General features: G+C 48.2%; 108 protein-coding genes and 1 pseudogene (1 of these 109 only partly in view). 40 read left to right on the top strand and 69 right to left on the bottom strand.

The annotated features are described in order from the left end of the window. Positions 1-766, top strand: partial view of a glycerate kinase family protein gene (locus tag DYP60_RS02350; RefSeq protein ID WP_117329266.1) — the 3' portion only. Its footprint begins 368 nt before the window's first position; the window shows 766 of its 1,134 coding nt (coding positions 369-1,134); its start codon lies off the left edge, out of view; it ends in the stop codon at positions 764-766. Next, entirely contained in the window at positions 763-1,461 is a 699-nt protein-coding gene (locus tag DYP60_RS02345) for a DNA alkylation repair protein (RefSeq protein WP_117329265.1), read from the top strand. The genes DYP60_RS02350 and DYP60_RS02345 overlap by 4 nt, the downstream gene beginning before the upstream one ends. Here DYP60_RS02345 and DYP60_RS14715 read toward each other — a convergent pair. Both DYP60_RS14715 and DYP60_RS14710 read right to left on the bottom strand, forming a co-directional pair. Further along, on the bottom strand, positions 1,432-1,662 hold the full coding sequence (locus tag DYP60_RS14715) for a membrane dipeptidase (protein WP_117329264.1): 231 nt from the start codon (positions 1,660-1,662) through the stop codon (positions 1,432-1,434). The two genes, DYP60_RS02345 and DYP60_RS14715, sit on opposite strands and share 30 nt — an antisense overlap. 67 nt (positions 1,663-1,729) lie before the next feature. Further along, a complete protein-coding gene (locus DYP60_RS14710) occupies positions 1,730-1,933 on the bottom strand; it encodes a membrane dipeptidase (RefSeq protein ID WP_117329263.1) in 204 nt (67 codons plus the stop codon). Between the two features lie 264 nt (positions 1,934-2,197). On the opposite strand from DYP60_RS14710, the gene trxA reads away from it, so the two are divergent. Both trxA and trpB read left to right on the top strand, forming a co-directional pair. Beyond that, on the top strand, positions 2,198-2,509 hold the full coding sequence (trxA, locus tag DYP60_RS02330) for a thioredoxin (protein ID WP_117329262.1): 312 nt from the start codon (positions 2,198-2,200) through the stop codon (positions 2,507-2,509). A 150-nt stretch (positions 2,510-2,659) separates the two neighbouring features. Next, entirely contained in the window at positions 2,660-3,943 is a 1,284-nt protein-coding gene (gene trpB / locus DYP60_RS02325) for a tryptophan synthase subunit beta (RefSeq protein ID WP_117329261.1), read from the top strand. Positions 3,944-4,028: 85 nt separating this feature from the next. On the opposite strand, the gene DYP60_RS02320 is transcribed toward trpB, so the two are convergent. From DYP60_RS02320 to rimO, 14 genes are all read right to left on the bottom strand, one after another. After that, positions 4,029-4,736, bottom strand: a complete 708-nt coding sequence (locus DYP60_RS02320) for a 4-carboxy-4-hydroxy-2-oxoadipate aldolase/oxaloacetate decarboxylase (protein ID WP_117329260.1) — start codon at positions 4,734-4,736, stop codon at positions 4,029-4,031. After that, on the bottom strand, positions 4,733-5,827 hold the full coding sequence (locus DYP60_RS02315) for a 4-oxalomesaconate tautomerase (protein WP_117329259.1): 1,095 nt from the start codon (positions 5,825-5,827) through the stop codon (positions 4,733-4,735). The genes DYP60_RS02320 and DYP60_RS02315 overlap by 4 nt, the downstream gene beginning before the upstream one ends. A gap of 14 nt (positions 5,828-5,841) precedes the next feature. After that, entirely contained in the window at positions 5,842-6,489 is a 648-nt protein-coding gene (locus DYP60_RS02310) for a GntR family transcriptional regulator (RefSeq protein ID WP_117329258.1), read from the bottom strand. A 54-nt stretch (positions 6,490-6,543) separates the two neighbouring features. After that, positions 6,544-7,278, bottom strand: coding sequence for a PIG-L deacetylase family protein (locus DYP60_RS02305; protein WP_117329257.1), 735 nt, complete (start codon positions 7,276-7,278; stop codon positions 6,544-6,546). Between the two features lie 26 nt (positions 7,279-7,304). Further along, the gene (locus tag DYP60_RS02300; protein ID WP_117329256.1) at positions 7,305-8,174 is read right to left on the bottom strand and encodes an amidohydrolase family protein; all 870 of its coding nucleotides are present in this window, start codon (positions 8,172-8,174) and stop codon (positions 7,305-7,307) included. Between the two features lie 79 nt (positions 8,175-8,253). Further along, positions 8,254-10,131, bottom strand: coding sequence for a TRAP transporter permease (locus DYP60_RS02295; RefSeq protein WP_165849471.1), 1,878 nt, complete (start codon positions 10,129-10,131; stop codon positions 8,254-8,256). Continuing rightward, positions 10,131-11,102: a TAXI family TRAP transporter solute-binding subunit gene (locus DYP60_RS02290; RefSeq protein WP_117329254.1), complete on the bottom strand. Its 972-nt coding sequence runs from the start codon at positions 11,100-11,102 to the stop codon at positions 10,131-10,133. The genes DYP60_RS02295 and DYP60_RS02290 overlap by 1 nt, the downstream gene beginning before the upstream one ends. A gap of 252 nt (positions 11,103-11,354) precedes the next feature. Next, the gene (locus tag DYP60_RS02285) at positions 11,355-11,978 is read right to left on the bottom strand and encodes a phosphatase PAP2 family protein (RefSeq protein WP_117329253.1); all 624 of its coding nucleotides are present in this window, start codon (positions 11,976-11,978) and stop codon (positions 11,355-11,357) included. A 38-nt stretch (positions 11,979-12,016) separates the two neighbouring features. Continuing rightward, entirely contained in the window at positions 12,017-12,568 is a 552-nt protein-coding gene (locus tag DYP60_RS02280; RefSeq protein WP_160525237.1) for a regulatory protein RecX, read from the bottom strand. 45 nt (positions 12,569-12,613) lie between these two features. After that, positions 12,614-13,027, bottom strand: coding sequence for a 30S ribosomal protein S9 (rpsI, locus tag DYP60_RS02275; RefSeq protein ID WP_117329251.1), 414 nt, complete (start codon positions 13,025-13,027; stop codon positions 12,614-12,616). Between the two features lie 14 nt (positions 13,028-13,041). After that, complete coding sequence (gene rplM / locus DYP60_RS02270; protein ID WP_117329250.1) at positions 13,042-13,470, bottom strand: 50S ribosomal protein L13; 429 nt, start codon at positions 13,468-13,470, stop codon at positions 13,042-13,044. Between the two features lie 70 nt (positions 13,471-13,540). Further along, complete coding sequence (locus tag DYP60_RS02265) at positions 13,541-14,329, bottom strand: glutamate-1-semialdehyde aminotransferase (protein WP_237446198.1); 789 nt, start codon at positions 14,327-14,329, stop codon at positions 13,541-13,543. 52 nt (positions 14,330-14,381) lie between these two features. Next, the gene (locus DYP60_RS02260) at positions 14,382-16,664 is read right to left on the bottom strand and encodes an ATP-dependent helicase (RefSeq protein ID WP_117329248.1); all 2,283 of its coding nucleotides are present in this window, start codon (positions 16,662-16,664) and stop codon (positions 14,382-14,384) included. Continuing rightward, positions 16,657-18,006: a 30S ribosomal protein S12 methylthiotransferase RimO gene (gene rimO / locus DYP60_RS02255; RefSeq protein ID WP_117329247.1), complete on the bottom strand. Its 1,350-nt coding sequence runs from the start codon at positions 18,004-18,006 to the stop codon at positions 16,657-16,659. Before rimO ends, DYP60_RS02260 begins: the two co-directional genes overlap by 8 nt. A gap of 308 nt (positions 18,007-18,314) precedes the next feature. Here rimO and oppB point away from each other — a divergent pair, with 308 nt between their 5' ends. Genes oppB through DYP60_RS02235 form a run of 4 tightly spaced genes read left to right on the top strand, consistent with a single transcriptional unit; the run spans position 18,315 to position 23,003 of the window. Continuing rightward, complete coding sequence (gene oppB, locus DYP60_RS02250; RefSeq protein WP_117329246.1) at positions 18,315-19,244, top strand: oligopeptide ABC transporter permease OppB; 930 nt, start codon at positions 18,315-18,317, stop codon at positions 19,242-19,244. Positions 19,245-19,256: 12 nt separating this feature from the next. Then, complete coding sequence (locus DYP60_RS14790) at positions 19,257-20,864, top strand: ABC transporter permease (protein ID WP_117329245.1); 1,608 nt, start codon at positions 19,257-19,259, stop codon at positions 20,862-20,864. Between the two features lie 10 nt (positions 20,865-20,874). After that, positions 20,875-21,924 (top strand): ABC transporter ATP-binding protein, encoded by a 1,050-nt coding sequence (locus DYP60_RS02240; RefSeq protein ID WP_117329244.1) that lies wholly within the window; start codon positions 20,875-20,877, stop codon positions 21,922-21,924. Further along, complete coding sequence (locus DYP60_RS02235; RefSeq protein WP_202384340.1) at positions 21,921-23,003, top strand: ABC transporter ATP-binding protein; 1,083 nt, start codon at positions 21,921-21,923, stop codon at positions 23,001-23,003. The genes DYP60_RS02240 and DYP60_RS02235 overlap by 4 nt, the downstream gene beginning before the upstream one ends. 34 nt (positions 23,004-23,037) lie before the next feature. Here the strand turns inward: DYP60_RS02235 and DYP60_RS02230 are convergent, their stop codons facing one another. Beyond that, entirely contained in the window at positions 23,038-23,598 is a 561-nt protein-coding gene (locus DYP60_RS02230; RefSeq protein WP_117329243.1) for a hypothetical protein, read from the bottom strand. Positions 23,599-23,821: 223 nt separating this feature from the next. On the opposite strand from DYP60_RS02230, the gene DYP60_RS02225 reads away from it, so the two are divergent. The 4 genes from DYP60_RS02225 to DYP60_RS02210 all read left to right on the top strand — a co-directional run bounded on the left by DYP60_RS02225 (position 23,822) and on the right by DYP60_RS02210 (position 28,714). Beyond that, on the top strand, positions 23,822-25,543 hold the full coding sequence (locus DYP60_RS02225) for a peptide ABC transporter substrate-binding protein (protein WP_202384339.1): 1,722 nt from the start codon (positions 23,822-23,824) through the stop codon (positions 25,541-25,543). Positions 25,544-25,653: 110 nt separating this feature from the next. Beyond that, complete coding sequence (locus DYP60_RS02220) at positions 25,654-26,679, top strand: threonine aldolase family protein (RefSeq protein WP_117329242.1); 1,026 nt, start codon at positions 25,654-25,656, stop codon at positions 26,677-26,679. After that, positions 26,676-27,464, top strand: coding sequence for an EFR1 family ferrodoxin (locus DYP60_RS02215; protein WP_117329241.1), 789 nt, complete (start codon positions 26,676-26,678; stop codon positions 27,462-27,464). Before DYP60_RS02220 ends, DYP60_RS02215 begins: the two co-directional genes overlap by 4 nt. After that, entirely contained in the window at positions 27,464-28,714 is a 1,251-nt protein-coding gene (locus tag DYP60_RS02210; protein WP_117329240.1) for a MalY/PatB family protein, read from the top strand. The genes DYP60_RS02215 and DYP60_RS02210 overlap by 1 nt, the downstream gene beginning before the upstream one ends. On the opposite strand, the gene DYP60_RS02205 is transcribed toward DYP60_RS02210, so the two are convergent. Genes DYP60_RS02205 through DYP60_RS02195 form a run of 3 tightly spaced genes read right to left on the bottom strand, consistent with a single transcriptional unit; the run spans position 28,702 to position 31,532 of the window. Further along, positions 28,702-29,697, bottom strand: a complete 996-nt coding sequence (locus DYP60_RS02205; protein WP_117329239.1) for an SGNH/GDSL hydrolase family protein — start codon at positions 29,695-29,697, stop codon at positions 28,702-28,704. The two genes, DYP60_RS02210 and DYP60_RS02205, sit on opposite strands and share 13 nt — an antisense overlap. Beyond that, positions 29,669-30,346: a fructose-6-phosphate aldolase gene (locus DYP60_RS02200; protein WP_117329238.1), complete on the bottom strand. Its 678-nt coding sequence runs from the start codon at positions 30,344-30,346 to the stop codon at positions 29,669-29,671. Before DYP60_RS02200 ends, DYP60_RS02205 begins: the two co-directional genes overlap by 29 nt. A gap of 49 nt (positions 30,347-30,395) precedes the next feature. Continuing rightward, positions 30,396-31,532 (bottom strand): XylR family transcriptional regulator, encoded by a 1,137-nt coding sequence (locus DYP60_RS02195; RefSeq protein WP_117329237.1) that lies wholly within the window; start codon positions 31,530-31,532, stop codon positions 30,396-30,398. A 106-nt stretch (positions 31,533-31,638) separates the two neighbouring features. Between DYP60_RS02195 and DYP60_RS02190 the strand changes: the two genes are divergently transcribed. Beyond that, a complete protein-coding gene (locus DYP60_RS02190) occupies positions 31,639-32,649 on the top strand; it encodes an aldo/keto reductase (protein WP_117329236.1) in 1,011 nt (336 codons plus the stop codon). After that, positions 32,649-33,716 (top strand): zinc-dependent alcohol dehydrogenase family protein, encoded by a 1,068-nt coding sequence (locus DYP60_RS02185; RefSeq protein ID WP_117329235.1) that lies wholly within the window; start codon positions 32,649-32,651, stop codon positions 33,714-33,716. The genes DYP60_RS02190 and DYP60_RS02185 overlap by 1 nt, the downstream gene beginning before the upstream one ends. Here the strand turns inward: DYP60_RS02185 and DYP60_RS02180 are convergent. From DYP60_RS02180 to DYP60_RS02165, 4 genes are all read right to left on the bottom strand, one after another. Beyond that, on the bottom strand, positions 33,709-34,794 hold the full coding sequence (locus DYP60_RS02180; protein WP_117329234.1) for a LacI family DNA-binding transcriptional regulator: 1,086 nt from the start codon (positions 34,792-34,794) through the stop codon (positions 33,709-33,711). The two genes, DYP60_RS02185 and DYP60_RS02180, sit on opposite strands and share 8 nt — an antisense overlap. A 12-nt stretch (positions 34,795-34,806) precedes the next feature. Beyond that, positions 34,807-35,799, bottom strand: coding sequence for an ABC transporter permease (locus DYP60_RS02175; RefSeq protein ID WP_117329233.1), 993 nt, complete (start codon positions 35,797-35,799; stop codon positions 34,807-34,809). Positions 35,800-35,821: 22 nt separating this feature from the next. Continuing rightward, entirely contained in the window at positions 35,822-37,324 is a 1,503-nt protein-coding gene (locus DYP60_RS02170; protein WP_117329232.1) for a sugar ABC transporter ATP-binding protein, read from the bottom strand. A gap of 81 nt (positions 37,325-37,405) precedes the next feature. Continuing rightward, entirely contained in the window at positions 37,406-38,482 is a 1,077-nt protein-coding gene (locus DYP60_RS02165) for a substrate-binding domain-containing protein (RefSeq protein WP_117329231.1), read from the bottom strand. A 73-nt stretch (positions 38,483-38,555) separates the two neighbouring features. Here DYP60_RS02165 and DYP60_RS14105 point away from each other — a divergent pair, with 73 nt between their 5' ends. Beyond that, positions 38,556-38,723: a hypothetical protein gene (locus tag DYP60_RS14105; RefSeq protein WP_165849469.1), complete on the top strand. Its 168-nt coding sequence runs from the start codon at positions 38,556-38,558 to the stop codon at positions 38,721-38,723. 354 nt (positions 38,724-39,077) lie between these two features. On the opposite strand, the gene nadE is transcribed toward DYP60_RS14105, so the two are convergent. Continuing rightward, positions 39,078-39,980 carry an NAD(+) synthase gene (gene nadE, locus DYP60_RS02155; protein WP_160525224.1) on the bottom strand — a complete coding sequence of 301 codons (903 nt, stop codon included), beginning with the start codon at positions 39,978-39,980 and terminating at the stop codon, positions 39,078-39,080. 34 nt (positions 39,981-40,014) lie between these two features. On the opposite strand from nadE, the gene DYP60_RS02150 reads away from it, so the two are divergent. Further along, positions 40,015-43,662 (top strand): SNF2-related protein, encoded by a 3,648-nt coding sequence (locus DYP60_RS02150; protein WP_117329228.1) that lies wholly within the window; start codon positions 40,015-40,017, stop codon positions 43,660-43,662. A 17-nt stretch (positions 43,663-43,679) separates the two neighbouring features. On the opposite strand, the pseudogene DYP60_RS02145 reads toward DYP60_RS02150, so the two are convergent. After that, positions 43,680-43,809, bottom strand: a pseudogene (locus tag DYP60_RS02145) (glycerate kinase); the annotation flags it as partial. A 22-nt stretch (positions 43,810-43,831) separates the two neighbouring features. On the opposite strand from DYP60_RS02145, the gene DYP60_RS14100 reads away from it, so the two are divergent. Then, the gene (locus DYP60_RS14100) at positions 43,832-43,996 is read left to right on the top strand and encodes a hypothetical protein (RefSeq protein WP_165849468.1); all 165 of its coding nucleotides are present in this window, start codon (positions 43,832-43,834) and stop codon (positions 43,994-43,996) included. A gap of 55 nt (positions 43,997-44,051) precedes the next feature. On the opposite strand, the gene DYP60_RS02140 is transcribed toward DYP60_RS14100, so the two are convergent. The 18 genes from DYP60_RS02140 to DYP60_RS02055 all read right to left on the bottom strand — a co-directional run bounded on the left by DYP60_RS02140 (position 44,052) and on the right by DYP60_RS02055 (position 65,579). Beyond that, the gene (locus DYP60_RS02140) at positions 44,052-45,428 is read right to left on the bottom strand and encodes a GntP family permease (RefSeq protein WP_117329226.1); all 1,377 of its coding nucleotides are present in this window, start codon (positions 45,426-45,428) and stop codon (positions 44,052-44,054) included. Between the two features lie 95 nt (positions 45,429-45,523). After that, the gene (locus tag DYP60_RS14705; RefSeq protein WP_133299269.1) at positions 45,524-45,793 is read right to left on the bottom strand and encodes a hypothetical protein; all 270 of its coding nucleotides are present in this window, start codon (positions 45,791-45,793) and stop codon (positions 45,524-45,526) included. A 70-nt stretch (positions 45,794-45,863) separates the two neighbouring features. Beyond that, on the bottom strand, positions 45,864-47,288 hold the full coding sequence (locus tag DYP60_RS02130; protein ID WP_117329224.1) for a rhamnulokinase: 1,425 nt from the start codon (positions 47,286-47,288) through the stop codon (positions 45,864-45,866). A gap of 2 nt (positions 47,289-47,290) precedes the next feature. Continuing rightward, positions 47,291-48,565 carry a zinc-binding dehydrogenase gene (locus DYP60_RS02125; RefSeq protein ID WP_117329223.1) on the bottom strand — a complete coding sequence of 425 codons (1,275 nt, stop codon included), beginning with the start codon at positions 48,563-48,565 and terminating at the stop codon, positions 47,291-47,293. A 10-nt stretch (positions 48,566-48,575) separates the two neighbouring features. Further along, the gene (locus tag DYP60_RS02120) at positions 48,576-49,736 is read right to left on the bottom strand and encodes an SDR family NAD(P)-dependent oxidoreductase (protein ID WP_117329222.1); all 1,161 of its coding nucleotides are present in this window, start codon (positions 49,734-49,736) and stop codon (positions 48,576-48,578) included. 9 nt (positions 49,737-49,745) lie between these two features. Beyond that, positions 49,746-51,062, bottom strand: coding sequence for a PHP domain-containing protein (locus tag DYP60_RS02115; RefSeq protein ID WP_117329221.1), 1,317 nt, complete (start codon positions 51,060-51,062; stop codon positions 49,746-49,748). Positions 51,063-51,074: 12 nt separating this feature from the next. Next, on the bottom strand, positions 51,075-53,528 hold the full coding sequence (locus DYP60_RS02110; RefSeq protein WP_117329220.1) for an alpha-ketoacid dehydrogenase subunit alpha/beta: 2,454 nt from the start codon (positions 53,526-53,528) through the stop codon (positions 51,075-51,077). Positions 53,529-53,539: 11 nt separating this feature from the next. Next, entirely contained in the window at positions 53,540-54,892 is a 1,353-nt protein-coding gene (gene lpdA / locus DYP60_RS02105; protein ID WP_117329219.1) for a dihydrolipoyl dehydrogenase, read from the bottom strand. A gap of 8 nt (positions 54,893-54,900) precedes the next feature. Continuing rightward, complete coding sequence (locus tag DYP60_RS02100; RefSeq protein WP_117329218.1) at positions 54,901-56,235, bottom strand: dihydrolipoamide acetyltransferase family protein; 1,335 nt, start codon at positions 56,233-56,235, stop codon at positions 54,901-54,903. A gap of 12 nt (positions 56,236-56,247) precedes the next feature. Further along, on the bottom strand, positions 56,248-57,003 hold the full coding sequence (locus DYP60_RS02095) for a DeoR/GlpR family DNA-binding transcription regulator (protein WP_117329217.1): 756 nt from the start codon (positions 57,001-57,003) through the stop codon (positions 56,248-56,250). 91 nt (positions 57,004-57,094) lie between these two features. Then, a complete protein-coding gene (gene rhaM / locus DYP60_RS02090) occupies positions 57,095-57,409 on the bottom strand; it encodes an L-rhamnose mutarotase (RefSeq protein WP_117329216.1) in 315 nt (104 codons plus the stop codon). A gap of 19 nt (positions 57,410-57,428) precedes the next feature. Further along, entirely contained in the window at positions 57,429-58,466 is a 1,038-nt protein-coding gene (locus DYP60_RS02085; RefSeq protein WP_117329215.1) for an ABC transporter permease, read from the bottom strand. A 2-nt stretch (positions 58,467-58,468) separates the two neighbouring features. Further along, a complete protein-coding gene (locus DYP60_RS02080) occupies positions 58,469-59,470 on the bottom strand; it encodes an ABC transporter permease (RefSeq protein WP_117329214.1) in 1,002 nt (333 codons plus the stop codon). Continuing rightward, positions 59,463-60,980, bottom strand: a complete 1,518-nt coding sequence (locus tag DYP60_RS02075; protein WP_117329213.1) for a sugar ABC transporter ATP-binding protein — start codon at positions 60,978-60,980, stop codon at positions 59,463-59,465. The genes DYP60_RS02080 and DYP60_RS02075 overlap by 8 nt, the downstream gene beginning before the upstream one ends. A gap of 60 nt (positions 60,981-61,040) precedes the next feature. Beyond that, a complete protein-coding gene (gene rhaS / locus DYP60_RS02070) occupies positions 61,041-62,054 on the bottom strand; it encodes a rhamnose ABC transporter substrate-binding protein (protein WP_117329212.1) in 1,014 nt (337 codons plus the stop codon). Positions 62,055-62,293: 239 nt separating this feature from the next. Then, the gene (locus DYP60_RS02065) at positions 62,294-63,247 is read right to left on the bottom strand and encodes a bile acid:sodium symporter family protein (protein ID WP_117329211.1); all 954 of its coding nucleotides are present in this window, start codon (positions 63,245-63,247) and stop codon (positions 62,294-62,296) included. A gap of 5 nt (positions 63,248-63,252) precedes the next feature. Continuing rightward, positions 63,253-64,332: a class II aldolase/adducin family protein gene (locus DYP60_RS02060; RefSeq protein WP_117329210.1), complete on the bottom strand. Its 1,080-nt coding sequence runs from the start codon at positions 64,330-64,332 to the stop codon at positions 63,253-63,255. Beyond that, entirely contained in the window at positions 64,329-65,579 is a 1,251-nt protein-coding gene (locus DYP60_RS02055; protein WP_117329209.1) for an L-rhamnose isomerase, read from the bottom strand. The genes DYP60_RS02060 and DYP60_RS02055 overlap by 4 nt, the downstream gene beginning before the upstream one ends. A 98-nt stretch (positions 65,580-65,677) precedes the next feature. Between DYP60_RS02055 and DYP60_RS02050 the strand changes: the two genes are divergently transcribed. After that, positions 65,678-66,547, top strand: coding sequence for a helix-turn-helix domain-containing protein (locus DYP60_RS02050; protein ID WP_117329208.1), 870 nt, complete (start codon positions 65,678-65,680; stop codon positions 66,545-66,547). Here the strand turns inward: DYP60_RS02050 and fucU are convergent. After that, positions 66,544-66,969, bottom strand: coding sequence for an L-fucose mutarotase (gene fucU, locus DYP60_RS02045; protein ID WP_117329207.1), 426 nt, complete (start codon positions 66,967-66,969; stop codon positions 66,544-66,546). The genes DYP60_RS02050 and fucU overlap by 4 nt on opposite strands. Positions 66,970-67,072: 103 nt before the next feature. Between fucU and DYP60_RS02040 the strand changes: the two genes are divergently transcribed. Both DYP60_RS02040 and DYP60_RS02035 read left to right on the top strand, forming a co-directional pair. Continuing rightward, the gene (locus DYP60_RS02040; RefSeq protein ID WP_117329206.1) at positions 67,073-68,899 is read left to right on the top strand and encodes an L-fucose isomerase; all 1,827 of its coding nucleotides are present in this window, start codon (positions 67,073-67,075) and stop codon (positions 68,897-68,899) included. Between the two features lie 104 nt (positions 68,900-69,003). Then, positions 69,004-70,242 (top strand): hypothetical protein, encoded by a 1,239-nt coding sequence (locus tag DYP60_RS02035; RefSeq protein ID WP_117329205.1) that lies wholly within the window; start codon positions 69,004-69,006, stop codon positions 70,240-70,242. Here DYP60_RS02035 and yiaK read toward each other — a convergent pair whose 3' ends face one another. Genes yiaK through DYP60_RS02020 form a run of 3 tightly spaced genes read right to left on the bottom strand, consistent with a single transcriptional unit; the run spans position 70,243 to position 77,188 of the window. Then, a complete protein-coding gene (gene yiaK / locus DYP60_RS02030; RefSeq protein ID WP_117329204.1) occupies positions 70,243-71,244 on the bottom strand; it encodes a 3-dehydro-L-gulonate 2-dehydrogenase in 1,002 nt (333 codons plus the stop codon). Next, on the bottom strand, positions 71,241-74,576 hold the full coding sequence (locus DYP60_RS02025; protein WP_117329203.1) for a UvrD-helicase domain-containing protein: 3,336 nt from the start codon (positions 74,574-74,576) through the stop codon (positions 71,241-71,243). Before DYP60_RS02025 ends, yiaK begins: the two co-directional genes overlap by 4 nt. Next, a complete protein-coding gene (locus DYP60_RS02020) occupies positions 74,573-77,188 on the bottom strand; it encodes a PD-(D/E)XK nuclease family protein (RefSeq protein ID WP_165849466.1) in 2,616 nt (871 codons plus the stop codon). Before DYP60_RS02020 ends, DYP60_RS02025 begins: the two co-directional genes overlap by 4 nt. Positions 77,189-77,231: 43 nt before the next feature. On the opposite strand from DYP60_RS02020, the gene DYP60_RS02015 reads away from it, so the two are divergent. After that, positions 77,232-78,107, top strand: coding sequence for a CPBP family intramembrane glutamic endopeptidase (locus DYP60_RS02015; RefSeq protein WP_117329201.1), 876 nt, complete (start codon positions 77,232-77,234; stop codon positions 78,105-78,107). Then, positions 78,108-78,317 (top strand): hypothetical protein, encoded by a 210-nt coding sequence (locus DYP60_RS02010; RefSeq protein WP_117329200.1) that lies wholly within the window; start codon positions 78,108-78,110, stop codon positions 78,315-78,317. It abuts the gene before it with no gap. Positions 78,318-78,335: 18 nt separating this feature from the next. Here DYP60_RS02010 and eno read toward each other — a convergent pair whose 3' ends face one another. After that, positions 78,336-79,631, bottom strand: coding sequence for a phosphopyruvate hydratase (gene eno / locus DYP60_RS02005; RefSeq protein WP_117329199.1), 1,296 nt, complete (start codon positions 79,629-79,631; stop codon positions 78,336-78,338). Positions 79,632-79,745: 114 nt separating this feature from the next. On the opposite strand from eno, the gene DYP60_RS02000 reads away from it, so the two are divergent. The 6 genes from DYP60_RS02000 (at position 79,746) to DYP60_RS01975 (ending at position 85,961) form a co-directional block, all read left to right on the top strand. Further along, positions 79,746-80,711, top strand: a complete 966-nt coding sequence (locus tag DYP60_RS02000; RefSeq protein ID WP_117329198.1) for a UPF0158 family protein — start codon at positions 79,746-79,748, stop codon at positions 80,709-80,711. 58 nt (positions 80,712-80,769) lie between these two features. Next, positions 80,770-81,525 carry a glucosamine-6-phosphate deaminase gene (locus tag DYP60_RS01995; protein ID WP_117329197.1) on the top strand — a complete coding sequence of 252 codons (756 nt, stop codon included), beginning with the start codon at positions 80,770-80,772 and terminating at the stop codon, positions 81,523-81,525. A 91-nt stretch (positions 81,526-81,616) separates the two neighbouring features. Then, on the top strand, positions 81,617-82,690 hold the full coding sequence (gene uxuA / locus DYP60_RS01990; RefSeq protein ID WP_117329401.1) for a mannonate dehydratase: 1,074 nt from the start codon (positions 81,617-81,619) through the stop codon (positions 82,688-82,690). A gap of 1 nt (position 82,691) precedes the next feature. Beyond that, positions 82,692-83,417 (top strand): GntR family transcriptional regulator, encoded by a 726-nt coding sequence (locus tag DYP60_RS01985; protein WP_117329196.1) that lies wholly within the window; start codon positions 82,692-82,694, stop codon positions 83,415-83,417. Beyond that, a complete protein-coding gene (locus DYP60_RS01980) occupies positions 83,414-85,018 on the top strand; it encodes a mannitol dehydrogenase family protein (RefSeq protein ID WP_117329195.1) in 1,605 nt (534 codons plus the stop codon). Before DYP60_RS01985 ends, DYP60_RS01980 begins: the two co-directional genes overlap by 4 nt. A 13-nt stretch (positions 85,019-85,031) precedes the next feature. After that, positions 85,032-85,961, top strand: coding sequence for a YitT family protein (locus tag DYP60_RS01975; RefSeq protein ID WP_117329399.1), 930 nt, complete (start codon positions 85,032-85,034; stop codon positions 85,959-85,961). Here DYP60_RS01975 and DYP60_RS01970 read toward each other — a convergent pair. Beyond that, positions 85,920-86,600 carry an LrgB family protein gene (locus DYP60_RS01970; RefSeq protein WP_117329194.1) on the bottom strand — a complete coding sequence of 227 codons (681 nt, stop codon included), beginning with the start codon at positions 86,598-86,600 and terminating at the stop codon, positions 85,920-85,922. The genes DYP60_RS01975 and DYP60_RS01970 overlap by 42 nt on opposite strands. Continuing rightward, positions 86,593-86,964 carry a CidA/LrgA family protein gene (locus DYP60_RS01965; RefSeq protein ID WP_117329400.1) on the bottom strand — a complete coding sequence of 124 codons (372 nt, stop codon included), beginning with the start codon at positions 86,962-86,964 and terminating at the stop codon, positions 86,593-86,595. The genes DYP60_RS01970 and DYP60_RS01965 overlap by 8 nt, the downstream gene beginning before the upstream one ends. Positions 86,965-87,032: 68 nt before the next feature. Between DYP60_RS01965 and DYP60_RS01960 the strand changes: the two genes are divergently transcribed. Beyond that, a complete protein-coding gene (locus DYP60_RS01960; protein ID WP_117329193.1) occupies positions 87,033-87,539 on the top strand; it encodes a nitroreductase family protein in 507 nt (168 codons plus the stop codon). A 94-nt stretch (positions 87,540-87,633) separates the two neighbouring features. Beyond that, positions 87,634-88,665 carry a DNA/RNA non-specific endonuclease gene (locus tag DYP60_RS01955; protein ID WP_240622810.1) on the top strand — a complete coding sequence of 344 codons (1,032 nt, stop codon included), beginning with the start codon at positions 87,634-87,636 and terminating at the stop codon, positions 88,663-88,665. Here DYP60_RS01955 and DYP60_RS01950 read toward each other — a convergent pair. The 6 genes from DYP60_RS01950 to DYP60_RS01925 all read right to left on the bottom strand — a co-directional run bounded on the left by DYP60_RS01950 (position 88,637) and on the right by DYP60_RS01925 (position 96,392). Continuing rightward, positions 88,637-90,664 carry an alpha-glucosidase gene (locus DYP60_RS01950; protein WP_117329191.1) on the bottom strand — a complete coding sequence of 676 codons (2,028 nt, stop codon included), beginning with the start codon at positions 90,662-90,664 and terminating at the stop codon, positions 88,637-88,639. The genes DYP60_RS01955 and DYP60_RS01950 overlap by 29 nt on opposite strands. A 2-nt stretch (positions 90,665-90,666) precedes the next feature. Then, the gene (locus tag DYP60_RS01945) at positions 90,667-91,503 is read right to left on the bottom strand and encodes a carbohydrate ABC transporter permease (protein ID WP_117329190.1); all 837 of its coding nucleotides are present in this window, start codon (positions 91,501-91,503) and stop codon (positions 90,667-90,669) included. Positions 91,504-91,515: 12 nt separating this feature from the next. Further along, positions 91,516-92,409: a carbohydrate ABC transporter permease gene (locus DYP60_RS01940; RefSeq protein WP_117329189.1), complete on the bottom strand. Its 894-nt coding sequence runs from the start codon at positions 92,407-92,409 to the stop codon at positions 91,516-91,518. Positions 92,410-92,483: 74 nt separating this feature from the next. Next, positions 92,484-93,746, bottom strand: a complete 1,263-nt coding sequence (locus tag DYP60_RS01935) for an ABC transporter substrate-binding protein (RefSeq protein WP_237446190.1) — start codon at positions 93,744-93,746, stop codon at positions 92,484-92,486. A gap of 56 nt (positions 93,747-93,802) precedes the next feature. Beyond that, positions 93,803-95,119 carry a fucose isomerase gene (locus DYP60_RS01930; protein WP_117329187.1) on the bottom strand — a complete coding sequence of 439 codons (1,317 nt, stop codon included), beginning with the start codon at positions 95,117-95,119 and terminating at the stop codon, positions 93,803-93,805. A gap of 109 nt (positions 95,120-95,228) precedes the next feature. Beyond that, positions 95,229-96,392, bottom strand: coding sequence for an ROK family transcriptional regulator (locus DYP60_RS01925; protein WP_117329186.1), 1,164 nt, complete (start codon positions 96,390-96,392; stop codon positions 95,229-95,231). 123 nt (positions 96,393-96,515) lie between these two features. Between DYP60_RS01925 and DYP60_RS01920 the strand changes: the two genes are divergently transcribed. From DYP60_RS01920 to DYP60_RS01895, 6 genes are read left to right on the top strand one after another with little or no spacing between them, the layout of a single operon-like run. Next, entirely contained in the window at positions 96,516-97,337 is an 822-nt protein-coding gene (locus DYP60_RS01920) for a transketolase (RefSeq protein ID WP_117329185.1), read from the top strand. A 12-nt stretch (positions 97,338-97,349) separates the two neighbouring features. Next, positions 97,350-98,288: a transketolase family protein gene (locus DYP60_RS01915; protein ID WP_117329184.1), complete on the top strand. Its 939-nt coding sequence runs from the start codon at positions 97,350-97,352 to the stop codon at positions 98,286-98,288. After that, entirely contained in the window at positions 98,285-98,755 is a 471-nt protein-coding gene (locus DYP60_RS01910; protein WP_117329183.1) for an RpiB/LacA/LacB family sugar-phosphate isomerase, read from the top strand. Before DYP60_RS01915 ends, DYP60_RS01910 begins: the two co-directional genes overlap by 4 nt. Beyond that, a complete protein-coding gene (locus DYP60_RS01905) occupies positions 98,752-99,921 on the top strand; it encodes an iron-containing alcohol dehydrogenase (protein ID WP_117329182.1) in 1,170 nt (389 codons plus the stop codon). The genes DYP60_RS01910 and DYP60_RS01905 overlap by 4 nt, the downstream gene beginning before the upstream one ends. Beyond that, positions 99,918-100,661, top strand: coding sequence for a sulfite exporter TauE/SafE family protein (locus DYP60_RS01900; protein ID WP_117329181.1), 744 nt, complete (start codon positions 99,918-99,920; stop codon positions 100,659-100,661). Before DYP60_RS01905 ends, DYP60_RS01900 begins: the two co-directional genes overlap by 4 nt. Before the next feature lie 4 nt (positions 100,662-100,665). Beyond that, positions 100,666-101,373, top strand: coding sequence for a DUF4867 family protein (locus tag DYP60_RS01895; RefSeq protein WP_117329180.1), 708 nt, complete (start codon positions 100,666-100,668; stop codon positions 101,371-101,373). A 27-nt stretch (positions 101,374-101,400) separates the two neighbouring features. On the opposite strand, the gene DYP60_RS01890 is transcribed toward DYP60_RS01895, so the two are convergent. The 10 genes from DYP60_RS01890 to fusA form a co-directional block, all read right to left on the bottom strand. After that, the gene (locus DYP60_RS01890; protein WP_202384334.1) at positions 101,401-102,111 is read right to left on the bottom strand and encodes a sulfate/molybdate ABC transporter ATP-binding protein; all 711 of its coding nucleotides are present in this window, start codon (positions 102,109-102,111) and stop codon (positions 101,401-101,403) included. Then, on the bottom strand, positions 102,108-102,767 hold the full coding sequence (modB, locus tag DYP60_RS01885) for a molybdate ABC transporter permease subunit (RefSeq protein WP_117329179.1): 660 nt from the start codon (positions 102,765-102,767) through the stop codon (positions 102,108-102,110). Before modB ends, DYP60_RS01890 begins: the two co-directional genes overlap by 4 nt. Further along, on the bottom strand, positions 102,760-103,542 hold the full coding sequence (gene modA / locus DYP60_RS01880) for a molybdate ABC transporter substrate-binding protein (RefSeq protein ID WP_117329178.1): 783 nt from the start codon (positions 103,540-103,542) through the stop codon (positions 102,760-102,762). The genes modB and modA overlap by 8 nt, the downstream gene beginning before the upstream one ends. Continuing rightward, the gene (locus DYP60_RS01875) at positions 103,539-104,558 is read right to left on the bottom strand and encodes a molybdenum cofactor synthesis domain-containing protein (RefSeq protein ID WP_237446189.1); all 1,020 of its coding nucleotides are present in this window, start codon (positions 104,556-104,558) and stop codon (positions 103,539-103,541) included. The genes modA and DYP60_RS01875 overlap by 4 nt, the downstream gene beginning before the upstream one ends. Then, positions 104,503-105,462, bottom strand: coding sequence for a GTP 3',8-cyclase MoaA (locus DYP60_RS01870; RefSeq protein ID WP_160525144.1), 960 nt, complete (start codon positions 105,460-105,462; stop codon positions 104,503-104,505). Before DYP60_RS01870 ends, DYP60_RS01875 begins: the two co-directional genes overlap by 56 nt. Next, positions 105,443-105,916, bottom strand: coding sequence for a cyclic pyranopterin monophosphate synthase MoaC (gene moaC, locus DYP60_RS01865; RefSeq protein WP_117329175.1), 474 nt, complete (start codon positions 105,914-105,916; stop codon positions 105,443-105,445). The genes DYP60_RS01870 and moaC overlap by 20 nt, the downstream gene beginning before the upstream one ends. Beyond that, a complete protein-coding gene (locus tag DYP60_RS01860; protein WP_117329174.1) occupies positions 105,916-106,944 on the bottom strand; it encodes a molybdopterin-binding protein in 1,029 nt (342 codons plus the stop codon). The genes moaC and DYP60_RS01860 overlap by 1 nt, the downstream gene beginning before the upstream one ends. Beyond that, complete coding sequence (locus DYP60_RS01855; RefSeq protein ID WP_117329173.1) at positions 106,922-107,284, bottom strand: winged helix-turn-helix domain-containing protein; 363 nt, start codon at positions 107,282-107,284, stop codon at positions 106,922-106,924. Before DYP60_RS01855 ends, DYP60_RS01860 begins: the two co-directional genes overlap by 23 nt. A gap of 205 nt (positions 107,285-107,489) precedes the next feature. Then, positions 107,490-108,197, bottom strand: coding sequence for a hypothetical protein (locus DYP60_RS01850; protein ID WP_117329172.1), 708 nt, complete (start codon positions 108,195-108,197; stop codon positions 107,490-107,492). A 145-nt stretch (positions 108,198-108,342) separates the two neighbouring features. Continuing rightward, complete coding sequence (fusA, locus tag DYP60_RS01845; protein WP_117329171.1) at positions 108,343-110,451, bottom strand: elongation factor G; 2,109 nt, start codon at positions 110,449-110,451, stop codon at positions 108,343-108,345. A 262-nt stretch (positions 110,452-110,713) separates the two neighbouring features. Here fusA and DYP60_RS01840 point away from each other — a divergent pair, with 262 nt between their 5' ends. From DYP60_RS01840 to DYP60_RS01830, 3 genes are read left to right on the top strand one after another with little or no spacing between them, the layout of a single operon-like run. Beyond that, the gene (locus DYP60_RS01840; protein WP_117329170.1) at positions 110,714-111,115 is read left to right on the top strand and encodes an HIT family protein; all 402 of its coding nucleotides are present in this window, start codon (positions 110,714-110,716) and stop codon (positions 111,113-111,115) included. A 2-nt stretch (positions 111,116-111,117) separates the two neighbouring features. Then, positions 111,118-111,399 carry a hypothetical protein gene (locus DYP60_RS01835; RefSeq protein WP_117329169.1) on the top strand — a complete coding sequence of 94 codons (282 nt, stop codon included), beginning with the start codon at positions 111,118-111,120 and terminating at the stop codon, positions 111,397-111,399. Positions 111,400-111,415: 16 nt separating this feature from the next. Beyond that, the gene (locus DYP60_RS01830; protein ID WP_117329168.1) at positions 111,416-113,098 is read left to right on the top strand and encodes a coiled-coil domain-containing protein; all 1,683 of its coding nucleotides are present in this window, start codon (positions 111,416-111,418) and stop codon (positions 113,096-113,098) included. Here DYP60_RS01830 and DYP60_RS01825 read toward each other — a convergent pair. Next, entirely contained in the window at positions 113,095-113,685 is a 591-nt protein-coding gene (locus DYP60_RS01825; protein ID WP_160525139.1) for an HdeD family acid-resistance protein, read from the bottom strand. The genes DYP60_RS01830 and DYP60_RS01825 overlap by 4 nt on opposite strands. A gap of 89 nt (positions 113,686-113,774) precedes the next feature. Between DYP60_RS01825 and DYP60_RS01820 the strand changes: the two genes are divergently transcribed. Beyond that, on the top strand, positions 113,775-114,470 hold the full coding sequence (locus DYP60_RS01820) for a YjjG family noncanonical pyrimidine nucleotidase (protein ID WP_117329397.1): 696 nt from the start codon (positions 113,775-113,777) through the stop codon (positions 114,468-114,470). Here the strand turns inward: DYP60_RS01820 and DYP60_RS01815 are convergent. Then, a complete protein-coding gene (locus DYP60_RS01815; protein WP_117329166.1) occupies positions 114,454-115,257 on the bottom strand; it encodes an FKBP-type peptidyl-prolyl cis-trans isomerase in 804 nt (267 codons plus the stop codon). The genes DYP60_RS01820 and DYP60_RS01815 overlap by 17 nt on opposite strands. Positions 115,258-115,343 lie beyond the last annotated feature (86 nt).

Raw genomic sequence — 115,343 nt, 5'->3', positions numbered from 1 at the left:
CGGATGCAAGCACATCATCGTCGGTCTCGGTGGCAGTGCCACCAATGATGGTGGATGCGGCGTTGCAGCTGCTTGCGGGGTAGTATTCAAGGACAAGGATGATAATGCATTTGTTCCTACCGGTGGAACCATGGGTCGGGTCGCATCCATTGACACATCAGAGCTCGATCCAGCTCTCAAGCAAGTAACCATCACCACGATGTGTGACATTGACAACCCGTTCTACGGAACGAATGGTGCAGCTTATATCTTTGGACCCCAGAAAGGTGCAGACCCTGAAATGGTAAAGGTCCTGGATGCAAACCTAAAAAGCCTTGCTGGAGTAATCCAGAAAGATTTGGATATAGACGTACAAGCCATCCCGGGCAGTGGAGCAGCGGGCGGAATGGGTGGTGGCATGGCTGCCTTCTTCTCTTCTACCCTGCAGATGGGAATTGAGACTGTTCTGGAGACCGTCAACTTCGACTCCCTGCTTAAGGACGCAGACCTAGTTCTGACCGGAGAAGGAAAGATCGATGGACAGTCACTCAGAGGCAAGGTTGTTATCGGGGTATCGAGGCGTGCCAAGAAAGCAAAGGTTCCGGTACTCGCTATTGTAGGTGATATTGGGGACGATGTGGACGGTGCATATGATGAAGGTGTTACCGGCATCTTCTCCATCAACCGAGTCGCTGTCGAGTTCAAGAAGGCCAAGGGCCGTGCTCCTGAGGATATGGATAAGACCATCGATAACTTGATGCGATTCACCAAGCAGATGGGACTATGAACCGTATAGAATTGATAGAGAGGCTCAGCGAACTTGCTGAGCCTTCTTATCGTTCATTTCAACAGAAACTACAGGTCTCAGAAGGCCAGGTGTATGGGGTTAGGGCCAAAGCATTGCAGAACCTGGCAAAGCAAATTGCTTCTACTCATGGTACCCTCGCTCTTAAAAAACTACTCAGTTATGACTCCCTTTCCTATGAAGAGACGATCATTCTTTACAAGCTTTTCGGCCAGATCACGCTTACAGAAGAAGAAAGACTTTCCTATCTGCCAAATATGTTGCCCTATAATCATAGTTGGGCCACCAATGACTGCCTCGCCTCTGAGATGAAATGGATACGTAAGAACAGGGAATTCTACTACCCCTACTTCAGCACATTACTGAACCATAAAGCTCCCTATGACAAGCGCCTGGGGATTGTCACCCTGATGCTTTACTACCTTGAGTCGACCACCATTGAAGAGGTCTTAAAGAGACTCTCTCATGTTGAGAGTGGGCATTACTATGTCATGATGGCACTTGCTTGGGCATTTGCAACCGCATACTGCAAGGACAAGGAGAAGACCCTTCCCTACATGCAACCAGGCAGGCTTGCTGAGACAGTGAGAAGGAAAACGATCCAGAAGTGCATTGAATCACGCTTGGTCAGTGATGAGGACAAGGCTCTACTCAAGGTTCTCAGGAAAAAACCCTGAGCGCATTCTCTGACCATACCCCTTCAAGGTCCTTCGTTGAGAAACCGTACTTGGCAAGTGCTTCCCAAAGTCAGTTCCCACGGCAATGACCTGAGCTCCACCAACTAGTTTGAGATGACATGCATGCCTCACCATAGCCTCCAAGCTACTGTGCTGCCAATCCTCCGAAAGAAAAGAAGGGCGGAAATTCAGGCCAACCACCCCTCATACATCCGCCATCTTTCGAATCATTGCATCTCTGGGGTTCCTGCTATGGTTGGTAATGGCCCTACCTACAGTTGGAAAGACTCCCGATGAAAGGTCTTCCAGCAACCTTCGCCATATCATAGAAACCCTCATCATTGAGATGCGAAACATCAACCAGGATGGTATGACGTTCCATCTCCGTAATCACATCGTAGCAGAATGGTTTCAGTCCACAGACTATCTCTTGGGGAGTACAATCCGTCGCTCCTAGAGGGAAAGATACCATGTTCTAGGAGAACATACAGGGCAAAGATTGTGGTAATGCTTCCTGCCATCTCCATCCATCTCACATCAGTGTGTCCATCATTCTCGATGGGAGAACCATGTGATTTTCCAGCCTCCAATGCATAGATAGTGTCACAGTGTAAATCGGTGGTGGATACATAAAAAGTTCCCCCCGGGTAGTTGCCGATAGCAAATAATTATAGTATGCTACCTATACAACACAAGAAGTACAAAACATAGTAAACGTACAGAATAGGAGTTAAACATGGTAAAACACGCAACAAAGAGCACATATGAAGCTGAAGTTTTAAAAAGCAACGTTCCCGTTGTAGTTGATTTCTGGGCACCATGGTGCGGTCCTTGCCGCATGCAGGGCCCCATCCTTGACCAGCTCGATAAAGAGTTGGATGGGAAAATGAAGGTTGTAAAAGTTAATGTTGATGAGGAAGGCGAACTTGCCATGACCTTTGGCGTACAGTCCATTCCCACCTTGCTCTTCTACAAGGACGGCAAAGTTGTGGACAAGGCAATTGGCGTACGTGACGCAACAGCTGTGAAGAAGGCTCTTGGCATCTAGGTCGAAACACTATCACATACAGACCCACAGGGCATGACTCTGTGGGTTGTTTTGTGTATGCATGACTCTTTTTATAGAAACTTACATGCTTTGTATTGACAGTTTGTTTCTCTTTATAGTAACATCACACCCAACACAAGGAGATACCCTATGCAGAACATACTTACCAAAGAAATCAATACCACCAACCTTCCCGACTCAAATGGTCGTTTCGGCGAGTTCGGAGGTTCCTATATACCTCCCCAGCTACAAACAGTCATGGATGAGGTAACCAAGGAATATGAGAATATTGTACAAGATCCAGTATTTCTTGAAGAACTAAGCTCCCTTCAAAGGCACTATGTGGGAAGGCCAAGTCCTGTCTATCATGCAAAACGCCTCAGCGAAGCGGTAGGAGGAGCGCAGATCTATCTGAAACGCGAAGACTTGAACCATACAGGTGCACACAAGATCAACCACTGCATTGGGGAAGTCCTGCTTGCAAAGAAGATGGGTAAGAAGAAAGTCATTGCAGAAACAGGTGCGGGACAACATGGTGTTGCCCTTGCAACTGCAGCAGCCTTACTCGGACTTGAGTGTGATATCTACATGGGAGAAGTCGATATTAAGAAAGAAGCGCCCAATGTAAGCAGGATGAAAATCCTTGGGGCCCAGGTAATCGAAGTTACCAGAGGAACAAAAACACTCAAGGATGCAGTGGATGCAGCATTTGAAGCATACCTGGAAGATCCCGATACCCAAATCTACTGCATAGGCTCTGTGGTGGGGCCCCACCCTTTCCCTATGATGGTCAGAGATTTCCAGAGCGTGGTGGGAATCGAGGCAAAGGCACAGATTCAAGAGTTGGCCGGCCGTCTCCCTGAAGCTGTGGTTGCATGTGTAGGTGGAGGTTCGAATGCCATGGGTATTTTCAGTGCATTTCTTGAAGACTCTGAGGTTACGCTCTACGGAGTTGAACCAGCAGGCAAGGGTTTGGATACCCCGGATCATGCAGCAACCATTACAAAGGGCTCGGTAGGGATCCTACATGGGTTCAAGAGCTTCCTACTGCAAGATGAGAGCGGCGAGGCCCTGCCTGTCTACTCCATCGCAAGTGGCTTGGATTATCCAGGTGTTGGTCCCCAGCACAGCTACCTGAAGACCATCGGAAGAGTTAATTATGACAGTGCAACCGACCATGAGGCTGTCGAGGCTTTCTACGGACTGAGCAGAATGGAAGGTATCATCCCAGCCCTGGAATCGAGTCATGCAGTAGCTCACGCCATCAAGCTAGCGAAGACTATGAAGAAGGATGAGATAATCTTGGTCAATCTCTCTGGTCGTGGTGACAAGGATATTGATTATGTCCTGGAACACTACCCCCTTGTGGAGTATGAACCAACGGGTAAGGGAAATGGATTTGAGGAGTTCCTCTCCCATATAAAGAAACAGTAACATTTTCTTATAGGAAGGATGCAGAAAAGGTCGGTCTCGATGAGGCCAACTTTTATGCTATCCTGACATGGTTGGGAACGTATATCTATCCTTTGAACTGAAAATACTCCTCCAGGTTATCCAGATATACCAGGCCCTTCTCCTGCAAACGGGGACGCATGTTGTAGATATCAAGACCGAGTGTGCCTTCAGCAAACATTGCTCGCTTCTCTGCTTCCTTCCTCTCACGCTCCAAGCCTTTCTTGAGCACTTTTTCAGCATCCTGACGATCTACAATGACCACACCATCATCGTCAGCCACCACAACGTCGCCCGGGTTTACCACTTGCCCTGCACATACAATAGGAATATTGACAGCACCGAGGGTCTCCTTCACCGTACCTTGCGCACTTACGGCTTTGGACCATACAGGGAATCCCATATCCTGGAAGGATGCAGTGTCTCGCACCCCACCTTCTATGACAAGACCTCTCACACCCCGTGCCATTGCCGACTCAGCTAGGAGATCCCCAAAGAATCCACTGTCACAGTCAGCAGTGCAGGCAGCAATAAGCACATCACCTGGTTGGCAAAGTTCCATTGCCACATGAATCATCCAGTTATCTCCTGGCTGCAACAAGACCGTGACTGCACTACCTGCAATCTGCGCATGAGGATAGACTGGCCTGATATAGGGTTTCAGATACCCTATTCTTCCCTGGGCTTCATGCACTGTGGCAACACCAAGTTTACCGAGGGCATCTATCGTTTCACTATTTGCGCGTTCAATATTTTTTACTGCTACTGTTTTCATACATAATCCTCTTCTGGAAGTAATATTTCGCCACGGCTCAGTGCACGGGCAGTCCTAATAACTCCTGCACTCTTGACGACAGGGATATCTGCCCCTGCTTCAAGTTCAAGACTTACCGCGATGTTCCCCGAAGGGTGCTCTAGAAGATATGAATCTCCTTTGTAATTTTCTGGCAGTACCGCAACCGTTTCTGCAACGGTTCCAGGTACAAGACACCCTGTTGCTACGGTAACGGCAGCAAGGACACCAACCGCTGCATGTACCCGATGGGGAATGAAACTTCTTGTAGTGACAATCCCTCCAGCTCGTGGGGGGGCTATGAGTGTCATCTTGGGAACCACTTTCTCGCTCACATCCCCCAGATTCATCATGTGACCTGCTTTCAGTCTGATGCTCTCTAACCGTTTTTTAAGCTCTAGGTCATCAGAAAGTTCATTGGGGGACTCATACCCGCTCCTGCCAAGGTCTTCTGCTCGTATAAGCACTACCGGCATTCCGTTATCGAGACAGGTAACAGGAATATCATCAATGACATCAATCTTGTTTCCTGTAGGAAGCAAAGCTCCACAAATTGCTCCGGTTATGCCTTCATACAGGCAACTGATCGGGGCTGAAGTCCCTGGAACGCCATCAATTGAAGCATCCCCTGCATAGGTAATCTTCCCATTCGGTGTTGAGACTCTCACTTTGCAAAGCGATTCGCTGTTAATCATAAAAACCCGGTATTCTGTGATTGGATCCTGGGAAGGAAGCATGCCTGTCTCCAACGCAAACGGAACGATCCCTGCTAGAATGTTTCCACAGTTCTGGGTTCTGTCGGTTTTCCCTTCCCCCAGCACAACCTGTACAAATTCATACTCAAGGTCTGCATCATCCCGTTTTGAGAGGGATACGATACCTACCTTGCTTGTAAGCGGGTCTGCACCGCCCAACCCATCAATCTGTCTTATATCTGTTGGGCCACGACCGCACATGGCTGCGATGAGGATTCGGTCCTTCTCTTCTGTATTCTGAGGAAGAGCTGCGGCGTTGAAGTAGAGTCCCTTTGAACTCCCTCCCCGGATTTGCATATAGGGAATTGCTTTCTGCATTACTGTTTCCTTTCCTATAACAGGAGCTGATAGTTTTCCTGAAACACCTTCCTGACATTCATGATATGAGTAATCATGAGTGACTCAGCTCCCTGACAATCACCGTTTTTCACTGCTTCAAAAATCGCCTCATGTTCACCAAACGATTGATCAGATCTCTTGGGAATCAGGATGGTTTTGGTGTTATACTTTTTCATCTGGTTCTTAAGATTCATGAGCAGATTGGTTGCTGTCTTATTGGGACAAGCATCATAGATGACCTGGTGGAACTTCTGGTTGTGTTGAGAATAGGAAACCAGCTCCTGCCGATCTTTCAGTACTCTCATCGTATCCAGAATACGTTTCATATTCTCAATATCAGTCTCACTCAACACAGCACAGGAGAGACGAATGATAAATCCTTCAAGCACACTCCTTAGCTCCAGGAAATCAAGTACCTCGTCAAGCGAATAGGAGCGAACTTTCGCTCCTTTATTCTGCTCAATGGTAACAAGGGTATCCCGCTCCAACATCAAGAGTGCCTTCTTGATGGTATTTCGACTTACCTTGTACTGATTTGCCAGTTCCACTTCCCGGAGATTTTCACTGGGAGACAATGAGCCTACCTCAATCTTTTTCTTAAGACTTTCATATACTGCTGCTGAAGGACCATTACCTTTCATATGCTCTCCGTTTATTGTACTGGTTAATATTATTACTCATACATCCTTATTATGCTACAAAGAGGACACTGTTCGAGGGAATACCGATTGGAACCCTTCAGCATACTTGGCGTCTTTTCCACCAGCCTGCCCTCCGGAATTCCGTCTAAAATGGTTTGCCCTGTTTTGTGCCAGATTTGTGTAGTAGTTCCAAAGATGTTCCTGGCCCTGCATACACTCAATCGCGGCTCTCTTCTGATCCCACACTTCTGTGATATCAAGGAATACATCTGGTTTCCACTGCATTTGCTCAGTCTGGTGTGGTTCGAACAGATAGACCTGAGGAGCCCCGAGAATTTTCTCGCCTGGATTATGCCCCCAAGCCTGGGCGATCATCCTGCACTCAAGAAGTGCTTTGGTAACGTACGCATGGTCCGTGTTGTACGGATCATAGAAGGAGTGGCTCATTATGAAATCTGGCTGTACTTTTCTAATGACATCAACGAGTCGATACTTTGCTTCCCTGTCCATTTCAAGGGGATAGTCTCCCAGATCAAAGAATTGGATATCGTGGACATTCAGCGCCTTTGCCGCCGCTTCCGACTCTTTCCTTCTCTCACGCTTTACCTGCTCGATTGTCACATCTCCCTTCTTCCAATATTTGGCACTTTCACCTCGTTCTCCATAACTGAGACAGACAACAGTGACATCATAGCCTGCCTTCTGGTGCAGAGCAATTGCTCCACCAGCTCTCCAAACAAAATCTGCTGCATGTGCACTCATGACTAGAGCGCTTTTATTGTTACCCATACTATTCCTCTCAATCATTCAATACATCAACCCCAGTACAAGCGGGTTGGGTTTTCGATCAGCAGCGCTTTTTGCTGCTGTTCATCAGGACAAATCCTTGCAATTCTGTCTACAAGTATTCCATCATCCGGTGCTTCCCTCTTCATGTTGGGATGTGGCCAATCTGTTCCCCACAGAACCCTATCGGGAATCATTCTGATCAGCTCTGAGGCAACCTCATCCATATCAAGATACGGGGCTCCTTGTTTGCTGAAACGCTCAGGACAACTGACTTTTATCCAAAACCGGTCATCCCGTAGCAACTCTGCAAGCTCCTCGAACTCTTTGCTCGACACTCCCTTGTCAGAGGGAATGCATCCCATATGGTCAATTACCACAGGAACAGGTACCTGCATAAGGAAATCCTTGATTTCAGGGAGATCTGCTGGTTCGAAGTACACCACCAGATGCCAAGGCAGCTGTTTGATTTTCTCAAGGATATTCATTCGTACTTCGATTGGCTGGCGAGCCTTCAACCGTTTCACAAAATTGAAACGGACCCCTCTCACTCCGACCTCATCCATCTGTTTGAGCTCATCCTCAGTTATCTCGGAATTGACAATTGCTATCCCTCGGTAGGTATCTCCGGCAGTCTTCAAGGCATCAATCATAGCCCTGTTGTCTGTCCCATGGCAGCTTGCCTGGACAATGACAGCGCGATCGATTCCCAGATGTTGGTGCCTCTGGAACAGCAACTCCTTGGGAGCATCTACCGGTACATAGCTGCTCGTTGCAGCATAAGGGAAGACATCGCCTGGGCCAAAGACATGGCAATGGGAATCAACGGAACCTTTCGGTAGCGTAAATTCTGGTTTGCTTGGATTTGGGTGAAACGGAATATATCCTGGTGAGACCATAAAACTCTCTCCTTGTATTTTAATTAATTTCCTTGCATGTGTCCTGCAATAAAAACTCTTTTTCCTTCTCCTTTTTCCTTTACGCTTTCAAAGGCTCAGACTGCTTTGGGGGTACTTGCTTTCTCCGCATTCCAAAGAAAATCAAACCTACAAGGACCAAGTACCCGGCAATATCAGTTACCAAGCTATGTCCAATGAGCGATATCGCTCCAAGGATGATCACAGCTCTTGCCCAGAGTGGAAGTTTTCCTCTGAAATAGTTCATGGTTGCAACCGAGATCATCCATACCCCTATCGCGGAGGTAAAGGCAGCATAAATGATTTCCAGCACCGAGCCATTCATCAAAAGCGCCGGGTTCATGACAAAGAAGAAGGGAACAATGAAAGCCGGAAGGGCCATCTTGAACGCTGTCCAACCCGTCTTGTCAAAATCACTTTTTGCAATGGAGGCAGCTGCATAGGAAGCAAGTGCAACCGGTGGTGTGATAGCGGCCAGTACACCAAAATAGAAGAAGAAGAAGTGTGCTCCAACCACATCGATGCCGAGTGCAACCAGTGCTGGGGCTACGAGGGCAGCCAGCAACACATACACTACGGTCGTAGGCATACCCATTCCCATGATGATGGATGCAACCATTACCAGGATGAGCAGGACAAACACATGCCCTTGTGACACTTCAACCATGAAGCTGGCGAGCTGGGCTCCCAGTCCAGTCAACTGGATGATTCCCACCACAATACCTGCTCCTGCTGTCACTGCACACAGTTTGGCTGCAGATTGAGCCCCATCATACAGTGCATCAATCAGCGCTTTCAGCCCTACTCTTCTCACGACGATCAACAACGCAGTTGCCATGGTACCAGCGAAAGCCGCAAGCGTTGGGGAAACTCCTGCAATAAGCATTCCATAGACCAGCAGAATCAATGCAAGAAATACCCATCCTGTTTTGATCACATTCCAAAATGGCGGAATCTTGTCCTTGGGCAGGCCCACAATTCCTTTGGACCTTGCATAGATATCAATCGCCGCACCTGCGCTGAAGAAATACAGGAGAGCAGGAATCACCGCAGCTTTCACGACCTGAATATAGGGAATACCCAGATAGTCTGCCATGAGGAATGCTGCCGCTCCCATGATTGGTGGCATGATCTGCCCCCCGGTAGAGGCGACTGCCTCAACCGAAGCGGCAAAATGAGGTTCATACCCGGAACCTTTCATAGCAGGAATAGTGACACTTCCAGTTGTAGCAACATTGCCAGCAGCACTTCCAGAGATACTACCGACCAGTCCACTGGCAACTACAGCTACCTTTCCAAGTCCTCCGGTATACCTACCAGCGAAGGATGTAGAAAATCTGACTAAGAAATCAGCTGCCCCGCTCACCTGCAACAAGGCTCCGAAGACGATGAAGAGAATTACGTAACGGACCATGATCTGCAGGGGTATTCCGTAGATTCCGGAATAACTCAGGGCGAGCTGGAGGGAAATTCTGTTTACTGAATAACCCCGGTGAAACAGAGCTCCCGGCATCAACCTTCCAAGAAGTGCATAGGCAAGCGCAACAAGACACACAATGGTCAGTGGCCAACCTACAGCTCTTCTCACTGCATCAAATACCAGCACCACAGCAACCACAGAGATTACTGCATCCATCGCAGTGAATGCTCCCTGGCGATAGATAATGGCATGATAGTTGAGCGTGATGTAGAGACCTACCACAATCGCTGCAACGACGAATAATGAGTCGAGGATCAGCATTGGGATAGAACCTTGCTTTCCCATTTCCTCCTTCATTTTTATGAACGGCCTATGATAGAAGAGGCCAATCATGACGAGCATCAGGGTAATTGGAAGCTGTTGCTCTATTGGAAGGAGATACAGTGGCTGAACAAAGGTGATAAACACCAAAGTCAGCAACCATGACACCTTTGCTATTGTTTCACGAAATCTTGTCATTACCATTCACCTACTTCTGTTGCATAGCGAATTACGCCAGGATGGATTTCAAGACTAATATCCTTTGCAGCCTCTTCAGAGAACAGACGGGTTCCAGAAGCGGAGGGGTGTGCAGAGACAAGCGTTGGGATATTCTCAAATACCTGTTTTACCATGTCATACACAATCTCATCAGAAAGATCTGGACTGATGTACACAACAGAACGAATGATTACTGAATCGCCATCCTGTTTCATGTCATACATATCTGCAGGAATCTTATCGGTAGCATAAGGATAGCTACTCAATTCCCTGAAGCGCTTTGTATTGAAGGTAAGTACCTGTACATCAGATCTGACCGACAGAGAGGTAACTGCTGGGAATGGTTGACCACCAACCATCAGTGCAGCATCAATAAACCCATCATTCATTGCATCTGCTGATTCCTGCCAGCCCATGAACACCTGCTCATAGTCACCCTTCTCCAGTCCCTCGGAAGCAAGAATGAGCTCACCAAAGACATTGGCTGAGGATCCAGGAGCGCCAAGTGACACTTTCTTTCCCTTTAACTGTGAAACACTGGTAATTCCAGAATCTCCCATCGCCACGATGATTGCATTACTGTTGTTCAGGATCCAACCACCTTTCAAATCAATTGGATTCTTGAAGGGATCTTGGCCAAGCCCTGCAGTATAGGCAACGTTCTCATTGGACATGCCCATTTCCAATTCTCCACTGGCGATCATATTAAGGTTTGCAACACTTCCGCCAGTCTCCTGGGAACTGAAGCGAGTACCCGGCAGTGTCTTGTTCCAGACATCAGCCAAGGCAACACCGATTGGATAATAGGCTCCTGCTGCAGAGGCAGTTCCGATTGAGATAAAAGCGGGCCTTGCAGCACCACTTTCTTCATTCTCTCCCTGTGCAAAAACGAAGGAGAGAGCCATGATTGAAATCAAGGAAATCATCAAACACTTTTTCATTAGATTCATACCATACTCCTTTTACTAGATGTATAAATCGTAAACTGTGATACACCAGTTGTCAACAATTTTGTATAACAATATTGTTCTACGCTTTAAGTGACACAAAAACACTCTTAGCATAAGTAACATATAAAGACATATAATAGTTACAGTTACTAAGTTATCAATCTTCACAACAGAAACAGACAAAACCTCCGTTGAATACACGGAGGCTGAAAATAAAGTAGAAATAAATACGATAGAGGAGAATGCTAAGTGCTAGAACGTTACCCCTATACCTACCATTGGACCAGCTAGGATCTGCACAGAATCATCTTGCGGGAAGAGTTTGTTTGTGAGGTAAGGCCCGAGAAACCCTAACGCGCCTCCAATTGCTGCCCCTGCAAGTACATCTGTTGGATAGTGGTTTCCACTTGCCACACGCAGTACAGCCGTAGCAGTTGCTAATGACCAGGCTGCAATACTCGTAGCCTTCATCACCTCAGACTCGGGATACCAGAGACTGGTAACGGTCTGGGTGTAGGCAGCAGAAGCAAAGGCCATCAAGGCATGGCCGGAGGGAAAAGAGTCATAGTCTTCAGAGGTATCCACAGGACTCAGCGGCTCTCCAACATAGGGACGTGGTCTATCAATAATTGCCTTAAGCGGGGTACGAACGCCGAAATACGCTGTAGCCATGGTTATACCATAGCTGCCACCGAATGTAAGATAGTCTGAGACTGGAGCCTCGAAGACGAGGAGTCCAGGAGTGGCCATTGTCATAGCCAGGGTGACATCGCTTACTTTTGAGAGATTCTCATCATAGGGGAACTGGAGCGCATAGAGCCCCGAGGCTGAAAGAGAAAACAGTAGTGTAAGCACCAGAATACATTTCTTGCCCATCAAATTCCCCCTATTTACCACTGAAAAGTATAGTGGTATCACATGAGGCTCTCAAGACCGAGACGAACTTCATAGGAAGAAAATCCCTTCCGTGAGAGCGCCATTCTTGCTTTGTCCTTGCCCATTTTCTTCACCGCCAAGGCGTAGGCTCTCTGCACATAGTCAATGATCTGTTCCTCACTATAGAGTTCATCAAGAGCCCTCTCTGCCGCCTCTCGTTCTACACCCTTACTTGCAAGACGCTGGGCCATCAGTGCTCTCCCCTCTGGATTCTTCCTCTGGCGAGACTCAATGTATTGCCGGGCGTAGCGCATCTCACTAAGGAGGTTTTCCTCTTTCAATACATCCAGCACATTCTGGATACAATGTGGTGAGAATGACTTCCTCTGCAATTTGACCTTCAGTTCAAAGGCAGTATGTTCCCTACGGGCCAGATATGTCATTGCTTGCATCCTGCAAAGATGCTGCTCCTGAAGATCCTTGAGATGCAGGAACTCTTCATGAGATAATTCCTGACCTATGTAGAGCTGATTTGAGACAAAGAGTTCACTGGGTATAGAAAAAGGAGAACCCTCCTGAGGTACGGCCATGTAGCCGCCACGAGAGGGTTCCTTTTCGATGTGAGCAAATGCCATTTAACGCTTGGAGAACTGGAACTTGCGACGTGCACCAGGCTGACCATATTTCTTACGTTCAACCATACGGGAGTCACGAGTCATGAATCCAGCAGCGTGCAGTGCTGGTCTGAAACCCTCATCATGGGCACAGAGAGCACGTGCGATACCGTGGCGGCAGGCACCTGCCTGACCGGAAGGACCACCACCACCAACGTTGATGAGCAAGTCATACTTGCCGGTAGTCTCAGTGGTCTCGAGCGGCTGCTTCACGATATAGGTGAGCATCGGGTTACCAAAGTAGGTATCGATATCCCTACCATTGATTACAATCTTGCCCTCGCCTTCCCTAAGGTAGACACGAGCAACGGCGGTCTTACGGCGTCCAACACCATGACCAAGATTTTCCACTTTCTTTACTTCTTTCTTTGCCATTTTTCGCTCCTACCTTAAATTTCGACCTTGATGGGCTGCTGTGCCTGATGCTGGTGCTTATTACCTGCATAGACCTTCATGTTAGTGTACAGCTTGCGACCGAGGGGACCTCGGGGAAGCATACCATGAACGGCGCGCTCCATCGGGTACACCGGGTTGCGCTTGACCATATCAGCATAGCTGGTTTGCCGAAGCCCACCGGGGTAGTTGGAGTGGCGATAATACATTTTATCCTGATACTTGTTGCCCGAAAGAGCAGCTTTCTCAGCATTGATGATAATCACATAGTCGCCCATGTCCTGGTGTGGGACAAATTCGGGCTTGTTCTTCCCGCGGAGGATGCGTGCAGCGGCAACTGCTACCTTGCCAAGCTCCTTTCCCTCTGCATCAATCAGATACCATTTCTTCTGAATCGTCAGCGGTTTCACAAAAATAGTCTTCATCTATTCATCCTGTTCTGCAAGGTTGTACCTTGCGTGTGTTTTGTGCATGGCGTATTTCCTACTACCATTTCTATGTTACAGCATCGGCATATCGGCTGGCCAATTCCATCAGTGGACCCATCTCACCCTTGGTATAGGAACCCGGGATAATGAATGGAATATCCGCTGTTGGGGGAAACACCATCTGTTTTGTGAGTGCTTCCCTGGCAAAGGCCGCATAACGCTCTTCACTGAGACCGGTTAATCCGTACGGTCCTCGTGTCTTGAACACACCACTCAGTGGATTGTCCATACGTTTTGCAACTGTCTCCTCCGACTTCAAAACTTGGATCAAACTCACAGTTGTCTTGACGAGCAAATCAAGCAACAACGGAGAAACCACATCTGAAGGCGGGACCTGAGCTGTACAGAATGCTTCCTTGAGGCAAACGACCTGAGGTACGAAACTCCCTGGGAAAGGTAGGATAGGGAAGAGCATCACGGATTCTGCCCCGCCAAAACCTAGGAACGGTCGCCAATAGGACACTGTACGGCTTGCATGCTCAGCAGAAACCGCAGGGTCGAATATTTCATCATCCGAAACTGCACTTACCGCCTGCATGACCTTCCGGGGGTCTGTATAATAACGTACAACCGGAAAGCTTGGAAACAGGTTCACCAATAGCTTTTCGAGCCTTCCTGTGTATACCGATGGGTATTCTGCAATCAACCCGCGACTTACCGTAGACTTAATAGCCTGTTGGATCCTCTCTGGTCGATGGCCAAGGATGGCTCTGCCATAATTCTGAAAAAAATCAGTATACCGCTCCCCGTAACGATCATATACATGGAAGTCGCGAGCGCGGACAACGGTAGGCATTGTATAACCTTCCGGCCAATCTTGTCTAGTGGCTTTCCCCCTACTCTCCATCTCACTCACCCCCGATTTTCTCAAGCTGGGCAAACTTGCTTATGAATGTGGTTTTCTTGCCATTGAAAAACCTGACTTCAATGACCTCACGATCCCCACTCATCCGAAGGGTTATCACTTCCCCTTCCCCATAGCTGTCACTATAAACACGTTGCCCTACCGGGAATAGGGGCTCCCCTTCCTTCGCCTCATGTACCGTCTTCATGGTAAAAGTCTTGGCTTTGCTGCCGAATCCTTTTTGAATGATCGGAGCTCCACTGGCTCCCCACGAAGACGAAGAGGATCGAGAGGGGGATGCAGCATCATGTCGCTTTCGTTTCTCCTGTAGACTGGAGAGACCTTGGTAGCCAAATCCACCAGAATCTGTGCCGGGGCGAATTCCTTGCACAGTAAGAAGCGAAGGATCGATCTCATCGAGGAAACGGCTGGGATGGTTATAACTGGTTTTCCCCCATATCTTACGTGCACTGGCGCTGAGAAGATACAACTCCTCCCTTGCCCGTGTCACCGCTACATAGAAGATACGACGCTCTTCCTCGATGTCCTCATCGCTCTCTACAGAACGACCGGGAAACAGTTCATCTTCGAGGCCCGCTACAAATACCCTGTCAAACTCCAAACCTTTGGTATTGTGCATGGTGATAAGGGTCACTCCATCCTTATCCCTGGGGTCTTCCTGTCCCAGGGTGGTTGGGTCGAGAGAGAGTTGCTCAAGAAAGAGCAACAACCCTTCAAGGGAGGATTCATAGGAAGAAAGTGCATTGACCAAGGCTTCCAAGTTCTCCACCTTGGCGGTGGTATTCTGCTGGTCAAGCTTCCGGTAGTAATCGAGAAGCCCTGATTCCCTGATAAGGAAATAGGCACAGTCAACCAGCTCACCTTCCTGAAGCATCTTCTGGGCATGCTCGTACATCCGTAAAAAGTGTTTAGCTCCCTCTCTTGCTTTATTGGAAAGCCCATTTTTCTCCGTAGCAAGCCGCAACATTGCAAGCAAGTCACCATTTGCTTCCGGTCCATAGGCAAGGATGGTATCCTGGCTTCCAGGGCCTATGCCCCGGGCAGGCTTGTTGATCATGCGCTTGAAATTGACTTCGTCCTTTGTGTTGGTAAGCAAGAAGAGCAACGCCAGGGCATCTTTTACCTCTTCACGTTCATAGAACTGCAGCGCGCCAACTACCTTGTAGGGAATGCCTGCACGTTTGAACATCGTCTCAAAGGCTACGGACTGCGCATTGGTCCGGTACAGTATTGCACTCTCATTGAAACGTCGGTCTTTCTTAACAATTGTAGCAATACGCAGGGCTTCATCCTGCTCGTCCTGGACATAGGACAGGTGGGGCTTTCCTCCCTTTCGATTTGCAGTCCAAAGCTGTTTTTCGTGTCTTCCCTTGTTGTTCTTGATGACACTATTGGCAATTTCCAGGATATTCTGTGTTGAGCGGTAGTTCTGCTCAAGTTTGACAGTCCTGGCCATTGGATACTGGTCCGGGAAGCTGAGAATATTCTGTACCTCCGCCCCACGAAATCGATAGATGGATTGGTCGTCATCACCAACGACGCAGATAAAGGTACTAGGGCCTACCAGACGATGCAACAATTTGAACTGCGCAGCATTTGAATCCTGATACTCATCCACAAGGATCATGCTGAAACGGCGGTGAACCCACTGTTGTATTTCACTTTTGGTCTCGAGAAGCTCAATACTGCGGCCGATCAAATCGGCAAAATCCACATTTCCTACTTGATGCAGCTTTCTTTCGTATGCTTCAAACATTCGCTTGAAGGTGGAGTCGACCTTGAGAGACTGCAAGTTGTCGGTATAGGTAAGTCCCCGGTCTTTTGCATAGCTGATTTTTCTCATGATGGGGTCAAGTTCCCGTTTCTTGTAATTCGGGAAACAAGAAGCGAGCAAACTCAGCGAGTCATTATCATCATAGATGGTGAAGTTGGAATCAAGGCCAATTTCTGAGCCAAACCTGCGCAAAAACCAAGCCCCAAAGGAGTGGAAGGTACGAATATTGCAATCATTGACATCAGAGCGACCTTCCAGCATCTCTCCTACCCGTTCTTTCATCTCGTTTGCTGCCTTGTTGGTAAAGGTTACAGCAAGAATCTTGTATGGAGGGATGCCCAGTTGCTCAATGGCATAGGCAATTTTGGTGGTAATCACGCGTGTCTTACCACTTCCTGCTCCAGCGAGAACAAGCAAGGGATGGCTGTTCTCAAGCACCGCTTCCCTTTGTGCTTCATTGAGTTGATCCATTAGTTCCTGCAGCTCAGCCATGCGTCACTCCATTCAAGGGGATGGCCTCAAGGTCAAGACCATTGGCCCTGCGAATTCCACAGCGGAGCATTGCTCCAGCTTTCAAGTCACGACCCATTACCACCGTAAGTCCATCGACCTCCGGTGCCTGGGCGTACATGCGGCCAATTGCCAGGTCTTCCCCCTTCACCGGTTCTTCAATCAACACATCATACTCCTTACCGATAAACCGCTTGAGGTTCTCACGTGTAATGGGACTTTGCAATGCTTCAAGTTGCTTCTGGAATCCTTGTGCACGTTTTAAGGCTTTTGCATGCTCCTTCTCTCCTCGGAGCGCATAGGCCCTGGTTCCTTCCTCACGGCTGTACAAGAAGGATCCCACCCAATCAAGGCGAGCACGAGTGAGGAAATCAAGGACCTCAGCAAAAGCCTCCTCATCTTCTCCAGGATATCCTAGAAGTATCGTAGTACGAAATACTGCTTCAGGAAGCACTTCCCTGATATGTTCGATCATAGCCAAGTGTTGCTCCTTATCCCCTTTTCTGCCCATACTCCTCAGGATGGCTGTGTCCGCATGTTGGAAGGGAATATCAAAATAAGGCAACACTTTTTTATGCTGCTTGATAAATGCAGGCAATTCAGTGGGGAATGCATCGGGATGTATATAGAGAAGCCTCACCACGAAATCCCCTTCGAGTGTTACCAAGTCGGCAAGCAATTCCATGAAACGGCTTGTATGATCAGCGCTGTCGGTTCCGTACGATGCAAGGTCCTGGGCAATGAGATTGATCTCCCTCACTCCTCGTTTAATCAATGCCTTTGCATCAGAGAGAATGGTCTGCTTTGGTCTGCTTCTCAAATTTCCTCTGATCAGGGGAATGGCACAATAGGCACACCAGTGATTACACCCTTCACTAATCTTCAAGTATGCACTACCGGGGAAGGAGAGCAGCTCATTCCGTTCATATACCTCTTTTTCTGGAGCTGGATAGGAAGGAACCTCGACAACCCTGTCCCCTGCAAAGACCTTTCTTACCACGTCCTTGATCGCCGAAAGATTGCGGTTGCCAAAAATGGCCGAAGCCTCCGGCAACTGTTCTTGTAACTCATCTGCGTAGCGTTGAGCCATGCATCCACTGAGAATAATTTTCGCATCTGGGTTTGCTTCATGCAAAGCAAAGAAAGTATCAATCGACTGTTCACGTGCTGACTCGATGAATCCACAGGTATTGACCAGGATGAGATCAGCCTCACTTGCAGTCTCTGTCAGCTGCAGATCATCCTCTTCGAGCTGTTTGATCAACAGTTCTGCATCTACTTGGTTCTTGGAACATCCAAGATTTTCTATGTAAAATTTCTTCATTCTTATTTCTCTCCCGGCATCTATACAGAAGAGCAGGGTATCATAAATCCAGTACTCTTTCCTACCTCTCCTCACTCATGCTTGGTTGTTGACACTATGAAATTTTATGTAAATTTACATGCTTTATAATTGATACACATCTTATTATATACAATATGATTACGTAATACCAGTAAGATGTACTTTTTTGGGTTTTACATCATTCTTGCATAAATGAACATCTTGGTATAGTATCAGAATGCTGTATGTACATAGGTACACCTTTCTGCCTTTCTCCTATGTAGCAAAACTCACAGACGAGGAAACGAATGACAAAATATATCGTGAACCGACTATTGGGGATGATTCCCACGCTTTTAATTATTATCACGTTGAGTTTTTTCATTGTCCGTATTGCCCCTGGTGGCCCATTTGCCACAGAACGCAAGCTTCCTGAAGTAGTTGAGAGAAACATAAACGCAAAATATCATTTGGACGAACCGTTGATCCAACAGTACGGCCGATATATGTTTGATATTTTACGTGGCGATCTCGGCCCCTCCTTCAAGTATAAGGACTATGATGTAAACTACTACATCGCAAACAGCCTCCCGAAGTCTGTAGTGCTGGGAAGCTATGCAATGCTGCTCGCTTTGGTTTTCGGCATCTCCGCTGGGATTATAGCGGCGGTTCGACAGAACACTTGGTTGGACTACCTTAGCATGGGGGTGGCCGTCATTGGCATCTCGGTACCGCTATTTGTCATAGCCCCAGTCTTGCAGCTCATTTTCGCAATGAAACTGAAGTGGCTACCTACCAGTGGCTGGTACACCACAGGAGAAGGGTGGACGACCGTTATTCTTCCTGCAGTATCCCTCTCCTTTGCATATTTCGCAAATATTGCACGCTTGACCCGTTCATCGATGCTGGAAACACTCAGGAGCGACTATATCCGTACGGCTAAGGCCAAGGGCATGAAAAACACCACCATCATTTTCAAGCATGCAATGAAAGGTGCAATGCTTCCCGTCGTAAGTTATCTTGGTCCTGCATTCGCCGGAATCATTACCGGATCCATCGTTGTAGAACAGATTTTCCGCGTACCCGGCTTGGGCAAGTTCTTCGTACAGAGCTCGTTCAACCGTGACTACACCCTCATCGTTGGGGTAGTTATCGTCTACTCGGCCATCTTGATTGTGATGAACTTCCTGGTAGACATCGTCTATGCACAGCTCGACCCACGAATTACGTATAAATAAGAGGAGAGGACCATGTTCTTCAAACGAAAACAACCAAAAGAAGCGGCCCTCAATGAGTTTGACCAGGTCGTAGAAGGCAATAGCCTAGGGAAAGACGCTTGGAAGCGCCTGAAAAAAAACAAGATGGCTGTACTGGGAATGGTTATTGTAGCCATCTATTCACTGCTTGCTGCTTCAGCAATGTTCCTTCCCATCCATCCATATGATCAAATAATCCTCGATCACCAGCACCTGCGCCCTTCCTTCAGTAAGACTGCAGGGGATCTGATGATGGAATCCAAGTTGAAAGACTTGTACTTCAAAGCTTGGAGGTCTGGAAGCTTGGTAGTGACAGAAGCGGAAAGTCAGCAGATTGAAAACTGGATCTCCCAAAACGAAACCAACAAGGTCTGGGATTTCCTTTATGCTGAAGGTGAGGCACAGAGAGAGGCAGGTACGTTTACCTTCAGTTCCGCTGATCAGCGTACCATCGACCGTTTGCAGGAAAAAATTGATACAGAGTTCCTGATTAACATTGATAAAATGTTCTATACCGATTCCGAGACGGGTAAACGCAAGAATATTGCCCGCATGGATTTCTTGGATATCCAGAGAATCTACGCTGAATACATAGGAGTAGAGGAATCTGTTATCGCAAACCAGATACAGAATGAAGTGAGAAGCCAAGTACTCAACACAGTAAAGGCTGCCACTCCTGGTCTCACTGCTGAAGAGTATGAGGCAAATCTTGAACTTGAGCTGCAGAGCCTTGGAGAGAAAGGTATCGCATCCATTGGTAAGACCAACCTGTTGATCAACTTAAAAACAGCAATCAGCAGATCCATCGAACGCGGACTGAAGCAGGAGATCAAGGATGGGAAGGCTCAGTTCCCTATTAATCGTGAGATAACGGTAAATGAGTCGCTTTCTGCTGATATTACTGCTGACTTGAAGCATGAGAGACACTATTACCTTGGGACCGACTACAGTGGACGTGACATGCTCAGCCGTATCATCTACGGTGGACAGGTCTCCATCGCAATTGGCTTGGTGGGAACAATCACCAGTGTGTTGATCGGCATTGTACTGGGTGCAATAGCAGGGTATGCCGGAGGCAAGATTGACTTCTTCCTGATGCGTCTGGTCGATATCATGTATGGACTACCGTACATGCTTTTGGTCATTATCTTCATGGCCATCTTCGGACGTAACATCATGAATCTTTTTGTGGCATTAGCCATGGTAAGCTGGCTGACCGTTGCTCGTATGGTACGTGGACAGGTAATGAGTTTGAAAAACAGTGAGTATGTCGAGGCTGCCCGCAGCATGGGTGCATCAACGGGGAGAATCATTTTCCGTCACATGGTACCAAACTCACTCTCTGTCATCATCGTATATTCAACACTCAGGGTTCCTGCATTCATCATGCAAGAGTCCTTCCTCTCCTTCCTGGGTCTCGGAGTCCAGGCCCCGTACGCTTCATGGGGATCCTTGGTAGGTGATGCTGTCAACGGCATGACCCTGTATCCGTGGAAGCTTGTCTTCCCCGCAATCGCCATGACCATCTTCCTCTTCGCCATGAACTTCTTTGGTGACGGACTGAGGGATGCGTTTGATCCACAAAGCAAGAACCAGCTCTAGGAGGAACATGATGAGTATGAAACCCAATGCAAAGACAGTCCTTGACGTAAAGGACCTTCAAACATATTTCAAGACCGATGCCGGAATCGTAAAGGCAGTTGATGGGGTCTCGTTCTCGGTAAGAGAAGGAGAGACCATCGGTATTGTAGGAGAAAGCGGAAGCGGTAAGAGCGTTACCAACCTTTCCTTAATGCGACTTATCCCCTCCCCTCCAGGAAAAATCGTTGGTGGAGAGGTCATTTTTGAAGGGAAGGACATTCTCAAGCTGTCTGAGAAACAGATGCGAAGCATCAGAGGCAAGAAAATCTCCATGATCTTCCAGGACCCGATGACCAGCTTGAATCCCTTCCTCAAGATTTCCACACAGATGGTGGAAACCATCCGTCTCCATGAGAAGGACGTTTCCAAGCAGGAAGCACTTGAACGTTCCATCGATATGCTTAAGCTGGTAGGTATCCCCTCTGCAGAAAAACGCATCCAGAACTATCCCCATCAGTTCTCTGGCGGTATGCGACAGCGTGTAATGATTGCTCAAGCGTTGAGTTGCAATGCTGAGGTGCTGATTGCTGATGAGCCAACAACTGCCCTTGATGTCACCATCCAGGCACAAATTCTTGAATTGATTGCCAAGCTTAGCAACCAAATGGGAACGGCAGTCATCCTCATCACCCATGACTTGGGTGTTGTGGCTGGCATGTGTGACCAAGTATGTGTCATGTATGCAGGCAGAATCGTCGAAAAAGCCACAACTGATGAGTTGTATGCAAGACCAAGCCATCCGTATACGGAAGGTTTGATCAAGAGTGTGCCCCGCATGGACACCACAAAGAAGGGTAACCGCCTCTTCTCCATCGAAGGACAACCACCCAATGTCATCGACCTGCCCCCCTGCTGTCCGTTCCACCCACGTTGCCATAAGGCAATGGAAGTATGTCGACAGGCCTATCCCCTGGTAAAAGATCTTGGAAAAGGACATGAGGTAGCTTGCTGGCTATTCGCTGAAGAGAGTGAAAAGCAACGGGCACTGAACGAAGCTAACATCAAGGAGAAGGCCGAATGAGTATAGAAAAAAGAAAGCCCCTGTTGGAAGTCAGGGATCTAAAACAACACTTCCCCATCACCAGCGGAGCAATCCTTCAGAAACAAGTTGGAGCAATCCGTGCAGTAGATGGAATCTCCTTTGATGTATATCCCGGAGAAACACTGGGCATCGTAGGCGAGTCCGGTTGTGGAAAGTCTACTACGGTACGTTCTATCAGCCAGCTCAACAAACCAACCAGTGGAAGTGTCATATTCAATGGCATTGATCTGGTAAAAGCTGATACCCGGACCATGCTCAAAGCTAGACTTGATATCCAAATGATCTTCCAGGATCCCTATGCATCACTGGATCCCAGAATGACGGTTCGTTCAATCATTGCTGAGCCAATGGTAATTTACAATAACCGAAGACTGCTCGAAACCCCAATGAGTCCAATGGATATTGAACGTCGTGTTGAGGAATTGATGGAACGGGTTGGATTAAACAAAGCATTCAAGAACCGTTATCCTCATGAGTTCAGTGGTGGACAGAGACAGAGAATAGGAATTGCACGTGCGTTGGCGTTGAACCCAAAGATCATCCTTGCCGATGAGCCGGTATCGGCTTTGGATGTATCCATCCAGTCGCAAATTCTCAATCTGATGGCAGATCTGCAAAAAGAGTTCGGACTGACTTACATCTTCATTGCTCATGACCTGGCAGTAATTCAGCATATTTCTACGCGTGTGGCGGTTATGTACCTGGGTAAGATTGTTGAAATTAGTGAGGCTGTACAACTCTACGACAATCCGTTGCACCCATACACCATTGCATTGCTTAGTGCTGCTCCGATTCCTGACCCGAAGATAGAAAGAGAAAGAAAGCGAATCATCCTCACCGGTGATGTCCCTTCCCCTGACAAGGAGCGTATTGGTTGTTACTTCTATGACCGTTGTCCCAAGAAAATGCCTTGGTGTTCCTGCCACATTCCACCGATGTTGGACATCAATGAGAAGCAACAGGTTGCCTGCTGGCTCTATGACAAAAGAGATCTCAGCAAGGTCACGATGGAAGAAGCTGAAGCCGATGCAGCAAAGACGGCAAGTGAAAAAACCTGAGCAACATAGAGCCACCGAATGCGGTGGCTCTTTTTTACCATTTCATATCTTTATAGGATACATGTAGGTCGAGATCCCTGGGACGATCGACGTATAAGGGAAGACCTGTTACAGCAGAGATAGCCTGAACTGCCGACTCGGTTCTCCCAGCACTGGTTTTCTCGGCTATGATTTCAATATCCCGCGTATCGTTCTCCCCTAGAGAAAGCGAAAACACAATCATGGCGCGAAATCGACGTTTTGTCGGTTTTGCATCCTTATCAGTGGTTCCCCTGACAAAGTGAGTCAACTCCAACTGATGGACCTCAGAAAAAGTGAATTGTTCACGTCTGCATAAAGGGCCAAAACCATAGATGCTGGTGATGATCTGGTCTTGCTTATTAAAAATCCAAGTGTCACGGTAGAATGTCCCTGCTAGGGTAAGCAGTAACAGAATCAGAATATGAATCATGCTGAACAAACTGACCCCTTCTGAGAGGTTTAACACAAGACCCCAGATCAGAAATAGTGAGAAAAATCCACATATACCATGAAACATGTTGGTAACACGGTATTGGATTCCATTAGGTTTTATATAGGTAGCATGTCGTACCACGGTAACTTCTCCTGTTCTTCACTTCCAATATACTCGAAAGTAACAGAAAAAACAGGTACCTCCTTACAAATACAGTCTCTGTAAATTTTGTATGAATAAACACGATATATGCATTCTAAAGGCTGTTTTAGAGAAACCTATTTGCGTTTTCTCTTGATTCGTGGTTTAATGTGACGTAAGCTAAGTTGAATATGTATACTTAGAACTACAAGGAGATATGTCTATGAAGAAATTTCTGGCTATCATGCTTAGTGTGCTGCTTGTCAGTGCTCTCTTTATTTCCTGTGGAAACAAAGAAGAACCTGCACCAGCCGCTACCACGACGCCGGCTCCGGCAGCAACGACTGCTCCGGAAACTCCGGCTCCGGCTCCAAAAGCTGTAGCAGAACCTGCTGCACCGGCTCCTGCCGCTCCAGCACCCGTTGCTCCAGCAAAGGAAGAGATCGTGTTCCGCATTTCCAACGGTGCTGAGCCTGAGTCACTTGACCCCGCTCTCATCCAAGGAGTTCCCGAACATAGAATTTTCGAAGCTCTTTTCGAAGGTTTGGTAGCAATTGACCCTGAGACTGCTCTTGCAGTACCTGGCGTTGCAGAGAGCTGGGAAGTCAACGAAGATGGCACCCAGTATACCTTCAAGCTTCGTGAAGATGCCGTCTGGTCCGATGGCGTTCCCATCACTGCAGATGACGTTGTCTACAGCTGGTTGAGACTCCTTGATCCAATGACTGCAGGTCCCTATGCCTGGTTCCCCTGCATGTTCCTTCAAGGTGCAACGGAGTTCAATGCTGGGGAAGCTGGTCCTGAGGCCGTGGGAATCCGCGCTCTCGACGACCGTACCTTCCAGATGGATCTCATCGGTCCCCTCCCTTATGCAATTGATGCACTGACTCACTACAGTTTCTCCATCGTTCCCAAGCATGCCATTGAAGCATTTGGAGATGAATGGACCACCCCCGAGAACTTCGTAGGTAATGGTCCTTTCGTACTCACTGAGAGAATTCCCCAGACTTCCCTTACTGTCGTCAAGAGTGACACATACTGGGACAAGGAGAATGTGAAGCTTGACAAGGTCATCTTCTACTCCTCTGACAGCGATACCACCAACTACAACATGTACCTCAATGGTGAAATTGACTGGGCAACCAACGTGCCGAATGATCAGCTTTCAGCTGCTCAGATGCGCGCTGACTTCCAGTCCTCCCCACAGTTGTCCACCTACTACTACGTTTTCCAGAACGAGATTGCTCCGTTTGACAACCCCGATGTCCGCCGTGCGCTGTCATTGGCTGTCGACAGAGAGGCACTTGTTGAAGGCGTAACCAGAGCTGGACAGATTCCCGCATGGGGCATCGTACCCCCGATGGCCGGTTACGAAGCACTTGAGTTCCCCCACGACAACATTGATGACATGATTGCCGAGGCACAGGATCTCTTGGCTAGAGCTGGTTACCCCAACGGTGCTGGATTCCCGACCACCACTATTCTGTACAACACCAACGAAGGTCACAAGCAGATTGCTGAATTCATCCAGCAGGAATGGAAAGACAACCTTGGGATCACAGTAACTCTTGAGAACCAGGAATGGCAGACCTACCTCTCCAACCGTAACCAAGGCAACTTTGAAATTGCTCGTGCAGGATGGGTTGGTGACTACCAGGATCCGAATACCTTCCTTGACATGTTCATTACCGGTGCCGGTATGAACGGTGGTAGGTACTCAAATGAGGTCTATGACCTGTTGATCAATGAAGCAGCAAGAATGCCGGCTGGCGAGGATCGCTTCGGTGTTCTCAAGACCGCTGAAGACATCATGATTAACCAGGATATGGGTATCATGCCTCTCTACTACTACGTAGCAATCAACATGATTGATACTAACAAGTGGGGCGGTTGGTATCCAAACACCATGGATTATCATCCGGTCAAGGACATCTACCTCAAGTAGTTGTTTCACTCGACAAGCACAGGTCCCTGGATTCGTCCAGGGACCTTCTGTATGCTGGACTGAACGCTCGCTCTCCGCTATAGTTTCAGGTAGTAACAAGGAGATGACCGATGAAATACTATGATCTGAGAAGTGACACTATCACAAAACCAACTGAAGCAATGCGAAAAGCCATGGCTTCAGCAGAAGTAGGTGATGATGTCTACCGAGAAGACCCTACAACCACTAGACTGGAAGCAATGGCAGCTGAACTGACCGGGAAGGAACGTGGATTGTTTGTCTCCTCCGGTTCGATGGGTAACCTTATCAGCCTCTATATCAATGGAGGAAGAAGCAATGAGGTATTCACGGCAGCCAATAGCCATATCATCCAGCATGAAATAGGTTCGCTTTCGGCAATTGCTGGGGTACTTCCGATTTCCTTCGATGTTCCTCGTGGTATTCTCAACGCTGATATATTTATCGGAAAAGTAAAACAGGGTGACTATGATATGGCAACCACCACCCTTATCGAGGTAGAAAACACGATTGGAGGATACTGTTATCCATTGGAAAACCTGGAAGGCATCAAGGATTTTGCATCCACTCATGATTTGAAAGTACATATGGATGGAGCAAGAATCTTCAATGCACAGGTAGCCACTGGGATCCCGGTCAAGACCTATGCGAACTATGCGGATACCATTACCTTCTGTCTTTCCAAAGGACTTGGATGTCCAGTAGGGAGCGTGCTCTGTGGGGATGAAGCGTTCATCAACAAGGCACTCACGATTCGTAAGATGCTGGGAGGAGGAATGCGGCAGACTGGGGTGCTTGCAGCTGCCGGAATCTATGCGCTCGAGAACCATGTAGATCGACTGGCAGATGACCATGCACATGCCAAGGCTTTGGCTGATGCCTTGGCAAAGGGGGGTTGGGCTGAGGTAGACGTCGAAGGAGTCCAAACCAATATCATCTTCTTCCGGGTGCCCTCACTTTCGAGTTCTGAAGTAGTAAGCCAATTAGCAAAGCAAGGAATCTTGGCAAATTCTGAAGGGGAAATGATACGATTGGTAACCAACCTTGATCTGCATGATGAAGATATTACTGAACTATGCACCCGTCTTGAGCACTTCCCACTCGAGGTCGATGCATGAAAACTACACTTCTCTGCTTCTCTGGTACAGGCAATAGCTACTATATAGCACAGAAGCTCTGTAGTGAACTCGGAGACTGCCAGGTACTGATGATTCCTTCCTTGATGGAAACACCAACCTTCACCATTACTGAACAAGTAGGGTTTGTTTTTCCAGTTTACAAGGGATTTCCACCCAATCTGGTTCCCCATTTCATTGAGGAGGTATTTCAAAAACAAGATCTCTCCCCATTGAAATATCTCTTTCTTGTCACGACTCGCTATCTATTTCAAGCATATACCTTCCAAACGATGGAGGTCCTGCTGAAGGAAGCTGGGGCTGTGGTAAGCTATGCAAATCATGTGGTGATGCCCGATGGATATATTCCTCTACTCAATGCGCCAAGTGAGGAGAAGATTGAGGACCTCTATACAAAAGCTGACAGGAAGGTTGCAGAAATTGCTCAGGACATTACAACGGAGGTTATCAGACTTCCGCATCGCCCTCCCCTCTCTCGTTTTGCAATCAACCATGTAATGCTCCCGATCCATCGTTCTTTCATGGATACAGCACTCGATTTCGCCGTTACCGATGCGTGTACTTCCTGTGGAATTTGTTACCGTATGTGTCCATCTGCCAACATTGAAATGAAGGATGGCAAACCTGTCTTCGACCGGGCCTGTACTGGATGCCTTGGGTGTTATCATCGCTGCCCAGAACATGCAATCGTATTTAAAACCAGAAAGGTACGAGAAGGGTATTACCCCAATCCGCGTTCTGGTTATCAAGTGGAGTATCGTTCGTAATGCAATCATTGTTTAATCAAATCACTGACCGTCGTTCTTCCTTGTCCGTCAAATGGAACAAGGAAGCCATCGCATCCATGTGTGGCAATCCTGAAGCAATACCGTTTTGGGTTGCAGACATGGATTTCCCTGTAGTCCCGGAAGTTTCTGAGCAGGCACGTTTACTTGCTGAGCAGGCCATCTACGGGTATCCTTATGCCCCAGGGCAAAAGGGCGCTTTCCTAAGGTGGGTAAAGGTATGGCATCAGATGGAGTTGTCACCTAATCAAGTAGTACTCAGCCAAGGGGTATTGAACAGTATCGCAATACTCCTGGATCTTCTCAGCGAAGAGCAGGACGAGGTCATTGTCCCTTTTCCTTCCTACCAACCGTTCGTGACCATGGTGAACAATCTCAATAGGACATTGAGCCCCTGGCCGTTGTCCTATGATGAACAGCAACACCAGTTTTCTCTTGATTGGGATCAATTTGAGAAACTCTGTCAGAAGGCAAAGATCTTACTCTTCTGCAGCCCCCATAATCCATCGGGTCTGGTCTTCAGTGAAGAAGAACTTACCAAACTCTGCCGTATAGCCAAAAAGCATGAGGTGACAATCATCAGCGACGAAATTCATGCTGATCTTCGCTATGAGTCCTTTGTAAGTCTTCTCGAAGTAGGGAAGAAAACTGGGTGTGAGAGCATTGTCTGCATGGCCCCTTCCAAAACCTTCAATATGGCTGGAGAACACTACTCCGTTACATTATTCAATAATCAAACCTTGAAGCAGTCTTATGAGAAGCGGCTGCAGCAACTCTTCCTTACAGGTAATTCCACCTTTGCCACTACATTGGCCACCACTGCCTACCAGAGTGGAGAATCATGGCTGACGGAGTTACTTGCCTATTTACAGGATAATCTCACCTATATCGAGGAGACATTGCAAAACCATGTCCCAGAAATCATATGTATTAGGCCAAAAGCTTCATTCATCACCCTACTCGATTGCTCAGCGCTGATCCCTCTGGTTGAAAAGGATAGGGAGGCACATCCAGAGCTTTATGAGACCAAGAAAAGCCCAGGAGGAGGAATACTATCCAGGTTTTTCGGCCAAAGAGCTAGTGTTGCCTTCAATGATGGAACGTGGTTTGGAGGAGAGGAGTACCGCAGGTTTGTGAGAATCAACTTCGGGACCCAACGGAGCAATATTGAACAAGCGATGGAAAGGATCATCTCAGCAGTGGATACACTGAAAAATGACTATAGAAGCTGAGAGACCAACCCTTTTGCCAAGAACCTGATCCCTCGCTCATCGGGGTGGATGAATCCATCATCATATGCATCGCGCAGCGATAGGGAGAGCCCATTCACTACACGGACCCTGGGGAAGCAGTAAGTTGTATACTCCAGGGTCTTCTGCATCTCAGAAAAGCTCCCCATGCTCTGTGTCTGCTGGATGTCAGATCTCCACAGCGGAGTAAGTACCGTAACGGGCACCAAAGGATAGAACTTTCTGATTCTCCCGAGCAACGCGAACATCTCCCCACGCAAATCTGCAAGGGTTTCACGTATGGACCAATCATTGGTACCAAGTGCCACGAGAATGCTATGAATGGGAATATCCAATTTCTGGATGAGTTTTGAATTCACCAAAGCTCCGGCAATGCCTTGGTTTATAACCTGTACGCCCTTGAGAGATGAGAGTTGCTCGCATAAAGATGCAGAGGGATGGCGTACCCCCACTCCTTGGACAATTGAATCACCGATACAAAGCAGTGTCTTACCTTCTTTTGCGACAGGTTGCACAGCCCCTTCTATCCGAAACCCTATTTGGTGATGCATGGGAAGGTAGAGACTCACCAGATTCCCTTTTGCGATGGGAATCTGGTCACTCTGCAAAGGGAGATGCACTACATCATTGCCAGCGTAGATGAGGTCGAAGGTCTCAGATAGATCCAGAGCGTGGGGGTAAAGCGTTGTAAAATCAATCACCGGCTCCCCTTTCTTGGGAAGCAGTGACTGATTATACCGTTTCAGGTGAATCGTAACGTCGGAGAGAGATTGAAAGCGAAGACACACCGAAGCACTGGTCTTAGCCATTGCCCGATAGAGTGGATGGGTGCTATACCCTGGTTCCTGTTCTTTTGCAAAACGCAGAGCGCAATAATATCCATCTTCAAGAAGTTCAACCGACAGTGCATTATGTGCAAGGGCAAACAGGTCATTTTTAGAAATCGAGTAGCGTTCTGTTCCCATATATCTTTTCCCAATTTTCAGAAAAATCGTGGACAGCCTTGGTTATGGAAGGCATATGTAGTCCGGTCTGCAACAGCGCATAGGGAACGGTGCAACAGCTTGCCCCATTGGCATAACTAGTGGTTATCTCACTGAGATTCTTAAAACTGGCGGCAAGTATCTGGCAGTTGGTACTGTTTGCCCAGAGCAAACTACTGAGCTCCCTGATCACCTTAGCCGCATCAATATCAATGTTCAGCATCCTGTTATAGTAGACAGCGAGATACCTGGCACCAGCGAGCATGGCCAGAATTCCCTGCATGGTGGTATAGATGGCAGTGGCTGTAATGTTAACCTGCCGGGAAGCCAGTATTTTTATGGCTTTCAGGCCCTCTTCAGTCACAGGAATCTTTATAAATGTATTGCTACCAAGAATCTTGAGAATTCTCTCTGCCTCGGCAATGATGTGTTCTGCATCGTGGGCTACCACCTGCACATGAAGGCTTCGCTCTTCCCCAATGAGACTACGGATCTGATGCATATGATTGAAAAAATCAATCTTTCCTTCTGCCTTGATGATGGAAGGATTGGAGGTAACCCCATTGATTGGGTATATTTCCAAACCTTTCTTGATTTCTTCCAAGTTAGCTGTATCGAGCATAAGTTCCATACTATACCTCGCTCTCCATCATGCCATAAAACGGTGGTTGTAGGAAAGCTTATGTTCGGGCCTTTTTTTCCCGATATTGTTGAGGCGTCATATGATAGTTGCGTTTGAATAAACTATAAAACCTATGTATTGAAGAAAAACCAGACTGCTGGGCAACAGTAGCAATACTCTGCTGTGAATGGGAGAGCAACGACGCTGCCCTGGAGAGTTTTTCCGTAGTGATCTCTTCCCAGATAGTGGTTCCTCGTAAGGAACGAAAGCGCATCTCCAAAGAACGTCTGCAGATGGCAGCCTGACGAGCCACCTCACTCGCCTGCAATCCACTCGTTGCTTCTGCCTTGATCAACTGCATCGCCTTTGCAACATGCTCATCCTCACAGTAGATTACACGGGTACTCTCTCGCTCCCTTACAGGCCCTGGAGCTATACGACGTATATGTACCCCGTGTGTTTCATCATTGAGCATTGAATCAAGCATTGCCGAAGCTTGGTATCCAATCGTCTCGCAATCGGGTTGAATGCTGGAAATCGAAGGACTGGCCAGCTCACAGAGCAACGTCTCATTATCCACCCCCAATACCATGATCTCCTCAGGTATTGCAATGCCAAGTCGTTGGCATACGAGCTCAACTTTCATTGCAGAGAGGTCGTTGCAACAGAATAGACTGCAGGGTTTTGGAAGTTCAGTCAGCCACGCCTCCAGCTGTGCGTCTGAGTCGTAGAGGTGCCTCCACCAGGACAAAGACCGAGAAAAACTCGGCATCATTTCAGGGATGGAGGACGTGGCACTGCAAAAACCGATGAATCGCTCACGTGCCCAGTGCACCTGTTCTACACCGCACCAAGCAAGATGCTGGCTTCCCAATTTTTTCAGGTAGGCACCGGCACTTACCCCAGTCTGGTAATCATCATTTCTGACTTGGCTGAAAAGCTTCAACGAAGTGGCACCAGCAATATCCACCACAGGGATACCAAGCGTTGCACAAAACCGTGCATCCTCATCGTCCTCGATTCGGGCAATCAAGGCATCACAGGAAAGAAGTGCTTCCTTATCGAGGGAAAAGAACCAAGGTCCTTGCCCACGTACCTGCCAGTCAAATTTTGTGCGGGCATACTGTACCACCCCATTTGCAACCGCCATGTCATAGCCATCTTGGAACCGTAATTTTAAACCTATCTGTGTCATTATCTCCACTATACTATAAAATGCGCATTTTGATACTATCTTTTCGCATATTAAGCATTGCCAATGATTGCAAACAGGATACGGTATACATATTAGGAGGAGTACTATGCAACTACCTACACGAACTATTGCAAGCACCAAAGCTGAGATACCCATTATCGGCGTGGGAACGTTTGGTTCTGACCACATTTCCAGCAGTGAAATGGCTGAAGCAGTACGAACTGCTTTGCAGATAGGGTACAGAAACATTGACTGTGCGAGTGTATACAACAATGAGAAAGAGATTGGAGAAGTACTGAAAACCTGTGGAATCAAGCGCGAAGAGCTATGGATCACAAGCAAGGTATGGAATGATTCCCATGCTAGAAATCAAGTCATTGCATCAGCAAAACAGTCTCTCAAAGATTTGCAACTGGACTACCTTGACCTCTATCTCGTTCACTGGCCGTTCCCGAACTATCATCCACCACACTGTGATGTAACCAGTCGCAGTCCTAATGCAAGGCCCTACTTCCATGAGGAGTTCATGGAAACATGGTCTGCCATGGAGGAACTTGTATCCATGGGTCTTGTTCGGCATATAGGCACCAGCAATATGAGTAAAGCAAAGATGGAATTATTACTTGCCTCCTGTTCTATCAGGCCGGCATTCAACGAGATGGAGCTCCATCCCTGTTTCCAGCAACCCGAGCTACTTTCCTACATCAAGGAAGAGGGTATCATCCCTATTGGGTACAGCCCCCTGGGCTCTCCCAACAGGCCTGAGAGAGACACAACTCCAGAGGATGTCATCGACATGCAACATCCACTTGTGGTTGAGATCGCCAAGAGGCACAACTGCCACCCTGCTGCAATCTGCTTGAAGTGGGCCCAAGCCAATGGGGTGATACCCATTCCCCAATCCACAAAGGAAAGAAATTTGAGAAGCAACCTGGAGAGCGTGCTTTCGGACCCACTCACTGAGGAGGAGATTCTCACCCTCAGGGGTGCAGATTGCAATAATCGCTTGATCAAGGGACAGGTCTTCCTATGGGAGGGCGCCGAATCATGGCACGACCTATGGGACGAGGATGGAATCATCCCCTGTCCGGAAAGATATCGAAAAGGAGGAAAATGATGGGAAAAAAGATGATGAAGGGGGCAAAGCTTCCTGGAAACAGTACGGTTGCATTCGGTGAATTTGAGATTCCCAAGCCAGGATATGGCCAGGTATTGGTAAAGACGAAGTGCAGTACCATCTGTGGGAGTGATATCAGGGCAATCTACCGGGAACACCTCGGAAAAGGACCTGAAGGATACCAGAACGTCATTGCAGGACATGAGCCTTGCGGTCAGATTGTTGAAGAGGGTGAAGGCTTGAAGCGGTTCAAGAAAGGGGATCGTGTGGTTGTATATCACATCAGCGGCTGCGGAGTCTGCCATGAATGCCGTCAGGGCTATATGATCAGCTGCACCAGCGACAAGAGAGCAGCCTATGGTTGGCAGCGAGATGGTGGCATGGCAGAGTATATCCTTTGCGATGAGAAAGATCTTGTCTATCTTCCAGATGAACTGACCTATGCAGATGGCGCGCAGGTAGCTTGTGGTTTTGGTACGGTCTATGAAGCCATCGAGAAAGTCGGGGTAAGTGGGAACGATGCTGTACTGGTTGTCGGCCTTGGTCCAGTAGGACTGGCTACCCTGATGCTTGCAAAGACAATGGGAGCAAACAAGCTTATTGGTATTGAATCCCAGAGTGCCCGTATTGAGCTTGCAAAGCAGCTTGGCCTTGCCGACCACGTGTTAACCCCTGCAGAGGATAATGTGGCACAAATCAAGGCACTTACCGGAGGAAATGGCGTTGAGCGAGCTTTCGATTGTTCAGCAAGTGATGCAGGCCGCGCTACAGCAATCAGAGCCACACGTAAATGGGGCAAGATTGCACTTGTTGGAGAAGGTGGCACGGTACACTTCAACCCAAGTGAAGACATGCTCCATGACCAGAAAACAGTGTATGGAAGCTGGGTAACCAGTATCTGGAAGATGGAGGATCTGGTGGAGCGTTTGGTTCGCTGGGGCATTCACCCGGAAGCGCTCATCACACACCGTTTCCCGTTGGAAAAAGCTGATGAAGCATATGCCTTGATGGCAAGCGGTGCTTGTGGGAAGGTAGCTGTTTGTTTTGACGAAGAGCTTCCTAACTGAAAACGCGATTGAACTGTGGGGAGTGCTCGTTGAAAGCAACTTTTGACTTTTCATCGGTCACGACCCCACCGTTGTCTTCCAATACACAGATGGTTGGTTCGATTACAACGGTTGCAGGAAATCCTTCCAAATCACCATCGAGGCGACGGATCAAGAGTTGTGCAGCCGTTTCACCCATTTGGACAAGCGGCTGTGCCACTGCATAATGACAGAATTTGAGCAGCGGGGCGTAGTAGAGATAGTCAAACGTGGAGAACACCATGTTAGAACGGACCTCCCTGGAAGCCTGACTCATCAGATAACTGGTTGCCCCGATGTGCACCATGTCATTTACCACAAAAAAAGTATCAGGACATTTTGGCATCGTCAAAGCTTTTTGCATTAGGGTGTACCCAGACTTCTGGGTCATTCCACCAAGTAGGATGAAGTTGGGATCGACCTCTTTCTGGTGTGCATGCATTGCATCCAAAAACCCATGGAGACGTTCAACAGAGGTGTGTACATGATTGTCTCCACCAAGGAATCCAATATTGGTTTTCCCTTCCCTGATCAAGGCGCAGGTCACATCGTACGCACCTTTGCGGTTATCTGTCAGAACCACATCACAACACAACCCTTCAATCTTTCGGTCAAGCATGACCAAAGGGGTGTTTGAAATTGCAGGGGAGGTAAAATGTGCGCCCACATCACTGACGGGAATAACAAGAAGTGCATCAACATTACGTTCCAGCAGGAAGGCAAGTTTTCGTTTCTCTTCATGCACGGAGTTCTCTGAGCTACAGAGCAACAATGCATACCCGAGTGGGCCAAGCAACTTTTCCAGTTGCTCGACGATTTCAGTGAAGAAGGTATTCGAAATTTCTGGGACAATGATTCCAATACTCTTTGTGACCCTGAGTTTCAAGGAACGTGCCACCGCATTGCGCTGATAGTGCAACATATTTACGGCAGAAAGCACTTTCCTTTCCGTCTCAGGATTCACCACACCAAGATTATTCAGGACTCGGCTGACAGTGGCAATGGAGACGCCTGCAAGATTCGCGACATCCTTGATAGTTGCAGCTTCCCGTTTGCCCATCTTGTAACCTTCCTATGCGCGGCGTGCGTATTTCTTCATGTCGAAGTAGACCGCAATGATAATGATAAAGCCTTTTACCAATTGCTGGTAGTAGCTGTCAACACCCAGGAAGGACATTCCATAGTTGATCAAGCCCATGGTAAAGACACCAACCATCATACCACTGACCTTACCAACACCACCATTCTGGGAAACACCACCGACAGTAACTGCAGCAATGGCGTCCAGCTCCATACCGTTTGCGGTAAGCGAGTTTGCAAGGCCAAGACGACTTGCCAAAAGTGTCCCAGCAGTACCATACAGCAATCCAGCATAGAAGTAGACCATCATGAGGTCACGTTCCACATTGATTCCACTTACCCGAGCTGCCTGTGCATTGCCACCAATGGCATAGAAGTGCGTTCCTTGACGGGTATGCTTGAGCAGTATCCAGACAATGAAAGCAGCAATTGCAACATAGATGATGAGATTGGGAACAGGTCCTACGCTTCCCTGGCTAATGTTCTTGAAGTTCTGGTTCAAGGAACCGACAACAGCAGCTTTGGTATAGATAAGCTGCAAGCCTTTCGCAATCGACATTGAACCAAGTGTTGCGATGAACGGAGGAAGTTTTCCATACGCGATCAAGTAACCGTTGAAAAGACCGAACAGACCACCGGCTGCAACTGCTGCGACGATGGGAATAATCAAGGGGAAACTCTGGCCTGCATAGACAGCCGAGCTATAATCCGGATTCTGTGCGAAGGAAGCTGCAACACTTGCGGTCAGACAGACCACATACCCGATAGAAAGGTCGATTCCCTTGGTGATGATGATCATGCCAACACCCAATGCAGCAAAGGATCTGACTGACTCTGCAATCAGGAGATTCCTGATACTGCCCCAGCGAAGCGCCTGACCGTTGGTCAGAATGGAGAGCAATAGCAACAATCCAACGAAAGTGACCCAAGTGGTATATTGTGTGGCAACTTTTTTGCTGTCTTTTAGTAGTTTTTTCATTTCCATGGTAGGTTTTTCTCCCTCTTTTTTACATGAACTTCGTTGCAAGACGCATGATATTCTCTTGGGTACACTCAGACTTGTCCAACACGCCAGTGCATTTCCCAGAACAAAGAACCATTACACGGTGGGACATTCCAATCAATTCCGGCATTTCTGAGGAGACCATGATAATGGCCTTTCCCTGCTCAACCAGCTGTCCCATAATCTGGTAGATTTCATATTTTGCCCCGACATCAATACCCCTGGTCGGCTCATCCATAATCAAAACATCTGGCAAGGTCATCAACCATCGGCTGATAATCACCTTTTGCTGATTACCTCCTGAGAGGTTCTGGATCAATGTTTCCATGGTTGGTGTCTTGGTCCTGAGGGCTTTGTTGTACCGAACTGACTCTTCCTTCATTTCTTTGTGCTTAAGCAAGTGCAACTTGTTCAGATACTCTTTCAAGGAGGCGATAGAAGTGTTATTGGATATATCCATCAGGGGGAAAATACCGCTGCCTCGTCTATCCTCTGTTATCATCCCAATACCATGTTCGATGGCTTTTCGGGGAGTCATGTTCAGAATCTCATCACCATCTACATAAATCTTCCCCTCACGTATTGCGCGTACACCGAAGATGGCTTCCATCAATTCGGTGCGTTGCGCCCCTACAAGACCACCTATGCCAAGGATTTCTCCGCGATGCACCTCAAATGAAACATCTTGGAAGCTTCTGGGGTTAGGTGAACTTAGATTTTCCACCTTCAACAGAACTTCTCCCACTTTACTCTTGAACTCAGGGAATCGAAGTGTTGCATCCCGACCAACCATAAGAGAAATGAGTTTCTCGTTGGTCATCTCTGTAACGTCATAGGTCCCAATCATCTGGCCGTCACGCATGACGCTCACTTCATCAGCAATGGTGAAAATCTCTTCCATCTTATGGGAGATGTATATTACTGCTACATTCTGTTCCCTCAATCGATTGATGATCTTGAACAGGTGCTGTACCTCATTGTCCGTTAGTGAACTGGTTGGTTCATCCATGACGACCACCGAAGCATTGTAGCTGACCGCTTTGGCAATCTCACAAGTCTGTTGCATGGAAATGGACAACGAACCGATGCGAACTTCTGGTTTCACATTGATTTCCAAATTCTCGAGCAGGGAGCGCGTTTCGTCATTCATTTTCTTGTGGTCGATCAAACCAATCTTGTTCAGAGGTTCCCTACCTAGATAGAGGTTCTCAGCTACCGAGCGCTCAGGTACATTGCTGAGTTCCTGGTGAATCATCGACACTCCTTGGTTTAACGCATCATGAGAGTCCTTGAAGCGGTGCTCTTTCCCTTTGAGTTTGATGATCCCTCTATCTTCCTGATAAATACCGAACAAACACTTCATCAACGTCGATTTGCCTGCACCATTCTCGCCCATCAAGGCGTGTACTGTTCCCGGTTTTACCCGGAGAGTAACTTCATCCAGAGCCTTAACACCAGGGAAGGTTTTGGTAATTCCTTCCATTTCCAGGGCAAATGTTGTGTCCATCTGTCTTCCTCTTTCCCTATTTTGCAATCGTCGTTCATAAAGTATCTCCTGCCACTAACGGCGGCAGGAGACCATTTTGTCTTACATCAAATCTTTGTAATTTTCCTTGGTAATCGGCTTGAAAGGAACCAGATAGCACTGGGAAATGACAGCTGGGTCATTTGCCGGAGCTTCACTGATGACTTCCTTGGCAGGTTCGATACCCCAAGCAGTAACTCCCTGTGCAGTACCCTTGGTGGCCATTGCATAGGCCAGCTCGAATGCGGTGCTGCTCTGCCCAACAGAGTCCTGCAGAACGGTAGCATACAGCTTGTCTTGATCCATGGAATTCAATGCATCAGCAGTAGCATCGATACCGAGGACAGGGAAACTGAGGATGGTACCATCACTGGGATCATTATCAACCAACCCATTGGTGATCAACGATTCAACAGCACCGAGAGCCATACCGTCATTCTGCGCAACCACGAGATTGAACTTACCACGGTGTGCTGCAAGCCAGGTGTCCATCTTTTCCTGAGCCTTGTCTGGAGTCCAGTCAGCAGTGTCTTTCGCAACGAAGTTCACTGTGTAGCCGAGGCTCTCAAGGGTATCGATAAAACCAGCTTCACGACTGATCTGAGCGGGGTGACCAAGTTGTCCCTGCAAATACAGAATATTCAACACTTTGCCAGGAGCCTTTTCAGGATACTGGGTGAAGTAGTCGTCTACTATCTGTGCCTGGTACTGACCGGCAACCAACTCAGGTGAGGAAGCAAGGTAAAAATCCTTGCCTACTTTTAGAGCATCGACAGAAGGCTGGATATTGGAGAATGCCGCACCACCACCAACAGCCTGGATCTGCTGTGCCATCTGCTCAGTCACACTTGTGTCCTGAGGAATGATTACAAAATACTTGTATCCTTGGGTGATCAGGGTATTGAGCTGGTCGAGCTGACGGGCTACGTCTCCCTGTGCATCCTGTAGATTCAATTCAACACCGTTTTCTTCAGCAAGCTTGCGAAGATTGTCAGCATAGTCCTTAACAAATTGTTCATTCAGATTTCTAATAAGCGCACCGATTTTCACCGTGTCATCGGTTGCTTCTTTTCCGCCTTGTGCGAAAAGACCAGTACAGACAAGTGCCAATACCAACAAAATAGCTACTGTCTTCTTCATAAAAACTCCTTTTGGGTAATTCCAGGATTCGCCTCCTGGTAAGCGTACTATCCACAATAGGCATCCATCATCAATGAAAGGTATCAATACCCCAGGGCAAGCCCTGGACTCAGGAGGCGTTGCCTCCTTTTCCGCCCCAAGGGACGGGGTATCTCACCTTGCTTTCCCGGCACTCGCTCGGGAGAGAAACCATCATGCTGATTCCTTTCCTCTCGCTCCGTTGGGGAATGGACACCACTAGTGGCAGCGTTCGTAGTATCTTTACACTGGAAATTTCGTTTGTCAAGAAAAAATGTAAACGTTTACAGTTTTTCTTTATTAATATAGCTTTTGGTAATAAATTATCATTATTTCTGTACTTTAAGAAAGGTGTAAACCTTTACAAAAAATTCATTATTTGTAGAGAATTGCAATCAATGATAATCGCGTACTACATATTGCATGCAGAAAACGCAGTCGCAAAAACAGATTGAGCAGAGCAACACAATCGTTGTCACTTCAGACAAGTTTAGGAACCAGGGTTGACGGCCAACGGAAGGGAGCATCCACAAGTGGGAGATTTAGGAAGATAGATTTTACCTGCCATTGCCCTGTATTAGTCTTCTACCTTTTTTGCATGCTCCGAGTTTCGCTTGGCTACGCGGTAGAGTTCAACAATTCGCGCTACCCCATCCTCAGCTACGCCGGTGGCCTCTGCAATCTCCGATTCTGGGAACTGGTTTTCTAAGGCATACAGTACGAGATCCACATTTTCTGCAGTTACACCAAGAACATCCTGATACTTATCAGTAATACCAGGGATGATGTCAGGGTTTGGGGTACGTTCAAGGATCTCTCCTGGAATACCGAGCGTCTGTGCCAGCTGCATGATCTGGGTCCTGTAGAGATGTCCTATAGGCATCAAGTCAGCCGCATCATCAATGCCGTATTTCACGCACAAACCGGTGAGTTCCTCTGATTTGTGGGCACACCCGACCACTTGTAGGTTGTTCTTTTCCGCATAGGAATAGGCTGCTACAAGTCGCACCCGCTGTTTCGTAAAGAAAGAAGCAAGGCCCTTTCGAATCAGCGTATCCCCCTGTCCGTTCAACACCCTCACATAATTACTCTCCCCCTCTGCTGAGGTCATGAACCGCCTAACAAGCCGTTCCTTCCAACGTCGTGTCGGAAAATAAGAGAGGATATAGGAGTAGGTGCCGAACGCTTTGAGCATTGGGGAGATATCAATGCGTACACTTGTAATGTCGAGGTGTTTTGCCAGCATGTTAGCGTAGTATTCAGCATCCGGATTGCCCTGTTTTTCAGGCAACTGCAGGCCTGTCACCTTTGCCTTCCCCAGAGCAGCTACGCACAGAGTAGCAACGACACTTGAATCGAGTCCTCCGGATATCGGGACGACAACTCCGTCACGGGTGCAGGAGGAGATGATAAAATCTTTAATCCTCTCAACAGCATCACCCGGATCAATCTGCAATGTTTCAATAGATATTGATTTCATAGCATTATTATACCATACATGAAAAGAGAACGTAATGAAAGGTATCAATACCCCGGGGCAAGCCATGGACTCAGGAGGCGTTGCCTCCTTTTCCACCCCAAGGAACGGGGTATCTAACCTTGCTTTCTCATGCAAAGCTATATTGAACATAACCCATAGCATGCATCACTGGAACGTTCTCAACCATGAAAATGACTGGATAATCTTTCCTGTATATTGCATAATCGAGCGTATGGCATACACAGAATATGGAAATACTTGGTGGGGCAATCGTTGGCTTGATGCCCTCACAGAAATTGATTACTCAAACCGGCTCCCCAGAGGGAAGCGATACGCACGTAATGGCTCCGTTCGCTCTATTACGATCGATAAGGGTAAGGTAACTGCACGGGTGCAGGGCACACGGCCAACTCCCTACAAAGTAGCCATAGGTATCCATCAATACACTACAGAAGACAACATGAAACTGATCTCCCTCATCAAGGAGAATCCATATTACCTAGGAAGTCTGCAAACAGGAGAACTCCCCCCGGAGATTGAGCAGGAGTGCCAGGATATCGGGATTATGCTGTTTCCCCGTTCATGGAAAGATTTGAGTATGCAATGCAGCTGCCCTGACTGGGCTGTCCCCTGCAAACATTTGGCTGCAGTCATCTATATGATTGCAAATGAAATCGACAAGGACCCCTTTTTGGTCTTTCGTCTCCATGGACTGGATGTGGAATCGTTGTTCCAGAACGCCGAGGGGATTGCTGAAGAACAGATACCAACCTTGGATTCCCTTACCGAGAACACATGGCAGAGCTCTTCTTCAGGTGAAGGAGAGCCAGATTTGCAACTGGTCCCAGACATGAAGCCGGTACTGGAGCGAGTACTTACTGACTCCCCACTCTTTGCTCCTCAATGCAACTTCAAGCGTGACTATCTCTCATTCATCACAAACCTTGCGAAAAACACCACAACGTTTGTCAATCAAATGGAGATTCCCCAACAGACACCAAGTATCCTCTATGATGAGTGTTCTATCATCTACCAGGGAAAAAAGGTACATGGAGTACTCAAACAGGGAAAAAACAAGCTCTCCTTTTCATCGGAAGAGATGGATGAGTGTCTCTCCTACCTCCAATCCTTTCCAATCGGCTCAACCGAGGAATACCCCCCGGTCCTTGCCCTCTTGCTCTTTACACACAACTTTGCGCTTCGTCTTCTGCAAACCCATGGGGCTATACCAAGCTTATTGGCTCTTGGCAAAGAACAGTATGTTCTTCGTTGGATACCTGCCTATTTCAACCCAGAGGTCAAGGCTATAACAGATTTTCTCGCATCAAGGTTGCAGGATAGAGACCTTGTTTTCATTGATACCCGACCAGCAGACAAGCTCCAACAGATTTTCCTTTTGGTTTCACTGTTTGTACGCTCCTACAGCAAGCTCTTAGGGGATGCAACAAAACTACCAGAGACTGACGAGCATGCATTGTTCTTTGCAGGTGCTCTCTATGAATGCAGAACTCTTGCCCAAAGGGGGAATCCTCTTGCAATACATCACTGGCTTGGAAGGCTCATGCTCAGCACCCGCTCTCATCGGCCGGTACTTTGGATGCAGGAAAAAGGGAACGACACATACCTATGCAACATCCAAGTACAGAAGGCAGAAGAGGCACCGATTGCACTCTCCTCATTTCTTTCAAAACATACGGAGACTGCTGCAATTCTTCAAGACCTCAGTTATCTGGGAACCTACTTCCGCCCCATCCAGAAAGCACTAAGGGCACGAGGAGTAGCTACCGTTTCTGGTGATGAATTCCTCGACGCTTGGTTCAACGCCCTTCCCGCATTGAAAGCCCTCGGGGTCAGCATGATTATACCCAGAAGCTTGCAGAAAACACTCTCCCCACGCGTCTCGGTGCGGATGAGCACCTCTGGAGAAAGCACAGCTGAACGTTTTCTCTCTCTACAGGATCTCTTGGATGTCTCATGGACTATTGTTTTAGGAGATGATTCCATCGATCCTGAGACATTGCAGACCATGATGGATCAAGGTCGGAAGTATGTCGCATTCAAGGATCAATACGTCGTGCTGGATAAGAAGGAAATTGAGAAAATCAATCGCCGGCTGGAAAAGACGATCAAACTCTCGGCACTCGATCTCTTGAAGGTAAACCTGCTGGGTACCTATGATGAACAACCAGTGATCATGGAAGATGGCGTAAAGGAATTGTTCAACTCCCTCTTGCACATTGCCCCAACGCCTATCCCTTCTGAACTTAAGACTACACTGCGTCCTTACCAAGAGCGCGGGTATCAGTGGTTGATACACAATCATGCAATCGGCCTGGGATCTCTCTTGGCTGATGACATGGGCTTGGGTAAGACAGTCCAGGTGATAGCATTTCTGGTTGCTCTGAAAAACAAGAACATCATCACACCAAAAAAGCCGGTCTTGATCGTTGTACCAGCCTCTTTGATGACAAACTGGGAACATGAGATATCCCGCTTTGCACCCGCTCTCACCACCTTTGTGTACCATGGGCAGAACCGGCAGCTTGAAAAGGGAAGTGACTGCATCATCACCACCTATGCTACGGTGAGAAGGGACACTGAACTCTTGCAGAAAACCCGTTTCTCTGTGACCATCCTTGATGAGGCTCAAGCAATCAAGAACAGGGATTCAGCCCAGGCAAAGTCTGTTGCCAAACTAAAAAGCGATCATACCATTGCCATGACTGGTACCCCGGTGGAAAACCGACTACTTGATTACTGGAGCATCATTGATTGTGTCATGAAGGGGTACTTGGGCAATCAATCCAGCTTCAAGACACACTTTGCCATCCCGATCGAACGGTACCATGACCAAGCTGCCTTGAAGGCATTCCGTTCCCTCACTGCCCCCTTGATGCTTCGTCGAGTCAAAACCGATACCTCAATCATCAACGACCTACCTGAGAAACTGGTACTTGAACGGTACGCAACCCTATCCTTGGAACAGAAAGTGCTCTACAAGGAAATCGTCAAACAAACCGAAAAAACACTTGAAGAAGCAGAGGGAATTGCAAAGAAAGGTGCAGTATTCAAACTAATGACCGCCCTCAAACAAGTCTGTTGCCACCCTGCCCTGTATTGCGACACCAGTAAGAAAGAACTTGAAAACTCCGGTAAGGCAACCCTCCTGATGGACTTGCTTGAGTCAATACACCAACGGAACGAGAAAGTTTTGGTTTTCACCCAGTACGCCCAGATGGGCTTCCTGCTTCAAGATTTGGTAAAAGAACCATTCTCACTGGATGCCCCATTCCTGCATGGAGGATCGACCAGGGCACAGCGCGATGCCATGGTGGAACAATTTCAATCTGATCCTGAATGCTGGCTCATGATTCTCTCAATTCGAGCTGGTGGAACTGGATTGAACCTTACTGCAGCCAGCCATGTAATTCACTATGATCTCTGGTGGAATCCAGCTGTGGAGAACCAGGCAACTGATCGCGCCTTCAGAATTGGACAGGATAAACAGGTGACTGTTCATCGACTGATCACCGAAGGAACCTTTGAGGAACGTATCAATGAGATGCTCACTTCCAAAAAAGATTTGGCTGACAGTGTCATAGCGACAGGAGAAAATTGGATTACCGAGCTTTCTGCAACACAGTTGAAGAATCTCATTGCTTTGAGGGAAAGTCATACATAACAAGCCCTTCGATGGGGAAGGGCTTGTAAGAAAACGTCAACACTTCCTTCTCCCACCATCGGCAACGGGAATCTGCTTAACCTGTGCATCTGGATGGTGGTTCTTGATGGCTTTGTCCATTATGGTGCAGATCTCTTCGTAACACATGGTTCCCTTAAAGGAATCGGGAATGAAAGGTATCAATACCCCAGGGCAAGCCCTGGACTCAGGAGGCGTTGCCTCCTTTTCCGCCCCAAGGGACGGGGTATCTCACCTTGCTTTCCCTGCACTCGCTCGGGAATCAAGAGAATGTTTTTCAATTTCTTCTCCTATACATCATAGCAGCTGCCCTTAGAGGGGCAGCTACTATGATGGTGTTGGAGGCTTGTGCCTCCAGATTTTGTTCTATCTTACAGCAAAAACAGGGAGAGAATCCAGATGAAAATCATAGATGCAAGACCCATGAGCAACGTAACCATGGTTTGTGTCTTATAGCCATCTTCAGGCTTCAATTGGCCAAAGTTGGTAACAACCCAGAAGTAGCTGTCATTTGCATGGGAAACTGTCATCGCTCCCGCTCCGATTGCCATGACTGTAAGCACTGCCGCTATTGGGGTAGTGAGGCCCAGACCTGTCATCATGGACCCGCTGTCAACAAAGCTTCCCAGGATACCAGCTGTAGTGGTAATGGCTACCGTGGAGGAACCTTGAGCAGACTTGAGGATAGCGGAGATAATGAAGGGGAAGAAGATGCCGACCATGCTCAAGGCTGCGGCATTCTCCTTCATATATCCCACAAAACCTGCACTGGAGATGACCTTCCCAAGTACACCACCAGCAGCAGTGATGAAGAGAATCGGGCCAACAACCCTGAGTGTCTCAGTAGTCATGACGTTGAATAAACGTATTTTTCCGCTCTGTCCAAGGAGGATGATGCCGAAGATAAGGCCTACAGTCAAGGCGATAATGGGACTTCCAATAAACTTGCTGAAGGTAGCCATGTTGCCGCTCCACCCCATGGCACTGGCAAGCGATCCCAGTGCCATGCAGAGAATCGGGATGAGGATCGGGGCTACGGCCATAAAGCCATTGGGGAGGTCCCCAAAGCCCTTGAGCAGCTCATCATAATCCTGGCTGGTAAGGTCTTCAGTCTCCTCCTCGGCACTCTTGATTCGCTTGCCAATGAAGTTTGCATAGAAGTAGGCGATGAGCAAGGATGGGATCGAGACAACTGCACCCAGCACAATGACCATGAACAGGTTGTCCCCAATTCCCAGAGTTCCCGCTGCTGCAATGGGGCCAGGGGTTGGTGGGATGAACACATGAGAGGTATAGAGTCCGGCTGAGAGAGCCACCGTCATGGCGACTGAGGAGAATTGGGTCTTTTTCCTCAACGCTTTCCTGATTGGGTCGAGGATGACAAACCCACTGTCACAGAAAACGGGAATTGATACGACCCAGCCCATGATCTCCATGGCAAGTTGGGGGCGTTTCTGCCCGACGAGGCGCACCACCATTTCAGCAAGTTTCAAGGCGGCGCCGGTCTTTTCCAGGATGGTCCCGATAAGGGCTCCAAAGATGATGACTATACCGATACTGCTGAATATGCCACTGAAGCCGGAACCAATGGTGCCAGGGATATCCACCAACGGGATGCCGACAACAATGGCGAGTATGAGTGATACCCCCATAAGTGCCAAAAAAGGATGCACATTCCATTTTGAAATTGCCACAATCATGATTGCGATTGCAATGATGAAGGTAATGATGAGCGCTATTCCAGACATACGATTCTCCTTTAGTATATTTTAGGGGTAGTATATCATGTCTTTTATAGAAATGGTTTTATTTTTAGGCTCTGTTTTAGGCGTGTAGTGAATTGCTACCCAGCAACGGGAAATGGCAATGGTGGCTTATGGAATACTTCCAGATATGTGGAGCACTTGCAGATTGTTTGCATCTTGCCCAGCAACAATGTTTTCAGATCAAGACGGTTCAGACCGGGGTTCTCAGCCTCAAAGCCATTCCAGGCGAGGTAGTTGTCGAGGTATTTCGTCGAGACTCCCCTGAAGGGAGCCAGCAAGCCCTTCAGCCGGCTGTGCAGGTTGTTGATCTTCTGCAGAAGGAACATGGCAAGGGTTGAATACACCATAAAGACAACGCTTGATGATGGAACCGTTGTAGAGAAGACTACAATACTGAACTGCTTGGTAGTCTTCAGGTTACGGTCTGAAGATCTTTACCTTCTGCTCACGTTTGATTCGGTCACGACCATCCTGCAGACTTTCCAGTTCACCGGTAGCCCAAGCCTGGACAACCAAGTTGCCCAAGGCTGTTGCTTCCACTGGTCCTGCATAGACAGTAAGCCCAGTCTCACTAGCCGCCCACTGGTCAAGAATCTCGTTCTTACAGCCTCCACCAATTATGTGCAGAGCAGTAAATTTCTTCCCGATCACCGATTCCAGATCACTGATTGCCTTGGCATACGCCTTGGCAAGGCCGCGGTAGATGGCAACCATGTACTCCCCATTGCTGGAAGGCTTGGGAAGATCATGTTCCCTGCACCAGGCATCGATACGGTCAGTCATCAAATTGTCATAGGTGTTGGGCTTGAGAAAGCGGGCATCAGCCGGGTCGATGTATCCCCGGTAGGCTGCACACTGAAGTGTTTCCTCATCCAGCTCCTTCCAGTGAATCTCCTGACCTTCCCCTTCCCAGTATCTCACACACTCCTGCTGTATCCACATTCCCATAATGTTCTTGAGAAATCGGATACCTCCACTGGCAGCCACCTCATTGGTGAAACCACTCTCCATAGAAGCTTGGTCAGTACGGGGTTCAGGAAGTTCAACGCCCAGAAGTGACCAGGTACCGCTGGAGATATACAGTGGGGTCTGTCCTGCTGCGGCAGGTACGGCAGCTACTGCACTTGCAGTATCATGAGCCGCACTTGCGATAACCGAAACCTCACTCGAGGCTCCCACCTCGTGCGCTACATCTGTTGTCAGGCTCCCCAAGACAGTCCCACTGTCGACGATATCACCAAAGAGAGAACGATCAAAACCCATATCATCAATCAAATCCCATGCCCAGGTTCGATTCATCGGATCATACAACTGCGTGGTGGAGGCATGGGTCCTCTCATTCTTCATGATCCCGGTCAACCAGTAGGCAAGCAGGTCTGGTACCGAGAGGTAGTGACGTGCCGCTCTCAAGGCCTCGGGGCGATCACGCTGCATAGCAGCAAGTTGATAGAGCGTATTAAAGGGTTGGAAGGCGATCCCGGTTCTCTCATAGATCCGCATCTTTCCTCCCAGTTGCTTCGATACCTGCTCGATCAACCCATCGGTTCTGCTGTCACGATAGTGATAGCAAAGGGAGACCAAGCTCCCTTTTGCATCAGTGAGCACATAGTCAACGCCCCAGGTGTCAATGCCGATGGATGTGATTTCACTTCCATACTTGGTAAAAGCTTTCTTCAGTCCCACCTTGATCTCCGCGAACAGGCTTTGGATGTTCCAATAGAACTCACCAAGTATCTGGTCGTTTTGGGTGACAAACCGATGTACAACTTCAAATTCTCCAAGATCCCCGACGAGGACCCGGCCATTCGAAGCACCTAAGTCGATGGCAATATGCTTTTTCATGATTACTCCTCGATTCGCTTCTTGCAGTTTTCCAAGAGGTAGGATTCCGCTTCAGCTGACCACAGCCCTTTGTGCTTGTCCACCAGCTTCGCAAGTTCTGCAGCCATCTCATTGGTCTTTCCGAGCTCAGCAAGATCACTAAGTGCAGTGAGGGGGAAGTCCAAGTGGGTATACATCATCTTCTTTCCACCAGGAATGTTGGGTAGGTTTATTACAGCCTCAGGAACTGCTGAAAGCCCTCCGATATGGGTTACCATTGCGGCAGGGTTGATCAACCCCTTTTCCATCAGATGCAATGACTCCCTCATATCGTCGGTATTACCACCACTGGTACCCACAATATGGGTCGATGCATAGTGCACGTTGTAGAAGTTCAAACTTGCAGTGAAATCGGTCTTATTGGGACCGGCAAAGAAGTTCAGACAACCATTCTTTGCAAGAATCGCATCAGCCTGCTCAACCAGCATACGTACCGGTGCCATGACCAGCACATCATCATAGCCCTTCCCCTCAGTGCAATCCAGCAGGGATGCCACTGGGTCGCTACTGTTTTTCGTATTGAGGTAGATCAATTCCACCCCGTTCTGCTTAGCATCCTCAATGCTGTACAAGTCCTGCGCACGATTGAGGCGAGCATCATCTATGTCGGTAACGACCAGACGACCAGGCTTACGGTCTGGATTATGGATTGCATAGTCGATTGCAGAGAGTCCCATGGGGCCTACGCCGGCAAGAATGGCCATATTGCCACCCTCGACGATTCCCATCTGGTGCTCATACGAACCGTTGGTGGTGTGGTACATTGCATGGAAGGTTCCCACCACACAGGAAACAGGTTCTGCAAGACTTCCCAGGAAGAAGGCATCCCCATCGTATGGGAGCAAGCAGTCCAACTCCATCACCTGGTGAGGAATTACCACATACGTGGAATCTCCCCCAATATATTGGAACGAGTACCCAGGAGCATCAAGCGTGCCCTTATAATTCAATGCTGGCTGAATCGAAAAGCGTGAACCTACCTTGAACTTGCCCTGCCATTTCTTTCCAACTTCCACAATCTCTCCACAGAACTCATGGCCAAGTATGATCGGGTTCTTGTCGACATCACTGGGAATTCTCTTATGGCTTGCACCCTGTTCAGCGGCCTTATGGTCGCTCATGCAAATACTATTGGTTATCACTTTTGCGAGGATTTCATCCTCTGCAATCTGGGGAAGTTCAAACGCTTCGAGGCGAAGATCATTCACTCCATACAGACGGATAGCACGTGTTTTCATTTCCATTCTCCTAATTAAGCATGACCTGGCCACCGGTTACAGGAACCGCCTGACCTGTCTCGTAGGTCTGTTCGACTATGTAGAGAAGTGCCTTCATGACGTCTTCTGTGCGACATCCACGATTCATCGGCACCTTCGATTCATAGAACTTTCTTACATCATCAATACTCTTAGCTCCTGGAACCTTTCCAGCTTCCAAGTACTGCACAAACAATCCTTTTTTCGGGTCTGACCAAAGCGGGCCGTCAAGGAAGTTGCCCGGACAGATTGCATTGACCTTTATGTTATCCTCAACCAACTCCAAAGCAAAACTCTGTGTAAGTCCAATGGTTCCAAATTTGGCACCTGCATAGGCCCCATTCTTGTTCGAACCTTCCAATCCGGACTTGCTGGAGATGGCAATAATGTCAGTAAAATATGAAGAGCTGGGTATATTTTGCAGGGCCATCACCCTGGAGGCGAACTTTGTGCAGATAAAGAACCCCGTATAATCGACGTTGGTTACAAACTGAAAATCCTTCAACTCCATCACCTTCACAGAACCGGCACGAAGCACACCGGCATTGGAGACAAACAGATCCAATCCCCCAGTCTCTTCAGCGACCTGGTTCATCATAGCCTCAACACTCTCCTCATCACTCACATTGACCATAAGAGGTTTGGAGACAGTTATACAGGCTTCGTAGTTCAGCTCATCACTGAGTTTCTTTGCACCCTCTGCATTCATGTCAGCTATATAGACAAAGGCCCCATTCTCCACCAGGGAGCGGACCATACCCTCCCCGAAACCCTGGGCGCCACCGGTAACCAAGGCTACCTTGTCACGTACCACGTCAGCACGGCTAGCAGAGGGAGGAAGCGTGGGAAGCAGGCTTACCCCTTCTGCCCTACTGGCCTCATCATAGTTGGTCCCAAGTCCATACTGCAGGCCCATTCCTGCAATTTCTATCACTGGAGGGAATACCCTTCTCTGTGCTGTATAGGCATCAAGCAGTTTTTTCCATACTTCAGAAGCTTCCTCTATGCTTGCAAACTCTTTTGGAGATGGAAGCAGCAAGTCCCCTTTTTTTCCAGTAACACGATGGATAAACAAGCCCTTCTGGCCATCGAAAGTCAATCCACGAAGCACTGGGGGAATCTCAAAATTGATCTGTTCAGTATATGTAGTCATCATTCCTCCTTAGAACTGTTCGATGAGAGAATATGGGTCATGTGTATCCATCTCTCTTCCCAATGCTGCATAGTGTTTCAACTTTTTCTCAAGAGACAGCCCTGATAAAGGATTATCAGGATGGAACAAACCAAGCGTCTCATTACGGGAAGCAAGCTTCTCATGGGCTACCAATGCCCAAGCAGCATCAACAAGATGCCTTGCAGTAGGTTCCAACAACTCAGGACAGTTCATACTTTGCCTGCTGCTGTTGATATCCACCCCGCTGATTTCCATCAAGTTTCGTTCCCTTGCAAGCTTTTGCAAGCGAAGCATCTGCTCCTTGGTATTGCGTGGAGGCATATAGGTAACCGCGGGGAACCCTATGGCAACCAGGAGATCCAGTAATTCTTCGAGGAATTCATCCTCAAACTTCTCTGCTTTCTTGTCCCCCGTCACACTCTCTGCCACATCCCCGAGATAAGCATAGGCAGCAATGGCACCAATGCTGTTTGCGAAGGCGACCACATCATGAACATCCAAGCACTCCTCCTTGGAGGGTTGGATGAAGAACCGAGGAAGGAATGTACTCTTATAGACTCCCAAGAGATCATATGCATAGTGGGGATTATCTTCCTCCAGTAACCACTGTTGTACTTTACCGGCAAGTATGATCCCCAGGTCCTTTTCCAAGAAGCGAACCAGCTTTTCTCCTTTTCCAAACATGGAGATACTCTGATTTGCCATGGCATAGAGAATGTGCCTCTCGGTAACAGAACCTCCCTTGTCAGCTCTACTCAGTGGCAAGACATCCCTTGTAAAATCCAAGTCGAATCCATACTTCCCCACCAAGGCCTGCAAGGCTTCCACTTGTGCTTCGTTGCGTTGGTTGCGAATTGCCTGCACCGGCTTCAAGAACTCCACTACCGTAGGGATGTGTTGCTTGGGAACTCCATGGACACACATATAGGCAATGCCGATGCTGTCTGGATTGTTGAGCTTTCTGTCCCCCAGCGGGGTATCGAGAAAACTCGTTCTCAGCTCAAACCCCACGGTACTCGCAATTCCTATATGCTGTGCTGCTTCCAGCATCTCCTCAGCCGCACCAATACTGTCATGGTCGATACTTCCTACAATTCCCAGTCCTGCCTTCCAAGCAGCATAGGCTGCCGCAGAAGGTTCGTAGGGACTAAAGGAATAGGTGGTATGCACATGATTGTTCACCTCTTCAAGGGGTATTCTGGTAAGATTTCCTTGCCTAATCAGCAAGCCAATCTCACTACTCGAGGTACGTCGAGTAGCAAGATCTCTAGCATTGATGCTCTGTTCAAGCTGTTTCAAATCCATTGGCTTTCCTTATCAGACGCCAAGTCGACTGGTTCTGAAGAACTCACCATCGGTGTAGTTGCTCTTGGGAACATAGTCGGGGATCGGCAAAATCTGTTCGTGGATTGCATCCAGCACTGAGTACGCCTGTGCGAAGTAGTACTCCTCCATCTCCGCAGGTGGTGTGATCCAGTTCCTCGACCCTACCACGATTGTCGGAGCATCGAGATAATCGAAAGCAAGCCTGCTCAGATTGGAGCTTACGGTATGCATATAACTACCTCGTTCAGCACTATCGGTTACAAAGACAGCTCTACCAGTTTTCTTTACCGATTCAATGAGCAACTCATACTTGAGCGGATTAATCCATCTCAGGTCGATCACCTCTGCTTCAAGGCCTTTCTCAGCAAGTTGTTCGGCTGCCTTGGTTGCAGTATAGAGCGCGGGTCCAAGTGCAATGAGGGTAACATCCTTACCTTCTCTCCTGATTACCGGCTCTCCTTCTGGAATTTCATAGTATCCCTCAGGAACTCCTTCCTTGACAAACATCTCGCCAATTCCGTAGAGTTTCTGACTCTCAAAGAAAACCACCGGGTCGGTACCACGAAGTGCGTAGTTGAGCATTCCCTTAACGTCATACGGAGTCGCAGGATACATTGCCTTCAAACCAGGGACGGAAGCGACCATGCTGGTCCATTCCTGAGAGTGCTGTGCACCATACTTGTTTCCAACCGATACACGGAGCACAAGCGGCATCTTCAAGACACCGGCACTCATCGCCTGCCATTTGGGCATTTGATTAAATACCTCATCCCCTGCACAACCAAGGAAGTCGCAGTACATCAATTCAACAACAGCACGGCCACCAGCCATTGCATAGCCTACTCCACTTCCCACAATTGCTGACTCAGCAATCGGGGTGTTGAAGAAACGGGAAGGGGGAAGCAGTTCGGTGAGACCTCGGTAACAGGCAAATGCCCCGCCCCAATCACGATGATCCTCGCCATAGGCAACCATTGTCGGGTCGATGGAGAACCGGTGGGCCATAGCTTCGAAGACAGCATCACGGTACTGGTACTGCTTTGCAGCAGGCAGTTCCTTGCCGTTTTCGTCATAGGCATAGCGACTTCTACGGGCAATTTGTTTCACTCTTGCATTATCTTCCAGTTTCTCGAGGAGTACCGGTTCTCTGTCATCAAACTTCTCAACGCTGCCATTGGAGAACATGACTGACTCAATGAAATGCTCATCAACCATGGGGCTGAGTACTGGATCAGCAGTAATTTCGAGAGTCTTTTTTATCTTCTCTTCAAGAATTGCATCAAACTGGTCGAGTTCTTTCTTGCTTACTACCTTGTTCTCAAGGAGGTAATCTCCATAAGCCTCAATGGGATCCTGCTTGCGGAACGCTTCCATCTCTTCCTTAGTACGGTACGTCATCGCATCACTGGGGCTGTGACCACTGTAGCGATAGGTAAGGGTATCCATGAAGGCTGGGCCTTCTCCCTTGAGAAGAATCTCTTTCTTGCGTGCCGTTGCATCGGCTACGGCTAGAGGATTGAATCCATCAACACGTTCGGTATGCATGGAGTACTCATTGATCGCCGAGGCGACCCTTGCTGCCACTTTGTACCCCATTGTCTCCCCAATAGGTTGCCCACCCATAGCGTAAAGGTTGTCAAAACAATTCAGCATGAAGGGGGGATACCCTGGGTTTTCATCCCAAAGGGTCTTGTACTGGTCCATTGAGGAGAGTACCAACCCTTCATAGACTGGACCACGTGCAAGGGCACCATCACCAATATTGGCAATGACGATTCCTTTCTTGTGGTTGATCTTCTTATAGAGGGAAGCACCAACAGCAATCGTGCAGGAACCGCCAACAATCGCGTTGTTTGGCATGCTTCCAAAAGGCTTGAAGAAGGTGTGCATTGAGCCCCCAATGCCAGCGGAGAATCCGGTCTTTTTGGCAAAGATCTCTGCCAAGGCACCGTAGAGCACGAAGTTCTCTGCAAGATCGCGAACACTCGTTCCGGGAAAGTGTTTCTCAACAACCTTGTAGGTCTCCCCATCCATGAAAGACTCCATGATGGCAAGCAACTCCTTGTCCTCCATCTTGTAGATGGCACTCATGCTCTTGGCGAGAATCTCACCATGGCTACGGTGCGAACCAAAGATCTGGTCTTCCGGGTCGAGTACCATTGCTTGCCCGACTGCGGCACTTTCCTGACCTGCAGAGAGGTGGGCTGGCCCACGGTAATTGTAGGAGATTCCCTGATACACACCCTCTTTCTTGATGGTATCCAACATGGTCTCAAATTTTCTGATCAAGAGCATATCGTAGTAGGCACGGATGAGGCGTTCCTTTCCGTATTGTTTGAGCTCTTTCTTGAAGTCACTCTTGTATTGGTTAACAGGAATAGAGGGGGTTTCAATAGTACATGGTTCCCTCAATTTTGCTGGATCAAATGGTATCGTTTTGGACATGTCGTTACTCCTTACAGACTATGGTCGAGTGCAAAGCAAGCATCCTTGATCAGCTCGGATACACTCGGGTGTGGAAATACTATCTCTTTGACATCCTGGACTCTCATTTCTGCTTCGATAAGAGCAGAAGCGCCCCAGATGATTTCACTGCTGTAGGGTCCCAGCAGGTGGACTCCAAGAATGGCACCACTTTCCTGGTGACAGATCACTTTCACCAAACCAGATGCACGCTTTCCTTGCTCTGCGAGGAACCGACCGTTTGAGCGCATCTGCACGGTTTCGCTCTTCACTGGGATTCCTTGTTCCTTGGCTTCCTTCTCTGTGATACCGCAACCAGCTGCCTCTGGGTTCCCATAGACAGCCCAAGGTATTGCGTTGTAACGCATACGCATCTCTTTTGATCCGAAGATGTTGCAAATCGCAACCTCTGCCATGCGGGAAGCGCTATGTGCAAGAAGGGATCGACCGTTTACATCTCCTATTGCCCAGATGTTGGCAACATTGGTCTGGAGGCGGTCGTTTACCACAAGCCCTCTTCGGTCAATATCCAAGCCAAGTTTTTCCATCCCTTGAGTGTTTGGCCTACGCCCAACGCTCATCAGGACCAAGGAGGCTTCAGTGGACTGTTTGTTTCCCTTGGCATCAGTATAGAATACTGCTTCCTTGGTAATTTCCTCTACTTTGCAGCCAAGATGGAAGTCCACTTCCTTGAGTTCACGTCTCATAAGCTTGGCGAACTCTGCATCCATCATGGGAAGAATCTCATCCATCATCTCGATGACAGTGACCTTGGTCCCGATCATGGAGAAGAAGGAGGCAAATTCAACCCCGATCACTCCACCACCGATGATAACCAGCGACTCGGGAACCTCCTCTAGGTCCAGAATCTCGTTACTGGTAAGCACATGTTCCAGTTTTGCGCCAGGGAGAGGTGGAACGAAAGCAGAAGACCCTGTGGCCACCACAAGGTAGGATCCTTCATAGACGGTATCACCCACCTTCACATGGTGGGGGTCGACGAATTCGGCTTCACCAAAAACAGTCTCCACCTTGTTTGCTTTCATCAGAAACTCGATTCCGCTTCTCAGCGTCTTGACCGTATCATTCTTCCAAGTCATTGCATCGGGAAGGTTGAACGTTACCGATGCAGCCTGGACGCCATGCTTGGCACCATCAAGGGAATGATGATAGAGTTTGGCACTGTTAAGAAGGCTCTTGGTGGGAATACATCCCCAGTTGGTGCAGACTCCTCCAAGGTAGCCTCTTTCTATCAGCAAGACCTTTTTACCAAGTGCTCCTGCCCTTTCTGCAGCAACGTATCCACCAGGACCGCTACCGACGACAATTAGATCATAGGTACTCATGTATCCTCCTACAGTGCCAACAAGAGATCGATGGAAGCAATATTGTCCATCAAAGCCTTTAGGAAGCGTGCAGCGTCTGCACCATCGACAGCCTGATGATCCATTGTCAGCGAAAGTCCAATCTTCTCAACAAAGATGATATCCCCATCCTCATCCTCTACCGGCTTGAGATTTATACCTCCAACACCAAGGATTGCAACCTCAGGAACATTAAGCACCGGTGTGAACGCTTCAATCCCGAAGGCTCCTACATTGCTTACCGTGAATGTTGAACCACTGAGCTCATCAGGTTGTATGGTTCCTTCTTTACACTTATCAACCAAGCTTTTGGTCTCTTCAGAGAGTTGACGGAGACTAAGCACATCACTGTTGCGCACCACAGGAACCAGAAGCCCCTTCGGTGTGTCAGTAGCGACACCAAGATGTACGTGGCCAAACCGTAGGATCTTGTCACCAAGAAAGTGTGCATTGAATGCAGGGAATTCCAGCAAGGTTCTGCTGACGGCGAAGAGGATCAGATCATTGATTGTAACCTTATTCAAACCAAGTTCACTCTTTGCATTCTTGAATCCAGCTCTCAGACGTTTGAGGGCGCGTGCATCAGCCTGGGCATGGAGGGTAAGCTGGCAAGTGGAATGGATGGACTCCATCATCCGTCTGGCGGTCACCTTGCGAATTCCCTTCACAGGAATCTCCTGAATCTCTTCAGAAACCTCACCAAGGCGAGACGGAGTAGCAATCGCTGGTTTCTCCTGCAGATCAGAAGAGAGGACTCTTCCACCAATGCCACTGCCACGTTGTGGTGTTTGGACTCCCTGCTCAAGAGCCTGCTGCCTTGCCACCGGACTAAGGGGCTGGCCACTAGCAGATGCTACATCACGTTCAATGATGCGTCCCTTGGGACCAGTTGGTTGTACAGAGGAAAGAGGGACACCCAGGGAAGATGCCAGGTTCCGTGCCCTAGGGCTGGAGCCCTGAGCCTCCCCTGCAGTAACAACAGCGGCCGCTTTCTCTGCTTGTTTGTTTTCGGGAGCTGTTGCTTCTTGCTTTTCTTCCTTTGGATTTTCTGTACTGGGTTCTTTCTTGGGAAGTTCGAACTTCTCGCCTTCTTCTCCAACTATGACGATGGGGACCATTACAGGGACATCATCCCCTTCCTCATAAAGTATGGCCAGTACCACACCTTCAGCGGTCGATTCTACATCAATGGTTGATTTATCTGTTTCTGCTGAGCATAGGACATCCCCTACAGCGACTTTGTCGCCTACTTGGACGTTCCATTCTACAATAATGCAGGATTCCACTGAATTACCCTGTTTGGGCATCACAACTTGTTGTGCCATGTGTTCTCTCCTCTACTTAGCAATAAGGACCTCGACGCCCTGTTCCTCGAGCTGGACGATCAGGTCTGCAGGAAAACCACTGTCTGTGACAATGGTATCTATCTCTGTTACCGGCATGATCCGTACAAAACCGCGATTCCCCACTTTTGAGGAATCGACACACAACACCCGCCGGGTAGCTTGTGCGCACATGCGTTGTACCACCTGTGCATTTTCAATCAAACTGGTGGTTAGACCATGTTCTATGGTGAATCCATCCGTACCAAAAAAGGTGGTGGATACATGGTAGTTTTCAATTTGGGAAATGGCCGCAGGTCCAACAAGGGCTTCAGCTTCGCTTCGGTACTCTCCGCCCACCAAGGTAACCTGCAACTGGGTATTTGCCCGTGCATAGGGCAGAATGAGTGTTGAATTGGTTACCACCCGTACATTACGTTTCCCGAAGATATGGCGAGGGATCAAAGAACAGGTGGATCCATTGGTAATCATAATAAAGTCATTATCCTTTACCAAGGTGGCAGCGAGTTTCGCAATCAGATCTTTTTTGGGAGTATTGGTATCATCACGGAATGCCGCCTGTGGAGCAGATGCAACTATTACCCGGCCATGGCTCCGTATCACCAGTCCTTTGGAGTCAAGGTCTCGCAAATCCCCCCGGATGGTAACCGCAGAAACTCCAAGCTCTTCACTGAGCCGAGATACAGGATACTCTTCACCACGTTTCAGAAGCTCGAGGATGCTTTTTTCCCGAGGGGAAAGCCCTATCATATGATACACTCCTACTTTCTTATCACTTTCATTACTCTTTCGATTCTATTATAGTAATAGGAACATTTCAAGTGTTTCCGAAAGAGAATCGTTAATCCATATGAAAGACTTCTTCCAGGGGAAGCGAGACAGGGGAGTTGTCTTCATTTGTGTCCATAATATCGGCCATATAAGCCCACCACTTTTGTATAATGGGGCTGGAGCCAAGATCCTGGCTCCCAGATTCGCCCTCCGATTTCTGGAAAGCAAAGAGGCGGCCACTGTCCCGATCAAGGAAAATGGAGTAGTCCGAAACCCCGTTCTCCTTGAGCAGCGCCTTCAATTCCGGCCAGATAGAGTCATGACGCTTCTTGTACTCTTCTTCATACCCTTTCTTCAACTGCATGACGAATGCTTGTCTTCTCATCGTTAGATTCCTCCTAAGTTCATCCCAGCTGCTGAAGCCGGAGCTTTCGGTTCGCCTTGTACATGTCAAGCAGACGTGGGAGCAGGACAGCAATGATCAAGAGTAATCCTATGACGATAGTCATCAGGGTTCCGCTGAACTTCAACAACCCCATGCCAAATTTAAGGTACCCAACCAGCATGGAACCGATGAAAACACCATAGACACTCCCCTTGCCTCCCGTGATGGCAACACCACCAAGGACTACCAATGTGATGATCTCCAAATCCCATCCGGTAGCAATGTTTGAGCGGACAGAGAGAATACGACTTGCAAGCAAGATTGAGGTAAGACCACAGAAGAATCCGGTTACGGTAAAGTTGATAACCCTCATGGTCTTTACCTTGATACCGGAGAAACGTGCTGCTTCAGCACTGTTTCCGATTGCATACAGCCTTCTTCCATAGGTCGTCTTATGCAAGATGAAAGCAAAGAGTAATACCAGCACCAAGTAGAGGACGAACTCAAAGGGAATGATGGTGCCTGGTATGAATTGCTGGCCGAAGAAACCAAAATTCTCTGGAAAATCCGTGCGTGCCTGATCTCCCAACAAACCAATTGCGATTCCCCTGAATAATGACTGTGTTGCAAGGGTGACAGCGATTGCCGGCATCTCAAGCGCGGTAATCATCACTCCATTGAACAGACCTGCAAGGGTACCAACAAGCAGGGCGAGGAATATCAGGGAAGGAATGGAAGCCCCACCTTGAGCAGCATTGCCTACCACATACGCACAAAGAGCAATGATGGATGCAATCGAAATATCGATGTCACCACACATGATGATGAAGATCATCGGAAGTGCCATGATTGCCTTCTCACTGAATTGAAAGGTTGCATTCATCAAATTGAACCAATCCAGAAAGTAGGGGGTTCTGGTTGTGAAGAAAATAAACACCAATACGATAATGATGGAGAGCAGGACTTCCCACTGTGTGAAATATTCAATCAATCGATTCTTAACCGACATTTCGTCGATAAGCCGGGATTTTGTCATCAAATCTCTCTTTTCAGCCATACCTAGCCTCTCCTCTGTGCAAGCAGCTTCTTCGTCTTTCGCTGGTCGCTGATGGTGTTGAGCGTCAATGCGATGAGAATAATCAAGCCTTGGACGAACGTCTGCCAGAAAACCGACAGGTAGATAACCGGTAGTGCGTTGGTGACGACACCAAGGAAGAGCGTACCTATGACTACCCCGATAATACCACCAGAGCCACCTGCAAAGTTGACACCCCCTAGCACACAAGCGGCAACTGCCTGCATCTCAAAACCAGTTGCCATCTCATTAACCGCTGAAGCATACCGAGCGGTCCAAAGAGCACCAGCTAGACCACAGAGGGTACCACTGATAAGGAATACCACTACCCTGACCCTGTTCTCATTCACTCCTACGAACTTTGCTGCCGTCGGATTTCCTCCGATTGCATATACCTCACGACCGGTACGGGTATACCTGCTGAAATAATAGAAGACAGCGATAACAAGGATTGCAATCCAGAGCAGGTTTGAAACACCAAGAAAGGTGTTCCGAGGGAAGTCAATGTAGGTTTTACTCATTTCATGTGCTGTTACCCATGTACCGCCGCTCAGAAGGAAGGTAAGACCACGATAGATATTCACCGTACCCAGCGTTGTAATGATGGGGGGGATTTTCCCGTAGGCGACCAACACGCCATTGAACAGTCCCATCACCATGCCGATGCCCATCCCAGCAAGCAACAAGAGCAAAGGGCTCACTGTTGGATTTGCCTCATTGATCATACCGGTAGCCATACCGGTAAAGGCAATGATGGAACCAACGGAAAGGTCAATTCCGTTTGCAAGAATAACGTAGAACTCACCAATGGCGACAATGGAAAGGATTGCCATGTCGTTGAGGATTGTGGAGATATTCTTCGCAGAAAGAAACTGAGGGGAGCGGATGGAAATCGGTACAAGGAGCACCACCAACAACAGGGTAAGAGCCGCCTCCCTACGGGCCAGTGCTTTCTTTACAAAGGAGGAGAAGGATAGGTCAGGCATTGGAGGCCTCCATCTGTACGGTTGTGATTGCATAACGCATTACTGACTCTGCTGTCGCTTCTTTTGCATCAAGAATGGCTGTTTGGTATCCTTCATGCATCACGACAATCCGGTCTGACATTCCCAAGATCTCAGGAAGCTCACTACTTATCAATATGACTGCGACACCCTTGTCTGCCATCTCGCAGACAAATTCGTGGACTGCTGCCTTCGTCGCAACATCAATCCCTTTGGTAGGTTCATCAAGGATGAGAATCTTGGGATTCGTCCCGATCCACTTGGCAAGTACGACTTTCTGTTGGTTTCCACCGCTGAGCGTCTCAGCATCAACATGGTATCCTGCAGATTTAATCTCCATCTGATCACCATGTTCCTGCACGTACTTGGCTTCTGTCTTTTTATTGGTCACCAGACCTTTCCAGCAAAGATTGGTCAACACCGGTAGGCTGATATTATGGGTAAGGCTCATTTTCAACACCAAACCCTGCCTCTGACGGTCTTCGGGTACCAAGGCAATTCCTTTTCGCATGCTGTCAATGGCACCTTTCGGCATGAAAGGTTTCCCCAGCAAATGCATGGTCCCTTCACTCGCCTTGTCAATTCCAAAGATGGTTCTGACCACCTCGCTGCGACCAGCTCCAACAAGACCGAACAGACCCAAAATCTCTCCTTCATGCAAGTCGAAGGAGATGTCCTTGAAAGCACCAAGCTGGCTGAGATGCTTGACCTCAAGTATCTTCTTGCCAATCTTCGGTTCATGGTGGGGATACATCTGGTCAATCGAGCGTCCAATCATCATATTGATGATGGTATCTTCATCGCTCTCAGCTACCTTTCCTTCCCCTATATATTGGCCATCACGAAAAACCGTGTAATAATCACAAATCTCAAATATCTCTTCAAATTTATGGGAGATGAAGAGAATTGCTTTGCCCTCTTCCTTCAAAGAACGGACAATTCTGAACAGATCATCGACCTCGCGGCCGGTCAACGCACTGGTTGGCTCATCCATGATGACCAGATCTGCATCAAGGCTGAGTGCTTTTACAATTTCTACCATATGTCTCTGTGCAACACTCAGATTTTTGACCAAGGAGTCAGGATTGATATCAAGTTGCATACGTAGGAGCAACCCCTGGGTTCTCTCATACATGGTCTTCCAATCGAGTTTCTTTGTTTTTGGATTCCTAAGGTGGTGTCCCATATAGATATTCTCTGTGACACTGAGCTCGGGAAACATGGAGGCTTCCTGGTGGATAGCAACAATCCCTGCCTGTTGGGCGTCGATTGCATTTTTAAAGGAAATCTTTTTACCATCCAAGGTCATCGACCCACTGGTAGGGAAATAGACTCCTGTAAGAATCTTCACCAGCGTGGACTTCCCTGCTCCATTTTCACCGATAAGGGCATGTACTTCACCTCGTCGAAGGGAGAGATGCACATCATCCAAGGCCCTGATACCGGGAAACACCTTTGTTACGTGTTGAACTTCCAACAATGCCTGTTGCATTGTTCCTCCTTATGCAAAGCTCCTGCCTCCGAGGGGAAGCAGGAGCCGGGGTTGAATCGATTAATAGATTTCTGCGAACTCTTCGATGTTGTCCTTGTTGAATACATAGGGTGTACTCATATAGGCAATACCGTTCTCTTCAATCTTGATGGCCCCCATGCGACCGGCAGGAATCTCTTCACCAGTTGAACCATCGACGGTACCTTCAATAAGGCCATTGAGGATGTAGGTGGAGCTGTATCCAAGGTCGATCGGATTCCATAGAGCCATCTGGCGGCAGGTGCCGTCAAGGATGTAGCCCTTCATCTCTGAAGGAAGTCCAAGCCCGGTTACCTCGACAACGCCGCTCTTGCCAGCGTCCTTGACAGCCTGTGCGGTTGCAAGCAGACCAACAGTGGTCGGGCAGATGATAGCCTTCAGGTTTGGATACTTCTGCATCAAGGAGACAGCTTCACGATAGCTCTTATCAGGGGCATCATCACCATAGACAACCTCAACAAGCTTCATGTTTGCATACTCAGCTTTCTTGATTTCTTCCTTCATCCACTCAATCCAGAGGTTCTGGTTGGTAGCCTGCGCGGAAGCAGAAAGCACTGCGACATCACCCTTGTAGCCAGTCAGTTCAGCAGCAAGCTGCACCTGCTGACGTCCGATCAGTTCAGGGTTACTGGGCAACAGGTCAACAATACGTCCACCGACGTTGATGCCGGAGTCATAACTGATAACCTTGATACCGGCTGCCATGGCTTTCTTGGCTACTGGAATCAATGCATCCGCATCGTTTGCGCTGATGGCAATACCATCAACTCTCTGTGCAATCAAGGTCTCGATGATCTCAATCTGTCCCTCTGCAGTTGCCTGGGGAGGTGCCATATAGGTCGTCTTGATCCCACCGATTTCAGCAGCAGCTTCTTCACTGCCTCTGAATACTGCATCAAAGAATCCATTGCCCATGCTCTTTCCGAGAATGACAATCTCTTTTTCACCCGCGGGGGCTGCTTCCTTGGTACCTTGGGCGAATATTCCGCCAAGAACCATAGTCATAATGAGGACAAACAACAACGTTTTCTTCATAACAAACACTCCTTTAAGAAATCTTTTCCGGGAAAACCCGGATTCTATCTGTACCTGGTAGAACACCAGGGCCAACAGCAAAACTACTGTCACAACTACCATCACTCTTAGTGTGACACCATTTCAGAAATCTGCAATAACTGAATAGTCATTTTTTAGCACGATTTTATCACGAAACAGATATGAAGCTATATTTCCTAAATATCGAAAGGTAAAAGAAGCTACCTAAGGAACCATATCTATGAAGAAAGATGCTTCCCCCGCCTTGCAAACAGCACCCCTCCAAGCAAGCCTACAAAGGTTTGCTGAAAGAGAATTCCCAGTATGACGGGTAATGCTGCAAGTGGTGAGAAATATGTGGTCGCAAGCACCAAGGCTGCACTGATGTTCCGCATCCCACCAGTGAAGGTCATGCTGACCAGGCTGGGTCGGTCGACGTTCAAGACGTATCTGGCGAGTACGTAAACAAGCAGGAATCCCAGGACGATTACGAAGAAATTCATCAGAAGCAACGGTACATAGACCCAAGAAAAAGAGAGAGAACCTGCGAGGACTCCCACATTGATCACCACCACTGCAATAAGCAAGGGCTTGGTAATCGGACTGAGATAGAGCACTGCTCCCTTAGCAACCTTGGGCATGGTTTGGGTAACCAACATCCCAACAAGTGAAGGGAGGACTATCATCACCAGCAAGCTGGACATGATTCCCCCTTGGTCGATAACCACCGAGGTGTCTGCAAGAACTCGTATGGTAAGTGGAGTCAAAAGGGGAGAAAGCAAGGTATCAAGAATGATGAGGGAGAGAGCAAGAGCAGCATCGCCATCGTATATTGTCGACCATATGAATGCAGTTACCGCTATAGGGATTGAAGAAAGCAATATAAAACCGGTGACAATATCTGGTTGTGTGGGAAATACCACACGGCCTAGCAGTGCGACCAAAACCGGTAGCACAATATGCGCGCAAAAAAGGACCAACAATACTGAGGTCATTCTATGCACAATTTGGGCAAACTGGCGATAGCTTACTCCCAAGGCCCCCACAAAGGTAATGAATGCAAATAAGTAGGTACCAAGAAAGCGATAGGGGTCCAAACGGTGCCCAAGCAACAGGCCCAGCACCACTCCTATCGGGGTAATGAACGGCATCACCGCATTAAAACGCTTGTTTATATCCTGCAGTGATGCCATCTTTCCTACTTTGCCGCTACTGAAGAACGATATTTCTCCACTTCCCAGTTCCTGATGAAGTCAATCATGGCATCATCCATGAAACGTGGACCTCCGAAACTCTCGGTATATACAGCGATAGAGACGGTATCCAAAAAGAGTGGCATCGGCTTTTCTCCCAAGGAAAATACCCCCAGGTTCTGCACGCAGACAATCTTTGGACTTACCCCGTGCTCTGACGTAAACTGCTCGAAAGCCGAAATCACGTCTTGGCCTTCACCAACCCATAACGGTTTAAACCCAGCGTATACGATATAGTCAGGAGTAAAGGAAGAGCCAACAGCATGAAAATGGTTCTCATCCTGCAGATAGTGGGCAAACTCCTTGTTCCAGGAAAATAGAATTGGCTCAGAGGTGAGGGGCCCAAGATCTCTCTTGATTACTTCAACTTTCGAGGCATCAGCTTTCAAGGGAGTAAAATCAGGTTTCCTGATTAATTGGGATGCAATCTTCTGCATCAATGAATCATAGAGGGTTTCAATCTCCTCCAAGCTCTGTCCTCCAACAAAAATGCCATGATTTTGGAGAAAAATCAGGGAGCTCACCCTCCCCGTCTTCCTCTTCTGTTCGGCCATCCGGGTGCGAACGGTATTTGCAAGAATGAATCCAGGCTTAACCAATTCAATCCAGAGTGCCTCGGGGAAAAGCCTTGCAACTGCCTCTTTTCCTTTTTGTGCACAGGTAAGTCCATTCACCAGAGCAGGGTGAAGGTGGATGACATAGGGGAACGGAAGCAATGCATGAAGCAATGCCTCAACAGAGGGACGGGCTGTTTCACCCTCAAGACGACAGTCCATCATGTCCTTGAGGACTTCATCCTCTCTCGCCTCATCATCGCTGCTGTACTGCTTTCCCCAGATATGCTCCAGCTTCCCTAGATCCATCCGGACAAATCCCGACTCATCTATGGTTCCCAACGCATAGCCACTAGCCTTCACATAGAGGATATTTCCCTCTTTATAGGAGGTATTTCCACCTCCCAACAGAACGAAGGAGGGGTCGGACCCATACCGTTTGGAGTGGGTGATCAGTGATGTAAGACTCATGAACGTTCCTCCAGTACTTCCCTTTCATATAAACCAATCAAATCAATCAGTTCACCTTCCAGAGGGGTGTTGGTTCTTCTGCAGTACTCATCCCAGATAGCACCGAAGGGCAATACACTCTGCTGCTCGAGCAGTGCCATGGTTGCGTACCCATTTCCTGACTCTTCATATTCAATGAGTTGATCAATCGGCTCAAGCAGTGCAAAAAGCAAGGCCTTGCGCATTGCCCTGATACCGGTAACCCAAGCACCGATACGGTTGATGGATGCATCAAAGAAGTCCAAACCAATATGGGAAGTCTCTAGTTTTCCGCTTCTCACCAATTCCTCTGCAACCATCTTAATCTTGTCATTGAACAGAACCACATGGTCACTGTCCCAATGCATGGGGCGACTGACATGCAAGAGAATCTCATCGTCGAAGAGAAGGATTGCCGAGAGTTTATCAGAGATATCTTCCTCGGTATGGAAGTGTCCCATATCGATACAGAGCATCTTGTTGTTTCGTGCAGCATAGTTCATATAGAACTCATGGGACCCAACCACGAAGGCTTCGCTTCCGATACCGAAAAGCTTGGTCTCCAGCGCATCACGCATGAACTCTTTTGGATATTCAGTCTCAAAGATCTCATCAAGACTTTCCTTGAGAATGGCACGATACCCGAACTTGTCAACAGTTAGGTTTTTTGCACCATCAGGAATCCAAGTATCAAGAATACAGGGGCTCCCTTGTTGCTCCCCTATCCAGGCAGCAATCTTTCTGCACCGCTTTGCGTGCTCAATCCAGAACCTGCGGATCCGCTCATCCTTGCTCGCCAAGGTATAGCCGTCATCAGCCATAGGATGACTGAAAAAGGTTCCGTTGAAATCCAATGGGATGCCCATCTTCTTTCCCCAGTCAACCCAACCCTGATAATACTTCTCTTCAATCTGGTCACGGTCAACAAAGGTGGAACCGAACTCCCCATAGCTTGCATGCAGGTTCAGCCTATGGCTGCCTCCAACCAGGGAGAATACCTCCTCCAAATCCTGGCGCAACTGATCGACGTTCTTTGCCTTGCCGGGGTAGTTTCCTGTGGCCTGGATTCCACCACCTGCTAGCTCGGCATCAGGGCGCTCGAAACCGCCAACATCATCTCCCTGCCAACAATGGACAGAGAGGGAAATACCAGATAGCTGGTCCAGGACAGAGTCGGTATCGACACCATATTGTTCATATATCTTCTTGGCTTCTTCATAGTAAGACACGACAGACCTCCTCATGCTACATATTTATTACTTATTAGTTTGCCACCATTTACAATTTTTACCTTGACAGAATAGTCAAATTATAGCACGATTTTATCATGTCAAGTTTCACACTGCATGAAACCATGTTCTTCAAGGGAAACAACCTTCCTGTAAAAGTATTACTCCGTGACCCTGAGATTCCTTTCTCGTTGCATAATCATGATTTCTATGAAATTGTTGTGGTCGTATCAGGAAAGGGAACCCATCTGTCGGAACAAAACAAACGGCAACTACAGGAAGGCATGGTGTTCTGTATTCGTCCAGGAACAATCCATGGATATGCGGATATTGAGAACCTGGTCCTCTATAACCTCCTTATCGGGAAGAAGGCTTTTTCAATCCTCTACCCCGAGATCAAGGATGTTGCAGGGTTTCATGAGACATTCATGCAAACAGAAGGGGAAGTACCTTTGGTACGACTCAACTCACACCAACATGCTGAGATTGTCGCCTTGGTAAGTGCAATCAAGGAAGAGTCGGAGCAGCAGGACTACAACAGAGGTTCTACTTCAATGACCTACTCAAAATTGTTGCAATTCCTCATACTGGTCAGCAGATTCCACAGTGCTCGCAGAGGCTCCGCGTTCCAGAATGACCAACGTCTGGAAAAGGTAATCAGTTATATGGAGCAAAATCTAGACCGCAGCATTCCCTTGAACGAATTGGTTGAAATTTCGAACATGAGTGCAAGCACGCTCAACCGACAGTTCAAGCTATCAACCGGCTGGTCGCCGGTCGATTTCCACATCCATAGACGTATTGCATATGCCTCAAACCTGCTCTTGACCACCGACCTGAGCATCGAGAGAATCAGTGAGAAAACCGGATTCTCAGATGCAAATTATTTCGCACGTCAGTTCAGGAGTCATATGCAGATGAGTCCACGGCAGTACAAACAGCTGTGGACTACACCGAAAGAGGATTAGACCACTACACCTTTCTTCAGAATGATGTTTGCATACAGCGCTGTCTCACCGGTAGCAACGATTGCATAGGCCTTCTTACTCCGCTCATAGAAAGCAAAGCGCTCAAGACGGTTGAACCCTTTGAATGCAGGATCGCCTTCCTTGCAGATTTTCTCATATACATCCCAAATGGGTGTCTCCACAGTATCACCTGCTGCTGTATCCATCAGGAATGCATTCTCAGCATAGGTATCAAGAGGAAAGAGCTGCAAGATTGCTTTCAATACCTCATCGGCCCCATGGCCATCCAAGCGGACTACCCGGTCATTCATGGATGCAGCAGGAAAATTTCCGTCCCCGATTACGAGCTCATCACCATGGCCCATTTCCATGAGAATCTTCAACAGATCAGGACTGAGGATAGAGGGAATTGTTTTCAACATAGTTGACTCCTATAAATTTTGGATTGCATTTGTACCTTCTCTATGCAATACTATGCATGATGTAAACGATTACATTTTGTAATTATATACCAAGGGGGATACTATGGCAAATACAAATGGAATGCAATCAGTAGGGCCTGAGAAGCGCTATGCTTCTTCCCTTCCCAAGATTGGAATCAGACCGGTAATTGATGGCAGACAGCGAGGCGTTCGCGAGTCCTTGGAAGAGCAGACCATGAACATGGCAAAGGCTGCTGCTAAGCTAATCAGTGAGAACGTGTTCCATGGAACCGGGGAGCCGGTTGAGTGTGTTATTGCTGATGGCACCATAGGACGTGTCAGAGAGAGTGCCGACTGTGCAGAAAAATTTACCAAGGAAGGCGTTGCAGTTACACTGACAGTCACTCCCTGCTGGTGTTATGGAACCGAGACATTTGACATGGATCCTATGACCGTCAAGGGCGTCTGGGGTTTTAACGGGACAGAGCGTCCGGGTGCTGTGTACCTTGCTGCAGTCCTTGCAGCCCACACCCAGAAAGGACTTCCCGCCTTTGGTATCTATGGTCGTGACGTACAAGACAACGATGACACTTCCATCCCTGAGGATGTAGCTGAAAAGATTCTCCGCTTTGCACGCGCAGGACTTGCTGTTGCAACCATGAGGGGAAAGAGCTACCTCTCCATTGGTGGTATGGCCATGGGAATTGCGGGATCAATCGTTGACCAGGATTTCTTGCAATCCTACCTGGGAATGCGGAGTGAAGTAGTTGATATGTGCGAAATAGAACGCCGTATCGCAGAAGAAATCTATGATCCTGAAGAGTACAAGAAAGCAATTGCGTGGGTGAAGGAGAACTGCATCCAGGCTGAGGATGTTGCAAACCCGCCTGAGTATCAAAGAAGTGAAGAGCAACTCGCAAAGGATTGGGAGTACTGCACCAAGATGACCATGATTGCTCGCGACCTCATGGTAGGGAACAAGAACCTTGAGAAACGGGGCTTCAAGGAAGAGGCCCTTGGCCACAATGCAATCTGTGCAGGATTCCAAGGACAGAGGCAGTGGACCGATCACTGGCCGAATGGTGACTTCATGGAGACCATGCTGAACACCAGTTTCGACTGGAACGGTATCCGTGAACCCTACATCATGGCAACCGAGAACGACCACCTGAATGGCATCAGCATGCTGTTCTGCAAGTTGCTCACCAACCGTGCAGCAATCTTCAGTGATGTACGCACCTACTGGAGCCCTGCATCAATCGAGCGGGTAACCGGATGGAAGCCAGAAGGCTTGGCCAAGGAAGGTTTCATCCACTTGATCAACAGTGGAGCAACCACGCTTGACGCAGCGGGCCAGATGAAGAACGAGAAAGGCGAGAGCGAGATGAAGCACTATTGGGAGATTACCAAAGAAGATGTACAGAACACTCTCGAGCATACCCGCTTCAGCGTCGCCAACGGTGGTTACTTCCGCGGTGGTGGTTATAGTTCAACCTTTCTCAGTGAAGGGGGAATGCCTCTGACCATGGTCAGAATTAACATGGTGAAGGGTGTAGGCCCTGTACTGCAGCTTGCTGAAGGATGGACCTGCGAAGTACCAGAGAATGTCTTTGACATCATCAACAAACGTACCGACCAGACCTGGCCTACCACCTGGTTCGTACCCAGAACCAATGGCAAGGAAGGTCCATTCAAGGACGTGTACTCGGTCATGGCAAACTGGGGAGCAAACCACGGGGCTTTGAGCTATGGGCACTTTGGTGCTGATATCATCACCCTCTGTGCAATGCTCCGCATCCCTGTATGCATGCACAATGTTGAAGAAGATAAGATTTTCCGTCCCAGTGCCTGGTCAATGCTTGGCATGGACAAGGAAGGAGCTGACTATCGCGCATGTTCCACCTTTGGTCCACTGTACGGAAAGTATTAAACAACAGTACTTGTATCGACTACGGGTTGGCCTTGGAGCCAACCCGTTTTTGACTTCTTGTATCCTTTTCCACCCACGGATGGTATACTGTTCCGGAGGTCTGTATGAAATCGATACTCTCATTGTGGAAAGAACAAGTACTGTCGAAGGAAGAACAATCTCCCAGTAGTACTGAGAAGCTCAAAAAACAAGCGCAATTGCAACGGGAGCTAGAAGAGACATTACCTAGGGATGAAGCTACCCTGCTCTCTCTGTATCGCATGGGGGCTCGATTCTCCTTGGTCGAAGAACCTCATAGACAGGCAGTTCCCAAACTATTCATCATGTTGCTGGTCAGCCAACTCATCATCTCCCAAATACCTACGTTTCTTGGGTATCCATTCGACGACCCGACAATGTTTTTCTATGGATTGAATCTTCCTATTCTGGTTATCCTGTTTCTTACGTTGTATTTGGCAAAAGACCGCAAGGCTTTGCTAGGATATCTCTCCTTTCTTGGTATCCTTGCACTATTGATGAATCTGCAGTTCAGCATGACAGGTATCGAAGAAACACAGACTAAAATTCTTGCTCTCATCCATCTTCCACTGCTTTTGGTGGTCAGTCTTGCCATTCCCACACAGAAAGGTACGCTACAGGAACGAATGAGTAGACACATACGGCTTACCGGAGAGGTGCTTCTGCTCTCATTCCTGCTTGCCTGCGCAGTCTTTGTGGTAACGATGCTTACGTTCGTCCTCTTTGAGGCAGTGGGGGTACATGTTGAAGACCGTCTTGCCCCGTTTGTGGTTACCGGTATCCTTGCCCTGCTTCCATTGTCTGCCCGATACCTCCTGCAATACAAAGGAAACCAGATGGCAGTGCTCACACGTCTCCTGGCTACCATCTTTCTCCCGGTTATCACGGTCGTTATGATTACGTTCCTGACTGCCTTGGTTGTAGGGAGACTCCCCATTACGGAAGACCGGAATCTTCTGTTGATAATTGACGTGTTGCTTGCATTGGTTCTTATGATGATCCTCTATGCAACTGGGCTTCTGGAGAGCGAACAAACCTCTGCATTCTACCGAGGGGTGCTCATCACAGGAGCATTGGCTGCCATAGGCATAGACCTGTTCGCCCTTGTTGCCATAGGGGGGAGGTTTCTTCAGTACGGGCTAAGCCCCAACCGGTTGGCTGTCCTCGCAGAGAACCTATTGTTACTCGCCAACCTTGGCTCATTGGTGGTGACACTTCTGAGAAGAAGATCCTTCATTCGAATACAGAGCATATTCATGGTCGTCTACGCCCTCTGGTTTCTCATTGTTGTTCTGCTCTTTGGTCCCCTGTTCGGGTATATCTGATCAGAGTGCAAGAATGGTGTTCCAGATGGCCTCATCAACAGGGATTCCCTTTTCAAGGTTCTCTCTTCTTGTTTGCTCCCTGAATTGTCCTGGATAACGGACCGGCTTCTCTGCATCCAGCGGAGTTGATTCCTTCAGGTCTTCAAGTGTGGCTTGAATCTCATCCAGGAGTTGTTCTCGGTCGGGGAACTTGGAAATATCAAAGACCAAGAAGACTTGCGAGACTTCTCCTTCCTCTGGGAGAGAGCCGATGGAACGGGTGGTTCTTCCTCCCGACAGGGTTGCTGCAATCAGATCGAGGGCTATGGCCAAGCTGGTCCCCTTCCAGAATCCAATGGGAAGGGAGCGCTTGCTCCGCAGGATTGATTCTGCATTGGTAGTGAGCTCTCCTCTCTCATCCCACCCACCGGGGACTGGAAGTTCCTTCTTCTCCCTCACATAGGTCTCCAGCTTGCCATAACTGAAGAGGGACATGGCCATATCCACAAGGATTGGGCCCTTTTTACTGGGAATGGCCAGTACCAGAGGATTATTTCCTACCTTGGTATCGGCTCCACCCCAGGGGCTCATCAGTGGCGTCGTATTGGTCCAAAGCATCGCGATGCACCCTTCCTCTGCTGCCATCAATCCATAGGTTCCGGGTCTCATCCAGTGATTGGTATGCTTCAAGGCAACGCAACCAATGGTATGTTCTTTTGCCAGTTCAATGGCGCGATTCATACACGAGTATGCATTCAGGTTCCCCACACCACTTTTCCCGTCCCAGCGCTCAAGAACCCCGAACGAGCCAGTTCTCTGGGCATGAGCATGGACATCAACCCTTTTCTCATCAATACCTTTGACCAGTGTGGCAAAGCGATTTGCCCCATGGGTGTACACCCCCTCAAGGGATGTCTCTGCGATCAGGCGAGCACAGAGTGCTGCTTCCTCCTTCTCCATATTCCGGCTCTCAAGCACCCGTTCAAACTGTGTACACATTGTCTCAAACGGAATCCGCATCATACGCTTTCTCCTTCCCATACCAACACCAGAGAGGGGTCACGCAAATAGATGACGCACCCCCGTACCGGACATTGGTGAATTCTTTCAATTGCTTGCATATAGGTCTCTACCTGAAAACGGTGGAGGAGTTCATCCCTTCGTCTATCAGTCTTGAAATCTATCACGAGGTAGGTGTCATTCTGCTTAACCAGCAAATCGATTGCCCCTTCTGCTACGAGGGTCTTCCCTTCCTGCTCAACGGCACTGAAGAAGCCTACTTCACACTCCACAGGGTACGGCTTGACCTCTTTCTCATACCATTCGCTCTCCAGAAACCCTCTACAGAGCGCTAATGCATCCTCTTGCAGTGCAGCTAGCTCTTGCGCTTTCAAGACTCTTGTCAGAGAATCAGGCATAAGAGAAGAGAGTTTTTCTACCTCTTTCCCAAGCACCATCTGTTCACAGAGTCCATGTACGAAGGTTCCAAAACCGGTTACCTGCTCTTCGGCATACCCATCAAGAATCATATCACTGGGATACCGTGGTAGATCCTCACCTTCTCCCCCATGAACAAGCGGATGAAGCTTGGTGGTGGCGACCCGGATAGGGTGTCCTTCATAAGCGGGCGTGGCTTGTTCATACCAGCGTTCAGCAATCTGCAGCCTTGCGATCACCTGGGAACTGTCCTCTCTCTCCCCACTGTAGAGATAGTGCTCTGGAATGTTTTCTATCGGCCGTACCTTCAGGATACCTTCATCATACACAGGATTGTCTCTATCCAGAGGCAGACTCTCAACCAGCATTTGAAGCAACGTGTCAGCTTTCTTGGAAGGATCCAGACCCCTGTTGTTCTTTGTGAATGCTCCGCTGAGTATGAGATGCGTCTCCGCCCTGGTCATGGCAACATAGAGAAGCCGTTTCAACTCAGCAATCTCCATGTCTTGTTCTTCACTGCCTGCAAAGAGCGTCCCTGCATGACGAATCTGAGCTTGCTTGGTAGCTGAAATATGATAGGAGGTAGAAAGGTAGTGTGGAAGAGGAATATCGAGGAAGGTGCTGAGATAGTCCCCTCCTCCTCTGCCCTTCGATCCGGTATTCCCCACGATTACGATGGGGAATTCCAGCCCTTTGGACTTATGGATCGACATAATCTGAAGCCCCGACTCTTGCTCCTTTATCACCTCAAGTTGATCAATCTTCTCGTTTTGTACCAAATTCCGGCGGAGGAAATCGACAAATTGACTGACACTCTTGCCCTGTTCTTCCTGGATTTGTGCCAAGCGGTGGAAAAAGGCAAAATGCTCGACATATACCTGGTATTGGGGATTGGAGACCAAAGAGAGGTAATATCCGCTCTCATACCACAACATCAGGGCAAGGGTACTCAGTGATTCACTGCCTACTGCCTGGTGCAACCGTTGGTAAAATGCCCCACAAGCAGCCAACCGCTCTGCATCGTCCTCAGAGAGTGAGGGGAGTATGGAAAAGAGTGGTTCCTGAACCACATGGGTAATTGCCCAATCACTGAGATTACAGAACGGAGAGCGAAGCACCGTGGCATAGGCTTGGCGATCATCTGGATAGAGCGTCAGCTGCAGCATGGCATACAGGTCGTTCGCTGGAGCTTCCAGCATCAAGGAACGTGCTGCCTGCACTGTATAGGGTATATTGAATCTTCTGAAGGCTTTTTCAAAACTCAACTGGTTGCTGGTGCTACGAAGGAGAAGCGCAATATCACTTGCCACAGGCCTTCTTGGCCCCTCTTTTGAAGGTATCAGGTACGCATCGCTTTCGAGCATCTGCCTGACCAGTTTGGCAATGGCATATGCCTCTGCCTCAACGGAGGAGGCATCCTCTTCCTCTTCGTCTTCACCGCCCTCCCGATATGGCTTGATCAACACGGTACAACTGCTTTGTACACCTGGGGAGGCATTACGGTAATCCAGTGTGGAGAAGTCTGCTTCAAAGCTCTCGCCTTCGTTTTGCATGATGTTCACAAACATCGTATTGAACAGACCAATCAAGTCCGGTTCACTGCGGTAGTTCCTTCCCAAGGTTATGGTCTCTCCTCCAATGGAAGCCAATTCTCCACTCAGTTGCTTGAAAACTCGTACATCACTTCCCCTGAAGCGGTAGATAGATTGCTTCTCATCCCCCACAAAGAATAGCTTGTCCTTCTGCAAATCCTCTGGAAGCGGGATACCTTCCCCTTCCCTATCCGTTCGTTCAGCAAGCAGGTAAAGCATCGCTTTCTGCTGTGCATTATTGTCCTGGAACTCATCAATCATGATGTAACGGAACTTCTTCTTGTAAAAAGCCCGCAATGCTTTGTTTTCAGTAAGCATCGTGACAGCGAGATTGGAAACATCAGCAAAGGTGAGTATTCCACTTGAGCGTTTCTCTTTCTGGTATCTGTCTACAAAATCCCGCATGAAATCCATCACTGCATACAGTTGGTCCTGAGCAAGCATAATACTCAGCGCCATACAGAGTTTGCTCCTAAGTTCTCTGTATACCGCTACCGTTTCCTTGATGGTTTGGATATCCTCTGTTTTTCCGTTTCCCGGAGCCCTACGATGGGCAAAACTAGAACACAACAGAGAATGCAATGCTGCTTTACCTTCGAGGGCATCCATCTTGGAAAGCATCATCTGTGCATCGTTCTTATACCCTTGCACCGTATTTCCTTTGTCAGTGAAGGAAGCATAGAGAGTCAACATCTCGCGGTACTGTGCAAGAAGGCGTTCATACTCATCCTCTACCGCTGCAAGAATCCTCTCTGCCCCATCTTCCTCTACAGTTTTGGGAAGGCAATAGTAAGAACTGGCCAGCGGGACTAGTACCGTATCAATGAGGGAGTCAGGGGTATACAGCTCACTGAGCAACTTCGCACCCGGACTCTGTGGATACTGATCCAGGAGTTCAGTAGCTACACGACCGATGGTTCTTAGGTTTTTATCATCATCGATTACAAAATCCTGTGGTACTCCATAGGCCACGGAATCGCTCCTGACAACCGTCGCACAAAAGCTGTCCAATGTGGAGATAGCTACTTCGCTGAAGGTCTCTAGCTGCTGAGCTATCTCTTCGTCCTCACGACAGGAAAGCAGGTGCCGGTGAATACGCTGATGCATCTCCCTCGCTGCCTTTCGAGTGAATGTGAGGGTAAGAATTTCATCGCAACGTGCTTTTCTTTCAAGAACCAGATGAAGGAACCGATAACTGAGAACAGTGGTCTTCCCTGAACCGGCTCCAGCAGAGACAACACAGTTGTTTAGGACATTCACAGCCTTTCTCTGGTTATCATCCAGCTGTGCTTTTGTATGCTTCAGAAAGTCTTCAAATCGAATCATGGGGTTGCGTACCTCCTTCGGCACAAGGATCGATACGGACAGGTACCACAATGCTTCTTTGATGGGGTAGCCATAAGATGCCCTCCTTGGACAGCCTCAAGTAGACTATCCAGACGCTGTTGCAATTGCTCATCACAGAGTATTGCAAAGGGATCATCCTCATAATCCCAGAGTGTGTAGTATTTTTCGTCCTTGATACTGTAATAGGAAGCATTGACTACAGACACAGCATTACTATGGGTCAACAGGAATCGGTAGAGGGGAAGCTGGTAAGACTCCAGATGCTCTGTGACCCGTTTTACATCCGGATTCCCTTTTTTATAGTCAATGACAGCAACCTGGGTATTCTCTGGTGGGTTGAGGCTGACCACACGGTCAATTCTGCCATTGAGAAGCAGGGGAAATTGCTCTACTTCATATGTGGCCTCAAATGCAACGGACCTTCCATGGGCAAACAATGCTGCTTCTCCAGCGAGAATGGAGATAATCTTCTCCTTATAGCTCGCTATGATCCAGCTTCTCATCGATGGAGAGGGACCATGTTCTCCAAAATAGGAAACTAAACACTCGTCGAACAATGCATACAATCGTTCTTTATACATTTCCATTGCTTGGGGATCATAGTCACGAATCTCAGAGAAGAACCGTTGGTACACGGTATGGAGGAACATGCCAATTCTCTGGTGGTCCACCGGTTGTACTTCATACTCCTCAGTGGTCAATCCATAGAGATACCGCGCAAGCCATGCATAGGGACAGTGATCGAATTGGTCGATACCGGTTGGCGAAAAATGGAATCGTCCCTGCTCATCCTTGAGCCTTGCTATGAGATCCACCTTGATGGGATGGCGTGTATAGTCATCAGCACGTTCAGAGAGTACGGTTTTCTTGGCTGCAAGGAACCAATCCCTCTGACTTGCCGTTGCTTTCACGGGGGGAAGGGCTGCATGCTCGTAGAGAAACAGTTCTGCAGCCATAGGATCTGTAATGGCATCCTGCTCACCTTCATACATGGTCAAACGTTCATGCTGTAGGAAATAGGAAGGAACCATCAGCTCCCCCTCATAGCGACGCATGTGGCAGGAGAGGTACCGCTTTCCTTCCCCTAGGGTTGCAGCCCGAAACTGTGCTTCACTCGTGTCTACCTCCCTCCGCAAGGCTTTCTCAATCTGTTGGGGGAGGAACTCCAGGGGACGTTCAACACAACGGGCGCCTTCCTGGTCAAGGCCAAGGATGAAGAGATAGTCCGCATTCAACACGGAGACCTGCGGCCATCGGTAGACAGCAATGCCCTCACTCTTCTGCTGAAATACATATCGCTTGTTTTCCAGGAAGGAGAGCAAAAAAGAGAAGATTTTTGGGTATGCAGTGATTCCTGTCTTCTCCATTGCTTCCTTGACCTGTCCCATGGCATCAAGACAGAACGCATACACGTCTTCCCCAGGGGTGCCTACCCACTGCGTTGGAATGAAGTAGGTGTCCTGGAAGTGATTGAGTTTCCGTCGCAAGTCCTCAATATCCTCAGCCTGAACAATTGCAATGATGCTCTGTTTCAAGCCTTCATACCATCTCTGTAACTCATTATCTCCCAGCAGTGAGCTGTATTGGTCCTCACCATAAAGGGAGCCATGCATGACTGATTGCTTGACGGCGCGCTTGATGAACCGACGGTGCTTTTCTCCCTCAGCCCAGGGAATACCAGGGTCAAGCAAGAGTGATTTCAAGCTTTCCAGGCTGAACTGCTCATCATGGACCTCTTGGATCAGATTGAGAAACCGTCCGCTACTGTACGCGAGTACAGACTTTCCTTCCCTGATCGTCAAGGGGATTCCATAGAGCAGGGCTTCCTCACGCAGTACATCCATCAAGGTTTCCTCGGCGGTACTCCCGATGACAATCTGGTGGGTTTCCACCCCCGAGTCCAACAGCTCTCTCACCCGCTTAAGGGTTTGCTTGATCTCCACAAGATGGTTGGGAAATACCTCCAAGGAAACCGAGGGGTCCTCCCCAGGAGTTGGTCTCAGTTCCATGAAGGAAGGCCTACCCAGTTGGTCGTACAGGCTTGCAGCCTCTGGGTTGGTATCAGAGAAAAGGACGCAATAAGATGGACTCCTGTCCCAGTCATCAGGAATGCTTGGTTTTTCGTATCTTGGCTCGAACAGCTGATGTTCATCAAGGAACTGTAGATAGTGTTGGTAGAGCACCAGGAGGTCCTGTCGCATGGGAGCATCGAGATTGCTAAGCACTTCTGCCTCGCATGCTTCCTGGAGGGATGGCAACAGTTTAGCCAAGTATCCTTTCATCCGGTTGTTCATTTCTGGATAGGCTGGATTGAGAAAGAAACGTAGCAAACTTCCAGCCTCAAGCAACTGATGGATGAAGAGCTGACGGGTAAGGCTGTTGGCAGGGGCCATGGTTTCCCGATGAGGCAGGAAATAGCCACGAAAGGTATCATAGGAGATTGCCCTCTCTGCCAAGATAGCGTGATGTTTCCCATGGAGCGCATAATCTACCAGGTATGATCGAGCTGCAACCTCGGTGGGGAATACACAAATCAATCCCTGGTTAAAAGCCTGATGCACATAGGAACGTTTCGTTTGTGGTAGACTCATACGTTGCAGTATATCATGTTTGTGTGTACGATGAGCGTACGTCATGGAAAAACTGAGAAGAAACTTGATGCAGAAGGATACAGAGGCAGGCAGCACCGCCTTCAGCATGGCTCTTGCAATGGTCCTCAGCCTGCTCTTTTGGTTGATACTGGGTCCCTATGCCGTAACTTTGTTTGCTCGTTTCAATATTCCCTACCTACAGGCAAATGCTCCCTTCCTTGCCATGGCTTTGGGTATTGTTGTCTCTTGGAAACTCTTGCTCACCAGCAGTCCCCGCTCACTGATTACCGACCACAACACCTTCCGTCTTCCCCTCTTCTTCAAGAGCATGGGGGCATATCTTCTGGTGGCGATTATTTTTTTACTACTTGGACTCATATTTGAACCAGAAGCATATTCCACCAGTGACGCATCCTTGACTGAGTATCTCATGCTGCTTCCCCTTGTCCTAATCCTCACTCCCATCCAGACCAGCAGTGAGGAAGTGGTATTCAGGGTATTTCCCATTCGAGTGGTTCAAGGGGGAAGACTGAGAAGAGGAACACTACGAAACACCATTGCCTGTGTGCTTTCAGCAATCCTGTTCACGGCTCCCCATCTCTCAAACAGGGAACTTGGAAGTGCGGAGAAACCTGCTCTCGTCTTGGTGTTTTACGTACTTTTCGGGGCCTTGGTTACTGCGCTCAGTATAACCGTAGGAGGCTTCGAACCGGCTCTTGCAATCCATGCAGCCAACAATCTCTTTGTTGCCATTATCTGTAACTACCAAGGCTCTTCTCTTCCCAGCCTACCGATTTTCACCACCACCAAGCCAATTGGGACCCCCATGGATCTCTTGCAACTTCTTTTGGGACTATGCATGGTGTTCCTCGTGGCAAGGAAAGAGATCATAGCCCAACACCAATCTCCAAAATGCTAAATGAAAGGTATCAATACCTCAGGGCAAGCCCTGAACTCAGGAGGCGTTGCCTCCTTTTCCGCCCCAAGGGACGGGGTATCTCACCTTGCTTTCCCTGCACTCGCTCCCGAGAGGAACCACCATGATGGTTCCTTTCCTCTCGCTCCGTTGGGGAATGACTTCTTTCTGCAAACTCAAAACGAGCCACCGCATTGCGATGGCCCGAAATAGTAGAAACTAATAGGCGTCTTACAGTACGTGGAAAGCATCCCGTCCAGCATACTCAGCAGTATCACCGAGGTAGTCCTCGATGCGCAGGAGCTGGTTGTACTTAGCAAGACGGTCGGAGCGGCTCATGCTACCAGTCTTGATCTGTCCAGTCTCAAGAGCAACTACGAGGTCAGCAATGAAGTTGTCTTCAGTCTCTCCAGAGCGGTGGGAAACGATGGAGGTGTAGCCGTTGCGCTTTGCAAGGTCAATAGCCTCGAAGGTCTCAGTGAGAGTACCAATCTGGTTCACCTTGATCAAGATGGAGTTAGCAACGCCCTTTTCAAGACCCATCTTCAATCTCTCAACATTGGTTACGAACAAATCATCACCAACAAGCTGTACACGGTCGCCTATGCGATCGGTAAGTAGCTTCCAACCTTCCCAGTCGTCCTCGGCCATGCCGTCTTCGATTGAGATAATCGGGTAGCGGTTTGCCCAGTCTTCCCAGAGGTCAACCATCTGTGCACTGGTGAGCTTGTCACCGGTGGACCATCTGAGGGTATAAGTCTTGGTCTTCTCGTCGTACAGCTCACTGCTGGCCGGGTCAAGAGCAAGCATAAAGTCTCCATCACGACCGGTGGTGTAACCAGCAGCCTTGATAGCTTCCATGATGACCTCAAGAGCCTCTTCATTGGACTGCAAGTCAGGAGCGAAACCGCCCTCATCACCAACAGAAGTGTTGTATTTGCGTTTCTTCAAGACTGCCTTCAAGTTGTGGAATACTTCTGCGGTCATGCGTAGCCCCTCACGGAAGGAAGCAGCACCGATCGGCATTACCATGAACTCCTGGAAATCTACCTTGTTATCACTGTGTGCACCGCCGTTGAGGATATTTGCCATCGGAACGGGAAGCGTGCAAGCATGGTAAGCACCAAGATACTTGTACAGCGGCAGACCAAGATAGTCAGCAGCGGCACGGGCAACAGCCATGGAAACACCAAGTATTGCATTGGCACCAAGCTTTGCCTTATTTGGAGTACCATCAAGAGCAATCATAGCGCGGTCGATAGCAATCTGGTCAAGAGAATCCATACCTTCGAGCTCGGAAGCGATGATGCTGTTGACATTGTCTACAGCCTTCAAAACACCCTTGCCTAGATAGCGATTCTTGTCCCCATCACGTAGCTCAACAGCCTCGTGGACTCCAGTGGAAGCACCAGAAGGAACTGCTGCACGGCCCATGGAACCATCCTCGAGAATGACATCTACTTCAACGGTGGGATTACCACGTGAGTCAAGGATTTCCCTGGCTTCGATAAATTCAATAATGCTCATGAATATTCTCCTAAATACTGTATTGGAATAACTGTACTAATATTCGTATCTTTTACCGCTAATGTCAAGGCAAACGCACTTGTCGACCCCCTCCGAGCGGGGTATCATAGGCCTATGGAAAATGAACAAGTACCATATCGTTTACCCGTTTTGAGCAGAGATCTCCTCGATTCCATCATCTTTGCGATGGAAGACCAAGCCAATTTTTATTTTCTTGACCTCAAGGATGAGGTCCTTGTCCGGGAGGATGAGTTAGAATATCTCGATGAAACTGATGAGGAAGAGCGTGATCGTCGCTTCATCCCCATTCCTGACTGGGAACCATCGGATGGTTTCCATCTCATGGAGATGTTTGCAAATAGAGTGAGGAATCCCCTATACCGGTCACGCCTACTTGCGGCACTGCAGAGTGGGAGAGGTGTCTTTAGAAAGTTCAAGGATACCCTATCAGAGACCCCAATATTGGAGCGAAAATGGTTCAGTTTCCGCGATGAGCAACTCAAACGTGTTGTTGTTTCCTGGTATCGGGAACAAGAAAACATTACCCAATTACTTGCGCTGAGTGATGAAGAGACAGAACTCACAGAAGACATCCTCTTGGAAGACTTCACCTTTGAAACCCTCGAAGGTCCTGTGACCGAAGAGATCATGGAAATGGTCCAGTCATTGGTAACGGAACTTGAATCGGGGAGCGAAGAAGACCGCATAGCCAGCGTAGTTCTGATGCGCCATCTTGAACTCGATGAACTGGATCATTTCTACCTGGCAAGGGCACAGGACGGAAGTCTGGCAGCATTCCTCTCATATACCATGCTTGCCGATTATCTCGTAGAGGTACCACTGTTTGGTGTAAAAACTGAATACCGTGGGCTTGGGCTCTTCAGGCTTCTGTTTGACTCTTTCAGCCGTCAAATGGCTCGTTTCCACTACCAAAAAGTTGTCGTCACCCTGGCCTCGGGATTCCTGGGGATGGAGAAACTCTTCGCTCCCTATGGAGCAAAGGAAGTCACCAAACAGCTTATCGTGGATACAAAGAGCTGGAATTCAACCCATCCGAGCTCGGAAGAAGCCTTTCTCTAAGCCCCTATACCCTTTATCACACTTTTGCTAGACTAAAACCGAAGGAGTACTACGATAGATGCGTGTGACCATTTGCGAAGACAAACATGACATGGGCTACCAAGCAGCAAAGCTTGGTATCAGTATTATCAAAGACGCAATTGAGAAAAAAGGCCATGCTGTTATTGCCGTCGCTACTGGGTTGAGTCAATTCTCCCTCTACGAACATCTTGCAAAAGCAGATATTGACTGGAGCAAGGTGGAAGCATTCGGCTTGGCTGAGTATGTGGACCTCCCGGACACACACACCTCCAGTTTCCGCTATTATTTACATAATCGCTTTGTCCAAAAGGTGACTAACCTTGGAGCATTTTATCAGATCAACGGCGATGCAGAAAACCTAGAAGAAGAGGTCAAGCGCTTGAATGCTCTCATCAAAAGAAAGAAAGTGGATGTATCATTCCTAGGAATTGGTGAGAATGGCCACATCGGGTTCAATGATCCTCCAGCAAATTTTGAGACGGACGACCCATACATTGTGGTAGAGCTGGAAGACCGGTGTAGAAGGCAACAGGTAAGCGAGGGATGGTTCTCTCATATTGATGAGGTTCCCTTGAAAGCCATCACCATGTCAGTAAGACAGATCTTGAAGGCCAAACACCTCATCTGCTCTGTTCCCGACCAAAGAAAAGCACGTGCGGTGGCCATGTGCCTCTATGACCAGATAGGGGTCTACTCCCCTTGTGCTGCACTCAGGACAAAAAAAGAATGTACCTTGTTCTTGGATCGAACCGCTTCGATGCTGGTGATGGGCGACAGGAGGCAATTCCAGTAGAGGAAAAGCAGGGAAGGAACTAGAGGGTATTGCTTCTAATATATTAGTATGTTAGACTATTAGTATAACACATTTGGAGGCACTACTCATGATGCATATGTCACTTCGCTGGTTCGGCTCAAAGCACGATACCGTTACCTTACAACAAATCCGCCAGATTGCAGGCGTAGAAGGGGTCATCACCACCCTATATGATATTCCCGCTGGGGAAGTATGGCCAATTGAGAGAATCCGGGAACTCAAGCAAGAGGTTGAAGCCTCTGACTTGAAAGTACTCGGCATAGAGAGCGTCAACATCCATGACGCCATAAAGATTGGTGGTCCAGACCGCGAGCAATACATCGCAAACTACATCAAGACCCTTGAGAACCTCGGCAAAGAGGGCATTACCACTGTCTGCTACAACTTCATGCCGGTCTTTGACTGGACCAGGACCGACCTTGCCAAGATGAGAAGTGATGGCTCCACCGTACTAGCCTACGACCAGAAGGTAGTGGATGGGATTGATCCACAGACATTCTTTGACCAGACCAACAGCAACGCCCAGGGTTTTGAGATGCCTGGTTGGGAACCAGAACGCCTTGCCAAGATCAAGGAACTTCTTGATGCATACAAAGATGTCTCTGAAGAGAAACTCTTTGACAACCTCGTCTACTTCCTCAAAGCCATCCAGCCAACCTGCGAGACCTACGGAATCAAGATGGCAATCCACCCGGACGATCCAGCTTGGCCTGTGTTTGGACTGCCACGCATTATCACCAGCAAGGAAAAAATTCTGAAGGTCATGAAGGCTGTTGATGCACCTTTCAATGGACTTACCTTCTGCGCAGGATCGCTCGGAACCAATCCAAAGAATGACCTTCCCGGCATCATTCGCTCACTACCTGGAAGAATTCATTTTGCCCATATTCGAAACCTACACCACTTTGGAGAGGGAGTGTTTGAAGAAGCAGCGCACCTCTCAAGCGATGGATCCTTTGACCTGTACGAAATCGTTAAGGCACTCTATGATATCGGCTTTGAAGGGCCAGCTCGACCAGACCATGGAAGAATGATCTGGCAAGAGGTGGCAATGCCCGGCTATGGTTTGTATGACCGCGCACTCGGTGCATCCTACATCCTTGGGCTCTACGAAGCTATTCAGAAAAGTGATCAAAGGAACTAATATGACACAAATAGTCCGTGTTACAGCATCTGAAGAAATCTATCAAACCCTCCGCAATGAGATCCTCTCCCTACGCTTCAAGCCGGGAGAGGAGTTGAACCTGCAACAGCTCTCACTGCAGTTGCAGGTGAGTCGCTCTCCTGTCAGAGATGCCTTGATGAGGCTGAGTGCTGACAACTTGGTAGATATTTTTCCGCAAAAAGGGACACGAGTATCCCTCATCAATCTAAAGCAGGTTGAGGAGGAACGATTTTTACGTAAAAGCCTGGAAGATCATGCAGTCAAGAAATTCATCTATCAGGCACGTGAGGATCATTTCAAGGCAATGGAAGCTGCAATTGAGGAACAGGTAGCGAATGCAATAACCGATGATTTTATCAAGTTCCTTGAAGCTGACAACACCTTCCACGCAATAATCTTCCAAGCTATCGGAATGCAACGCATCTGGGACATCATTCTCGCCCAAGGCGGAAACCATCACCGAATCCGTCTTCTCTCCTTTTATCAGAAAAATGTGCTTACAGATATCATTGAGCAACATCGTTTGATGCTGAATGCACTCAAACACAAACAGCTTGACGCCATCCTAAATCTTGAGGACAAGCACCTTTCAAAACTACTACAGGAAACTGAATTGATGGTTGGTCGCTACCCTGATTATTTCAAACAGGAAATGACCTATTCCCCACTTCAGTTTCAACATAAACAAACCTGGAGGTCATCATGAAACTCACCAATACAGGACTGCAGAATCGAAGCGAATGGGAAGAGAAGGGGTACGTATTACCGTCCTTCGACCGCACTTCAATGATACAAAAGACCAAAGAACACCCTACCTGGGTACACTTTGGTGCAGGAAACATCTTTCGTATTTTCCCAGCTGCACTCCAGCAAAGGCTTCTTAGTGAAGGCCTTGGTGAAACAGGTATTATCGTTGGAGAAGGCTTTGACTACCAGATCATCGACGAAGTCTACGAAAAACACGACAACCTGACCTTGATGGTAACCCTCAAGAGCGACGGAACCATAGGCAAGGAAGTCATAGCCTCAGTGGCTGCTGCCTACAAATGTGACCAGCAGTTCTCTAGTGAGTGGGAGTTTTTCAAGAAGACGTTCCGCTCCCCTTCCCTGCAGATGGCAAGCTTTACCATCACAGAGAAAGGGTATGCACTCAAGCGCGGTGATGGATCGTTCCACCCTGCCATCGAAAAGGACCTGCAGGCTGGACCTGCACAGAATATCATGTTCCTTCCGAGGCTCACGGCACTGATGTATGAACGCTATTTGTCTGGTGGTGGAAAGCTTGCCTTGGTCAGCATGGACAACTGCTCGCACAACGGGGAGAAACTCCAGAATGCTGTCATGACCATCGCAGAGGCATGGGAAGAAAATGGACTTGTGAAGAAGGGATTTGTCTCCTACCTCCGGAAGGATGTCTCGTTCCCCTGGTCCATGATCGACAAGATCACCCCGCGTCCTGATGCCAAGGTCGCAGCAATGCTCAAGGCCGATGGGTTTGAGGACACATCAATGGTCATTACCGATAAAAACACCTATACCGCTGCATTTGTGAATGCGGAAGAATCTCAGTACCTGGTCATTGAGGATGATTTCCCTGCAGGCAGGCCACAGCTTGAAAAAGCTGGAGTGTATTTTACTGATAGGGATACCGTAAACAAGGTTGAGAGGATGAAGGTCACCACCTGTTTGAATCCACTGCATACAACGCTTGCCATCTATGGCTGCCTGCTTTCCCATTCACTTATCAGTGAAGAGATGCAGGACCCACAGTTGAAGCGGATGGTGGAGATTATCGGATATGAAGAAGGAATGCCTGTGGTAACCGACCCCAAAATACTTGACCCGAAGGCCTTTATTGATGAAGTCCTCACCGTCAGGTTTCCCAACCCATTCATGCCAGACACTCCCCAGAGAATTGCAACTGATACCAGTCAGAAACTTGCTATCAGGTTCGGGGAGACCATCAAGTCGTACCTTGCCAGTGATCAGCTGAAAGTATCGGACTTGAAACTCATTCCCTTGGTATTTGCTGGATGGCTCCGGTATCTAATGGGCCTGGATGATGAACTCAACCTATTCACCCCAAGCCCCGACCCACGCCTCGAGGAGGCACAAGCATATCTCAAGGATATCACTATAGGCATGAAGGGTCCGTTCCCTGAATTGAAAGGACTGCTCAAGGATGAATCCATTTGGGGTGTCAACCTGCTGGGGATTGGTATGGCTGACTTGGTGCTCTCCTACTTTGCTGAGTTGATAGCAGGAAAGGGAGCAGTTCGAAAAACCTTACTCAAGTACGTCAAATAGGATGGATGCTAACATGCAGCACCCACATACTAAGCGCCTCGTCATCGAGGCGCTCTATCTTGTCTTGGGAACAGCGGTAGCTGGCTCCGCAATCGCCCTGTTCATCACTCCTGCAAAGATTGTAAGTGGAGGGGTCAATGGCGTTGCTACCATTCTCTACCATGTAACAGGATTTGACACCGGACTTGTCATGCTTATAATCAGCCTTCCTCTGTTCTTCATCGGGCTGAGAATATTCGGCCGTCTCTATGGAGTCAAGAGTCTGGTAGGCACAATACTGCTCAGTCTTTGGGTCAGCCTCTTGGGACAACTCACCAGGTATGACGGCGTGCTCCCCTATGTAGACAGAATGGATACGCTCCTTTCAGCTATCTTTGGAGGAGTCCTGCTTGGGGGAGGCATTGGAATCGTAATGCGCTCAGGGGCGAATACCGGAGGTACTGACATCCTCGCCCAGATCATCAGTCGATTTACACCGCTTGCCCTGGGCACATCACTCTTTCTTTGTGATGGGCTTATCATCATTGCGGGTGCACTGGCCTTTGGGTTGGAGCGTGCGCTCTTTGCCATTATTACACTTTACATCTCTGGACAAATGGTGAATTTCATGGTGATGAACCTTGGCACTAAGTATGCGAAAACTGCCTACATTGTCAGTGAACAACATGAGGCCATCGGAAAGCGTATCATTGCGGAACTGAAGCATGGAGGTACGCTGATCGATGGTGTTGGTGTCTTTACGCAGAAAGAGCGAAAACTCCTGTTGGCCGTGGTTCACAACCAACAGATCAACCACCTGACCCAGATCGTACATGAAGAAGATCCCAAAGCATTCATGTTTGTACATGAGACCTATCAAGCGCTTGGGGAGGGTTTTGTTCCTATGGCACGTATCATTAAATCAGAAAAACAGCGGAGCAAGCAACACCGTCCAAAGGGCTGAGAAGGAGAGAGAAATACTGCTCATTGCCCCTTGCACTCCGCCTATTTCCAAGGCCTTACTGGTACCCAGTGCGTGGGAGCAGGCACCGATGCCGACCCCATGTGCGACTGCGTCCTTGATTCCAAAAAGCTTTGCCAGCACCGGGGCAAGCAAATTTCCTGCAACTCCACTGATGAGGGTGGATGCGATGGTCAGGGCTGGAAGCCCTCCAAACTGTTCGGTCAAGGCGATGGCGATGGGGGTGGTCACCGATTTGGAGAGCAAACTGGCCAGAATCGTCCTATCCAATCCAAGGAGGTTGCACGTCACCACGACGGAGGAAAGGGCGGCCAAAGCTCCTGCCAAGGTCCCCAGTACCACGGGGAAAAATGCCTGCCTCAGCACATCCCTCTGCCGATAAATAGACAGGGCGAGAACAGCGGTAACCGGGGTAATGAACATATAGATGACTGAGGACCCTTCTTCATAGGCATCCAGGGGGATGTCGAAAAGAAGCAAGACAGCAATGATGAGCAACATGGCAATCACCAAGGGGTTCGCCAAGGGATTTTTCAGCTTCTTATTGATGAAGAGTCCAGCTTGGAAGGCAAAGACCGAGAGGGATATCCCAAAGAGTGGAGAGTTGACAATCTCAAGCATGTTGCTTTTCTCCAATCTTTTTCTGCACAAACTGCACCAGAACCACCGTCCAGCTGCTCGCTGCAAAACAAGCAAACAATGAGATTAGGTTCACCACAAGCAACTGCCACCAGATACTCTGGACCAATGAGGAATACCGAAGAATTCCCACGACCGGGGGAATGAAAAAGAAGGTCATGTTCTTGAGCATGAAGTCTGCACTCTCTGCAATCGAATGCTCCTTGAGCAATCCGCTGAAGAGCAAAACGAGAATCAGGAGCATGCTGATCACACTCGAGGGAAGTGTAAAGGGAAGCACCAAGGAGATGACATCTCCCACCAAACAGAGTCCAAAAATTAGTGCAAGCTGTATCAGGTATTTCATGGATGCCATACCATACCCTATTGGAAGGTATTCTGGGAAGAGGTATCATGGCTAATTGGAGGTATTCTATGAACACAATCATTACCCATATTCTCACACGCAGAAGTGTGAGAAGTTTCACGGAGGAACAGATTAGAGACGAAGACTTGGACCTCATTCTCCAGGCAGCCACCCTTGCCCCCAATGGAATGAATCAAGAACCTTGGCACTTTACGGCAATCCAAGATCCAGAGACTTTGAGAAAGCTCGAAGAGAAGGTGGATGGGACAGCTGATTCGTTCTTCTACCATGCACCTACCCTGATCCTTGTTTCCATTGAAATAGGGAATGCATATGAGAAAGAGGACACCGCATGTGCAATGACCAACATGATGCAGGCAGCCCATGCATTGGGTCTGGGTTCAGTCTGGTGCAACAGGATCAACCATGATCCTAAGCTCGGTGTACAGCTCTCATCCTTCGGCGTTCCGGAAGGATACAAGGTCACAGGGACCCTGGCCGTAGGATATCCCAAAGGCGCTTATCCTTCACCAAGAATACCAAAACAAGGAACCATTACCTACATTCGTTCGTAACCTGCAAGCATTATAATGGTTACAACGCTAGAGACAAGGAGAAAGAACTAACCCCTTCTCCTTGTTGTGATATGCAGTTTGGGTGGAGGCTATGATGGGAAGGCGTACAAACAAGGCAAAGAAACGAGGAAAAAGAATCTTAATTCTCCTCTTGGTACTGGTGGTATTGTGGGTATTGACCCTGATACTGGCACCTAGTGAACAAGAATATGTACAGACCCCAACTCCAGGAATACCTGACCTGGAACTGCCCAAATATGCAGCAACTGATATCGTAGTTACCCACCCAGGATACACCCTCCTCTATGATGAGAAGCATGAACAAGCGCGTTGGGTAGCCTACGAGCTTACCCGTAGCGAGCTATACGGATTATATGAACGTGGAGATGATTTCAGGAGTGATCCTTCAATTCCCAGTGAATCTGCAACTTTGGATGATTACCGGCGAAGTGGATACGATAGAGGGCACCTAATTCCTGCGGCCGACCTCTCTTGGTCGGAGGAAGCAATGAGTGGCTCGTTCTACTTAAGCAATATAAGTCCACAAGAAGGACAGTTCAACAGGGGCATCTGGAGCAAACTGGAGGCAACGGTACGAAACTTCGCCGATACAGAAGGGAGCATTTATGTCGTTACTGGACCGGTCTTGACCGATGGCCCGTATGACACCATCGGCGATAATGAAGTCTCGATACCAAACCAGTACTACAAGGTTATCCTGGACTACCGGGAACCAGAGCTCAAGTCCATAGGGTTCCTGCTCCCCAATGAGGGATCGAAAAAGGACCTTGAGGATTTTGCCACCAGTGTCGATGAGATTGAAACAATTACCGGTATAGATTTCTTCCACCGTTTGCCAGACCCTCAGGAAGCAGAGCTTGAACGGGAATACGATACCAACTCATGGGATTTCAATACCTTTCAAGTCAGCAAAGCAGATCGAGAAGCCTTCAATGCAGACCCCACCAATGCAGTGAATCAACCACAGAAGGCAACCGGGTGGTACGCAATTGCTACAAGTACCCTAAATTCTGTTCTATATCTGGTAAAGAGCCAAACGCTCAATCTGATAGAGATCTTCGTTCCAAAATCCACGCTCAAGGAAGCGGTTCCGTTCCTGTATTGATCGAACGGAATAGAGAAGCAAAGGCACTGTCTTCACGGAAGAAGACAGGAGGCATTCCCAGGGGGGCATTTACACGACAACTTCCTCCTTGGAAACTCTCATTGGTAAAGAGATGTACCCATCGCTCGGGAGGAAGTGTAAGATTCCTACTAGTCACTCCCTCTTCCATTACCGGTGCTACCAACAAGTCCCGGCCGAGAAGATAGGAATCCTTGATGGTGAAAAAAGGATCCTTTGGGTAGTACAGGAACAAGGGTCGCATCACGGGGATGCCTTGTTCAGCATTCTCCCTTACTGCCTCCTGGAGGTAGGGTTTCAACTGTACGTGAAGATTGGTCATTGCAGCAAAGAAACGACGGGTTTCCTCATCAGAGTCAAACTGCCAGTTCTCCTGGGGACGATTACCCTCATGCGTGCGCATCATGGGGGTAAAGACAGCAAACTCACACCATCTGAGCAGTAATTCCTTGCTCCGTTTCATCCCATAGAGCGTCGTATAGCCACCAATGTCACTATGGTGCAATCCCGCCCCACTCATGGCGAGGGAAAGCGCTGCACACAGGGCAGAGGGAAGTCCATCATCCTCACTCCAGTCAACATTCTGGTCACCGGCCCACATCATAGGACAGGATGCCAAGCTTTGTGCAGAACCAGAGCGCATGAAGAAGAGAAGTTCGTCACCTTTCCCGGATTCGACAATTGCCTGCTTATTAACCTGTGCCCAGTAGCCAGGCCAAGGGTTATGTTCCAGAAGTGCCGACCGTCCATTATAGAGGGTAATATCATGGGGAAGATACTCCCCAAAGTCAGCCATCCAACCGCGCAATCCCAGATCGATCAACTCACGCTGTATGACCTTCTTATACCACCGAACCGCTTCAGGATTTGTAAAGTCCACCACGCCTGCATCAAACTCACCGAAATCAACCAGGTAAGGTTTTCCTTGGCTGTCTTTTCCAAGGTATCCTTTTCCTGCAGCTTCCTCAAATAGCGAGTAGTCCTTGAGCACGTAGGGATTGATGTATCCCAAAATACCTATTCCGCGTTGCTTCAGCATTTCAATCACATGATCAAGTTCAGGATAAAGCTGCTTGTCCCACTGCCAGTTCCACCGAAGTCGCTTGCCGAAACTCGTGTATTTCTCTCCCTGCCAATCCTGAATCCAGATACCAATCACGGGGGTACCGACTGCTTCCATCAATGCAAGCTTATCCAAAAGGACCTTCGTTCCACCTTGAACACCCAAGATGATTCCGTCATAGACCCAATTTGGGAGCAGAGGTTGCCGACCCAACAAGGAAGAAATATCTTGGACAACCTCCAGCAGGGATGGCTTCACCGAAAGTACCAAGGAAGAAGGGACCTCCCAGAAAAACAAACGGTGATAGTGTTCATGGGAAAAATCAAAGTCAGCATACCCGTCTGTGTTTGCGTGGAGAAAATAGCCCCTGCTTGAAACAAAGGTTGCTTGGGGATAGAACGTGGTATGGTAATCTCCTCCTGCCCGATCATTTTTATCAGCAAGCTGGGTGATCAATGTATGCTTGTTTCTCCCAACCCCCTGCTCTTGGGTCCATAATGGATAGTTTCGCCCACGGAGATCAAAATAAGAGAACTGCTCCCCACAACCCCAGATGTGTTCCTTCTCCTCTGCCCATATATGCAGTACCAGTCGATTATACGGTTGGGGAAGCGGGGAAAAACGGATTATCAGGCGACCATCCTGTTCGCTGAGCTCACAGGTAATGTGATACATCTCACTGGAAAAGTGGAGGATACACACTCCCCTGCCTTCAACATAAGCTTCGTTGATGGTGCACAACCGAAGACCCAGCGTTTCCTCTACGTTCTCTTCAATGAAGTAGTTGCCACGGTACATGTCAATCGTTGCTTGGTTTCTTTGGAGCATCAGAACAGGATGCTCAGATGTATGTTCAAGGATTTTCATCTGATTGAAAAAAACAGAGAGCTTCCCATCCTGATACGTATGACTAAACATACCTACCCCTTCACTCCACCGGTGGTCAAGCCACCGATGATCTTATCATGAAGGAATACATATCCAAGGATGCTGGGTATGATGGTGATGATGACCGCAGCATACATACTGCTATAATCGGTGATAAATTGACTGGAGAAGAATTTGATTCCCAGCTGTATGGTCCTCGATTCAACCGAACTAGTCAGCAGCATAGCCATGACAAACTCATTCCAAGAGTAAATAAAGCAGAACGTTGCTGCTGTCACAATCCCAGATCGGGAGAGCGGAAGGATGATCATCGAAAAGCGCTTGAAGAATCCACAGCCGTCCATGATGGCAGCTTCTTCCAACTCCTTCGGAATGGATTTCATGAAAGCAGTTACCAAGAATATGGAAACAGGAATATTCACAGCAGTATATACAAGTATCAAGGCAAGCAAGGTGTTGTAAAGACCGCTTCGGGTAATCATGGAGAAATAGGGAACCATGAAGGATATCACAGGAACCAAAACCCCCGCGGTAAGGATGGTGTAAATGACATCCCTTCCCTTGAAATGCTCTCTTGCAAGAATAAAGGACCCCATGGAGGTCACCAAACTGTTGAGCACCACTGTCACTACTGCCACGAAAACTGAATTGAGCAACAGGCGGGGAAGGCTTGCCATGGCCAATGCATTGGCATAATTGACCCATTGAAACTTCTGCGGCCACCCAAAGGGGTCGGTTTGCAGTTCAAGGTTGGTTCTCAGCGAACTTACCAGCAACCAGAGCAGGGGAAGCAATGCCAATGCCAACAAGCTAATCAGGAGAATCCATTTGAGAGTGTTGCCGATGATTGATGTTGGGGAATGTTTCATTTGGATGTGCTCCTATTGTGCCATTTCACTCATGGGGTCTGAGGAACCAAAGAGTTTCCGCAACAAGGTAATGACCAAGGTTCCCATGATAATCAGGAACACCCCGCTGGTGCTTGCCTCACTATAACGCAAGGCATCCATTTTCAGATACAGATCGATGCCCATGGTGGTGGTTGCATATGCTGGGCCGCCACCAGTCATTAGGAATGTCGCTTCAAAATGGCGCATGCCATACGCCATGGCAAGGGTCATGGTGGTGATTAGGGTACCACGGAGCATGGGAAGGGTGATGTTAATCTCCTGAACCAAGGTGCTGGCTCCATCAATCTCAGCGGCTTCATAGAGTGAACGGGGGATATTCATTGCAGAGGCCAACAATACAATCATGAAGTATCCGATATAAATGACTGTCTGGAAAATCACGGCAAACAGGGCGGTATCAGGGTTTCCCAGCCAATTATGCTTCTCCATTCCGAAAAGACCGGAAAGAATTGCATTCAATGGTCCATCGACGTTGTAAATGGCAACCCAGACCATGGCCAAGGCAACCGTAGAGATGACATTAGGCAGATAATAGATGGTTCTCAATCCTCTCCAGCCGAATGGCTTTCGAACCAATATCATGGCAACCAGACATGCCAGGGGAACCTGGATCAACCCTTGGGACAAAGCCCAGACAATATTGTTTCTCAGCGCTTTCTGAAAGGTAGGGTCTGTAATCAACTTGGTATAGTTCTTGATTCCATTAAACTTCATCGCACCGATACCTCGCCAACTGGTGAAGCTGGTGAATACAGTGAAGAAGAAGGGATAGATGAAGAAGAAAAAGAATAGTAATGCTACTGGAAGCAAGAACAAAATTCTTGCGCTCCATATCCATCTATTTCGTATACCAACTGCTTGCATCGTGGACTCCTCAGGAAAAAGATACCATACTGCCACCCGAAGGTGGCAGCATGAGGAATAAACAGCTATTACTCTTAGTGTTCGATCTTGCGATCAACCAAGGCACAGAATTCCTCTGCACTGATCCGGTCAAGGGCCAGAGCCCCAAGCTGCTGGGCAAACTCGAGAGTGACCTCGGATCCGAGGGCAGCTTCCAGGTCAAATGCAGTGGTTGAAGCAGCTGCATTGACATCGTAGAACTGCTTCTGCAGGTTGTTCACTGGTCGATAATCAGTCTTGATCGCGAACATTGCACCACTGGTCTCAGCAATCTTAGCAATGGAGGAAGGACTGGTCAGGAACTTCAGGAAGCTGACGATTGCCTGTTCCTTGGCTGCATCTTTGCTGGAAGCGGCACAGATGTTTGCCTGCAAACGGCTTATCATGATGCCCTCATATTCGCCAACCGCTGGTAATCCACCAATCTTGATCGAATCAAAGAACGGCGTAGCCGCAAGGTCAGCTCTTCCTGCGTACCAAGGGCCATTGGAGAAGACAGCGGTACGACCGGCAAGAAAATGCCCACCACTTCCACCAGCTCCGAGTCCAACAGCGTCAGCAGTAGAATACTCTTGGATCATTTTCTTGATCAACTTGGCAGCCTCTACAAATGCTGGATCGGTAAAAGGCTTGTCCCAAACATTCGGTCCACCAAGGGACACTGCAAAATGACTGAACCAAATCATGCTGGTCCAGGCATTGGTATCACCAGTCATTTGGCTCGTTGGGGCAATTCCTGCTGCCTTGAGTTTATCAAACGTATCATACATCTGTTGTACTGTTGCAGGAATCGTGTTTACACCTACACTCTTCAATGCATCCATATTGTACCAGATCGGCAGAATGGCGGTCTCCATCGGCAAGCTCTTGAGCATCCCGTCAACGGTTGATTGCTCCAGGGAACCAGCATCAAAGGTGCTCTTCCAAGCATCATCAAGCTTTCCCTGGAAGTCCATGAGAAGATCCGATTGGTAGAACGTCGCAGTAGTCGGGTTGAACTTGATGGTGAAAATGTCTGCCGGGGCTTGCCCTGCAGCCAAACTGGTACGAACTTTCTGTTCATAGGCATTGTAGTCCGGCTGTGGCTCAATGACGACCTTGATCTTACCGGCATTCTTGGTGTTGAACTCTTTCACCAACGCTTCCACGGCTGGGGCCTTGCTGTCATTTCCAACCCAGATGCTTGCCCATCTCAGTTCGATTTCTTTTTGCTGTCCACTTTCCGCTTGCCCCTGGGCTGCCAAGGGGGAGAGTAAACAGAGCAGTAGCAACACTGCAATGAGTCGTGAATTTTTCATCATAGCAATCTCCTTTTGTATCGTAGTTTTGCACAGAATGCAAACTAAATCGCACCTTATTGGATGACTTTCCATCCCTTCAACTTGGCCACCAACTCCAATGGTCTGATATAGGTCCCATAGACCACCGAGGAATGATGAGCGAGGCCATTGTCCAAGACCAAATCAAGCACCTCTTTTACCGGTCGTTCAAAGCGTGCCTTCATATAGGTTCCCTTCAACAACTTTTCCATGGGAACTGCGGTAGCCTTTTGAAGGAACATGCGGTAGCCTCCTCTCGCTGAATCAATGCGAAGAACCGAGAGCTCCCCACTCTTGAGAACAAAATCTGCAGTGACTCCCTTTCCTCCCGCAAAGTAGGTGTCAAGGCTGCGGTTGCAGGTACCATCCCATAGGTTGCAGGGAGCAACACCACAGTGCCAGAACAGAGCAAAGTCCTGCTGGAAATCTACCTGGGAGAAGTCAAAGAGGAAAGGTGTCTCTGCCCCTAGCGCATGGTGGGCGATCATGGAGAGAGCGCCGTCGATGTCTCCCTCACAGGCAAGGATCATTCCCTCAGATTGCAACAAACTCATCGCTGCACAAGGGGAGACCCCAAAATCGCGGGCGAATTCCGGCCAGCATCGAATTGCCAATGCCGAAAGGTTCATCTCGTGGTAAAAGGCGTCAAGCTTAGCAGCCAGTTGGACTACTCGGTCCAGCTGATATGCTGAAAGTGTTGATACATCAAAAGTCTCTCGTATCTGCTGCATCCGAGAGGAGACTTGTGCTTCGGTAACCGGATACTCATGCACATCCTTCAGTTCATAGTGGTCGACCAATGCACCAGTCTGGCCATATAGGAGGTTGTCCTGCACTCCGACATTGAAGAATCCATCGGCTCTATACCCTAGGATTCCTATCTTTGCCATCTTCATTGCTTTGATAACCCGAATTGCATCAACCCAGTCCTCATCGATTGTATGCTGTACAATGACAGTGTAGTCATCATACCCACTCTTGTAGAGATTACTGGCGTTCAGGTTTACACCACATACCGAGTTAAGACGAATTTTCCCACCATTGTAGGGGAGTTCTGGGAGTCCCCAAAGCAGAATCGGTACAGGAAGTTCTCGCTTGAGTTGCAGTACCAGATGACCGAGATGAAACGTCCCTGAAATGCAGACCAAGCCATCAATTTGCTTGGTTGCTAGTTCTTTCGCAGCAGCAAGCCCATCTTCCTGGGAGATGACGAGGGGCTCCAAGCAATACCAGGTTACCCCTTCTAGGTGCCGTAGCTCACTACGAATCTTTGCATAGATCTCCTCTGCAGCTGTATAGTCATAGGTCGTTCTTGCAAGACACACCACACCAAGGGTTACAGGATATTTCACACACTACTCCTCATTCCGAATGAGCAAACCAAAGGTGCTCAATTTAGTTACTTTCCATAAGTAAGTAAATACCACAAACAAGGACTCGTCAATAAAAATCTGAAATTTTTTACCGGAAGAACTCCTGCAACACCAAATCAGAAGCACCCTTCTGTGCAAGAAGAGGGTCGTAGGCTGTCGCAAAAATACGTGGGGGTTCAACACTGAACGCATCAGGTTCATCAAGCAATCGAATAACTTGGTCTCGAATTGCCTCTGCAACTACATCGCAGCACCCCACGAACAGGAATGACTTGGGTGCAAAAAGCCTCATCAGCACTCTGATGGCAACCACAAGATATCCTGCAGCTCGCTCAATCGTACGCCTAGCAACCGGATCTCCTGCCTGCAATTTTGCATCGAGCCCCTCAAAAAGCGCGAGTCGTAAATCCAATGAGTTTGGATCGAGGTCCTGCAGATAGGCCTGCAAACAACCTCGTGAACCACAGCTGCACCTTGGTCCATCAGCATTGATTGGAATATGACCTGTCTCGATTGTCTGGTTTCCGCTATTCACATAGATTTCATCATCATGCACAAATGCACCATTGACCCCGGTTCTAAGCAGGAATGTGAACATACTCCCTTGGTGGTCATACCCCCCGTGACGGTATTCACTCAATGCAAGGGCACTACAGTTGTTGTGGATCATGACAGGAATGTCCAAACGGGACTCCAACTCTGCAACCAAGGCAATGTCCTTCATCCCCTCTATTCTTGGATAGTAGCGTACCCGTTTCCGTTCGAGATCGACCTGTCCTGGAGCAGCAACTCCCACTCCTATTACACGTTCCTTCTCAATGTGTAAATCAAATAGTACACGTTCAATCTCAGTGACAATGAGATCTGTCACTTCCTGTGCTTGTACATGCTCCGGGAGGGGATGCATTGCTGAGTGGATTCTTTCTCCCTGGAAATTGAACACACCAAGAGAGAGAAAAGCGGTCCAGAACTCAAGTCCTATGGTGAATCGGGCATTCTCGGACACTACATAAAAAACTGGACGGCGTCCCTTTCGGATGGTGGAGTCCTCACTCCCTCCCTCGATTGATTCAATCAAGCCATCTTCCTCCAATGAGGAAAAAATTCGGAAAATCGTAGGAGCTTTCAACCCAGTTTTCTGTACAACCTCAGACTGACTGATCCCATGCCTACCGGTAGCATGAATCATGGAGAGTACAATGTTCTGGTTATGTACCCGTAAATCAGCCGTTCTGAGCGGATTGCCTTGCATATATCCTTCCTTTTCGCTCAGTCTAATCCCATCTAGGAAAAAAATCCACAGGAAGTAGCTTTACAAGGTTGTTCGTATGGATTATAGTTACTTTCACTAAGAAACTATTAGAGAGGTATCCTTATGCTCGCCTCAGAACAATCCAAACAACTGGCATCCTTTGCCAAGGAAATTCGCAAAAATACGCTGTTCACCATCGGCAATCTTGGTGTCGGACATATTGGAGGAGCCCTATCGATTGTCGATCTTCTCGCCCTTCTCTACGGGAAGGTAATGCGAATCGATCCCACCAATCCAGTATGGGAAGAAAGAGACCTGTTGGTACTTTCCAAAGGACATGCAGGCCCGGCTCTCTACGCTACACTTGCACTGAAGGGATTTTTCCCGATGGAGGAATTAAAAACACTCAACCAAGGTGGTACCAATCTCCCCAGTCATTGCGACCGAACCAAAACAAAGGGCATCGATATGACTACAGGATCACTTGGACAAGGACTCTCTGCTGCCTGTGGTCTTGCCTATGCGATACAGATGGATAAGAAAGATACATACGTCTATGCAATCATCGGGGATGGGGAGAGCCAGGAAGGGCAGAACTGGGAAGCCGCCATGTTTGCTTCACATTATCAGCTGGACCATCTCATCGCCTTCACCGATTACAATAAAATGCAGATAGATGGAACCACCGATGAAATCCTAAACCTTGGGGATATCGAGGGAAAATGGAACAGCTTCGGTTGGTTCACCCAACGCATTGATGGACATGACCTTTCGGCCATGGACAATGCAATCGAAACAGCAAAATTGCAGAGAGGGAAACCAGCGATGATCATCCTTGACACCATAAAAGGGAAGGGGGCTGCATTCTGTGAAGGCAATGTAGCGAACCATAATATGGCCTTCGACCTGAACACTGCAAACGAAGCCATCGCGGCACTCGAATAGGAGAGAGACAACATGGAAACGAAAGAGATGCGAGGCGTCTATTGTGATACCCTCCTTGGTCTGGCACACAGCGATGAAAGAATCATGGTCTTGGAAGCCGATCTTATGAAAGCATCGGGCACAATACCGTTCAAACAACAATTCCCTGAACGTGCAGTTGATGTCGGCGTTGCAGAAGCAAACATGGTCGGTTTGGCAGCCGGACTCAGTGCAGCGGGGAAAATCCCGTTTGCTGCAACCTTTGGTTGTTTTGCAAGTCGGAGAGTCTTCGACCAGTTCTTCATTTCGGCAAACTACGCAAAACTGAATGTAAAACTGGTGGGAACAGACCCTGGCATCAGCGCAGCCTTCAATGGAGGGACACACATGCCCTTCGAGGACATTGGCCTGATGCGCATGATTCCGAATCTTACTATTCTGGAACCCTCCGATCCTGTGAGTTTGAAGGCTTTGGTTCAAGAATGCGCCAAACTATACGGTTGTACCTACATGCGGCTCCATCGAAAGGCAATACAGCCATTGTATGCAGAAGATGAAGTATTCACCCTGGGGAAAGGAAAGGTCCTCAAGGACGGTACTGATGTAACCATCATTGCTCTGGGAGCCATTCTTGTTCCTGAGGCCATCAAGGCGGCAGCATTACTGGAAGAACAAGGCATCTCGGCAGCTGTCATCGACATGCATACAGTCAAGCCTCTGGATGAAGACCTGGTTCTCTCATATGCAAAGAAAACCGGGGCAGTCGTAACTGCCGAGAACCACCAGATAGCAGGGGGGCTTGGAGCTGCAGTGGCCAACTTGCTCAGCACGCACTACCCCACCCCCATGGAGATGGTAGGCATCCATGACGAGTTTGGTCAGGTAGGAACACAAGCGTGGCTGCAAACGTACTATAAGCTCACTGCAGAAGAGATTGTAAGGAAAGTACTTTCTATAAGGAGCAAATCATGAACATAGCAATTGCATCAGACCTTTCGGGATTCCCACTCAAAGCAGAGATCGCCAAACACCTCCAAGAGCAGGGATATGAAGTCCTTGACTTCGGCATTGAATCTGCTGAAAACCCCCAACCCTACTTCATACAGGCTCCCAAGGTTGCTGGAGCCATCCAGGAGGGGAAAGCAGAGAAAGGCATCTTGATATGTGGGACTGGACAGGGTATGGCCATTGTTGCCAACAAGTACAAAGGCATCTATGCCTGTGTGGTGGATAGCATCTTCAGTGCCGAACGGGCGAAAATCGTAAACAATGCAAATGTCATTACCATGGGAGGATGGATTACCGCTCCCTTCCTTGGCATTCAAATTGTGGATGCCTGGCTGGCAATGGCATTCACCCAGAAAATGGAATTCAAGAAGGATTTCCTCAGTAATGCATTCAAACAGGTCCAGGCCATTGAAGAGGAGAACTTTTTATGATCAGCAGTCTGCTCAGTCCGGTTCACATCTTGAGCTTTACCAGTATGCAGGGGTCAGCTCTTGAAAGGATACTGCGATATACTGCAATGAAGCCAGGATTGTTGCATGTCAGTGTTGTCACTGACGACGCACCCATACAAGGGAAACAGGTTTTGATTGATGAACTGGCAGCCCTCACCCCAGTTGAGGTATTCAGCCAGGTGCAACCAAACCCGAGGGCCATAGATATTGAGTCAATGTTTCATGACGACCGGTTCTCGAATACCGATATAATTCTCGGTATTGGAGGCGGTAGTGTACTTGACTCTGCAAAAGCATTGGCAATGTTGATGACCAATAGAGGCTCACTGGAGTCATATTTGCAGGGCAAACCCATCACCACCCGTTCCCTGCCATTGGTTCTGATTCCTACTACTGCTGGCACTGGTTCAGAGGTCACAAAAGTTGGGGTCTACAGTGATAGTACGGGGAGAAAGCACACCTTGGGGTCCCCACTTATGAGTGCACATACGGCAGTCCTGATAGCTTCCCTGCTCGACTCAGTTCCTCCAAAGCTCTGCGCAGCAACAGGATTGGATGCACTGGACCATGCCCTGGAATCCATATGGAACAAGAACAGCACTGATAATACCAGGGAATGCGCAAGGGACGCCGCACATACGGTTCTCCAGACAATCCCAAAGCTCTATGATGCTACGGTAAACAACCAAGAGAGAAGCTCCCTGCAGGAGGAAATGCTCAAGGCGTCCAACGAAGCAGGAATCGCCTTCAATCTGACGGGAACAGCTGCAGGACATGCCATTTCCTTCATTCTCTCTGAGTCTTGGCATATACCGCACGGGCTCTCCTGTGCATTTACCATGCTCGAAGTCTTCGATTGGGCTGTAAGGGATACTCAGAACCGTGAGGAACTTGCAAAACTCGGCAAGCTGATGCATCCGGAACAAGAGAAAACAGATGACCTGGTCTTCGCCCTCAAGAGTGACATAGCATCCTTGCTCTCCCATCTGGAAATTCCAAGAACATTCAAGGATCTCTCACTGAATCTTGACCGTAACACAATCCGGAAGGAATTCTCCCGAGTTGAAACAGATGCAAAACTGCACAACCAGACACCCCCTCTACCAATGGAGGACCTCTATTCTCTCTTGGAGGCAAAACTGTGACCACCTTGGTCCTCAGTGGACTGGTAGTCTTTGTGACCCATTCCCTTGAAGCGGTTACTGGCTTTGGATGCTCAGTCCTTGCCATGCCCTTTGTCAGTGCGTTGCTGGGAGTAAAGACAGCAGTAAAAGTCATTACCATATTGGCTTGGTTGTTGGCAGTGTATATTGTGATACGAAATTTCTCCAAAATTGACTGGAAGCAATATACCATTATCACCACTTTGATGCTGCTTGGGCTCCCTATAGGCATGTACCTGTTTCGCTCACAACAAAGTGGTACGCTGAACCTGCTACTTGCTGTCTTTATCATTGTAGTCTCACTCACACAACTCTATCGTCAGGCAAGAAGGACAGAAAAAAGCTCTCCACCTACAGGGCACAAAGCACTTCCCTATTATTTGCTGCTCTTTCTTGGAGGCATCATCCACGGGGTTTTCTCCTCAGGTGGTCCGCTTGTGGTGCTGTATGCAACGAGAACACTGCCAGACAAGGGCAGGTTCAGGGCAACACTCTGCCTTCTTTGGACCACACTGAACACCATCATCATAGCAGGGTATCTCATTGAGGGTTCCCTAACCCCACCGGTTGCTAAAACCACCTTGTCTCTTGTCCCTTTTTTGATAGCGGGGATTATTGCAGGTGAATATATTCATGACAAGGTTGAAGCTCGTCATTTTTCCTTGATCGTCTTTTCCATGTTGCTGGCTACTGGTATAGTGATGCTATTATTTGCGAGGTGATACAATGAAAATATCCCAATTTCACGTTCCGTTGGATCTTGTGCAGAGTAATCCAAACGAGAACATTCACTCTATTGAGTCTTCCCGTTTTAGACAGTATGGAAGGATTCTCCATGACCTTGATACAGCATACTTGGTTGCTCTTGCCGATCGCGTGACCAATATTCCTGAAAATGACAGTATCTATGAGACATTCCTTCCAGAGCTGGAAGAGAAGGCACTGGTAGAGGAACTCAAACTCTATTATGGTGGCCAAGACATCCAAATTGGGTACTGTAATGGAAAGAATCAAAGCATCAATGGGATGGAGTACCACAAGAGCCCAGAACTATTCATCGCAGTTACCGATTGCCTGCAGTTCTTAACCCCGTTCTCTGCATTGAAGGAGTTCAACACCGTTGACACGCTTTCCGCTGAACTGTTCTTTTTCCCAAAAGGTTCAGCTGTCATCGTTGAGGCTAATGTCCTGCATCTTGCCCCCTGTGGGGTATCGAAGGAAGGATTCAAGTCCATCATTGTGCTTCCCAAGGGTACAAATGAGCCACTGTCCGAGCGTTTGGCTGAGAAAGTTTCTCGAAGCAAAGACCCCGAATCGAAGTTGTTGCTGAAAAACAACAAATGGATTCTTGCTCATCCGGAGAGAACTCAGCTTATCAACCAGGGTGTCCACGTAGGACTGCGAGGACATAACCGAAGTGTTGTCCCTGTCTAAGTGCCAATCACTCGGCCTTTGAGCCTTTTAGCGCTGCTGACACCCAGACTTCCCCTCCTGCCGCAGATGCCCATGCACCAAGTGCAATGTGCGGGAACAATACCGCTGAATCTCCTGGGCATTATGGGAGACAAACACAACAGGGCATTGTGTTTTCAGCAAGGTTGCTTTCAACTCTTGGTCAATAGAATCTTTCAACTCGTCATCCAGAGCTGAAAAAGGTTCATCAAGCAATATTGCATCGGGTCTTGATGCAAGCAACCTCGCCAATGCCACCCGTTGTTGTTGCCCCCCTGACAAATGTCTGGGATAACTCTGGGCAAATTGTTCCATGTGCAGGAGTTCAAGATAGGCATGTAACTCCTCTCGGCAACGGTGCCTATACTGTTCTTTGCTCTCCCTGGGCATTCTTGTCATACCACAACATATGTTTGCAGCGACTGTCATATGCGGAAACAAGGCATATGATTGAAACAAGTAGCCCACACGACGTTGTCTTGTCGGGAGAGAAATACCTTTCTCCCCATCAAACAAGGCAACCCCACCGAGCTGGACCTTCCCCTTGTCTGGATTGATAATCCCTGCAATACATTTGAGTGTCATGCTTTTTCCACAACCCGATGGTCCAAGCAATCCCAGGATCTCACCATTCCCAACGGTAAAGGAAACATCAAGGGTAAACGGCTCGCTATGAGTTTTTTTTGCAATGGAAAGCTGTGCGTCGATTGAAAGACTCATTGCTCTCTCCTTGCAGCAAGATAGGAAGAAAACCCCAAGGAGAGGAAAGAGAGCAGCATCATGAGGCCAACCCAGATCCATGCAGTTCGCATATCTCCTGATGAGGTTGCAAAATAAATGGCCATCGGAATTGTCTGTGTCTTACCGGGGATATTACCGGCAATCATCAACGTAGCACCAAACTCCCCCAGGCTTCGAGTAAAACTCAGGGTAATTCCTGCCATGATGCCTGGCCATGCCTCAGGGAGCATAATATGCAGGAACACGCTCCCTTCATGCATCCCCAGTGTCCGGGCCGCCCAGACATGCTCTGAATTTACTTGTTCCAAAGCACCTCGAGCACTTCGATACATGAGGGGAAACGAAACCACCACTGCGGCAAGAACCGTTGCATACCACGTAAAAATGATGCTCTGACCGAATTGAGACAGGAGAGCCCCCAAAGGCCCATGCTTCCCAAACAAGACCAACAGGAAAAATCCGAGGACTGTAGGAGGAAGCACAAGAGGAAGGGTACACACGGTATCCACGAAAGAAGCAAGCTTTCCTTTCAGACCAAGGACAAGCCGGGCAGCCAAGGTCCCCAGGACAAACACAATGAAGGTTGCGATACAGGCTGCACGAAGTGAAATGGAAAGTGGGGACAGATCAAACATCCTTATCAATCACCGTAAATCCATACTTGGCGAAAACAGAGGCAGCCTCTTTGGAGAAAAGAAATGTCTCGAATTCCTCGGCCGCTTCTTTCTTCTTGCTCGCTTTCACCACCCCTATCGGATAGACGACAGGAGTGTGGCTTTCTGAAGGGGCGATGGCTCTCACCACAACACCATCACTCATCTTTGCATCGGTCTCATACACAACCCCAGCTTGTACATTTCCCGTTTCGACCCATGAGAGGACTTCTCGGACATCCTTTGCAAAAACCAGTTTGGAAGAAAGCTTTTCCGTCATACCAAAATACTCGAAAACCTGGGCTGCATACTGCCCGGCCGGTACTGATTTTGGCTCTCCCACGCCGATCTTGAATAGAGATGGATCAAGGAGATTATCGAAGCTTGAGAGCATTACTCCATCCTTCGGTGTAATAAGCACGATACGGTTCTCCAGTAAATCTTTTACCGTTGATGTTTCCATCAATCCTTTTTCTTGAAGAATCCTCATCTGGTTTGGACTTGCGGAAAAGAACATATCAGCGGGGGCTCCCTGCTCTATCTGTTGTTGTAGGGAGCCGGAAGATGCAAAATTACAATATATTGCAATGTCCGGATGTGCAGCACTATAGATGTCCACCAATTCAAGCATACAATCGGTTGTACTGGCCGCTGCACTTACCAAGAGTTCACGATCCGATTCCTTTGTTCCTTGTGCAAAAAGGGCTGTTGCTGTACACAGCACTCCAAACAAAAACAACAAGATTGTTCGTTTCATGTGATATTCTCCAAGGTATTTTCTGCTCCAAACACGGAAGCACACTCCTTCATTCTTCCTGTCAACATGCTCATCCCATGTTCCAAGGGAGAAAGGACTGCCTCTAGATTTTCTACAGCTGCACGGGGGCTCCCCGGCAGATTTACAATCAACGTACGTCGTCTTGTTGCACATATCCCACGACTCAAGGATGCCCTATCAGTTATGGTGAGACAACGCATACGCATTAATTCGGAGAGGCCAGGAACCAATCGTTCACTGATATCCAAAGTCGCTTCAGGCGTCACATCGCGTGAAGCCAAGCCAGTACCCCCGGTTGTGAGCAACAGATCAGCCTGGTAGGTATCGCAGACTTCCGCCATTTTAGCAGAAAGCATCGCCCTGTCATCAGGAAGCAAGCTACTGCCCACTACTTCATAATCGTGTGCTTCCATAAGCCGTACCAAAGCCCCCGTACTTTCATCAACACGTTTCTTTGCATACCCCTGGTCACTGGCACATAGAATAAAAACCCTGTATTTGGTAAATACTTGCATCGTCATAGCAGGCTGAACTGTACCTCCATGCAAAACACGGGCGAAGACCCCTTCTTTTGGCATGATACAAGTTCCCATTTTTTGGAAGATATCACACCCAGAATGACACTCCTTGCCAATTTGGGTAATCTCCAATACAACATCCCCGACTTTGCAAATGGCGCCAATGGGAAGATTTCTGAAATCAATACCCTGTACGAGCAGGTTCTCCCCAAAATCCCCGTCTTTCACAGGAGCACCTTTCGAGCGAAATGCTTCCACCTTTTCATAGGACAACAAACTGATTTGACGATGCCAATTCCCTGCATGTGCATCATTTTCAATACCCCAATCCGCCTTAATCACAGATTTCTGCATCGGTTCTTTGGCTGTTCCCTTGCCCTTACTTGCGCACACAGCAATGATGGTCCCTTCCTGCATTTCTTCATCCTCCCAAAGATGCCAAGGTATAGTCCTGTATCCTTTGGCGCGTAAAATCATGTCGTAATGGTTTCTCGTAGACAAACTGTCGTATCATCTGCTGTATTTCCTCTTCAGTCTTTCCTTGTTCCAGCAATGCATACACATCAAGATTGTCGCTATGGTACAGACAACTCCGCAAGACTCCATTGCTGGTCAGTCGAAGGCGGTTGCATCCAGAACAGAAACAACGGGAAAGAGCTCCAATGACCCCTACCTCCACCCCTGCAAAATTCATGTACTCAGCAGGACCTTTCCCGTGGGAAAGATAACTTGTTTGTGCTATTCCGTATTCCTCTGTCAGAAAGGCTAGCAATTCAGCGGTAGGCACTCCCTGCAAAGAAGTTTGGGCTCCAATCGGCATGAGTTCAATGAATCTCACAGGAATGGCATGAAATGCAGCAAATTCCATCACTTGCTCCACTTGCTGGTGGTAGTGCTCCCTCAATAGGACACAATTGAGCTTCACAGCAAGTCCGATGTCCAATGCTTTTTGTATGCCATCCAATGTCGGACCGGGAGAAAAACCTCCTGAAAGTGTCGAAAACAAGGAGGAATCTGTTGCATCCAGACTGGCATTTATCCCATGCAACCCTGCTTTCTTCAACGCCCCTGCGTGAGATGCAAGATGAGAAGCATTGGTGGTCATTGTAAGTTTTTGAATCCCCATCTCGGAGAGACCGGTCACAAATGCTGCAATCGAAGGGAACATAAGCGGTTCCCCACCGGTAATACGAACGGTATCAACACCAAGAGGCTGCAGAATACTGCAGAGATGGAGCATTTGCTCGAGGGAACGCGACCCATGGGTTTTCCCTGGCCCACAATACGTACATCGGTAATTGCAGGCATCGGTTACTGATACCCTTAGGTAGTCAATAATTCTCCCTGTTCGATCTACCATGCTATGCTTCATAGCGACCATGCGTGCCTCCATCCTTGAGTTCAAGATGAACATCTTCAATCACCATGCCTCGATCTATCGCTTTACAGCAGTCATAGATTGTGAGGAGTGCTACCGAGACCCCGGTCAATGCTTCCATCTCCACACCGGTCTTGGCAGTTGTCTCAACGATGCAGCGTGCCTGTACTGCGGGAACCTCAGGGAAAAACTCGAAATCTAGCTTGGCGGAAGTTATCAGCAAAGTATGGCAAAGCGGAATCAGGGTAGGCGTCAACTTTACCGCAAGGATTCCTGCTATCCGGGAACATGCAAGGACATCCCCTTTGGGAACGGTTCCCCCCTGGATTGCCAAAAATGCTTCATTGTTCATCACAATCCGTCCACTTGCGATTGCAATGCGTTTGGTAACCGCCTTTTCAGCCACATCAACCATGATGGCATTCCCGTGAGTATCAAGATGAGTCAATGTTGCCATTAGTGGCCTCCTTTCCCAAAACTACAATTTGGGAAGTGACAGGGAGAACACTTCATGCAGAGACCACCCTCTCCGACACCGGCGATATCATGTGCTGTCAATGGAATATGGGCTATGATACGGGGCAAGAAGAGGTCGAAGGCTGTTCTTGCCGAATACATGACACATCCAGGGAGGCCCAAGACGGGAACATCTCCTAGGTATGAAACCAGAAACATGGCACCAGGGAGTACAGGAGCCCCATAGCTCACGATTCTTGCACCAGTGGCTTTGATTGCTCCTGGGGTACGGTCATCAGGATCTACACTCATGCCACCTGTACAAATAACCATTGATGCGCCACTGGCAACAGCATCCTTGATGGATTCGGTGATAAAGGCTTGGTCGTCCCCTGTCTGGACTATATTCGTAACAGCAATCCCATATTCCTTGAGTTTCCTTTCAACAACGGGGGAAAACGTATCAGAAATGAGTCCTTTCTTGACCTCGCTTCCCGTCACAAGTATTGTACAATCTGTTATAACAAAGGGTTTGATTGTAAGAATTGGATGTAATGAACTTGCAATAGAAGCAACCTCGTCCATATGCTCTGCTGCAATGGACAGCGGAATGACACGCATTCCGGCAATCGTATCTCCAGCATGTACCACTGAATGGTTTGCAATGGTTGCAATCATGACCTCTCCCAGGCTGTTGATCTTTTTCAGTCGCTCGGTATCAATTTCAAGTATCCCATCTGTGGTTGCTCTCAGTTCAATTTTCCCTTCCTTGATATCACCGTGTTCCATGTGTTCATTCTCGCAAGCCTGGCAAAGGATGACGGCCCCTTCATCTTCATGGAGCATCCCCTCCTGCATCTCCCAAACATACAGATGTTCTTTTCCCATAGAAAGGAGAATCGGGATATCTTCTTCTTGAACGATATGCCCCTTCCTGAATCTTGCGTCTTTTGTTACCCCAACGATGATTTGCGTCATATCATGACAAATCATGTGACCGACTGCGTCAACTGTTTTGATGAGTTTCATTTGTTGCCTCTGGAAAGTAATTATGGAAGAGAACATCGACCAGTTCTATCGATTCACGATAGAAATCAGTATACCGTTGCATGAATCGCAACCCTTCTTCTGTCAAGGAAGAACCACCACCATCAGGCCCTCCGACAATTTTTTCAGTAAGGGAATAGCCGAGGTTCAACTCAGCAGTATGGAGAATTTTCCATGCCTTGGTATACGACATATGCATCTCTCTTGCTGCAGCAGAAAGAGATTTTGTCTCGTGAATCCGGAATAATAATTCATTCACGCCTGTACCGAAGAATGGTTTTGGATTGCCCAGCTTGATCTGTAAAAAGAAAGAAAAATGCATACACCCTACCGTTATGTTTTTAGATACATAATGGTGAGTATAAGGAACTGCTTCTCCAGATGTCAAGACAATTCAAGAATATTACTCACTTTTCTGTGGAAACAGGAATGAAAGGTATCAATACCCCAGGGCACTCCCTTTGAACATAACTTCGTTCACGCAGACAGTAACAAAGGAGGCCGCAAACGCGGCCTTCTTCTGAACACTACTTGGAAATGAGCATGGTCTTTGGATCGAGACTTACACCCATAGGCTTCTCAAATACCCCCTCGTGGGCCTTGACGGCCGTCATTACCACTTTATCACGCTCCTCATTGTAGATAAGGCCAATGAGGACATCAATTAAATCAATATATTTGTGCATGGTGTTTGGAACACCATATTTATCGTACACGACATCAGAACGGACAGGAGATACACTGAACCATACCTCAAGATTCATGTTCTGTGCGAACTGTTTGATCTTGCGAACATCATCTTCGGTTGCAACAGTAAGTTTGTATCCGTCAAAGAGAATGGCGTCAGCCTTAAAACTTCCATGCTTGATCAAGGTTTCCAAACTTGAGAGGACCTTTTCAATGGTGACATTTTCCTGGCTGAAATTCATGACCACACGGTTGCTGAGTATATTGTTGTACACGGACGCTGCATCATCGAGAGTACGGCCTTCAGAGACTTCCCTGAAGACTTCCTTGTACCAATTGATGACGTGTTCCACATTCCCTGAGAATGAAACATGGATAACATGTTCCCCTCTAAGCAGTTTATCTGTAGCAAGATGGACCAAGCAGGCTGTCTTGCCCACACCATGACGGGAAACAAGGACACCGAGGTTCCCTCGACCAAGTCCACCATCCAAGGACTGTTCAAATGCGCGAAGAGGACTCAGTTCGTTTAACTCTTGTATTACCATAACACTCACCTCCAAGTAATAATTTGGTTCATTCCCAGTATACTATGGAAAATCGCAAAATGGTACTTTTTTACAGAGAAGGGCAAGAAGAGACCCCCCAGAAGGGTTTATCCTCATGGGGGGCTTGGGAATACAGGAAGAAATACTATTTCTGTTCTTTCTTCCGCTTCTCCTGATACTCCTTCTTTAACTGTTCGGAAACGCTTACCGGCACCTTGCCGTACTTACCGATTTCCATGGTGAATTCGCCTTTACCTTGGGTGAGGGAGCGAAGAACCGTGGAATAGCCGAACATTTCAGAGAGAGGAACTTCGGCAATAACAGTACTCATTGCGTTGTCCTCGGTTGAGCTGATGATCAGACCACGTCTCTGGTTGATCGAAGCGAACACCGAACCTTGGAACTCATTGGGAGCAACTACCTCAACCTTCATGATTGGCTCGAGGATGACCGGCTTGGCCTTCTCAAACGCCTCACGGAATGCATTAAGGGCTGCAGTCTGGAATGCCTGGTCGGATGAGTCAACAGGGTGCCATGCCCCATCGTTGATTACAGCCTTCACACCGAGCACAGGGAAACCGAGCTGGGAACCTTTCTTGATTGCCATCTGGAATCCCTTGTCACAGGATGGAATGTATTCGGTAGGAATGGAACCACCCTTGATCTCGTCGACAAACTCGTACTCTTTTGCATCCTCACCCTCTTCAGCATCTGGAAACGGTTCGATATATCCAGCAACACGTGCATACTGACCGGAACCACCAGTCTGCTTCTTGTGGGTATAGTTGAAATCTGCTCTCTGCGTGATAGCTTCACGATAGGCTACCTCTGGCTGACCAATCTCCACCTCTGCCTTGTACTCACGCTTCATGCGTTCGACATAGACCTCAAGGTGCAACTCACCCATACCCTGGATGATTGTCTGGTTGGACTCAGGATCCACATAACTGCGGAATGTCGGGTCCTCCTTGGTAAAGCGGTTGAGTGCCTTGCCCATGTTGTCCGCAGCCTTCTTGTCCACCGGCTTGATTGCCAGGGAGATTACCGGATTTGGAACATACATACTGGAGAGAGAATAGTTCAGCTTTGGATCACAGAAGGTGTCACCACTGGCACATTCAATACCGAAGAGTGCTGCAATTTCACCACAGCCTGCTTCCGTCAAATCTTCCATGGTAGCTGCATGCATACGAATCAATCGTCCAACACGGAACTTCTTACGGCTACGGGTATTGTAGAGCTCATCACCCTTCTTCACCTTCCCCTGATAGACACGGATATAGGTCAACTGACCATACTGTCCATCCTCAAGCTTGAATGCCAGGACTACAGGAGGAAGATCTTCATCAGCCTTCAGTATTACCTCTTCCTCATTGTTATCAAGGTCGAGGGCCTTATTGGTGACATCAGTAGGATTGGGCAGGTAGCTCACCACACCATCGAGCAGGGGCTGGATGCCCTTGTTCTTGTAGGCACTCCCCATGAATACCGGGCAGAGCTCCAAATTGATGGTAGCCTTTCTTATTGCACTGCGGATGATTTCCTCGGTTACATTGTCTTCGAGCATTGCTTCCATAAGCTCATCCGAGCACATAGAAACACCATCGAGCAACTCCTCACGGCGAGCATCAGCTTCCTCTTTCAAGTGGGAAGGAATCTCAGCCTCGCGAACGGCATCCCCATTAGGGCCATCATCGAAGTAGAGAGCTTTCATGCTGACCAAATCAACAACACCCTCAAGCTTATCCTCAAGACCAATGGGAATCTGCATCAATACAGCGTTCAAACCAAGCTTTTCAATCAATTGATTCTTGACGCGATACGGATTTGCACCAGTACGGTCACACTTGTTGACAAATGCAATACGGGGAACGTGGTAACGCTTCATCTGCCGGTCTACGGTGATGGACTGGCTCTGTACGCCAGCGACGGAACAAAGCACCAAGATAGCACCGTCCAACACGCGCAAGGAACGTTCAACCTCTATGGTGAAGTCAACATGTCCCGGTGTGTCGATAATGTTGATTTCATTTCCTTTCCAGGTAACGTTTGTTGCAGCGGAGGCAATGGTAATACCTCTTTCGCGTTCAAGTTCCATGCTATCCATGGTAGCCCCAACGCCATCCTTACCACGAACTTCATGTATTTCGTGGATCTTATTGCAGTAGTAGAGGATACGTTCGGAAAGTGTTGTCTTACCCGAGTCAATGTGGGCACTGATTCCGATATTCCTCAAATTTTGCAAGTCAGCCATTCTTTATAACCTCTATAGTATAGAATAAAAACGAGTCCACAGATTCCCCTGCAGCATTCCAATATCCCTGATGTAAAACTCTTACTCCCTAGTACACATCAGGTTACCAACTGAAGGGAAGAGAACGAACGTTCTAGGGACATGATTATCCCAACGTACCTCGTGGATAATAGTATATCTCGGTTTTTTGTGCAATCCCTTTTCCTAATACAATCCTTTTCCGACTCGACACTTGTGTGTTACAATAGCGCTGAGGTATGCCATGGAAACGATTTTCACCAAGATTTTGAAAGGGGAGATTCCCTCTATATTTTTACACAAGGACGAGCTTTGTTTCTCCATATTAGATATCAATCCGGTGAACAAAGGACACCTGTTGATCATCACCACAGAAGCCTACCCTACCCTCGAAAGTTGCCCAGAAGCTGTACTCAGCCATATGATGGTTCTTGCGAAAAAAGCTGACAAGGTACTCAGGGAAAAACTTGGTTGTGATGCCACCAACGTAATCATCAACAATGGAAAGGAAAGTGGGCAGGAAGTACCACACCTGCATCTTCACATCATCCCCAGGTACAAAGGGGATGGGAAGACCCTCCATCTTGTCAAAGAGACCTACTCAGATGGCGAGATTGCCGACTATGGAAAGAAATTGGAGTTTTAACCATGCGTGCATGTCATCACTGCCATACTCCCATCGACCCATTGCTCAGTATTGGCTATCACACGGTATGTCCAACCTGTTCGAAGAGTCTGCATAGCTGTGTAAATTGCAGATTCTACAGTCCGGGAATCTACCACGACTGCCTTGAAGGAGTCGAGGAATATATAGAGGATAAGGAGCATGCGAATTTTTGCGACTCCTTCATGCTCGGTGAGGATTCCAAAGAGGAATCAGAGAAAAAAGCACGTGCCAAGGCAAGAGCTGAGGCATTCTTCAACTTCTAAGGAACCAGAAACCCCTATGAACAAACGCATTGCACTGCCAACAATCCTGATACTGCTCACCCTCCTCTTTGGATGTGAGACCTATACCGCCCGCTCTGCAAAAGAGAGCATCCAGACACCCACTCCCATTGGTGAGGGTGAACTCGTCACCAAATATTCCTTGTTGGTAGCTGAACAAAAAGCGAAAGAGGAAGCAGAAGCAGAGGCAGAACAAAAACAACGCTATGAAGATGCCCAGGCAGTTATTGCCTCGCTCCAAGCAGAAAAAAGATTATTGGAGAAAGATCTACAAGAGAATCAAAAGGCACTCACTGATGAGCAGAACAACACTAAGAACTTGAGGGAATTGCTGGAGGAACGCAACCTCTCCGTTGAAAGCAAAGGCCTCGAGTATATGCAGAAAACCGGGGAAATGCAGACAACTATTACTACACTGCAAGCTGAAATTGAAGCATTACACCAAAAGATCGCTGAAAATGAACAAGCCTATGAAATGCTCACCTACCAGGCTAATGAACTTGAGAATCTTCTTTCAGAACAGCAGATCATAAACAGAGAACTCCAAACCATCATACATGAGGCAGAGGTAAAGCATACCTCCGAAGTTGAATCGCTGAAGGCAGCACAAGAACAGAGGTTGCTGGAACTACAGGATACCATTGAATCTCTGCAAACAGACAAAGCAATCCTTACAGCACAACTTGAGGAGAAAACCCAATCCCTGGAAGAGAGACTCAGCCTTGAACAACAACGTAACGAGGAAGCAAAACGCATTGAGGAAGAACGGCTGGAAAAGCAGCGGGAGAAGGCAGAGGAACTGAGAACAGCGGAAGAAGCTGAGAAGGCGCGCCTTGCCGCATTGGAAGCTGAGTACCAACAGATTCCCCCACTCCCACAGCTGACACTACCCAGAATGTACACTACTGACGAAGCAACAATACTGGCAGCTGAGAAGGATCAGCTGAACGTGTTGATGCTCCCCCTTGATGATATACCCTGGAAGGATACCACCATGCCTGGTTTGGTTAAAACAAGCATCAGCGACATCCAATCCCCCGTCATCCTGGTCACCGGTCATATGCAGAATGTCATTGACTTGGTGAGACAATTGAGAAGGAATGCCGTACTGGTTGAAGGAGGGGCAATCATTACATCCTTCCCAATCATCTCAACCACGAAACATGGGGCGAGTGTCCAATTCAGCAACACAAAAACACTTAGGCTCTCTATTACAAATCTTCCCGAATATGAGGTCCTCAGCGCGTTTACAAGCGGGAACGATTGGAAAACCATACAGCGGCAGGGTACCAGCGAACGAACAAAGGTTTTGAAAGGAATACTCGGCGAAGGAACCGTCACTGAGCCCACCATTATGGGCGCCAGCCTCTTTGAACCTTCCTACCAGGATTGGAATACATTCAGTCCTGTGCCCTACAGACAGATTGACTATATCTGGCCACTGTCGAATTTCTTGGAGGAGTCATCCTTCTATGATGTATACAGGGTTACCCATTTCTCAGCAGATACCGATGCGGGAAACACCTTTCTTACAGAGAATCTGAAAGAACGTATTGATTACATATACAGCAGGAAGGTCCTTCCCTTGCAGAGTTCCATGCTGACCATAGGAGGAGAATCTCTTCCTGATGCACAAGGTATAGCCCGCTATGGAATCTCTGCCACCTTCTTGATTCCTTAGTTCTCCGGATCAGCCTCAACCACCTGTTCCTTGAATTCCCGGTTGATTTTTTGAATACGCAATGACCAGAGGATCATACCGATTCCACTGACGATAAAAAGCAAGCCAAAGAGCTTGAGCAGCAAACTCCCGATCTGTTGGGGAAACACAAACAAGAGAATTGCCATAACCAGGGAGAACACCCCTTCCGTATAGAGCGGGGAGAGCGATTGTTCGGCTTTTCGCATCAACAGAGCGTCCATGAAGGAAATCAAGGCTGAGAACAGGAACTGAGCCCCTACAATGTAGAGCAGAACCGTCCAGCTGATGGTCGCTGCAGAAAGGGGTACAATGATGGCTACCAAGCCAATACCAATACTCAAGAATGCCTTAACCAAGGTAGCAATACGAGAACGACTGCCGAGGTTGAATCCCTTGAGGTGAATCAGGCTGGAAATACCTGATCCAGTAAGGAACACTCCCAAAAGGGAAATAAAAATCTTCACGAACGATTCCTGTTGGAACATCAAGAAAATCCCTATAATGATCAAGAACGCTCCAAGCACTGTGGATAGGATAAGATGACGTTTAAGAAAGGTCTCCTGCATATTTGGCTCCTTGCCTTTCGGTCCTGTACAACTGGACCGTTTTTCTTTATCGTACTGGTTAGAACTCCCTAAGTAAAGGATGGCAACACATGTACCGGTATCTTTTCTTCGACGCAGATGGGACCCTTTTCGATTTTGAACAAGCTGAACATAACGCTTTCTGGAAGATGGCAAAATCCTTGGACCTACCATTGGAACGTGAGCATGAACAGTGCTACATACGCTGCAATACTGCAGTATGGAGGCAGTTCGAGAAAGGGGAAGTCACCATCGAGGAATTGAAAGTGAAACGATTTGCAGATTTTGCATCGGAAACTGGAATTTCACTCGACGCCGAAAAGGCAAGCGAGAGCTATCAGCACCAACTATCCAAGCAGGGTATCCTGTTTGATGAAAGTAGTACCGTCCTCGAGACATTGAAAGAGCGAGGATATATACTCTTTCTTGCTACCAATGGAATTGCACAAGTACAGCGAGGCAGGATTGCTGTGTCACATACTGAGCGTTACTTCGATGATATCTTCATCAGCGAAGAAGTGGGGTATCAGAAGCCAGATCCTCGATTCTTCACCCATATGTTTGAGGTAACTGGGCTTAGCAACCAGAAACAGCGCTCCCTTATGATCGGCGACAGTCTTTCCAGTGATATTGCCGGTGGTATAGCCAGTGGTATGGACACGTTGTGGTTGAACAGGGAGGGCAAACCCCTAGACCCCAAGATACAACCAACATATGTACGCAATAGTCTCTCTTCTTTGTTGGAATTCCTTACCGGCCCTCTCTGATAGACTTGAGTTCAACCTCAATGATAAGAAGCGTATTTGGTTCAATAGTTTCTGTTCCTTCCTTCCCGTAGGCAAGGTCGGGATGTATCCAGAACCGGTACTTTGCTCCAGCCTGCATGAGTTTCACTCCCTCGATAAAACCAGGTACCATGATGGCCTCCAGAAGGAAGGTGGAACTCTGTTTTCGTTCGTAGGAACTGTCGATTATTTTCCCGTTCAGCAACATGATCTGGTAATCGACTTCAACAATGCTCTTCTCTGTCGGGTGTTCTCCCTCGCCTTCAACAAGCACTTCATACTGCAGTCCTGATTCGGTAGTCTTTATGGACTCCCGCTTCTTGTTGGTTTCCAAGAAATCCTCTGCTACTTTCAAATTGGCAGTAGAAAGAGCTTCCATCTCCTCTTGGGCAATCTGCAGGAGCTTGGTTTGCACCTCATATAGGGTTTGGGACATCTCTTCCTGGGTATAAAAACCCTGTCCCTTGTCAGCGTCGAGGATTCCCTTGGCAAAATAGGATGCCTGCAGGTCACTAAATCCTTTCTGCTGGGCCATCGTCGAGTACAGGAGATATCCGTAGGTATAGCTAAAACGATCCTCCAGCTTAGATGGCTTCTTCAAATCTCCAATGATATCCGTCTCTTCAACAACCGTTTCTGGTTGAGCAACAACTGTTGATGGTTTCTCCTCCACTTGTGCCTGCGGAGATTCCACGGGAGTTTTCGAACATCCAACCATCAAGAAGAGCATAAACAAGGGGACGAGGCGCACAGACAAGGTATTCTTCACGGCATATCCTTCCGTAACAGCGGTTTTAGGTCTCCAAACTATTGATTTTTGCATCAATACATACGAAACATGCCATACACCCCATT

Source organism: Sphaerochaeta halotolerans (assembly GCF_003429665.1).
In the GTDB taxonomy this organism is placed as follows: domain Bacteria; phylum Spirochaetota; class Spirochaetia; order Sphaerochaetales; family Sphaerochaetaceae; genus Sphaerochaeta; species Sphaerochaeta halotolerans.
This window is presented reverse-complemented; position numbering and strand designations above follow the sequence as displayed.

Excerpts from the sequence above, each read along its gene's own strand:
- DYP60_RS02345 (WP_117329265.1), top strand. The coding sequence starts at position 763 with ATGAACCGTATAGAATTGATAGAGAGGCTCAGCGAACTTGCTGAGCCT.
- DYP60_RS14710 (WP_117329263.1), bottom strand. The coding sequence starts at position 1,933 with ATGGTATCTTTCCCTCTAGGAGCGACGGATTGTACTCCCCAAGAGATA.
- trxA (WP_117329262.1), top strand. The coding sequence starts at position 2,198 with ATGGTAAAACACGCAACAAAGAGCACATATGAAGCTGAAGTTTTAAAA.
- trpB (WP_117329261.1), top strand. The coding sequence starts at position 2,660 with ATGCAGAACATACTTACCAAAGAAATCAATACCACCAACCTTCCCGAC.
- DYP60_RS02320 (WP_117329260.1), bottom strand. The coding sequence starts at position 4,736 with ATGAAAACAGTAGCAGTAAAAAATATTGAACGCGCAAATAGTGAAACG.
- DYP60_RS02315 (WP_117329259.1), bottom strand. The coding sequence starts at position 5,827 with ATGCAGAAAGCAATTCCCTATATGCAAATCCGGGGAGGGAGTTCAAAG.
- DYP60_RS02310 (WP_117329258.1), bottom strand. The coding sequence starts at position 6,489 with ATGAAAGGTAATGGTCCTTCAGCAGCAGTATATGAAAGTCTTAAGAAA.
- DYP60_RS02305 (WP_117329257.1), bottom strand. The coding sequence starts at position 7,278 with ATGGGTAACAATAAAAGCGCTCTAGTCATGAGTGCACATGCAGCAGAT.
- DYP60_RS02300 (WP_117329256.1), bottom strand. The coding sequence starts at position 8,174 with ATGGTCTCACCAGGATATATTCCGTTTCACCCAAATCCAAGCAAACCA.
- DYP60_RS02295 (WP_165849471.1), bottom strand. The coding sequence starts at position 10,131 with ATGACAAGATTTCGTGAAACAATAGCAAAGGTGTCATGGTTGCTGACT.
- DYP60_RS02290 (WP_117329254.1), bottom strand. The coding sequence starts at position 11,102 with ATGAATCTAATGAAAAAGTGTTTGATGATTTCCTTGATTTCAATCATG.
- DYP60_RS02285 (WP_117329253.1), bottom strand. The coding sequence starts at position 11,978 with ATGGGCAAGAAATGTATTCTGGTGCTTACACTACTGTTTTCTCTTTCA.
- DYP60_RS02280 (WP_160525237.1), bottom strand. The coding sequence starts at position 12,568 with ATGGCCGTACCTCAGGAGGGTTCTCCTTTTTCTATACCCAGTGAACTC.
- rpsI (WP_117329251.1), bottom strand. The coding sequence starts at position 13,027 with ATGGCAAAGAAAGAAGTAAAGAAAGTGGAAAATCTTGGTCATGGTGTT.
- rplM (WP_117329250.1), bottom strand. The coding sequence starts at position 13,470 with ATGAAGACTATTTTTGTGAAACCGCTGACGATTCAGAAGAAATGGTAT.
- DYP60_RS02265 (WP_237446198.1), bottom strand. The coding sequence starts at position 14,329 with ATGCCTACCGTTGTCCGCGCTCGCGACTTCCATGTATATGATCGTTAC.
- DYP60_RS02260 (WP_117329248.1), bottom strand. The coding sequence starts at position 16,664 with ATGGCTGAGCTGCAGGAACTAATGGATCAACTCAATGAAGCACAAAGG.
- rimO (WP_117329247.1), bottom strand. The coding sequence starts at position 18,006 with ATGAAGAAATTTTACATAGAAAATCTTGGATGTTCCAAGAACCAAGTA.
- oppB (WP_117329246.1), top strand. The coding sequence starts at position 18,315 with ATGACAAAATATATCGTGAACCGACTATTGGGGATGATTCCCACGCTT.
- DYP60_RS14790 (WP_117329245.1), top strand. The coding sequence starts at position 19,257 with ATGTTCTTCAAACGAAAACAACCAAAAGAAGCGGCCCTCAATGAGTTT.
- DYP60_RS02240 (WP_117329244.1), top strand. The coding sequence starts at position 20,875 with ATGAGTATGAAACCCAATGCAAAGACAGTCCTTGACGTAAAGGACCTT.
- DYP60_RS02235 (WP_202384340.1), top strand. The coding sequence starts at position 21,921 with ATGAGTATAGAAAAAAGAAAGCCCCTGTTGGAAGTCAGGGATCTAAAA.
- DYP60_RS02225 (WP_202384339.1), top strand. The coding sequence starts at position 23,822 with ATGAAGAAATTTCTGGCTATCATGCTTAGTGTGCTGCTTGTCAGTGCT.
- DYP60_RS02220 (WP_117329242.1), top strand. The coding sequence starts at position 25,654 with ATGAAATACTATGATCTGAGAAGTGACACTATCACAAAACCAACTGAA.
- DYP60_RS02215 (WP_117329241.1), top strand. The coding sequence starts at position 26,676 with ATGAAAACTACACTTCTCTGCTTCTCTGGTACAGGCAATAGCTACTAT.
- DYP60_RS02210 (WP_117329240.1), top strand. The coding sequence starts at position 27,464 with ATGCAATCATTGTTTAATCAAATCACTGACCGTCGTTCTTCCTTGTCC.
- DYP60_RS02205 (WP_117329239.1), bottom strand. The coding sequence starts at position 29,697 with ATGGGAACAGAACGCTACTCGATTTCTAAAAATGACCTGTTTGCCCTT.
- DYP60_RS02200 (WP_117329238.1), bottom strand. The coding sequence starts at position 30,346 with ATGGAACTTATGCTCGATACAGCTAACTTGGAAGAAATCAAGAAAGGT.
- DYP60_RS02195 (WP_117329237.1), bottom strand. The coding sequence starts at position 31,532 with ATGACACAGATAGGTTTAAAATTACGGTTCCAAGATGGCTATGACATG.
- DYP60_RS02190 (WP_117329236.1), top strand. The coding sequence starts at position 31,639 with ATGCAACTACCTACACGAACTATTGCAAGCACCAAAGCTGAGATACCC.
- DYP60_RS02185 (WP_117329235.1), top strand. The coding sequence starts at position 32,649 with ATGGGAAAAAAGATGATGAAGGGGGCAAAGCTTCCTGGAAACAGTACG.
- DYP60_RS02180 (WP_117329234.1), bottom strand. The coding sequence starts at position 34,794 with ATGGGCAAACGGGAAGCTGCAACTATCAAGGATGTCGCGAATCTTGCA.
- DYP60_RS02175 (WP_117329233.1), bottom strand. The coding sequence starts at position 35,799 with ATGGAAATGAAAAAACTACTAAAAGACAGCAAAAAAGTTGCCACACAA.
- DYP60_RS02170 (WP_117329232.1), bottom strand. The coding sequence starts at position 37,324 with ATGGACACAACATTTGCCCTGGAAATGGAAGGAATTACCAAAACCTTC.
- DYP60_RS02165 (WP_117329231.1), bottom strand. The coding sequence starts at position 38,482 with ATGAAGAAGACAGTAGCTATTTTGTTGGTATTGGCACTTGTCTGTACT.
- DYP60_RS14105 (WP_165849469.1), top strand. The coding sequence starts at position 38,556 with ATGAAAGGTATCAATACCCCAGGGCAAGCCCTGGACTCAGGAGGCGTT.
- nadE (WP_160525224.1), bottom strand. The coding sequence starts at position 39,980 with ATGAAATCAATATCTATTGAAACATTGCAGATTGATCCGGGTGATGCT.
- DYP60_RS02150 (WP_117329228.1), top strand. The coding sequence starts at position 40,015 with ATGAAAGGTATCAATACCCCGGGGCAAGCCATGGACTCAGGAGGCGTT.
- DYP60_RS14100 (WP_165849468.1), top strand. The coding sequence starts at position 43,832 with ATGAAAGGTATCAATACCCCAGGGCAAGCCCTGGACTCAGGAGGCGTT.
- DYP60_RS02140 (WP_117329226.1), bottom strand. The coding sequence starts at position 45,428 with ATGTCTGGAATAGCGCTCATCATTACCTTCATCATTGCAATCGCAATC.
- DYP60_RS14705 (WP_133299269.1), bottom strand. The coding sequence starts at position 45,793 with ATGGTGTATTCAACCCTTGCCATGTTCCTTCTGCAGAAGATCAACAAC.
- DYP60_RS02130 (WP_117329224.1), bottom strand. The coding sequence starts at position 47,288 with ATGAAAAAGCATATTGCCATCGACTTAGGTGCTTCGAATGGCCGGGTC.
- DYP60_RS02125 (WP_117329223.1), bottom strand. The coding sequence starts at position 48,565 with ATGAAAACACGTGCTATCCGTCTGTATGGAGTGAATGATCTTCGCCTC.
- DYP60_RS02120 (WP_117329222.1), bottom strand. The coding sequence starts at position 49,736 with ATGACTACATATACTGAACAGATCAATTTTGAGATTCCCCCAGTGCTT.
- DYP60_RS02115 (WP_117329221.1), bottom strand. The coding sequence starts at position 51,062 with ATGGATTTGAAACAGCTTGAACAGAGCATCAATGCTAGAGATCTTGCT.
- DYP60_RS02110 (WP_117329220.1), bottom strand. The coding sequence starts at position 53,528 with ATGTCCAAAACGATACCATTTGATCCAGCAAAATTGAGGGAACCATGT.
- lpdA (WP_117329219.1), bottom strand. The coding sequence starts at position 54,892 with ATGAGTACCTATGATCTAATTGTCGTCGGTAGCGGTCCTGGTGGATAC.
- DYP60_RS02100 (WP_117329218.1), bottom strand. The coding sequence starts at position 56,235 with ATGGCACAACAAGTTGTGATGCCCAAACAGGGTAATTCAGTGGAATCC.
- DYP60_RS02095 (WP_117329217.1), bottom strand. The coding sequence starts at position 57,003 with ATGATAGGGCTTTCCCCTCGGGAAAAAAGCATCCTCGAGCTTCTGAAA.
- rhaM (WP_117329216.1), bottom strand. The coding sequence starts at position 57,409 with ATGAGAAGACAAGCATTCGTCATGCAGTTGAAGAAAGGGTATGAAGAA.
- DYP60_RS02085 (WP_117329215.1), bottom strand. The coding sequence starts at position 58,466 with ATGGCTGAAAAGAGAGATTTGATGACAAAATCCCGGCTTATCGACGAA.
- DYP60_RS02080 (WP_117329214.1), bottom strand. The coding sequence starts at position 59,470 with ATGCCTGACCTATCCTTCTCCTCCTTTGTAAAGAAAGCACTGGCCCGT.
- DYP60_RS02075 (WP_117329213.1), bottom strand. The coding sequence starts at position 60,980 with ATGCAACAGGCATTGTTGGAAGTTCAACACGTAACAAAGGTGTTTCCC.
- rhaS (WP_117329212.1), bottom strand. The coding sequence starts at position 62,054 with ATGAAGAAAACGTTGTTGTTTGTCCTCATTATGACTATGGTTCTTGGC.
- DYP60_RS02065 (WP_117329211.1), bottom strand. The coding sequence starts at position 63,247 with ATGGCATCACTGCAGGATATAAACAAGCGTTTTAATGCGGTGATGCCG.
- DYP60_RS02060 (WP_117329210.1), bottom strand. The coding sequence starts at position 64,332 with ATGAGTCTTACATCACTGATCACCCACTCCAAACGGTATGGGTCCGAC.
- DYP60_RS02050 (WP_117329208.1), top strand. The coding sequence starts at position 65,678 with ATGTCAAGTTTCACACTGCATGAAACCATGTTCTTCAAGGGAAACAAC.
- fucU (WP_117329207.1), bottom strand. The coding sequence starts at position 66,969 with ATGTTGAAAACAATTCCCTCTATCCTCAGTCCTGATCTGTTGAAGATT.
- DYP60_RS02040 (WP_117329206.1), top strand. The coding sequence starts at position 67,073 with ATGGCAAATACAAATGGAATGCAATCAGTAGGGCCTGAGAAGCGCTAT.
- DYP60_RS02035 (WP_117329205.1), top strand. The coding sequence starts at position 69,004 with ATGAAATCGATACTCTCATTGTGGAAAGAACAAGTACTGTCGAAGGAA.
- yiaK (WP_117329204.1), bottom strand. The coding sequence starts at position 71,244 with ATGATGCGGATTCCGTTTGAGACAATGTGTACACAGTTTGAACGGGTG.
- DYP60_RS02025 (WP_117329203.1), bottom strand. The coding sequence starts at position 74,576 with ATGATTCGATTTGAAGACTTTCTGAAGCATACAAAAGCACAGCTGGAT.
- DYP60_RS02020 (WP_165849466.1), bottom strand. The coding sequence starts at position 77,188 with ATGAGTCTACCACAAACGAAACGTTCCTATGTGCATCAGGCTTTTAAC.
- DYP60_RS02015 (WP_117329201.1), top strand. The coding sequence starts at position 77,232 with ATGGAAAAACTGAGAAGAAACTTGATGCAGAAGGATACAGAGGCAGGC.
- DYP60_RS02010 (WP_117329200.1), top strand. The coding sequence starts at position 78,108 with ATGAAAGGTATCAATACCTCAGGGCAAGCCCTGAACTCAGGAGGCGTT.
- eno (WP_117329199.1), bottom strand. The coding sequence starts at position 79,631 with ATGAGCATTATTGAATTTATCGAAGCCAGGGAAATCCTTGACTCACGT.
- DYP60_RS02000 (WP_117329198.1), top strand. The coding sequence starts at position 79,746 with ATGGAAAATGAACAAGTACCATATCGTTTACCCGTTTTGAGCAGAGAT.
- DYP60_RS01995 (WP_117329197.1), top strand. The coding sequence starts at position 80,770 with ATGCGTGTGACCATTTGCGAAGACAAACATGACATGGGCTACCAAGCA.
- uxuA (WP_117329401.1), top strand. The coding sequence starts at position 81,617 with ATGCATATGTCACTTCGCTGGTTCGGCTCAAAGCACGATACCGTTACC.
- DYP60_RS01985 (WP_117329196.1), top strand. The coding sequence starts at position 82,692 with ATGACACAAATAGTCCGTGTTACAGCATCTGAAGAAATCTATCAAACC.
- DYP60_RS01980 (WP_117329195.1), top strand. The coding sequence starts at position 83,414 with ATGAAACTCACCAATACAGGACTGCAGAATCGAAGCGAATGGGAAGAG.
- DYP60_RS01975 (WP_117329399.1), top strand. The coding sequence starts at position 85,032 with ATGCAGCACCCACATACTAAGCGCCTCGTCATCGAGGCGCTCTATCTT.
- DYP60_RS01970 (WP_117329194.1), bottom strand. The coding sequence starts at position 86,600 with ATGCTTGAGATTGTCAACTCTCCACTCTTTGGGATATCCCTCTCGGTC.
- DYP60_RS01965 (WP_117329400.1), bottom strand. The coding sequence starts at position 86,964 with ATGAAATACCTGATACAGCTTGCACTAATTTTTGGACTCTGTTTGGTG.
- DYP60_RS01960 (WP_117329193.1), top strand. The coding sequence starts at position 87,033 with ATGAACACAATCATTACCCATATTCTCACACGCAGAAGTGTGAGAAGT.
- DYP60_RS01955 (WP_240622810.1), top strand. The coding sequence starts at position 87,634 with ATGGGAAGGCGTACAAACAAGGCAAAGAAACGAGGAAAAAGAATCTTA.
- DYP60_RS01950 (WP_117329191.1), bottom strand. The coding sequence starts at position 90,664 with ATGTTTAGTCATACGTATCAGGATGGGAAGCTCTCTGTTTTTTTCAAT.
- DYP60_RS01945 (WP_117329190.1), bottom strand. The coding sequence starts at position 91,503 with ATGAAACATTCCCCAACATCAATCATCGGCAACACTCTCAAATGGATT.
- DYP60_RS01940 (WP_117329189.1), bottom strand. The coding sequence starts at position 92,409 with ATGCAAGCAGTTGGTATACGAAATAGATGGATATGGAGCGCAAGAATT.
- DYP60_RS01935 (WP_237446190.1), bottom strand. The coding sequence starts at position 93,746 with ATGAAAAATTCACGACTCATTGCAGTGTTGCTACTGCTCTGTTTACTC.
- DYP60_RS01925 (WP_117329186.1), bottom strand. The coding sequence starts at position 96,392 with ATGCAAGGCAATCCGCTCAGAACGGCTGATTTACGGGTACATAACCAG.
- DYP60_RS01920 (WP_117329185.1), top strand. The coding sequence starts at position 96,516 with ATGCTCGCCTCAGAACAATCCAAACAACTGGCATCCTTTGCCAAGGAA.
- DYP60_RS01915 (WP_117329184.1), top strand. The coding sequence starts at position 97,350 with ATGGAAACGAAAGAGATGCGAGGCGTCTATTGTGATACCCTCCTTGGT.
- DYP60_RS01910 (WP_117329183.1), top strand. The coding sequence starts at position 98,285 with ATGAACATAGCAATTGCATCAGACCTTTCGGGATTCCCACTCAAAGCA.
- DYP60_RS01905 (WP_117329182.1), top strand. The coding sequence starts at position 98,752 with ATGATCAGCAGTCTGCTCAGTCCGGTTCACATCTTGAGCTTTACCAGT.
- DYP60_RS01895 (WP_117329180.1), top strand. The coding sequence starts at position 100,666 with ATGAAAATATCCCAATTTCACGTTCCGTTGGATCTTGTGCAGAGTAAT.
- DYP60_RS01890 (WP_202384334.1), bottom strand. The coding sequence starts at position 102,111 with ATGAGTCTTTCAATCGACGCACAGCTTTCCATTGCAAAAAAAACTCAT.
- modB (WP_117329179.1), bottom strand. The coding sequence starts at position 102,767 with ATGTTTGATCTGTCCCCACTTTCCATTTCACTTCGTGCAGCCTGTATC.
- modA (WP_117329178.1), bottom strand. The coding sequence starts at position 103,542 with ATGAAACGAACAATCTTGTTGTTTTTGTTTGGAGTGCTGTGTACAGCA.
- DYP60_RS01875 (WP_237446189.1), bottom strand. The coding sequence starts at position 104,558 with ATGATTTTACGCGCCAAAGGATACAGGACTATACCTTGGCATCTTTGG.
- DYP60_RS01870 (WP_160525144.1), bottom strand. The coding sequence starts at position 105,462 with ATGGTCGCTATGAAGCATAGCATGGTAGATCGAACAGGGAGAATTATT.
- moaC (WP_117329175.1), bottom strand. The coding sequence starts at position 105,916 with ATGGCAACATTGACTCATCTTGATACTCACGGGAATGCCATCATGGTT.
- DYP60_RS01860 (WP_117329174.1), bottom strand. The coding sequence starts at position 106,944 with ATGAAACTCATCAAAACAGTTGACGCAGTCGGTCACATGATTTGTCAT.
- DYP60_RS01855 (WP_117329173.1), bottom strand. The coding sequence starts at position 107,284 with ATGCATTTTTCTTTCTTTTTACAGATCAAGCTGGGCAATCCAAAACCA.
- DYP60_RS01850 (WP_117329172.1), bottom strand. The coding sequence starts at position 108,197 with ATGGTAATACAAGAGTTAAACGAACTGAGTCCTCTTCGCGCATTTGAA.
- fusA (WP_117329171.1), bottom strand. The coding sequence starts at position 110,451 with ATGGCTGACTTGCAAAATTTGAGGAATATCGGAATCAGTGCCCACATT.
- DYP60_RS01840 (WP_117329170.1), top strand. The coding sequence starts at position 110,714 with ATGGAAACGATTTTCACCAAGATTTTGAAAGGGGAGATTCCCTCTATA.
- DYP60_RS01835 (WP_117329169.1), top strand. The coding sequence starts at position 111,118 with ATGCGTGCATGTCATCACTGCCATACTCCCATCGACCCATTGCTCAGT.
- DYP60_RS01830 (WP_117329168.1), top strand. The coding sequence starts at position 111,416 with ATGAACAAACGCATTGCACTGCCAACAATCCTGATACTGCTCACCCTC.
- DYP60_RS01825 (WP_160525139.1), bottom strand. The coding sequence starts at position 113,685 with ATGCAGGAGACCTTTCTTAAACGTCATCTTATCCTATCCACAGTGCTT.
- DYP60_RS01820 (WP_117329397.1), top strand. The coding sequence starts at position 113,775 with ATGTACCGGTATCTTTTCTTCGACGCAGATGGGACCCTTTTCGATTTT.